Raw genomic sequence first — 115343 nt, forward strand, 5'->3', positions numbered from 1 at the left:
GAAACGCTCGGTCACGTTCACCGAAATCCGCACCTTGGCCATTGCTGCCGCTGCTTTCTGCGGGGTTGCCTACCACGCCTATGGCTCTTACTCCGAAGTGCAAAGCGGCAAAAAGACTTGGGGGCAATTTGGCCTCACCTGCGGCGTGGGCGCTCTTCTCCTGGTAATCATCATCTGGCTGCTGACCAAAGGCACTGGCGTGTTGTGAGGCAGGAGCCCCATGAAACAAGATCAAGATCTTCACCTTCCAGACGGGACGTTGCGCTTTCTGCCAACACGCCTTAATCGCCAACCCGTCATCGTGCTTGGCTTAACCGCTGATGAGATGTGGATCACGGTGGCCTGTGCGGGGCTCACGGGCTTTGGGTTTGGTGTTGCTGCCGCAGTGCTTTTTCAAAGCATCGCTTTGGCTCCAACGATGATGATGCTCTGTATAGGCCTGGGCTTGTTCATCGGAGGAAAGCTGCTGCGCCGTCACAAGCGCGGCAAACCCGAAACCTGGCTCTACAGGCAGATGCAATGGTTCATTGCCACCCGGTGGCCCCTGCTGACGGGCTGGACCGGTGGCGATGACCTGGTTACCCGCTCAGGCCGCTGGAGCACGCGCAGGAGCTGCCGCCCATGAGCCGCTTCAAGAACGAAGTGGTTCGCCTTGAGTGCCACATCAAAACCTTACGTGCCGGCTGTGGCTTGCTATTTGGCATCGCAGTGTTAATGGGACTCGGGTGGTGGGACGCTCCCAGAAACCTGACCATTCATAACCCGCCCGACTTGCGCTCTGGCAGCACACGCAAATGGTGGGAAGTACCGCCAGAGTCGGTGTACACCTTCAGTGTCTACATCTTTCAACAACTGAACCGTTGGCCCACTGATGGCGAGAAAGACTATCCGCGCACCCTCTACAAGCTCAGTGCCTATCTGACACCTAGCTGCAAGGCCGAACTGGAGGTCGACTACCAGAAACGTCTAACCGCGAGTGAGCTGCGCGGTCGCACGCGCAGCGTTTTCGAAATCCCAGAGCGCGGGTATGGGGATAACCCTGAATTACGCGTGCAGGTACAAGGACGCGATCAGTGGCTAGTCAACCTGGACCTGGCCACAGAAGAGTTCTACGGCTCAGAACGCGTTAAACAAGCCTTCGTGCGCTACCCACTTAAGGTAGTGCGTAAAGACATCGACCCGGAAAAGAACCCCTTCGGCTTGGCGCTGGATTGTTACAGCTCGACGCCGCAACGCATCGCCCTCCTCCCCTCCACACCCACCAAAACCATAAGCAAGCAAGGAGGCCAGTAATGCGCCGACTCTGTTTCGCCCTGCCCGTCTGGCTGGGCTGTGCAGCCGCTCATGCCGTCGAAATCATGCACTGGGAACGGTTACCTCTGGCCGTGCCATTGCATGTTGGCCAAGAGCGCATCATCTTCATCGACCGAAATGTCAGAGTGGGTGTCCCGCGCACATTGACCGACGCTTTGCGTATTCAGAGTACCGGCGGCGCCCTGTATCTAAGGGCATCGGCGCCGATCGCGCCTACCCGATTGCAGCTGCAGGACGTGCGCTCAGGCGAAATCATCCTCATCGACATTGCCGCCACGGCCGCTGACGATCAACCGTCTCTTGAACCGGTCAAGATCGTCAAAGCAGCAACTGCTTCCCACCGCTCCCAAGACGACTCAGCTTCATCGGGATTAGGAGCTGGCTCAACTGGCGATACACCTTCGCAAACAGCCTCGGATCCGCGCGGTTCGCCTTTACCTGTCGTGCTGACACGTTACGCGGCTCAGAGCCTGTATGCGCCGCTACGCACCCTTGAGCCTCTCTCGGGTGTCACCCAGATCAAGCAACGACGCGAGCTCGATCTCAGCCTGCTGCTCCCCACTCAACCGATAGTCTCAACGCTTCTAGGAGCATGGCAGTTGGACGATCACATCGTGACGGCCGTCAAACTGCGCAACACCTCAGAACAAACACTGAACCTAGACCCACGTGCCCTGCAAGGCGACTTCCTCACGGCCACCTTTCAACACCCAAACCTGGGCCCCTCTGGGCTCACCACGGACACCACCGTTGTGTATCTCGTGACGAGGGCGAAAGACTTGGCTAACGCTTTGCCCCCCGCTATCAGCCGGATTGATGCCGGCATCAACATGGCCCCCGTCTCCGGAGGTGCCCATGAAGAGTAATGGGCTGCTCAAGTGGTTAGTTCTGGTGCTGGTATTGCTGGTGGTTTTAGGCACCTTCAAAGCTTGCTCCAGCAAAACGCCCTCATCATCGGCCGACAAACTGACCGCTCCTCAACTGACACAGGATGAGATGAAACAGCTGGGCATTGAAGGCGATACCCCACACGACACTGTGGCGACCTTGGTTGCCCAGACCAAAGCCATGCGCACAGAGTTGAAAACGCTGCTTTCGGATAACAAGAGTCAGCAAGAAGAAAACGCTCGACTACGCCAACGTGACAGTGAGATTGATCAGCGTATTCAGCAGGCGCTGAACGTTGAGTTGGATAAGGCTGAATCCAAAGGACCACGTCGTTTGAACGAGCAAGAAACTCAGAGCCTGCTCGATGAGATCAAGCAACGCCTCTCCACCGACCTTTTGAATAACCGCAACACTGACCTCCCCATTGGCCTGGGATTGCAACCGGGAGATGGCGATCAGTTCCCTAAAGGCCAAAGCGATCTGATCTGGATCGATCCTCAGGATGCAACCGCGGTCGATGCACAAGGTAAACCTATACCCAGTGGCACCAAGAAGCCCGCCTCCGGATTCAATTTCCCGGATGCGTTCAACGATGAGATCAATCGAGGGCAGCGCGAGCTGAAAGCAAGCACCGGCGCGGTCGGGCGAAATATCAAAACGACCGACGAAAAGGACACCGCCAGGCCTGTCTATACCCTGCCTGAGAACAGCACCCTCACTGGCTCCATCACAATGACCGCTCTGATCGGTCGAGTACCTGTCGATGGTGTGGTAAACGACCCCTACCCCTTCAAGGTCCTCATCGGCCCCGACAATCTGACTGCTAACGGCATAGATCTACCCGACGTTGCAGGAGCGGTTATCAGCGGTACGGCTGCTGGTGATTGGACGCTGTCCTGCGTGCGCGGACAGATCTCCAGCATGACCTTTGTATTTAACGACGGGCGTATCCGCACGGTGCCCACTCCGCAGAAGCTGACTAACCGTCAAAGCTCCGGACAAACCAGCAGCGCTCAACTGGACAAGATCCAGGGCGGCATTGGTTGGCTCAGTGATCCTTACGGCATTCCCTGCATTTCGGGGGAGCGGCGCTCCAACGCAGAACAGTACCTGGGTACCAAAAGCCTGATCACCTCCGCCGGCGCCGGCGTTGCCAAATTGCTGGGGGCTGATCAACAGGTCTCAAACACGCTCTTCAGCGCAAGCGGAGCACCTGTGGGTACCGGGACCGCCGGTAGCGATGCGGTCAGCACCATCCTCTCGGGTGGCGTGAAGGACATTGGCGACTGGGTCAACAATCTCTACGGCCAAGCCTTTGCAGCCATCTACGTGCAACCCGGCGCACAAGTGGCTGTGCACCTGGACCGGCAATTGGAAATTGACTACGAAACCTTGGGCCGCAAGGTTCGGCACACTTCTGGAGGTGCACATGTATCCGCGCTCGATTAACACCTGGCCTCTGATTCTTTTCAGCATGCTCGCCGTCAGCGGTTGCACGACCGATAAAGACAAACTGCTGCCTCATGGCCAACGGACCATGGTGGACATATGGGACGCCAGTAACGGTTACACGCCACAAAGCAGCGCCGATCGCCAACTGAATCCAGCACGCTCAACATTGCACCGCTCACTGAACGAGGTGCCCAAGGATCTAACTGCCTACACCCGCACAGCAGAAAACGAGATCGATAGCCAATTCAAACGCCTACCTAATCCTGACCTGGTGATGTACGTCTTCCCCCATCTAGCGGGCTCTGACCCCGTCCCTGTGCCAGGCTACAGCACCGTCTTCCCGTTCTATCAACGTGTGCAATACGCCATGCCTGGTGAGCGTACGGAGGAATACTGATGAAGCAGTCAGATAGGGATCAATGGCAAGCACACGTTGAGAAGCTCGCAGTACACGGATTACCTGAACCTGGCGCATGGAACCGCCCGAAGAACCGCCACTGCACAAAAGCCGATGAACAAGCCCTTTACGCAAAGACACCAAGCTTCGTCGACATGTTGCCCTGGGTTGAGTTTCTACCTGAGTCCCAATGCTTGCTGCTTGAGGACGGTGAATCTGTAGCCGCGTTTTTTGACCTTACGCCGGTCGGGACCGAAGGCCGAGAATCAGGCTGGTTAACAACCGCCAGGGATGCTCTGGAAAACGCTCTGCAGGACAGCTTTGACGAACTGGAGGGCCAACCCTGGGTTGTTCAGCTCTATGCCAAGGACGAAACCAACTGGGACGACTACATGAGCACCCTTAAGGCCTACCTACAGCCTCGTGCTCAAGGTACGGCTTTCACCGACTACTACCTACAGATGTTCGAACAGCATCTACAGGCCATTTCCAAACCAGGCGGCTTGTTCGAAGACACTGCTGTGACCAAGCTCCCATGGCGCGGACAAACACGTCGAGTACGGTTGGTGGTGTATCGCCGGAGCAAAGGCACACCGTCACGTCGCGGACAATCCAGCGAGCAGGCCCTCAATACGATCTGTGATCGCCTGACTGCGGGGCTTTGTAATGCTGGCGTGAAATCTCGACGCATGAACAGCGCTGGTATTCACAATTGGCTACTGCGATGGTTCAACCCCAGACCACGACTATTGGGCGATACGCCAGAGGCACGCAAAACTTTTTACGAGCTAACTGCATTGCCAGAAGGCGGCCCGGACGATGAGCTAGAACTCGCCAGCGGTACTGACTTTGCACAGCGCTTGTTCTTCGAACAACCTAGGTCCGACGTTGATCAAGGGCTCTGGTACTTCGATGAAATGCCGCACCGCGTAGTCGCGCTGGATCGGCTCCGTACCGCACCCACCACGGGGCATCTGACAGGAGAAACCTCCAAAGGCGGCGATGCCACCAACGCTCTCTTCGATCAAATGCCAGAAGAAACCATTCTGTGTATCACGCTGGTCGTTACCCCTCAGGACACACTCGAAGCCCACCTCAATCATCTGGCCAGCAAGTCGGTTGGCGATACCTTAGCTTCGCAACAAACCCGGGAAGACGTACAACGGGCCCGATCGCACATTGGCAGCGCGCATAAACTCTACCGAGGTGCCGTCGCTTTCTATTTACGAGGGGCTGGTGTTGAACAGCTAAATGAACGAACCCTGCAACTCCACAACGTCATGCTCAATGCCGGGCTTCAGCCCGTACGCGATGAGCATGAGGTCGCTCCGCTGAACAGCTACCTACGATGGCTGCCCTGTGTGTTTAACCCAGGAATGCCTAATAGCGAGTGGTACACCCAACTGATGTTCGCGCAGCACCTAGCCAACCTCGCCCCCGTCTGGGGTCGCAGTGAGGGTACCGGCCATCCTGGGATCACATTCTTCAACCGCGGTGGTGGGACGATCACCATCGATCCATTAAACCGCCTCGACCGGCAGATGAATGCTCATCTGTTTTTGTTCGGGCCAACCGGTGCCGGCAAATCAGCCACGTTGAACAACATACTCAACCAGGTCACGGCGGTTTACAGACCACGCATCTTCATCGCTGAAGCCGGTAACAGCTTTGGGTTGTTTGCTGACTTTGCCAAGCGCCTAGGCTTGACGGTCAACCGGGTCAAGCTGGCTCCCGGTTCAGATATCAGCCTCGCACCGTTTGCTGATGCGCATCGTCTGATCGACAAACCTACCCGGGTCAAAACGCTCGATGCAGAAGCACTGGATGAGACCGATCAGACTGAGGAGGATGAGCGCGATGTCTTGGGTGAGCTCGAGATTACTGCGCGCCTGATGATCACGGGTGGCGAGGAGAAAGAAGAACAACGCCTCACCCGTGCCGATCGAAGCATGATCCGACAGTGCATCATCAATGCCGCCACCGCTTGCTCTAGACAGCACCGAACGGTTCTGACTCAAGACGTGCGGGATGCCCTGAGAGCTTCAGGAAATGACGCCAGCCTGCCAGAGCAGCGACTTATAAGAATTCTCGAAATGGCGGACGCCATGGATATGTTCTGTCAGGGGGCTGATGGGGCCATGTTCAACAGCGGAGGATCGCCATGGCCGGAGGCTGATATCACTATCGTCGACCTAGCCACCTACGCACGTGAGGGTTACAACGCACAGCTTTCGATAGCGTACATCTCGTTGATCAACACCGTTAACAACATTGCCGAACGAGACCAAATGCTTGGCAGGCCGATCATTAACGTAACGGATGAGGGGCACATCATCACCAAGAACCCGCTGCTCTCCCCTTACACCCTCAAGATCACCAAGATGTGGCGCAAACTGGGGGCTTGGTTTTGGTTGGCTACGCAGAACATCGATGACCTGCCAAAAGCGGCAGAGCCGATGCTGAACATGATTGAGTGGTGGATCTGCTTGAATATGCCGCCAGATGAGGTGAACAAAATCGCGAGATTCCGGGAGCTCAATGATGCTCAGAAAAAGCTGATGCTGTCGGCGCGTAAGGAGTCGGGGAAGTTTACGGAGGGGGTTATTTTGTCGAAGTCCACGGAGGTGCTTTTCAGAGCCGTGCCGCCAAGCTTGCACCTTGCGATGGCCATGACCGAGCCTGAGGAAAAAGCTGAGCGATTCAGGCTGATGAACGCGCAAGGGATCAGTGAGTTGGACGCTGCAATGGCTATGGCAAAAGCCATTGATCGTAAGCGCGGAATTATGTCCCCAGAGGCGAGGCTGATTGGCTAAATCATCATGCAGGATGTTCAACATTGAACACCCTACAGAAGTGAACGACACACTGGTGTTCATGAACACGACATTCGGCAGGCGATATAACAGGTGTACCTAACGTGTTCATAATTCCCGGCGACTGGCTCTAAAAAGCGAACGCTTACTGAACCACATCAAAAATCAGATAACGTTTCTGAACAGTGCAGGACAATACAGAAACCAGTGCATTGAAAACTACCGGCGCCGCAATCGGTCACTCTCATCCAAAACGAACTGTCTCGACCAGATGGCCGCCCAGAATTGAACAGTTAGCATCCATGGCCTGGACATCAGCCAAACCACCGCTATGCGCCAAAAATTCCAAAATAGTCTTTTCGAATGCCCTCTGCGGGGTAGCGGCGTGTACACAGATCTACCTCCAGTGGCAAAACCCCATTTCCAATAGATCTCAATTTCTCGCTTCGCGTAAGTAATTGAATTGCAGTTCCAAAATGTGCCCCACCGGCGATTCCATGTGTCACTTATCAACCAGTTGTGACCTAGGTGCCAAGTTAGTGAATCAAACTCCGGCACCTGTCCGCCCTCCAGGGAGACCGAACATTTACGAAATTGGTAGCTCTCCAAGGTAAATCTTATATCGCCTTTGAGGTGCGATAGAAAATTTTGCGAAGGAACTCGCGTCAGCGGGAAAACAACCGGCGAGCGATCCAGATCATGTGCGGTTATCGCATCTTGGTATCGAAGACCTGCACCCGCGGCCTCAAATATGCAATCGAATCTCACTACCGCAGCATCGACTGCACGGAATGCAATTTTGGAAACTCGAGGTTCAGCGTCTGTCGGTTTTGTCAGGTAGAGAGAATACTCGATGTGCTTTCCTAGCGTTTCCCATCGAGCGCCAAAACCATTACGTTTCGTCCACCTCTGATGGGCTTCGGAATAGGTTTTAAAGAGCAGCGCCCTGGTGACCTGACGCCAGGACCATGCTAACGCCTTAATAATCACGCCCCATGGCGTCGGAATCGTCATATTCGCCCCTCGCAAGCTTGAGGATGGACAGGTCTACTTTTCTCAATCACCTTCTACACCTCATCGATCTCGAGTTCTGCTGCGTAACGACGGTTGCTCGTGATCAACTGACCTAGTGATTTCGGATATATCAATCGAGCGCTATGAGATAGTGCCTACTAGAAAGATGACCTCAACCACCTAAGCATACTACCGACGGCGTATTTTTTCGGTGAGAAGCTACACCTCCTTCACAGAGGCTCGCTCGCTCGCATCGTTAGTAATTTAGTCGCGAAGCCCTTGAGCTGCTCAAGGCAATTAGCCATTATTCAAACCTATACCTAATTTCGAGCCTTTCGCGATCCTGCTCTCAAGGTACCAGAGCGTCACTCAATCAGCTTTGCTCAAGGAAGAATACGTATGGAAATGCGCTTATCCGTGGCCCTCACAGCATTAAAAACGCCCCCTTAACGACACGCTGTGGACTTGACGACTCAAACCCACCGCCGAGCAATATGTTTTTCAAAGCTGCGTAGATTTACTAGGAAGTACATGAGCACACCAACTGAATACACGACCACGATCATCATTGACCTCAATCAAAGCGATACAAATGCAAAGCTTGAGGTGAATCAGCTAGTGCAACGCCAGAGCTACAACACGCTAAAAGAGCGAATCGAGAGGGATCTAGCTAGCGCCGAAAAGGTTCCGCCATCGGGGCAAGTCCATCGAGCAGAGCACGAATACCCCTATGGCAGTGGGTTGGTTTACTTCATCGATGGTACTCGTGGCGCGGGTAAGTCCACCTTCTTGCAAAGTGCCTTTCATGCGTTAGGTGATGAAAAAACCTCGCTCAATATTCGACCCCTAGCTTATATTGATCCAAGCAGGATCGAACGTAGTGAAATCATCCTATTAAGCGTTCTAAAGGCTCTGAAAAACTCAATTACAAGCACAAGTGCCGGTTCAAGATTGAATGGCGAAAACCAAATCCAGTGCTTTCGTGAGCAGTTTAAAAAACTAGCTGGCGGCTTAAGCCTTTTTAGCTCAACTCACGACCAACTCCAAGACTTAGACCCCGAACTTTTTTTTGAGTGGGGTCTCGAGCGAGCAGGCTACAGTAAAGATTTACGAATAAACTTTCACGCGCTACTGGATTTATCTTGCCAGATTTTAAATACTGATTCATTGATCATCGCTTTTGATGATGCCGATACTCACTCACAACACGCTCGCAGCGTTCTGGAATGCATAAGAAAATACCTGGACACCCCTCGCCTTGTAGTCTTGGTAACTGGCGACATTGAACTCTACTCATTGATGGTAAGAGACCATTTCTATGACAGCCTCGGAGATGCAAAACACGGTCAAGTCAAAGAGAGAGCAGACCAGCGTCATAAAATGGTCGACCACCTGGAGGATCAGTATTTACTAAAGCTTTTTCCCATGCACCGCCGGTTACAGTTACGCCCACTGTGGAATCTTCTACTAAACGACAAAGCCAAGTTTCAACTGCGTCACAACAACTGGAATAGAGAGCTAACACCAGATGACCTGGTTAACTCTTTGATTCGACGCGGACTTCGAATTAAGAACCCTCGCGACTTAGAACTTTACAGAGAATTTCTACTTAAACAACCTTTGCGCTCGATACTTCAAGTATTCTCTCGATGCGCCAATGCCTTCGACCCAAGCAGCTCGGATGAATGGAACCTCGAACTGTCCGAAGCACTTAGTGAAAGCTTAAGGGCTTTAGCCCTGGGAAGCCTGTATAAATTTGGTGTAGATGTAGACGCTATTGCAGCACAAGAATTACCCGCACTAAGCAAGGCTGTTTTCGACCTAGCTATTCGTGACGGCGATTTCGACACTGCTGCTTACCTACGCCCTCAGCCAATCGATGCAGACTTGAAGAACTGCTTCGCAGCACTATCGGCCGATGTAACCCGGCTTTGTGCAAAGAAACCAGGAACACTGATTGACTATATGCTAACAGCACCAGGCAGCGTAGCACTCTTTGGACAGGTTCTAAGGCGAAAAACTAAAGACCTTCGAACAGCGGAAGATCGTCAAATCCTTCGAAAGCAGTTTGAGCAGTACATGGGCATCGGGCGAAAAGAGGATGCCCTCAATTGGGCTCGTCACGCGGTTTCCACTCTTACCGCACCTTATGGGGCAAACCCCACGACACCAGTAGTTTACTCCGGCGTCATTGGCCTAAACAAGAGAAAGCCAGGGGGAGGAAGCCCTGAGTTCATTACCGCTGACAACATACTCAAAAACTGCAAAGAGTTGCCTGCGTTTGCACTAAGCCTAGTGGACGTCTCCGGTTCATCCTCAAGAACCTATGCCTCGATTTACAACATCCTCGGTCTAATTGCTCGATTGCTTTCACTGGAGCCGGAGGGTGGCAAGTACGATGTTATGAGCTTGTTACCTAAACCATACCCGCCGCTCACCGTTTCACAACCTCAGTGGGAAGCGGACAACGCTGACGAAGAAAAAGACGAAGAACCATCGGATTCTGTCGAGGATGCAGCCAAGCTCACTCAACTGGTATTAGCGGTCGAGCAGTGGCTCAAATCGACTGGCCCTCTCCGTGAGCAACTAAACCCATCGGCTGTGTTAATTGGTAAAATCTGGACTCGCTTGTATTTCAGCCTTGAAAAGGTGTGCGATGACAATCGACCAGATATTGCTAAGAAGGATATCGGAGCAGGCAACCTCATGGAGTTACTTGCCCTCTGTGTTATTAATGCGTTCTACGTTGAGGAGCGTGACCACCACTTAACTGGCAGCGCACCACAAGATGCAGATACAGACCGCACCAACCCACTAAAATCCGCCAAATATTTCATGAAAAGGGTGAAGTGGGCTCAAAACGCTTACCAACAGCTACCCCTCACCTACTTGGTAGCAACTTGCCCGCTGATACTAGGACTCTTGGAGCCAAGCGCTGAATCGAAAAAGCTGGTTTCCTCATTTCTGTCCGGTCATCCCGACGCAAAGTCTGTTGAACGCGACTCTGAGATCGAGAACGCCAGTATCACACAAACCGTAGAAAATCTTCTTTGCGATCAAAATATTTGGGAAAAACTAAACCGTACTTATGTACTGGGGATGAAATGGGTAACAACCACTCCCAAGAGCAGAGCAGTTCGTGCTGATGCTGAGAAGGCCAGAACTTGAACAATGCAAATCGTGAACAACCCGCATCTGTTATCACCCAGATAGGTGTAACGCTCATTTCAAGTTGCAGAGTGTTGAAGTTGATCCGGCAAACCCCGTTTCGCCAGCCTCTCGACCCTGGGGACTTGCATGAAGCCGTCTATCTTGGGTACTTGCCTTGGTCGGCTCGCCTACCAGATCATGTTTTTGAGCATAGCTGGCTACTATTGGCCCAACAATCCGTCAACAAAAACCGAGCGGGCATGTTGATTAGTGCACTACAGGAAATGTCCAACGAGTTTCTAGAGCACCGGCACGGCAACTTGCATGTGAAGCAACAGAAATTTGGGGCCTGGCAACAAAGCGTCGTAAGTCGTATATCAGGCCTCCCCCTGATGGCAACTGCTCCACTCTCAACCAATCAGGCAACAAGGCCAGCGACCGATAAACATTCGAGGTGGCCTTGGGAACCTTCACAGACTTGGGCTAGCCAAAATCTGCCCGTCCTCAGTCCGTATGACCCGTTGGTAGAGGATTACTTAGGCCGCGAAGGACTGCACGAGACACACCTACATCTTAACGGCAGTACGCATGCGGAGAACTGCTGGTTACGTGCCCTGCGCATGCCCAAACAAGAAACAAAGGACTTTAGCCTAAAGTGGCATACCCCTAACGCAGCCGACGCGGCCGCAGTGCGAGAGCTGGCTCGCTCAATCGACCCTGATCTCTCGCCTACTGAGTTGTATCGTCAACTACTTGCGGCAGGTTGCTTGAGAAAATGGCTAATTTCAGCAGCGACCGATACGCTCAATGCAGACGCTTGCCTTCCGCACGACCTAACAGAATTGATGGAGGAGGCGATTATCGTGGAGAAGAGTCCACCCCCATTGGCACCGCACTTAGAGCTCTCAGAAAATAGCTCCATATCGGACGAAATGAGCTGGATGCAACAGCTCTTGAGCAGGCTTAAAATGCATCCAAGCGTTACGCTTGAGCGCATGTTTCATACCTACCTAATGCTCCAGAACCAGCATTACCGACTTCTAGTACAAAGCGAAGAGCAATTTGGCTTCGATCAATTTCAAAAGTTCACCTATAATAAATTGCGGGACCCAGCCGAAGAAGACTATCTACCACGCTTTTGGGCAATGCATGGCAAAGCGGATAATGTGAGCCGAACGACCTATCTCGAAGGGCGACTCTCCCCAAAAGATACGCTACGTAAGAATTATAAATTACTCAAAGCTGTTCTTGGCGGTTACTGGTGCTACCTTCACGACCAAGAGCCTCAAAGCCGTAGCACGAACTCACTGCCTTACAATCTTAGTGAGTTGCTAGAAAAGCTGGAAACACACTTTCGCAAAACGTCCCCCCTTGATCGCTCGCATCATCGCCTTGCTCTGGTTATGCACTTCATCAAAAAATCTTGGACTCCAGGGGGGAAAGGAGGTCCGTACCGCTTTTATAAACAACGTCAGGAACTGGAACTGACAACGAATGTTTTGCTAGAGTCCCTCGCTCGTTTGCCCCGACTGAGAACCTGGGTGCGAGGTATAGACGCCGCAGCAAACGAGTTGCACGCACCTCCTGAGATTTTCGCTAGTTGCTATCGGGTGTGCCAACGAGCAGGCTTAACTCACCGAACCTATCATGCAGGTGAAGACTTTGCGCACATTCTGAGCGGCCTACGCACCATACATGACGCCCTAGAGCTGCTCGACTTACGCGACGGCGATCGGATAGGTCATGGGACCGCAATGGGCATCTCGCCTCGATTGTGGCTAGAGCGCATGCCCGGACAGTTAGTAGTCAAGAAAGGCGAATGGATGTTGGACTTGCTTGCAGCTTGGCGCCTACTGCGAACCGTGCCAAGCGCAGCAATCACAGCAACACGCGTAGCAAATGATTTAGCTAAATGCGCTGGCGAAGTCTTCCGCCGAGAATTGAGTTGTACCTCATTAGAGGCCGCAATGGAGCTCCGGCACTTAAACATTCGCTTTGTGCAGGCCGCAATGGAAGAGGAATGGTCAACAGATATAACTCCATTAAGCGATCTCTGGCACAGTGAAGCGCAGAGGGTGCTGGATGCAAAACGCGATAGCCCTCAACACCTAAACTTGCTGTGGGAATGGCTCAGCGACCGAGAGTTGTGGAAGCGTAGTGAAGCCCTTCAGAGCGTTGACGCGGATTACTTTGATGAAGCAACCTATCTGCACCTCCAGCAAGCGTTAATGCGTGAGGTCGCTCAACGCAACGTGATCATTGAAACGCTGCCATCAAGCAATGTACGCATTAGTCAATACAATAGCTTCAGTGAACATCACTCGTTACGCTGGATGCGCGCACCTGGCTTTGTTCAAGATGGGGATCCTGAAATTATGGTTTCACTCGGCTCGGACGACCCAGGCATTTTTGCGGGAGATTTAAACGGTGAGTTTTACCAGTTGTATGGAGCTCTGCGTAATCAAGGCATAAGCGATCATGCAGCGCTTTCGCTTCTAGCCCCGCTCAATGAGCGTGGCCGGGCTTATCGATTCCATGACCCCTTCTTAGGCTAAATAGGGCATCACTCCAGACGATATGAGCTACAAATCGGACCAAAACACAACTAATTCAAAGCAGGGCGTGTTACGCGCCCTGAAAACTTCGGAAATATTTGTGCCAGCCTGGCCCTGCACACCACGCTAGAACTAAAGTAAGGCTAAGATACAATGCCAAGTACTTTGAAAGAATTCACACCTCAAAGAAAGGAAGATTGCGATGGTGGATAACTGTAAACTTCTAGTCCCAGATGACTTCACGCCAAGTTCAATAGAGACTGCCTTCAATTACGCAAGAGAAACTCTGGAGAAATCTCCAGAAATTGAAGAAGTCATTCTGGTTATCCCAGCGAAAAAGCAGATCCAGGGAACAACCCTCGCTACATACCTCGGTTTAGAGATAGCGAAGACCTTGAAAGACACGGGCACTTCAAAGCAACCCTTAGGGGTTCCATTAAGACTAGAGTCAGCGCAAACGCTCAAGTGGATCTCTCGCCCATCATTAGTTATTTGCGTTTATACCGATCAGTCGATGATGGATAAGATTGACACTTTAGCTAATGTAGTTAGTGTCATTGCACTTCCCTACGCGCCAGATAGACTCAAAACCTGGGAGGACACCTGGAATCCGACTATTCACGGAAAACCAAAAAAAGTGGCGCTGCCCCTAATCAGCGACCCGATCTTCGAGCAGGCTATGAAGTGCCTCACTGGTGCAGTCAATCTGTCAGGCTCAACATTTCATCCCAACGATAAAACCAGTGCAGACAGATATCTACGAATTCTGCGGATCAAAGGCCATACCGAATCGCCTGAAAACTTGCGCGCGTGGGCAATAAAAAATCAGTGGCCTCCTAAACTAGCAGGTGAACTGCTCAAACTCGCGACAAAAGTCCAATCACTCAAAGGTAAACCGAAGCTAGATCGCCCGGATTCGGTTGAGCGCCAATATTCGTTTTGGCTTGAGAAGCTGGCCGAATAATTAGTTTGCAACGTGAGCCGCCGTACAGGCAGAGTATCTTTGAACCTGCCCGCGCCTCTACATGAGAGGAGCCTCTAAGGTTCTACTCTCTACCCGTTACGGCGGATTTAGTCTTGTATCCAGAGCAAATCGCTCTTGGCTTATGAATTCGAACAAATCGTCCGCGGTAGAGGGATTCATCAGCACATTCCAGCTATGGCGGGATACTGCAGAAGGAATCAGAACGAAGGTGTGCTCTGCCAAGAGGCTGTCACCAAACTGCTGCTGGCCTCGCCCGGGTGAGCCCGGGAACAGCCAGTTTGCATTAGGTACCGAGTCAGGCATAACCCGATGGACTCGCTTGAAGTTCTTAACTCGGGCACACGTGAGTACATGTGGGATCGTGTCCAGCGCCTGAAAACCTTTGTGCACGGCCACTTCAAGAATCGCGGTCGACGGATCTGCTGAGCAGTACACCGCTTTGATACCCTTAGAGTTCCAACGGCCGCCAGCGATTTCGGCACCAATACCGGACGACCAGGTGGATGCATGCTTTTCTTGATCCAACCGCCACAAGTACAACTCTCCATTCCCAGGCACTATCGTCATCAGGAATACACCCCGTACTCCATACGGGTCAGAAAATCTTCGACCAGCTCAAATCCCATCTGAGTCGTCAGAAGATCAAGAGGCGCCTTTCCTTCGAGCCCCATTGCAGGAGAGGTCATCCAGTTGAGCGCCTGCTGGCGATCCCCCAGCACCTCTTCCGCCTTACTCAATACGCTAGCCAGACGCCATGTGCTGTTGGTCTGCTCCGCCGTCAGTGGCTCAGGTTTTTTGATACGCCGCTGCACCGTTCGATCCGAAAGCCCGAGCACCTTGGAAAACACATGGTGATCTCGCAGTTGGCTGTATGACTGCACGAACGCAATCACCAGCTCAGACGGAAACCCTTTCTCCATCATCGAATGAAGCTCAAACGCACTCGTAATCTTGAGTTTTTTACCTTCACCAAACAGCAGCTGCAGCGGCCGTGCTGGGTCGTACGTTGTCGATTGTAGGCTTTTGCTTGCAGGAATCATGATCACCCTCCTCTGCCATATGGCTAAAATATATCGCCATGTGGCAAAGAAAGCCAACCTATCCGACGATGGGTATTTGGCCTGTAGTTCACGCTAATACGGGGAGACTGGACACAAGCATTCTCTGAAATCCGAACCAAAACCGATGAGCATTGCCTGTCACTTAATACGGTATTGGAGAACCAGTTTTCGTGATGCTCTCTGGCAGATATGCGTAGAGGATCCAGTAAATCTTTCTCTGGACCTAGCGATGAAACCCAAGAGCTCGCGCAGACCACCTGACCACCTTAGAACGATGGTCACGATTGATCATTTCAGCGACCTGCCTTCAACCCTTGCTGACAAGATCCTATCGGTCGAACCTAAAGTACCGCCTGCTTCGCTGATGCCCCAGCCATACCGGAATGTACAACCATGAGGCTCGCCAGCAAACGGCGTCGTGCCCACCTCATAGCAATCCTCATTGCCCTCCTCCCCCATTGCGCACCGAGCCTCGCCCTGGATACCGCCACCATCGTCCCGTCGGTGGCATCACCCAACTGTCTTGAATACCAGGTCGTTGGTGCCTGCTATTGGCTGCGCTGCACCAACTTCGGATGCAAGGTCAAAACATCTACGAAGGTTCGTCACTACGTTCCTGACGCAGTTGTCTCAAGCTATTCCTCGACCGGTGAAAACCCCTGGAGCGAAGTTCGGACACTGAGCGGACCGATCTCACAAGCAAAAGGTGGTGGCAGCGGCACTAACAACGAGCAACACGAAAACAACCTCTCCATCTTCAAGAACGTCGACGTTATCGGCCACCCAGGTATCGCCGCATTCAATGCATTCGCCAGCGGCTCGGGATACACCTGTGCGGGCGCCGGCAAACCCTACGTACCGAACATGCTCAGCACCCTGGACTACATTGGGTGGCGTTACGGAATCCCCGAAAGCGTCTATCCGCAATCCCTCATCCCCGGCATACGTGAGATCGGCAGCAGACTGTCTCTAAACCTCTGGGGGAACGTGTACCCACGTAGCGGCTTCCTGCACCAGGTTGATGATTACAAGGCCTCAGCCGTCATGGCTCAACGTGCAGGAGACATCGTCACACGGCCCGGCCAGGTCCACGTCTACCAACCACTTCTTGCGGCTCCCAGCGCAGGATACTGGCCCGCGGGCGAACTCCGCGAGTCAGATCCCTCTACAGGTAAGTGGCAGCAATTAAGACCTCAGCTCACCAATGCCTGTGCAGTTTTCCCCAACCCCAGCCCGCGCGCACAAGCCATTGACGGAGGCTACGCGTGGGCGCTCTGGCGTCCGTATACCTGCTGCAAACGCGAAGGCCAAACCTTCCTAGGCAGCACCGGACCGAATTAACAACTTCTTCCTGGAGCCGCGCCATGACCCGGACATCACCTTTCATACTCTCCACTGCCTGTGCTTGGCTGGTCATAACCACGCTATTGAACAATTCCAGCTTAGCCTCTGCGGCCCCCGGTTTCAGTAATGCCGGAAGCGTCATTGGTGACGAGGTCCTCTACAGCATTGGCGGCGGGAATGCCATATCGATGGGACGTGCCGGCAACATGCAAAGCATTGGTGTCGGAGTTGGCTGGAACAGCAACCTGATGTGCGGAAACATGGACCTGTCGACCACACTGCATAACCAGCTCAACGGATTGACCGGCGGCTTTCAAAGCATCATGGGCAGCGTCATTCAAAACGCGACCGGCGCTGTCGCGTCCCTCCCCGCCCTGATCATCCAGCGAGCAGACCCGGGCCTCTACAACCTGCTCACCAACGGCATTCTGCAGGCTCGCCTTGACTTCGATCGCTCCAAGGCAAGCTGTCGTGCGATGGCAGAACGCATGGCTAACATCGCGGGCAACCAAACTGGCTGGGGTTCTCTCGCAGAAGGCCAGGCTCTCAAGGAAGCCATAAGCCAAAACAAAGATGCCGTGGCTGTTACTGCTCAAGCTGAATCCGACAACGGAAACACCGGCGTACCGTGGGTAGGCGGCAGCAAAGCGGGAGGTCGAGGGCAGCCACCGATCCGGGTGGTCAGCGAAGTGACCAAAGCCGGTTTCAACCTACTGAATAACCGCACCGCATCAGACAGCTCAACTATCGCCCCAAGTGAATGCAACAGCGGCATGCTCTGCGGTACCTGGCGCTCGCCAGATGAGGCAGCAAAATTCGCCAACCGCGTGTTGGGTGAAGTGCAACAGCAGACCTGCGAGACCTGCACCAAGAGTACCACCACAGCCGGCGTTGGCCTGACGCCTTTGATCCAAGAAGAGTACGAGGAAAAGCTCGAAGCACTCCAAGCGCTCATCTCGGGCTCCAAACAACCAACTTCTGAAAACCTGAATTCAGCTGGCAGCAACTCAATGCCCATTACCCGCGGAGTCATCACAGCCCTTCGCGACGAGCCTGACCAAGAGATTCTGGCACAGCGCCTAGCCTCGGAAATTGCCGTCACCAGCGTGCTGGAAAAGGCCCTGTTGCTACAGCGCACCCTCCTCGCTGGCAACAAAGAACCTAACGTCGCCGCCAACGAAATCGCTACTGAAGCGGTGACCACTGAGCGCCAATCTCTCCAACAGGAAATCACCAACCTCAAAACCGAGCTGGAACTGCGTCGATCCCTGACCAGCAACTCGCCCGCCGCGATCATCGCGCGCCACAAAGAACGCAAGGACAACTCCAAGGCAATCTACGAAGGCGATCCAGAGACTAACCGGCTAGAGGACGCCGAAAAAGACGCCTCTACCAGCGGCCGGAGACAAAAACCATGAGCCAGGATCATAAGCGACGCCCCCTGAAGAAGAGCGTTTTAACGCCCGTCGCGATTGCGGGCCTAGCTGTTCTAATCGCACTCGCTTTCAACGTACTGGGCATCCAGCTCATGAAAGGTCTCCCTGCTTGGCAGGAGTGGAGAGCTAAATCCTACTGGGATTTTTTTGCATGGCGGGTGGCGCTGTACTGCGTCGCCTTATGGGTGTGGCTGCGTTACCGAGATCAGCTGTTTGGAAACAGCTCCGCAGCCAAGACAAGTATGCGCAGAACAGAAGTCAGCGTTGTTATGTCGCTGCTGCTGATAGAACTGATCCGCACCCAAGTGCGGTAAGGGGTCTGAAGTGACGCTTTACACCAACGATTACCTTGAGTACTACCTCACCCTCGTGGGCTGGCTCGTCAGCAACGGTATCTGGGATGTCCTTCTAGACTCCGGTATGTTCGCCCTCCCCATCTTCGCCATCATTCTCCAAGAGTGGCTCAAGGCGCGTGGTGAAGGCGCTGATGAGGGCAACAAAGGCTTGCTCGCTAGCACCCGCATCGAAAGCCGTCTCTGGCTGGCCACGGCAGTAATCATGTTTGCAGGCATGCCCTTCATCAACCTCGATCTCAGCACCCTGAAATTTGATGAGAGTCGCTCCGAACAGTGCCAGTACCAAGTGCCTGCTCCCGCTGATACGGGCTGGGGTAGGTCCTTCACTTCACTGAACAACCAAAGTGCACAAGTGCCTGTGTGGTGGTTCTTCGTACATTCGGTCTCCAAAGCGGTAACTGGCGCAGCCGTTGCAGCTATTCCCTGCGGTACAGACCTCAGACAGATGCGTATGCAGGTGAACAACACACGCCTGCATGACCCTGTGCTCGCTCAAGAGGTCGCAGACTTTACCAACGACTGCTACGGATACGCCCGGGCAAAGCTGTTCATGAACCGCCCTAACCTCACCGACGAACTGACCAACGATATCAACTGGATTGGTTCCAGGTACTTCTCCAGTCAGACGGGTTACTACGACACCTACCAATCAAAGACACCACGCACGCCTTGGCCCTACGATCCAATCCGAGATATGGGACTTGCCCAGGTTAAGAATGGCGGCGGTTACCCAACATGCAGCCAGTGGTGGGCAGATGCCGATCGGGGACTGCGCGCTCGACTGGTCAACCAGGTCGACAGCAGTTTGGTGGAGCGTTTCATTCGCTGGGCAAGCCTCATGTCCCCTGATGAGGTTAACGACGCGCTCATTCGGCAGGTGGTTTCGCCGAGTAGCCAGAGAATGACTCAGGGGAAGGTGTACACCGACTATGGTGGTCAGGTTGGGGGTTCACTGTTTAATGATATGAGTCGAGTGACCGGGACCGTTGGATTGACGGTTGGAACCTTGGCGTACTTTCCTGCAATGGACGTCGTACGCCAGGCCCTACCGATGGTGCTAGCAGCTCTCAAGATGGCCTTAGTGATCTGCATCCCGCTAGTGTTGATGTTCAGCACCTACGACTTGAAGGCGACCATCACTGTTTCGGTCGTTCAGTTCGCCATAATCTTTGTCGACTTCTGGCTGCAGATCGCACGCTGGATTGATACCACCATCTTGGATGCGCTTTATGGAGCCAGCTCCCCCCACTCTACTCTGAACCCTCTGATGGGCATGAACAACACGCAGGCAGACATGCTGTTGAACTATGTCATGGCAGCGCTATTCATCGTATTGCCCACCTTCTGGGTTGGCGCTTTAAGCTTTGCAGGATTCAGAGTTGGCAATTCAATTGACGGGCTGAGGCAAGCCTCGAAAGGTGCCGAAGACGCTGGGGCTAGCGGGGCTAGCGTGGTCCAGCGACTGTCGAGCAAAGGTAAGGGGTGAACTCATTTATCCTCGTCGAACCTGCCCGTGTCTACGCGATGATCTCCACTGTAATCGCCGTAACCGGAGGCGCCATGACGCCATCCGTCATCACCGCCAGCACGTTCGGGGAAAATCAACCCGCGACGGTGCAGCGCACCAGCTACAACCAAGACGAGATAGGGCAAAGCAATCCAAAGAGCAAAGCACAGTAGAGTCGCAAGTAATCCGAGCTTTAGAACCCCGAGGATTAATTTCGTCAGAGAGCGAGGGGCTCCTCTTTCTACCAACCAGTCAATCGCTGATGCTTCTTTCTGTATGTAACCCCTCAAAATTCGTCCGAAACCATATCCTATACGCCCAGAAAATCCGTTGTTTTTCATTTTTTTCCAAAACTCACTCGAACCCACGTATGTGAATACAAACAGCTTTGCAGAGGGCTCGTAAAAATACCTGTAGGAAAACTCCTTTAATTACGCGGTTCCGTCTGCATTTGAGAGATAGAGATTTTTCTAAATCGCCAGTAGATTCGTTGATAACGCGAGCGAACAAGCTGCGGTTTCATGCCACTATGAGCTAGCCAGTTAGCCCAACCTTCATACTCAACATCTATCAACTAGCGGTAACCTCGAATGGGTCAATTCAACCACATGGCAGTGCGGGCGGGAGATATTATCTTTGTTCTTCCTCCCACCTCCGGAGTCGGTACAGTTCTCCAATGGGGCAATGTCCAAGGTCAACGCATCCTGGCAAGCCTTCGCGCAACCGACAAGATCAGCCTAAAACTGATCCTTCCCAAATTCTCACATGTGATGCTTGGCGCTGGGGATGGCCTCATCATTCACGCCGATGGTACAAAGGTCACACTCCAGGTCGTCACCGACGCATTGAAGTTCGAAGACAGCTCCTACGAGATCTATCGAAATCCAGATATTACTGAGGAAACAGCAAGCAGAATCGCGGAAGCGGGCATCCATTACCTGAAGCAACAGTATGACTTCACCACATACTTCAGCGCGGGCAGTGTAGGCGATATCACCCAGTTCTGTTCGAGGTTAGTAGCCCAGGCCTACCGCGCTGCAGGTATGCCCTTGAGCGAACTACCAGACCATAAGGTGTTGCCCCTTGATCTTCACAGGCGGTGCCAGAGACCGGACTGGCAAAACATTACCGCAGACTCTCTGCTCACCCCATTGTCCCAAGGTAACGACTTGGTAAACATGAGCATCTCCGTAATGGATGAGCCGCTCTCGCTGTCGGAATTTCTCGATAAAACCGAAAGCCTGGTGCTGACTAGTCTACAACTGCAGGTAAGGGTTCAAGAAGCGTTACACGAAAGCACGCGCCAAACCATGCAAGGGCAAGATTGGCTCACACAATTCAGCACGGCTGAATTCAATGAGATCCGATTGCTACGCGAACAACCAGGACAAATGGATGAGCAGCATGCCCAACGTATCGAACGAGTTCTTTCCCAGCTCAATAACCTCTTGAATCTCGCCGCAGTTCCAGATGTGGAACTGCTGATCAAGGACAACATAATCAATAGCGGCACCGGGGCCGACCAACGTGGAATGTACGCAGGTCTCCCCACGAACGCAGAAACCAGAGACAGGGAAAAAGCGAGAGAAACAATCAGATATCTCTCGTACCTGCTCATGACCGAAATCGGTCTGTTCAGTATTCTTGCCCGGTATGAACACGAAGATAGACTTGCCCGGTTTAGCAAGGTCAACCCGGCCTACGTGAGCGCATTCGCCAACGCCCTCCCAGAAACGTTAAGCGCCGCACTCTACAACCCAGACCATGCATTCCCATGGGTTGCCACCCCGGAATACAAGGCGGCTTATTTAGCGACATACTCAAATGTCATCATCGCAGTCAAATCCATCTACCCAAGCTAGTGACACGTCAGCCGGTATAACGCCAGACTTCGCCATAACTACTTGCTGAGGCTTACGATGGACTTGGCTTAGTACAGCACTGGCTGGCTCCCCAAACGTAAGCGAACGGCGAACACACCTACCGACCTCCCAAATTAAGGGCGATGGCATCAGGAAGGTGTGTTGCCCGGACGATTACCAGGCATCGGCTCAAATCGAGTTACCAACATCAGGTCGATGCCGCGGCTGTCGATGAAAGCAAGCAGTACCTGAGCATTAGCCACCATGCGTACCGTACTTCAAAGTTGTCCATTCCCGAGTCCCCAAGAAGACCATGGGCGATCTCATTTCGAAGATTGGCCCCAAGTGAATCTGCCAGCAAATCCAGTAGTTCGAACGTTCCCGCTTCCCCGAAGCAATCATTCGCCTCTTTCGTCTCAAGTAAAACTTTGAGAGGGCGTTCAGGCTGAACTCCACCAGGTTCAAGCATGGACGTCGCTCCACCCGCAAGCTCAACCAAATGCCTGACCATCGCTTCGAACTGAGATGGGACGATGTGAGCTGCAATGATCCAGTCGCCTTCAAAACCTGCAAGTAATGCCCTTGCGATGCTTTGCTGGTGATCGTTGGGGACGCAAAGACTGTCTTTGATGAGTTTTTGAATGTCCTCCTCACCCGGGGAATGCTCGTTGAAGATTACAGACCTGGCCGGGTCGATACTCGCTTGAACTGCGATGCTTCGTTGCAAGGAGGCGTGTTTGAACAATCGCCCTCGCAGGCCGGGCTCACCCGGATCTTCGCTACTGCCTGACAGGCCGGGCACTATCGCGACAACGCGCCCCCTGAGATTCGTAACCTCAAAGGGCATCATGGCTTGGAGGGGAGCGGCCTTGGCGATATCAAACACTTGCTTCTTCAGCTCCTCCACCAACGGCGGGCGCGACATGGAACACAGGTTGGCCACAGCATCTGGGAAATTCTTTCCACTGACACCTGCAATCGCCTGCTCCACAAGCTTCTGAATGTCGACCCTTGTACTCACCTGCCTGTACTCATCTCTAGACTTCTGCTGGATCTTTAGCAGTTCCGCGTGCAGTGAAGCGGCACGGTCTTTACCACCAGGAATTTGCCTAAAAATTTCGACCGCATCCGACATCAGTGTCGCCGCAACAACCAATCCCCGCCCTGGCTGATTCATAGCGGAACGGGCTTCCCTGACAAGACATTCAGCAGCGTTCATGGAAGCTTTCACGGACGCTTCATTATCCCCATTAAGCCGGTGGCACTCTGCAGCAAGTTCCGAATAATCTTTAGCCCTCCAATGCTCCCCCTTGCTCTCGCAGTCCTTAGCCAGTGCCCAAGCTTTGCTAGCAAATTGCCTGAGATCGCCCTCCTTGAATTCGACCAACACCTTGATCAGCTTCAAGGTCAGATACCCAGGGTCATCCCAGGGCAAGCGACTCAGCCACGTGATAATCTGTTGGAGAGTCTCAATCTTGAGAGCATCTCCTCCTTTGCCAATGCTCGCAGACAGTCGTAACGCTCGGCTAACTCCCATAAAACCCTGAAGCCATTCATCGCAATCAGCTGTCTTAGCCGCAGCTTCTAGATAGGCGTGCACCGCAGGAGATACTGCTTGGAAATACCGGGCCTGAACCCAGGTGATGTCCAACAACCTGGCGCGCAGCACTGGATTCTTCAGCGATAACATCCATGGAACGATTCGAATAAGTTCTTGCTTTGGAAAATCAGAAGGCAGCGCGCTTCGCCCATTGGCAAACTCGATCAGGGCGCCGAATGGCTCTGAAGGATGATTCGGCCGCAACGTCATCATCAGGGCATGTTTCACGAAGCTGATGGACTGCTTCTGAGAAAGACTCAAATCGTCTCCACACTCGAATTCACGTGACAAAAACTCACCGTATGCAATGCATTCTTGTTTCTGCGCCCTGGATAAAAGTCGGTCGAAATCGATGCCCTGCAGTGTTTCTACCGTGATGAGAGTCCAGTCCAACATTGATCAAATACGCCTTAACCGATGATATGAGGTATTCATACCCTTATCCTTGATGAAGCTCAATTGTTGGTCGCTACGGATGCATCCAGAGGTGCGTAGGCTCAAGAACCACAGCGCCCTTGAAGCTGCATGGACATCTTTCGGTACCCCTTTCGGAATAACTATAGGAACGAGAAATAGCAAACCCTACTCTGGAACCAAAGTTGAGCGTTGTAACTGGCCATTCGAAGGGGGTAAAGATAATGAAGAAAGATATGAGCAAGGTAGTCATGCCTTCGAGCCCATCTCTATGAAAAGATAGAGTGGCGGCTTTTGGCGCTCGGGGATGCGCCTGGCGAGTTAAAAAATAATCAGCTTGCCAGGGTTCTAGGAGTCTAGCCGCACGGGCGCATCTCGGCCCGGGCCGGCAGGGTCTACGCGCCCCTACTCTCCTGACTGCTGTACAGCTAATGAGCGTGAAGGCTTCGGTAAAGCCTGCCACGATCATGGCGGGCCGTGGTGCTGTGGATTGCTTTGTCCTGAAAAAGAAGCGTAGTGTCTGCTGCAAATGCCTCACCACCGGAGATGGATCAATGAGCAAAAGTTTTCGCGACCGCATCCAGACAATGAATGCGATGTACAAGCTGCCCATCCATGAGGCTCCGCACCTCTTCCCAGATGCAGAAGATCGCCTCCTGAAATTCAAGCGGACGCTGCTCGACGAAGTCGCCGAGATCGATGACATTGCTGAGCAGATTCGTCGAGGAGACGATGCCATCGATGTTCAGGTCGCCATTGCAGACCTTCTCGGCGACGTCATCGTGTATTGCCGCTCCGAGGCAATGAAGTACGGCATCCCTCTTGAAGCCGTACTGGAGCTGATCATGGACAGCAACGAGAGCAAGCTAGGTGCCGATGGCAAGCCTATCTACGATGAGAATGGGAAATTCCTCAAGGGCCCTAACTACTGGAAACCCGAGCCCCAAATCAAACAACTCCTGGCAAGCCTACCTGCCCAAAAGTAACCCCATGCTTCAGAGGTGATAGCTTGTCAACTGTTAACCACGTGGGGAAGTGCCGGAGCCTGGTTGAGATTGAGGAAATCATCTCCCTAATCGAGTTCTCCGACAGCGATACAGTGTTTCGCTTCCCTATAGATACCCTCGGCGCTCGACACAGTCCGATGCATGACGCATCGCGACTGCAGATGGTCGTTACGCTCGCTCGCCAAAAGCTCGAAGAAGACTACCTGGAAATTCATCCGAACGCTCAAGAGCTGGATGCTCAGGAGGCCGTTTGTGATTATTCACCTGGGATTGCGGGTGTTCGGCTGTCTAAAGGAATCCGGATTGGTAGCAAGGAAATTGATCGCCGAGACGTCCTCACCTTCGCAACCAAAAGAATGCAAGCGATGGACGCTCAGGAGTTTGAAGACCTCGTCAAGGGGCGCTGCATAGACCTCCTGTGCGTCGGGGGTTCCAAAATCCAGTATCTGAAGCCCCTGTTTTCTTCGCGAGGCAAGGCTAAAGAGAAAGACGACATGGCCCCAGTGATGCGCACGCTAGTGGATCGTACAACGCAGCAAAGCAGGGCCAAAGTACCTGAATCCCTGGTCGAAGCGCTCGCCTTGTTCTCTGCTGAGCTTATCCAGAACACTCAAGAGCACGCGGTCACAGACCATACTGGCAGACCCTATCTTTCGCATGTCGAGGGGGTACTGATGGGCTGGACACGGTTTTACGAGTCGACTTTCAAAGACGACTTCTCCGGCCACCCCGATCTGATCAAATACTGGAATGATGAGGCTGCCAGAACAGAAACCGGAGCCAAAAGCCTTCGGGCATTCGAGGTCAGCTATTTTGACTCAGGGCCCGGGCTAGTCAGCCGGTACACCGGCAAGCCAGTGCAGGAGATGTCACTCGAAGACGAACGGCGGGCGCTCCTCCGATGCCTGCAGCACAAATCGACGTCGAAATCCCAGACTGCAGCGGGTGAAGGCTTACCTTCGGTCTTGCAAGAGCTGAGACAGATAGGCGGACTTCTGAGGATCCGCACAGGTCGGCTGTCGATATTCAATTCCTTCACCCCTGGGGATGACCGTGACCTCTTTGCCTTCAATGACTGGACTGAAACCAGCCTTTCGCCCGTTCAAGGTGCGGTCATCTCTATTCTCGTACCGCTGAGGGCTCAGTGATGGAACGCTTCTACTCCTGGCGGCATCTGAAGCACTGTCCCTTGCACGGCACCATTGAAACCCTGGTGCTTTGCTATAAAAGCTGCCGACTGACCGAAGGGAATGTGTATGCGGATGTAGAGACAGCCCTCAAGAGTGATACCAATCTTCCAGATTGCGTGTACATCGTGGGCTCTACCGAACAATACAACACGTTCAAGGAAGCCTGGTATCCGGACAATACGCACCTGCTAACCATGAACAAGCGCAGCATGAAGGCAGGCTTTGACTTCGTGAAGCAATACAACTTCTTTGAGTGGGATGGTACAAACTTCAACCACTACGCCCTTGGAGCGCATCCGGGCCCTTACAACGTGGATCTGAAGCTTCTCATGACTCATGGCGTAAATAGCCTCATCGAGAAGAACAATGCCATCCACCAAGCCCCCTCTGGGCATGTGTTCAAGCACCCTTCTCAACGGCGGAACAAGGTCTTTATCCAAGCAAGGGAAATAGCCTCAGGCGAGGCAGAGCTGTACGTCGTTGCGTACCTGATCACTCTATCCCACGGGCGGGCACTGCAAGACAGCACCAAGGTCTTCATCGATACCATGGGTATCTATGCCTACGTCAAGTGCGCCCTGGCCCTGTGCCGCTCAGAGGCAGAGATCGTCAGCTTCCATTCCTATGATGAGTTGGAGAAGATCATTCCTCCATCGGATCCCTATTTCTGCATTGTCTCCGCCTCGACGTCCGGAAGCATGGCAGAAAAGATGGCAAGCAGCGTGTGGGATCCCCTTCGAATCGCCACCATCGTCGATGTAACGTCCCAAGGACGAGCCGGCGACGTAATGGTCGCGCTTGATAACATGGGGGTCGCCTTCCCTGACTTGAAAGTCAGCGACGGCACCTTGATCGAGATCATCGGAGAAAATTTCTCTTCCAAAGCCAAGCCTCCTCGACCAGTCGTACTCGGTCAGCCACATATTCCGAAAGCTTTGGCAGATTTCCATCAATACTTTGGTTTTTCGATACACCCCTTCAACACCCAAGTCGGAACAAAGAGCAAGTTGCTGCAGCTTGATGTCATCACGGTGCTGGAAGACGCAGAGTTTCAGAAATGGCTCGACGCAGAAATTGACTGGTCATTCCCCCTGACCGTTAGTCATGTCATCCACGCCGACGACGAGGCTTCGAAGGCTCTCGCGGGAATTGTCATGGCTCGCCTGCGCACTCGCCTGGCTGCTGGCTCGTCGATTTCGGTGCTTCCGTACCAAGAACTGGAGAAGGACAATTGCAAAGACGCCACTGGCGTAGTGATTGTTTCCACCGTCGCCAGAGATGGCGGCGTACTTCGCGAGATCAGTCGCGATCTGCGCTCATACATCAAAGCGCATATCCCGAGGCATTTCCTCTCCCCGATCGGGATCCCCCAGACGAACGCGTCATGGAACCAATTGCGCATGTTCCTAGTTCGAAACCCCACGACTAGGGAGTACGGCTTCTCCAACTGGATCCAGCTACCCCTTGGCGAAGACTCCAATGACAACTCTTGGTATCTATTGATCGCCACTCACAAGGCCCATTCAGATCAAAGCATCGATGAATTGGGCCTTGGGCACCTGCCCGACACCTCCAACATCCTGCCATCCTTCGATCTGGCTGGGAAAGCAGCCTTAAACGCGTTTCGAGGTTTTTTGCTTTCGCCACGAGGCAACACACTATGCCTTTCGGAAGGTTTTCTCTTTTTCGGAAACAAAACCGATATCGCCAAGCGCTACGCCGACGTTGAGCCCAGCATGGTGCACCTCACCATGTCAGCAGTGCTCCAAAACGCCCGGGAACACAAAGATCACGAAAGGCGACTCTGCCCCAATGGCTACGAATCGGTCGTACTGGCCCCAGAGTGCTTCCTCAGGTTCAACGAAGCGATCCTGCAAGCGTGCATGTTAAGGGCATGCCACCCAGCGGAGTTGGACTACTCCTCCAGCCCTGAGCTCAGCAAGGTGATGAAAGAGCTGTTGGTGAAAGTGTTTGCCCGTTCGGACAAGGACTTCGGCGACGCAGCCCTTGAGTTCGCCGCCGCCATCGCCGTGGGCTCTCTTAGGCTTGCGAAAACAGATATGGACACGCTGCTGGACGATGCACTGAAGCAGCACGCTGGCAATACTTCCGAATTGCTCGGGATGCTAGTTCTGGCAAAGCAAGCTAGTCGCTAGAATGACCCGCTGAAGGTTCAGTTTGGTGAGTGCAAACAGTACCTGCAGCATCGAGCTGACTGATGGGCGAATTCGAAAGCCACCCTTGGACGTCAGCTCAGCCGGTTAGTTGGTAACACCATTGGAGTGCTCAAAACAGATCTAGAATTTGGCTGGCTGTGACTGCCACAGCCGCCGCTCTGCTTTGGGGCGACAGTGGTCTGCCGTGAGCGGTTGCAAAGCCGTGACAACGGCTGAGAACTTACCAGAACTGCCATTCCATACTTTGGCTCATTTGATTTTTGAAAGCATCGGACACTACCGACAATTTAAAAAAGATAGATCCACATTATTAGGGCTTTTCACTGGATACCGCTCTCTTAGACTCAACACTAGCTCAGCTAGTTTTTTAAATGTTTCCGGTATCGGATCACATGACTCCGCCATACTTTCACATAGCCTAACTTTGTTTATTGAACCAGCCCTCACGCCTCTACTCTCCACAAAACTTGCCAACTGGGAAAACCATGGCCTCCTCGCATCAAACACTACAGAAAAATCTGATTTCATCTTTTGATCGCTAGTAAAAACCACATCGATCTCAAAGCTGGACTCTATAAATAGATCAGGAGAGAATACTTCTTCAAGCGAGCCACCTTCGCTACCACCTGAATATCTCACAACAGGAACCTGAGGGATTTTAAACAAAGTAATTAATTCATCATCAATACTTCCAACCTCTCTCTTACCTGCCAGATCATCATCATAAGTCACAATTACCGGCCTATCGTGACTCAGTGTCTTCCTCAAAAGCCGGATAGAATTTTTGAGATTCCCGATACCGTTGTAGTTTGCTATAACAACCCCATGCTTCTTAAAGTCCAGCCCACACGCCTCAAGAAGCATGTGAAAAACAGCCTCCTCGGACTCACCTTCCACAAAAATATAAATACACTGGGCTTTAGCAGCACTTATCATGATCTTCTCTTCGCAGATAGAACCAATCATTTCATCATACATAATATCTTCCATTGTCGTAGCCATTGCAGCCCCACATTCACATTTACTAACCCCCCGCAAAAAATACAGCAGCGTGGAGACCTCAATACATTAATCAATACATAAAACCTTCTTAAGCACAATGTCTTAACACCAGTGATTCACGGGGCCCAGCTCAGCCTCGGCCATTTCGACCGTCAGTTAACCGATCAAATCTGAACAAGCTCAACGCTTCGTCTGTAAATGCTAGCATCGCCAGATCGACATCAGCACGAACCCTTGCGCATGCCTCGTACCCAGCAAAACCTCAACACGCTGAGAGAGACCTTCAGTCAGATCCTTGGCAATCAGAAAGACAACTACACGGATACCCGGATACCTGAATTGCTCTTCAGGTTGGGGCTGGATGACTGCGCTGAGTACAACTCCAAAAGGCGGCATCTTGAGAAAGCAGTCGAAGCTGCAGGTGACGTTCAAATGGTAGCTGCCGCTCAGAGGGCTTTGGAGCTAATTGGCTTCCAGGTTCATGAGCGCGACCAGCTTCAAGAGCTTGTGTGGGACGATGGGACAGCACCCATCATCCCTGGACGCTACCGTCGAGAGCTGGCAGAAAAGCTCAATACCTTAGAGCTGCACATGGACAGGGCTGCCTTCGAACAGGTACTCAGCGAGCTCTGGCGAATCGACACAATCTCGTTCGTGAACCTGACCCGGCCAACCCAGACACTTCGCCAAGAAATTACCCGTCACCATATCGAAAATCCCGACTGGGATGCGGTGACGCTCTTCGACAAGCTCGGTGCATTTCAATCCTCGCATGCCCGATTTTGCCGATTCGTCGAAGCCTTGGCTTCCTCACGGGTTTTGCCCAGCGAACCTGCTCAGCGAAAATTCATCGAAATCGTCAACGACACCCTCAAAGCATGCGGAGTCCACGTTGTCATCGGGGTGGGAGAAGATGCCTTCCTGACGGCCTCCTTGGCCTATGTAGGATCAGGCAAGCAGTCCTCTCCCAAGAACCTCATCTTTGCGTCTACGACGAAACCTGATCTGCGACTGGGGAACGCCCTGGACAACGATATCGAGGTGATGTCCGACCCAACAGATGTCCTGATTTATGACCGCCCGATCGGGAGTTCTGGACTCCTGTGGCGTGATCTGCAGGCGTGGTACGCACAGACTTATAACATCGAGGAAGCCCAAGCCAAAAAACGTCTGTATCGGCGCCTGGCAGCCTGCCTGCCTAAGTCTTCCCCTCCTCAGGCTCTCGCCTTTTCGAGCTTCTTCAAAGCCTTTACGACAGCGATTCCTGAGCTTCCGGTCTTGCTGCCCGAGGTTTGGTTTCACTGGGATCCCCAGACCATCTCAAGGCGTGGCAAAGAGGCGTTGCTGAGATCGCGCATGGACTTCCTTCTGCTGCTTCCCGGCGGAGTACGGGTTGTCATCGAGATTGATGGCAAACACCACTACTCCGACACAGACGGACGCTCAAATCCCCGCCTCTACGCTGAGATGATGGGGGCTGACAGGGCTCTGAGGATAGTGGGGTATGAGGTCTATCGCTTCGGTGTTTACGAGCTTCAGCAGCCCAATGCCGAGGAGGTGCTCATCGGATTCTATCGCTCGCTGTTTGAGCGGTACTCGCTATACACTACGCCATGACTCGGGGCCTGCCACGCACTAGCGCGGGCGCTCGGCAACCCCCTATCGACGAGACGTTTGTCTGCCCTCACGAATCAGCATACGTAAGGTTTACAGGCTCACTTGGACGTTTTTCGAAAGTTGATAAGTGAATCTGTCACCATAGATAGATTTGACAGTTATGATGAAATCCAAATTTCCTGGTTTCATCGCAAAAATATCCCGCCTTGTCTTAGCACACTTGAGTGGATCACCGGCTTTTGGCACCCCTAACAGTAATATTTCCTCACCGGTTTTGAAGCTATCGTTAGGACGAGGCTCACCGATTGATAAACACTCTGTATTTAGGCCCAACAATCTGGCAGCTTCAAAAAATTTTGTGGCGCCCTCAATTTTTTTTCCATTCACCATTACATCGAGGCGCTCTACAAAAGCAGGCCCCAGACCGTTATTGATTACATGAACACCCTCATTATCAAGTTTAGCCTCGTTGGTGTAATAGGCGTTGAGCCGCGGCTCGACCGACACGTGATTTTGGACACGCTGAAGGTACAGCTGGCTCGCTGAAAAAATCAGAGCAATGACTGCTATTGACACTGTAGCGACGTTGGTAATGGGCTGATTCATTTTTAGGAACTACCTTTCTTATAAAAACTCTACGGGGCGCGGCGACCTATCTAAATAGAGGCGTCTATTTAGGCCATGGTGCTCCGGAAAATTGTTCGCGGGACACAACCAGATCCCACTCATCATCTTGCGAAATCAATAGCATTGTCGCGATCACAGCCTCGTGAAGCGTGCAGGCTGGTTAGTCACTCGAGCCGACGGTATTGACTGAGGCCTGGCGGAGCTCACAAGCGTCAGGGTGGACACACAATCGACTAAGTGAGGCGCTCATTGCGAAGGTTACTGTTCCAAATCGTTGGGTGCGTCCCAAGAACTCTGGGCAAAACCACCATCGTCGACCAAGATCAGATTCATCTCGGCTCGATAACGCTCATTCTCTAGGCCCTTGTACTCAAGAGTCAAAGGAATGACAGCACCGTTTCTCCACGCTCCCGCTCTGTCGCCAAGGTATCCGAAAGCGTTTGTCATACGCTTACCGTTGGCCAGTACCGAGATCTGTTTACTAGCAAAAAAACAGCGCCTCGCATCCCCTGGCATCGTTGTTTCATCCGGGCGATCCAGTGCTGCCAGAACTCGCTTTTCGGTCGCAACCAGTCTGATATCTTTAGCTGGACGATTCCCAGAGTTTTCCACTACGACATTCAACGCCACCCCCTCAGCCCCCCCGGCAGCACTGGCAATCCAAGCGGTGAGAATGGGCCTGTTTGTTTTCCTCCATAGTCGCCATGTGAGCGTCAGAGAACTAATAGCGACCAACAGTGATACCGCCGCAACAATGATCCCAATTAGTGCCAACGGATTCTCAATTGCCTTGGCCGCCACAATATCCATCATCACTACAAGCTCCTACTGACTCGCCTTCAAGGTACCTGATTGTTCAAAAGCACTGTAAACCACTTAGATCACTAGCCTAACGCTGACTCCAGTATCGATGGTTTAACTCAGGCGATGGCTGATATGCAAGAGAAGCGGTGATGATCGGGCATATTCGGGGTAGTTCGGACAAGGTGTATTGGCTGGGTAATTACGAGACTACGTTCTTACCCAGCTTTGATCTATGGTGCCTGCCAGCTTTTGGCTGAACGTGAGAGTTATCTGCAATCCACCGACCAAAGCTGATCAAGCCTAGTCGTATAGCTCTGGCTCATCATCTCTCGACGCATGCCCCAATCCGGATCAATCGGCACGCTGGCCGAACGCAGTGTGCCCCTGCCCCACCTCTCGTTGATTTGATCCAGGACTGTCATAACCCGTGTAGCTTCTTCAGGCTGTGATGTGGCGAAAAGATCATCGGTGTACTCGCCAGGTTGGCAAAGGTTAAGCAGCATCACCTCAGCCTTGCTGTACTTGAAGCCAGGCCGGAAAATGCGATCAAGCGCACCTACTGCGGCTTGAGTGAGTAGTCGCACGTCATCAGTGGGATAAGGCATGTCCACCACTACCCCATTGGCATACTTCGCTTCTTCAGGATTGAACATACCAGTACGGATGCAAACACGAACCTTCTTGCACAGTGAGTTCTGCGCTCGGAGCTTCTCCGAGGCTCGCATCATGTAGGTGGCCACCGCTTCCTTTATAGGCGGCAGTTCCGTCAACCGCTTGCCGAACATTCGACTGCAGCAGATCTCCTGCTTTGGCGGATCAGGCTCGTCCAATTCCAAGCATGACGTACCACTCAATTCCCGGGCGGTCTTTTCAATCACTACACTGAATTTCTTGCGGAGCGTCCAAGGATCGGCCTTAGCCAGGTCCATGGCAGATTTAATGCCCAAGGTACTTAAGTGCAGTTTCATCTTGCGGCCGACGCCCCACACTTCCGCCACATCGGTATTGCGTAGGACCCAGTCACGCTTACCCGGGTCAGTAATATTCACTACGCCTCCCGTCTGAGCCTGCAGGCGCTTAGCCGTGTGGTTGGCAAGCTTGGCTAACGTCTTGGTATTGGCGATACCGACACCAACAGGAATGCCAGTGCAACGGAGTACCTGAGCGCGGATCTGACGCCCAAGTGCATCAAGATCACCAATCCCTGTGAGATCCGCGAAAGCCTCGTCGATGCTGTAAATCTCAACGGCAGGCACCATGCTCTCAATGAGCGTCATCACCCTCTCGCTCATGTCGCCGTACAGCGCGTAGTTCGAGGAGAACGGTACGATGCCATGCTGCTTGAGCTTGTGCTTGATCTGAAAATACGGCTCGCCCATCTTGATGAAAGGCTTAGCGTCGTAACTGCGAGCAATGACGCAACCGTCATTGTTGCTCAGTACCACAATTGGGGTCTTTGCTAAGTCGGGACGGAAGACTCGCTCGCAGCTGGCATAGAAGCTATTACAGTCGATCAGGGCAAATACAGGATTAGCCTTAGACATGACTGCGCACGGTGCTGGTAATCACGCCCCAGATCGATAGCTCATCGCCTTCCAGGACGTAGCGAGCCGGATACTTCGGGTTCTCAGACAGCAGGATCACTTCCTTACCGCGCTTACAGAGGCGCTTGCACATGGGGTCATTGTTTAGCAGCGCCACCACGATGTGCCCATGAGCAGGCTCAATCGACCGATCAACAATCGCCAGGTCACCTTCAAAGATCCCGACGCCCTGCATGCTTTCCCCAGTGATCATCACCAGGTAAACATGCGGCGCCCTGATGTTCAGTACCTCATCCAGAGAAATATGCTGCTCGATATGATCAGCTGCCGGCGACGGAAAGCCGGCCGGCACCTGAAACGAGCATAAAGGCAGCTTGACGCCACCATGGCCTATTGGACCCAAGATGTTGAAACTCATGGCACTGCCCTTTTACAGATGCTGTACGAATGTACAGTTAATCTTGGAGCAGGCGTGCGGTCAATTTTACGTAAGAGATATCTGACAAGCGGCCAAATCAGGCCAGCTCACAGGCATAAGCCACCAAGGCTTCCACTACCTGCTTTCCCCACTCGAGGTCCTCTACGACGTTGCGGCATTTCAGGTCATCGAACATCGCTAGAGAAGTCTCTCACCAATAATCGAGGGTACCGGCTATGAACGCAGGATCAATATCGAGGGCAGGCCAAGCTTCGAAATCATCTACTTGGTAACGACTGGAGGTCATGAGGAATCTCTCCCGTTGAGGTCTATTGTGGAGAGACCGATGAGCACCGGCCGTTCCAGGCTTCTGACGTGCGGAGATACTTATGTGCGGACGATTTGTGCAGTACGAAGGAATGGCGATCTACATTGAAGAGCTGAACCCTCAGATCGAATTGTTCAGCGGCTACGATGCAGAGCCCATCAACCGATTCAACATCGCGCCTACAACACGTGTGCAAGTGCTGCATAGCAAAGAAGACGGACTGCACATTGACGCAGTACGTTGGGGTTGGGCTCCTTTTTGGGCAAAGGGAAAACGGCCTGATCCGATCAATGCGCGCGTCGAAACCGTAGCTACGGGTAAGTTCTTCAAGCAGCTGTGGCCGAATGGCCGGGCAATCGTGCCCAGCGAAGGCTGGTATGAGTGGGTCAAAGACCCGGATGATCCGAAGAAAAAGCAGCCCTACTTCATCCGCCTGAAAAGCAGACGCCCCATGTTCTTCGGCGCGCTAGCCGAGGTTCACTCTGGCCTGGAACCTCACGAAGGGGACGGCTTTGTCATCATCACCGCAGCAAGCGATCAAGGCATGGTCGACATTCACGATCGACGGCCTTTGGTGCTGACGCCTGAGCATGCCAATGAATGGCTTGATCCTGACATAGCACCTACACGGGCAGAAGAAATCGCAAGAGAGCTATGCCAGCCCACGGAAGAGTTTGAATGGTTTCCCGTAAGCAAGACAGTCGGTAACGTCAGGAATCAAGGGCCAAAGCTGATTGAGCTGGATAGATCAGACATTATCTGAGCATCGTCAGCCTTACTGAATAACCGAAGCAGGCCTAGATGACACCTGGGCACTCTAGCCAAGAAGCGAGCAATACGGGATTATCACGATCTACTCCTGTAAGCGAAGCCAATGGAATGCTCCACTCCTTTTCCCACGGAAAAAGCCACCTCTATAGACGCTATCTTGGACACCGTGAGATAGGTGAAAAGCGAGTTTGTGAAGAAGATGAGATAACCTCTTTAATCATGGGCCCGCTGGACTATATGCCTCCCGAAGTCAGTGGCGCTTTTTGGAGAGCTTTAATCCAGCGCGATGTGAAGGAGGACTTAGTATTCCCGGTGGGCCCCATCAGCCGCGTTCAGATGGACTTTTGGGAGCTTCGAACAGTAGAACCAGATCTCCTCGTCGAGCTGCATTGGCAAACAGGAGAACGCCGTATCTTGCTGGTGGAATTCAAATGGAATGCACCGCTAAGCGGTAAAGATCAACTGCACCGGCAATGGAAAGAATTTTTAACTCCCACCGAGCGCGAAGTTGCTCATCACGTTTTCATCGCGCCTGAGATCAGTGCAGGCCTAAATGCCATCGGTCAAGAAGACATCTGGAAAGGCCGTTTGGTCCTAAGATCCTGGATCAGTGTTCTCGACTTACTGAACAAATTGGATTGCTCAAAAGATGCAGGACTCAAGAAATGGAAGTTTCAAGTGACTTGTCTTCTCAGGAAATTGGGCATCAGTCGCTTCCAAGGTTTTAGAGACATCTCCCCACCGCCCTTGCTTAAACAATCACCATTGTTCTGGAGTCCCATAAACGGCTTCAAAGAATTGGAAGCTCCCGCCTGCCCTAAGCTAGCAAGTTCTTTGCCCACTTTTATTTGGAGTTCAAAACAGTGACAGTCCCAACCGACATTGGTAAGTCGATTACAGAGGCTATTCGATTTGTTTCTCGACTCGGCGCTGAATGTGAACGACTGACGGAGCTGATCAGGGAAGAAATGAGCCGTGCGTTGTTGGTTCCGGAAATCGCTAAGCGCTTCAAGGTAGGAGGTAAATGGATCGACAACCGCACGACTGATGAGAATGCATGGGTGTATACCGAGCTCGGAATTTCTCTGCCGATCATTTCCAAACCAAAACGATCAACCGGCAGTTATCTTGTGGTTCAGATTAGCCTCACCGGCGAGGGGATCAATGCAGAGGACAACCAAGAACCATTGATACATATAGGCCGCTGGGGTGACCCAATTGACTTTGAAGAACTACAGATGGGATTCCCCCTCGATCTCGCCAATGAGTACGACTTGATTCTTGAGGATGAACGGCTATTTCGTTGGGTACACACGCAGTACGAGAACGAATGGTGCTACAGCCTACGCCTAACGGATATCAACAGCCCAAACGATGTTCAACATCACATTATCAATCCCACAAAAGCATTGCTGTTAGGGAACAGTGCAACTGAGGCGCTATCCGGTACTGCTGCAGTGAGGTATTCCCGAGTGGGTGATAAAGATGGGCAATATAGAGCCTTGCCTCGCTGATCGATTGCTGAAGTAAAACGATTTAGATCTGTAGACCACGAAATGTAGACCATTTGAATGGCCGTAACGGGTCGAATCATGGCCTGCCGTGACCGGCAAAAACCGACCCAAAGCGGCATGTCACCAAATCACAACGACCAAACCAGCGTTACCGGGCTTCTCATCGATTTACTACGGCTCTCAATCGTTCCCGCAACACCACTCTCGATGCGCGCGGATTGCATCCAAAGATAGCCGTGGGGCGCCACCCGTTGCAGCTCTAATTTTTTTTCCCGCGAGAGGCGCATATTCAGATGTTGCTAGACACGGTTTGAGCTGTAGGGTGAGGTGGTCGCAAAGATAAATAAGGCCTTTGTCCCACAACGTATGCAGATCGCTGCGTAGTAAGATTCCATTACTAATGTGATTAGTTTCTGGTCCTAAATATGGGGTGATATGTGCAGCCTCAAGTACCTGCACAACTGCGAAATCAGTGATGGCACAGCGTCCTTCATAGGCGGTGAGCAATCCACTTCGAAACGCTCCCTGCCCCTGACGTTTAGTGATCTCCCTCTGTGTGCGCTGACGGTTGTCGTTGACTCCATTCGGAGAATAGGTAGACGAATCCTCGGCTTTTTGATTGGCCGTGATGCCATCTTCTCCCAACGTGGTGCTCTCAAGGGTAAACACCTTGTTCTTCCATGCGACAACCCTAGCCAGCCCCAACATCCGATATTTCGTAACGTCAGGCTTCTTTGAGAGTTGCACCAGGACTGCCACCGGTACCCCATCATCCATGCACTTCTTCAGACCTTGATTAGTGAACAGGCCAGTGGCGTCGCCACGCGTGCTCTCCTCCTGAGCGTAGGAGTAACGCCAGCTTCCATCATCTTGATACTCAGGGTCTTGATCGCTGTAAGGGCTGTCCAGCCTCTGACTAATCGATAGGGCGTAGGCGAGCTTCTTTGGCTTGTAGATACCCTTGGCCGAAATCGCGACGGTACTGGGAGCTTGCTGAAGCTGCTCCCAAGTGAGTTCCCGTCCTGTGTACTGCTCAAACCAAGCCAGTAACTCAGAATGGCTGACGGATCGACTTTCCTGCAAAGCTGTTTCGCTCGTAGGTGCTGGGGGAGGATGACCATTCCGCTTAGAATCAAGTCCCGGGTACAGAACCCCTAAGAGTCCGAGAAGCGAGCTTTCAGCTTCTAACGTTACAGGTAAACCGTAGTGGATCGGCACGTCCCCTCCATTCAAACGCTTTGGAAAAACGTTCATATTGCTATGGTGAACGTACTCGGTCCCGGGAACCGCACCTTGGATACTTTGGAGTTCCGAGACTCGCTCCATCCAACCTGGGTCAATTACTAGGGCAGATTTTCCCGAGCTATTCTTCATATTCACGAAAAGAAACTCACCGTCCTCATGACGCCATATATATTTTTTATCATTTTGGCTCGCGACGGTAAAACCTATATTTTCAAGGAGCACATTGATCTGCTGGGGTTTCAATCTCATATTCACCTAGCACTTAAAAAGGTGGTAGAAATAGCCAATTTACAAGGGCTCCAGGGTAGGTCGACGGCGAGCGCCGAAACACTGCCTGAATGATTTCGCAATCCACCATTGTGAATCGCGCCTAGCTTTCTAGATACATCCGGCTGAGAGTTTTTGACCGATTACTACCTTTCGCTAGAGTCAGCTATGGGTCGATAGCAGCCCATCACGACAGGCAGCTATCGGCCAAAAGCGGACGCCCACGATAGCTGCTTTCTGGACGCCAGCTCACGACGCGGCTTCTGACCCAAAATGGGTCTGAGTCGCGCACTCGCTGTCGAGAAATTCAAACGACGTTTTTTAGCAGATTCGCCAACAGCTCTTTAAACTCGCCGCGATCTGTATAATTTTCCCAGTGCCTGGACCGGTGGACGATCTGCTCAGCCGTCGTCAGCGGCCAGAGCCTGTCGATCACATCGTCCGCTTTGATGTTCTTGTCTCAGAACCCGATCTCAACGACGGCTATTTTCTCCTGATCTCGCGATTGCTTGACTCGTAGAGTGTTGAAGAAAGAGAGTTGAAAAAACATTCGTCATTTACATCTACCTTCAAGCAGCAAAGGACGCTTAATGAGAACCCCGCTACTCGCTCTTACCCTCACAGCTCTATTGAGCGCATGCGCCATCCCTTACCAAACCCCGGAAGCCCGCGCCAATATTGAACGCGACTTGAAGCTCAGCGCAGACGAAATCGTCACTATCACCGAAACCAACTGGTGCTTATTTCCCTATGGTGATTTGCAAGTGTGCAGACCCAAGCAAGGCCTGGGTGTGCTGACCAAGAGCAAGCTAGTGCTGGCCCTGTATAAGGGCGGCATCTACCAGCAAGCTGAAGTCATCAACGCCAGCGATGTGCAGTGCGCCCACCTGCAAAGTGGCAGAGCCACAGCCGATACCTTCTACCTATTCAGTGAGCGTTGGGCCGCCATGCTGGCGCCAATTACCGTGGGAGGTGCCTTGGCCCTCGACAAGAAAGCCCAGTTCCTGAGCGTTTTAGTGCCGCCAAGCACTGAGAGCTTCACGGCTGGGCAAGGAAATTTTATTCAGGTCACCGATCGCAAGAATTACTCGGCTGTTGCGGTACCAGGTACCACCACCTATGTAGGAACCAGCGAGAGTATTCACCAGATTTTTAACCCGTGTACGCAGGGAAAGAATCTCTCAACCGGATCATGAGTCCTGGCCAGACCCTTCGAGTGAAACAGTCCCGGCAGCATTTGCAGCGCAAGTAATTCAATGCAGGCCCGACCAGCCGGGCCTGTCGAGCGCCAAAGAAGCTGACAACTCAATGTGAATCGGAAGCCGGTTTTGGTCGACGGCTTCCAGCAACGAGTGTCCGTTTCGGGTCGATTACGGCCCTCGCGACAGGTAGAGATCGGCCAAAAGCGGCGTTCGATCCACTACCTTCCAGCCGAAAAGCGGAAACGTGCCGATCTGTGAAAATTAGTCTCTAAGGGTACGCATTATTTCCCCGACCACATACTTCGTGTATTTCTCACTGGGGTCAGTTTCCGGTGGGTCGTTACTGCGGAACCATTCACCTTGATCGAATGCCTGGTAAAGCGAGAAAGCGGGCTGAGGCATATCGTTAGTCAAGCCTACTTCAACCACAGCATTTATGATCCCGTTCATAACGCCCTCGCAAAAATCATAGGGTAGAGATCCTTGGAGATAGCCTTCCGCAACCGCGACGGACAGTTCGTTCAGCACATCATGCGGTGCAACGCCGAACCTTTCGCTAATGGGGGCTAGATCACTCAGCGTTAAACCCTCTGCTTCCGCTTTTACGGAAAGTTTCTTGAGTTCGACTTTCGATAACACCATGATCATGAGCTTCTTCCGGTTAGGTGCGAAGGTGCGCTTACAGAGTGGCCGATCAGCGGTGCCACACTTCAATTCCATGCTGCAATACGGACTCATGGTCGGTCAACTTCAGCTACAGGCAATATCCGCTTCGGGTCGGTAGTAGCCTGTAATGAAGCGCTGCTATCGACCCAAAGCGGAAGCCCATAATTGCAGGCGAGGATAGTTTTCTGATGCCTTTGTGCTCCGTATAGTGGCAGTACTTATTCAGTCAAAGGAGTGGCTATGAGCCCGTTAAGCGGCCTACCTGTCGGTGTAACCATCACTACTCGTTGCGCGAAAAGGGGAGCTCAATGCGTGCAGGAATGATCCTTGCCGGGATCGGCACCCTGTTGGCGCTGTTGGCAGCATCGCCAGCTCAGCCTGCGTCCCTGCCATCAGGCACGGTGAACGAGGGTGGTATCTCGGTGCAGGTACAAGGCTCGGGCACAGATATCATCTTGATCCCGGGATTTGCGTCGTCCTACGAAGTATGGGCAGATTTGGCCTCCCGATTACGGCTCAGCCACCGTCTCCATCTAATACAGGTAGCTGGGTTTGCCGGCTCGCCTGCTGTATCCCGTCCAGACGGGAGAGTAGTCGCGTCCACGGTCGAGGCGATCGCTGAATACATTCGCAGCCAGCGCATCGAGTCGCCGGTCATCATCGGTCATTCGTTGGGTGGCGAGGTGGCACTGATGCTAGGTGCTCGTCATCCCGATCAAGTGGGACGCCTGATGATTGTTGATGCGATGCCCTTTTATACGTTGCTGTTTGATCCCTCCGCGACCAGTGAAACGGCGGCCCCGCATGCCGCTGCAATGCGTGATGCAATGTTGGCGGCAACGCCTGAGCAGGCGCAAGTCATGCAGCGTGCCTCCATCGCCCGCCTCGCCAAAACTGAAGCGGTCAGGCCAGGCCTGGTCGCGGCGGGGTTAAACTCGGACCGAAAGACTATGGCCGATGCCATGTATGAATTGATGGTCTCAGACCTCCGGCCTGAGCTTGGACGCATCAAGGTGCCGGTTGAGGTCGTCTATGCCTACGATGTGCTTTTCGGCGTAGAAGCGTCCCACGTCGATGCAATGTTCCGTAACGCCTATGCCTCTACCCCAAACATTAGCTTCAGGCGCATTGACGGCAGCTTTCACTTCATCATGCTTGATCAGCCAGAACTGTTCGCCAGTGCTGTCATCAAGTTCCTGAACCAGTGAACGGCGACGGAGTTGCCAGAGTGATGAGTCGCCGTAAAAGGGCACAGGATTCGTTGCCGTGCTTGCAGGTCAGCGACCGTCTGCTTCTGGCCTAAAGCCGTCTTTCAGGAGTTATATAGCAGGGCCAAGTCATACCCCGAGCTCCCGATCGCTTGACTTTAATAACGCCCCACTATTGATCAATGGCAATGATGCACGCTCAGGCTCAATCAAGCAGTGCCGGCCCAAATCAAACGGCAGCACGTGCAAACGTAAATTGTCGTGAAAATCGAACGGTGCTAGCGCGTTCAAAAAACCGGAATGACAGGGATAGATGAGTACCAGCTCTCCGGCGGGTTGTTTCAAATATTTTTGTCCGTAGGCGAACAGTTGGTAGAAATCACTCTGGGACAGGCCATAATTCTTATCTCGATTTCCCGAGTCAATCAGCTTCCACTTGGTATCCAAAACCCACTGCTGCCCTCCTTGATGAATCAGAAAATCTGGCTCTAGGCGGAAAATTGAAGCGTTTCCGTGCTGACAAAGATATTCAGTGCGCGCTTGCGGCCGCAAGGTAGCACCAGGCAACAGGCTCCCTCTCAACCAGCTCTCGACGTACCGCTCGAACAACTTCTCCATTGGAAACAGCAGGCTCATGCCCTGCCATTGCCCAGCTACCGCAAACGGCATCTGCTCATTCAGAATCAACTCGCACCATGGCTTCACTGCACGGTAGTGCGCCATTAAACGCTCATTGCTCCAGCCACGAAGATCACTCTCTGGACGGCTGCTGGAAGGCACATCAACCAAGAGGCTGCGCAATTCGTGCGCCAGACGCCAGTTATCAGGATGCTGGGTTAGCTTGCACACACGCTCGAGTGCGAACTTAAGAACTCGGTTTTCTGGACGATCAGGTACGAATACATCGTGACGAATCTGAAAACAGTGCTGCCGGCCGGGCGGCTGGCGCATTTGGGCAACGACATTGAGCTGGCCACGCAGGAAGTACTGCTCTTCCTCCACTCGCAAGTAGTCAGAGCGCAAGCCACGCTTAATAAGATGATCAAGCTCCGTGAGAAACTGCTCCATCACCCACTCTGAAAGCGGTGCATCGAACAGTTCCAAGCTAGCGACAGACGTGGTCCTAGGTTTCAGATTCAACGCGTTCTGAATCATCCTGCATAGCAGTGCACGACCTTTCTTCTTGCAATGGTCTTGCTCAGTATGTTTTGGCAGGATTTCCAGCCGGGTACCACAGGGAGTTTCGACCACACCCACATAGCTATCCCATTTCAGAGAATGGCGCCCTTCTACCTGCAACAACCTGGCTCCGTTCTTGTTGAAGCGGGCACTCAGATCACACAGCCAGTCGAACGCACTCACTGTCACCTGCGCTTCATCCAGCGAAGGCGTCACAGCAGCGGTAGTGAGCCGCCCGTACTCTCGAATAGTGACTAGCACAGTCACGAGCGAGTGCTTTGCAATGCAGAGAGGACCGCACGCCCAAGGGATCGAGTATTGTGATCGCCGCCCATCCCATTGGTAGTACTCACCTGCAGAGCAGCAGCCAGCTCCCTAAGCGACGGTTTGGAAACTGCTAGCCGAACGCCGCCTCGCAATACCTCTATAGATCCTGTCGTCAACTCGCGAACAGTGAGTTCGCCATAGGTAGCCTCGCGCATAACCTCGGGAGCCAAGCTGCTGGCCTGGTGATCAATGATTCCCACGTAAGACTCAACCCGGTCAAAAGCCTCCTCGTTAATGCACCACGTCTTGCTGCCGGCTCCTACCTGCACATCGTCACCGAAAAGCGCCTGCAAGCCTTTTGCCTGCTCGTAAACAAAGCAATCCAGCCCGGGCTTACGATGATCATTCAGAACCCACTGAATGCGCTGCCAATCTTCGAAGAAATACTCCTGCAATAGGGGCAAAATCTGGTTGCGGAAGATCAGCCCGAGCAGCTCAGGTCGAGTATCAGTAGCCAACGGCATGAAGTAAGCGTGGCCCAAACAGTGGTCGCGATCCAGGAGTGCTTCAATACGTTGATTCATGACTCGCAGCAGTTGACCGACATTGACCCCGCCCACCAGCACGCCATCGAGCAGCTCGGGTCTAGGTGGCATTTCGCGGAACACAAAGCGGCGTCTCAGGGCGATATCAAGCCCCGCCAACGAGCGGTCAGCGGTGTTCATAGTGCCTATGATGTATACGTTGGACGGTACACTGAACGGTTTTTTTGAGTAAGGCAGATCGACACTTAGCGCTTCATCAGCACCTTCGCGCTTGGAGGTTTCGATCAGCGTGATCAGTTCTCCAAAAATCCTTGAAACATTACCCCGGTTGATCTCGTCAATAATCAACACATGGGGTTTACGCTCTGCCTTCTTGATTGCAATAGGGACCGACGGCACTGAGCCCTGCTTCTCCAAGTAACTGAGCAGGTCAGCCCAACTGAAGCGTGGCATTGGATAGACCGTCTTCAACGTAAACTGATGGTCATCGTTGAGCGGCAGGATGGACTGATTGACATCCTTATAGAGCCACTTCACTGGGCGCACATGACAGTAGTCTTCGATCACACCAGCCGGTACTTCAGCCTCAAAGCGATAGTCGCCTGTGATCACGCCTACCGCGCCTATGTCCGAAGCAGAGTGGATACACAGTACAATGTCTCCGATCGCCATACTTTGAGCAAAGTGCTCTAGAGTTCCTTTGTCACCGGATCCTAGATTTCGATAATACTCACTGTGTTCCAGGGACCCCATTAGGTCACCTGTTTCTCCCCACCCGACCCTAGCTTCGCCGTGCTCCAAGCAATAGTCCTTGGTTGATGAACGCCCTGAGCCATTAATGGATATTTTCCAGATACGGGGGTTACTGCGAACACCGGTTTCGGCTTGTACACTCTCCGTACGAGCGGTATCACATAGACGTTTGAATACGCCCGGCTCTACCTTGTACTCAAGCTGCTTGTGTTCTTCGTTGGTCTCAGCTCGTAGCCCCTCTACAAAGTCTTCATAACTGAAGCTCTGGTGGAAAGTGACGAACCGAATGCGTTCACCTTTGGCCAGTTCGTCAAATCGGTCCTTCAACGCCTTACGGTTCTCACGATTGCCCGCCAGCCAATGGGGGTCGAGAATCTCCAAGGCTGCCTCAATGGTCGCGTAGGTTTTCCCGGTACCTGGTGGCCCGTAAAGAATCTGATTGAGCGCAGGCTGCAACGTGGGGGGCGCGCTCGCGGCAACAGCGACCGATTCCCCACCTAGTTGAAGAAGCGACTGATAATCCAACCACTGCTTGAGCCCACTTTGCACATTTCCGCTGTTACTGGCGCCTATGTCTGAGTGAATACCTTTAGGCCCATACTCCTCGTAAAAGCGGCGCAGATCGGCAAGATCCGTGATCTGTAAAATGTCTTCGCCACAGTGCCCGGATACCGTTCTCACACCACTCAAATAATTATTGGCTGTATTTACAGCCTTGCCGGACTGAATCATCCACTCCTTGAAACTCGTACCGTCCATAGATTTCAAAACGCTGACTCCAAAATTCGATATTTAGTCCGGCAACCGGCCATAACGAGCGTGTCGACTGCTCAGTTGAACAGAGACGCTACACAGCCCACCTCCTATAGTCCAGATGGAAAATGCAGCGTTTGAGAACGCGGCCGATAACACTGACCTATGCCATCCTAGCCTTAAGAAACACTGTATTTTTCGAGCGCATCACTCAAGACACTACGGACGTGTTCACGTAGGTAAGCAGGTGCTAAAACTTGAATATCTGACGCATTGCTCAACAGGAATAGACGGAGGCCTTGCGAGTCATGTACTTGGCATTTGAGGTTCCACATGCCTCCCTTTAAAACCATGACCTGACCCACAGTGAGCGGATTTTCGGTCAACCGATTGTGCAGGTTATCGCTCAAACAAAGCTCCAGATCGATGACTTCATCCCCATGGATCGTCATCAAGTCCTTCTGGACTTCCATCGCGGACACGTCGTAGCCAGCTGGCTCGGGGATATGCTGCCAGTGCGATCGTACATCCACCATTCGGTGCAGCATCAAAACACACGTTCGGCCACGGCCATTGCTGCTGTACTTTCCCCGAGGCGAATTTACAGATGGTTCGAACCCATCCGGCCATTTCTCTTCAGCGACAAAAGCAGAAAGGTAGATGTTGGAATCCTGATAAGACAGCGCAAGCGGCCTCAGCAAGTACAAGCAGGTATCGACACCTGCAGCGTCTCGTGGTCGATAGGTGACCTCCAAACTCTGATTGCTGAGCATTGCTTTCTGGATGGTGGTGAGATGGTCCGGGTTGTAGTCTCCGGGCTTCAGAACCATAAATCGGGTCCCGCTTATGATTCGCCTTTCAGCAATCAGGTTGCGCGCTGATCCTGCCCATACTTCGGACTCCGCATACTCCCTAAGCTTCGTCAGTTCTTCAGATTTGACGCGAAACCCAAAACGGTCCGCGTGCTGAAATATCGCAGTCAGTGTCATCGATTCCGGAGGTGTCAAAGCAAGGTCAATACTTCCTCGGCCTAATATCCAATAGCGGCTCTTACGACTCGGTCCGTCAGCCGGTTTAACGAGCCGAGGTCCATCGGTCAGAGCCTTCAGATCTCGACGGGTAGTTCTAATTGAGTAGCCACCAAACGCTTCCTGCATCCCATGATGGAGGTCTTCGGTCGATTGCGCGCTGCCTGCTTGCTTCAGTAGATCTCGCAGTAATTTTCGGCGCCTTTCACGATCCGGTGCGGTGTATTTGTTAGCAGCCATGCAAAAGCATTCTCACGGACAAAAAGTGGTCCTATCAGTAGATACCATCTCCTCGTCGTCAAGCAATCCTACGATCAAAACAGACTTCTAGGAGTATTTATGAAAACCAAACAATCCTACGCCGCCCTCCCCCACGTGAGTGCTTTCATTGGCTGGCTGGCGACAGAGTTGAACTCCAAGACGTTGTTCAATCATCAATATGTAGATCGCCGCAGCGGAAACACATGGTCGTGCGACAGTCTCTTTGGTGCTTACGAATCTTACCGCTGGAGTTTCCCGGGCAATCCCCGCCTGGGTTACGAAACTGGCACTTGCGCGGCGAGTAACGCAAAAGCGCTTGAGGCACTCCGACAAGACTTTATCGCAGCCGGAACTGATGACACGCTGGTTTTGCAAGCAGCTACAGACGTGATGGCATGGGGTGGTGTGACGGCACGCAACGTGGAATGGCTCAAGGCGAACAAGGCTGGCCTGGGCCGCATGATCCAGGGCGTGCAGCTCGCGCTGATCCAAAAAGATCCTAACGCTCCAGCTCTGCGATCAAAGGCGCTTCGCTTCAATGCAGGAATGACCAAAGTCTACTCGCTCATCTGTCCCGATTTTTTGATCTACGACAGCCGTGTAGCCGCAGCATTAGGACTGCTCGTGGTCCGTTACTGCGAAGCAAAAGGACTCAGCAAAGTGCCTGATGCCCTTTGCTTTCCATGGGCTTCAGCGAAAGAGAGCGAGCACACATCTTTACCCAAACGCCGTAATCCGAGCACCGGCTCTCTGCAGTTCAAACGCCTGCGCGCAGGATCTCACCATGCACAATGGAACATGCGCGCCAATTGGGTTTTGAGCCAAGTCATCGCCCATGACGCCGCCAGTCAAAGCTCATTCCATCAAATTGACGCCCCTGCCAATGCGCTGCGCGGGCTGGAACAAGCTCTGTTTATGATGGGCTACGACCTTGGCTATACAGCACCGACATCTAACAACTGACCCTGTATTCCTCATGACTTGGATACGAGGTGCCCATGAGCAAACTGAATGACATGCAAAGCCTGATCATACATCTTGCTAAGGAAGGAATAGCCGCTGCTGCATTGCGCCGCGAGGTGATGCGCCGTTACCCGAACCTAGCTGACAGTAAGTACTTGAGTGAAATAATGTCACTGCAGGACCAGGGGCGACTATTCGGAAGCGAAATTACGGGTGTCTGGGTGTTCACTTCCGGGTCGGACCGGGAGTTCGAGAACAGCACACTTGAATACAGCCCACAGTTTGCAGAATTGATCATCGCCGCTGAGTGCGGCGAATGGTACGACATCGATGCAGATGACATGATCGCGAAGCTCGATGTAATGCTGCAAAAAGCGCGCGCCCGAAAAGGCACGTGACCCTCCGGAGCCTCCATGCAGAACAGAAGTAGGCACAAGGTAAAGGCTAATCCTGTGCCTACTCTTCTGGCGGAGGCGAGTCAGCAGTTGCCATCCCAGCACTCTGAAGACGGTGCGGCAGTATCCCAACCCGACTCGCCTGCACCTTCATCGCGCGACACTCCCCACCGTTGTCATCCTCCCACTTGTCCATCACCAGCCGCCCAATCACAACCACCCGCATGCTTTTGCTATAAAGCTCCGAGTACCGCTCTGCATCCTTGTGCCAAAGCTCCACGTTGGCCCAAAAACCTCCCCGATCCTCATACTCCCCATCACCTTTCAGAACCGGGTTGTCGAAATACACATTCAGCCGCAACAACCTCTTGGGTTCCTTGTTCCCGTTGGAAAACTCCCTGAACTCTGGCTTCGTCCCAATGTTTCCTTCACCCCAAAACTTGGTGGACATGGTCATACCTCCGCTGTGCTTCTTCCTGATTGCCTAGAGATTCGTTGCTGAAAAATCTGTTCGGCAACGTCGACTTTTGAAGCACATAGGAACGCTTGGCGACTTATGCTGTGGACCACACTGATCTGCATGTTGATGGTGATGCGCTGCAACTCCATAGCTAAGAGCTGAGAAACCAAGCTAGTGGGCGTCCGATCATCCAGGACCAACTCCTCCCACAAATCGACTCCCATCTTGCTGCGATCCATTCGACTCCATCGAAGAAATACCGTCCCTGCCCCCGTTGATTGTCGCGTCATACGAATGGGCAATAACGTGAATGGATAGCGCTCTGACTGAGCCAGAACCTGCTCAGTCGCCAGCAGAATCAAGCTGCTCACCAACTGACTGCACACTTCGCCAAATTGCATGAGTTCCCCCTTACCCTTAAAAGGTTTTAAAAGCCCTTTAAGGAAGGCTGCATGTTCTAACGCAGAGAAGGCAGTCTGTTGCAGCGGCTGAAAGGCTGTCGGTTTCGCGCCCGACACCAGCTCTACGGAGCTTAGTGGCCGAACGAGTTCGTCAGAATGAACCATAACGCTCTCCTCCGAACGATCCTGGAAGGACACCCTCACCGGCAGGAACAACGTCGATAACGTCGTCGTCAATACGAACGCTATCCGCCTCATCTCTCAGGCGACGTAACAGGATCGGCGGCGCATATTCCGAACGTCGAATCCCCTCCAGAACATCCGGCGGGAGTTCTCCAAATTTCTCCCGGGCTTGACGAGCCAAAGCGTTGTTGGTGATGAAGTCATCGCGCGTCACACCGGATACCTTGTAGCGTTGAGCCAACCCAAACAGGCTGCGCAGGACCTTTCCGCCGGCATTGATCCAAATCTCCATATCTCGGCGCCCCATCAATGCGGTGTGATGAGCCAACAGCAAGCGTCGAACAATGTCGTCGTAGGCAATGAGCAGATAGACCGCTAAAAAGCCAAAGGGCGAGTTGATAAAGACAGGTAGCGTAACTGGATGCACATTCACGTTTTCACCTACAAACAAGGCAATAGGCAGGCCGCTCATTGACTGGTCTAACCGAGTCCTGATGACCTCAAGTTCAGATTTGGATGACTCAAGTTTTTCCTGGATTTGAATCATCCAGTAGTCGGCATAAGGATCGTCCTGCTCGGCCATGCGCTTGATCTTGTTCATCAGGGCGACAAAGCCACTGAGGCCGATGATGCCGCTCTTGCCCTCTCTTGCTGGCCTGCCATGCCAAACACGAGCAGCGTGGTGAGTGTGAAGCGTGAGACTCATGGCACTACGCAAAGGGCCGAGATTCAATTGAAAGACGTCAGACATGGATCGCTCCTGCAGGTATATGTCACCACGTCAGTGTTATCAGCAGCATCAAAAACGTCAGCCGGGAAACAGAATCACAGGACCACGGTTTTGAGTGCTCGCGATCTGAAAGCGATGACAACCAGAGATGCTGATTCCAGTGGAATCACTTACTGCGATCCACCAACCTGATTCCACTGGAATCACCCACTGCGATCCGCCAACCTGATTCCACTGGAATCACCCACTGCGATCCGCCAACCTGATTCCACTGGAATCACCCACTGCGATCCGCCAACCTGATTCCACTGGAATCACCCACTGCGATCCGCCAACCTGATTCCACTGGAATCACCCACTGCGATCCGCCAACCTGATTCCACTGGAATCACCCTCGGCTCGCTAAGCACCGGCACTCGACTTCAGCAAATCCAACATCGCCCTAACGCCCTCACGACCGGTCACAAGGCTTTCGGTACTCGGTTTGGCACGCCTGACGGATAGATCCGATGCCGGCGCCAAACGAGCCGCCGCGGTCTTCACAGCGCCTCGTGAATCGCCCAGGGACACGCCCTTCCCAGGCTCTCCAGGTTGATTAAACTCTCCTCGCGACGCCTTCTGGACCATGCCGAACAGGTATCCCGCAGGGTTTCGCACCTCAGCGCTGGCGCAACGCGCAGCCCACTGATCCAGCACCTGCTGCTGCAATCCAGGCCCAATGGCACCCAGCGCGACCATCGCGTTTCGCCTCTGGTCGGCAGCGAGCAACAGGAACTGCTCGGGCAAACGCAGCCCCTCGCACGCCTGCGGTACTGTGTTTTTACAAACATTTGTATTCGTACTAGTACTAGATGAGTTCGGATTCCGAACTGGGCTCAAAACAGCCGGTTTCCGACTGAGTTCGGAATCCGAACTCGGCTCACCGCGATTCCGAACTGAGGCCCTTTCACTGAGTTCGGATTCGTTTTCACTGAGTTCGGAATCGCTTGCCCTCTCCAACCCGACCAAGTATTTGGCCCAGCTCTGTTGAGTTAAACGCTGCTGCATCCGCTCCAAATGCGAAGGCAAAGTGTTCTCCTGCAAAAAGGGGTCGGTGTGAAGCTCCTGCACAACATGAGCTGCGACATCTCGAACGGATTTGTTCGTATGCCCCAGCCCCTCATTCACTAAATCCAAGTACCCAAAATCCAACAGCACCGCCTCAGCAATGCTCACGGGCTCATCGTGCAGTAGGTAAACGTTGCCCTTCATTTGTCCGGTGACCTCATCACGAACGCACCCGCCCAGGCTGAGCCAGCGCGTCATACGCAATGCGGTCAGCGCCTTGGCCACGGTTTCCCGTGAAGCCACTTTGAAAGGAGACGACGCCAGATACGGCCTCAACTGTTCATACGTGGGGAAGGAGGTCAGCCCATCATCATTGAGCAAGAGACGAAAAACCTGCCAAGCATTACGTTCCAGAGGGGTAAGTCGGTTATCCAGCAACAGACGACGAGGCACCGCCTCATGGGGATTACCGGTAAACAAGATGCCGGACTTCTCAACTTCTAAAATAGGTGAGAGAGGCTTTGCCGGTGGCCTCTCTCCCTTGCCTGCACCAGGCTTGTCAGTGCGGGCCGTCTTAAGGGCCGCACCGGCTGCGTTGAGCAAGGCGTTCAACGCATCAAGATTGCTTGGGTTGTAACGGTGATTGTCCCCAGCGCTCATCACACTAGATCCTGATTGATCCAGCTTTGGATCGCGTTCCAAATCATGGCGAGATTCAGACTGGTCTCCCGCTCAGCCATCATTATTGCCACATCAAGCACAGAACGAGGGTCTTTGACGTCAGTGCTGAACTCTTTGGTGAGGCTGACCCAATGTTTCCAAAGCACTGCCTCATCCTCAGCCCCGACGTGAGGCCAACGCCCCCTACGCAGCGGCACCCCGAGAATGGAGCGCCGAACCGCAACCTCCTTGGGCGGCAATCCAAAAAGCTCCAGGATCATGGGTGAGCTGGCACCCAAAGTGAGTGCGCGGTTGATAACCTCATCCTCTTCGGTATTTTTGGCGTGCGCGATCACGCGCCGTACGGCAACGCCATCGACAACGACCTTGAACCAAGGCACAGGCGAATTGACCAAAGCCCCCATGCACAACGGATCGACAAGGGTTTTCAGGTCAGTTTCTTCAAAACCCATGGCCAGGCAGCTACGCAGTTGACCATTTTTAATGTTGTTCAAAATCTGAAAAGCGACAGCCAGATTTAAGGGATGCACAGAAACCTCCACCACTCCGTGGTTATTGGATGACTTCACAAGAAGATTGGTTGGATTCCAACTCGATGAGCCGCCGCGCCAGGCGTATGACTCTGAACAACTTGACCAGCGCGACATCGCTCAATCGCCCAACCGAAGATGCCGGCTGGCTATTCAATAGAGAGCTACCCAGCAACAGTTGCCCCAACTCTGCAAGAAAACGGTAACCGTTCATCTCAGGTGGCACTGGTACGCCGCTAGTCCCCCGCAGCATATTCAGCGCTGGTGCAAAGCGACCGCTAAGCCCATCAAGGACGTTGAGCAAGGTATACGCGTCTGGGCTAAGGCCCTTGGGTGAGCCCGCAAACAGGTCGCTGCCCCAACCCTCTGGGCGTACACACAGGAAGCCGATGCCCCATTCACTTTCACCAAGGTGTTCAAGCGGCAATCCCACCTCGCTAGCGATATCCTGCACCAGACTAAAAATGGTCTGACGCAAGCTTTCAGGCGAATCAACGGCGCTCTCTATGTTCCAAAAATCAGCAACCGGATGCGCTTCGCCAGCCTGAACTGGGATGCACACCTGCTCAGAGTTCGGAATCGTTTCAACAGTGGACTGAGCCAGCTGTTCTTTGATGGTCTGAGTACGTGCGCTCTCACCCGAAATGGGAGATAGCGTATTGGCAGTGATCTGCTCGCGTTGCAGCTCACCCGACGAATCCAATTGATACTGTTCAGGCTGCGCAGATGCGACTACCTGCACAGGCTCTCTGAGTGATTGAGCCAACTCAGAGGTTTGAGTCGAAACAGACAAGCGTACTGCGGCGCTCGGACGATCCGGATCAAGTACATCCAACCTCAGGCTGTTGTAATCCTGCCCCAGCAATTGCCCCATCTTGTGCAGCAGCTCGTCCTGGAACCGCTCGTAAATGAACTCGTCCTGATCGAACGCCGACAGGACTTCTTGGAACAGATGTTCATGATTGATCTCTTGCCCCCCTGCCCCAGCATGCTTAAGCCAGGCCCGTTCACTCGCGCGACGTAACCCTGTCAGCTTTTCTATCTGCGGCTTGCCCAATCCTGCATAGAGCGTGTTGGGAATAGCAGGCAACAAGTAGCGAACGGCATCCTGCATCTTGCTGATGTGCGGCTGAGAGATCGGATAGCCATCCTGCTTCAACAGCTTGGCCAATTCCCGCTGAGACAGCGGCGCTTCGACCTCCAACTGATAGAACTCTCTAGCTCTATCCACGCCCAAAGCACGTTCAATGAAGGTCAACTCCCCATGTAGATCACTTTCTGCCAGGTGCCCGGTCAGCGCGAGAATTTCACCACGGTTGGGCCAAGGCCTGAACAAGCAATGAATCCGGAAAAACCGCTCATCATTTGTTTCACGCCATAGATCATTGAGAATGGCTAACCGTGTATTACCGCCATTACGGATGATGAAGTGCTCTTCACCAGGACGTCGTGTAACAGGAGGAGGCGCATCCAACCCACGGCTCAATATCGAGGCGCGCAGATCATCGTATCGTGGGTTCCGGTTCAGCCGCGGGTTATGGTCATAAGGTCTGAGCTGCTCCAACGTGAAGACCATTGGGGTATCGACAATGGGGTCAGACAATCGCGCCGCCGGCATGCTGTTAGCAAAAGTGCTTTGCAACAGCTTTCCTTTGATCTGCTCCTTCGAAAGGGACTTGGTAGCCATCAGTGCACCTCCCCAATAGCTGCCTCATAACACTGATCGGGCAGTTGAACCCGGAGCACCTCGACCCCTTTCCAGCCTTCAACGCGGCAGGCCAAGGCATAAAGAAATTCACCGCTGCTCATCTGCGTCTTGCTAAGGCGAAACACCACAGTGCAGGTGTCCAAGTCCTCAACGCTATCCTCCCCTCCTGACTGCGTAGCGGCATCTTCCACGCTGTAGCTGCCGCATTCAGGGCAAACATCCAGATCAATCTCATCTTCAGACGGGCACGCAGCGAAGAACCGCTGAGTCATGGCATGAATTGGAAACTCTGCGCCGCATTCACAGCAGCGACCCAAATGGTTGAACACGCTCATCACACCAACCCCGCGTCATACGCTTTAGGCAGATTTGCAAAGCGCGTTTGATCGGGGACGAATGCGACACGAACGGTACCGGTGGGCCCGTTTCGGTGTTTCCCAAAGATGATTTCTGCAACGCCCGCATCAGCAGACTCCGGGTGATAAACCTCATCCCGGTAGATGAACATGATGACGTCACCGTCCTGTTCAATCGCACCTGACTCACGCAGGTCACCATTGAACGGTCGCTTATCCGCTCGCTGCTCCACCGAGCGATTGAGCTGCGACAACGCGATAACAGGGCAGTTGAATTCCTTGGCCAGGGCTTTCAACGCTGCGGTAATGCCAGCGATCTCAAGGTTGCGATTTTCCTTGCCATCCAGGCGCATCAACTGGAGGTAGTCGACCATGATCAGCCGCGGCATACCTGAGCGCCGGGCAGCGCGCCGTACCTTCGACCTGAGTGCCGACGGGGTCAGGCACGCGGTGTCATCAATAATGAGCCGCTCGCCGTATCCATTGATGCGAGCGACCGCGGCTATCACCTTAGGCCAGTCCTCATCCCGCAACTGACCGCGCATCAGTTTCGCCAGATTGAGCTGCCCCAAAATCGCGACCAACCGGAACATCAACGCGTGAGCCGGCATCTCCAAGCTGTAGATCTGCACCGTATTGGTGGGTTTCTGTTGGAGCGCGGCATCCACAATACTCAGCGCCAAACTGGTTTTTCCCATCGAGGGACGTGCTGCCATGACGATCAAGTCAGCGTCTTGAAAGCCGCCAGTGACCTGATCCATTGCATCAAGCCCACTGGGAACGCCTGTAATGCTGTCGCCTTCGTTGAAGTGGTAGTCGATCCTCTCAACCACCTCCATCAGCGTCTGCTTCACGTCAACAAAGTCACTCCGAGTTCGATCCTGCCCCAGCAGGAAAAGCTTCTGCTCAATCAGGTCCTGAACTTCAGCGCTTTTGGCTTGATTTGAGGACGCTTCGCGGCTGCACTCATACCCGAGCATCACCAGCCGACGAAGATGGGAGCGCTCACGAACGATGGAGGCATACGTCGAGATGTTGGCAACGGAAGGCGTGTTTTTTGCCAACTCCGCCAGGTAGCCCACTCCTCCTGCCCCATCAGGCTCATCTAGGCACTCAAACACCGTCACCACATCAATGGGTGAGCCACGCGCAGCGAGCTTCTCGATAGCCTGGTAGATCAGACGGTGATCACGCCTGAAAAAATCTCCAGCTGAAAGCATGTCAGCGACCAGATCCCAAGCCGACTTATCGAGCAATAGCCCACCGATCACGCCCTGCTCAGCCTCGACCGAATGAGGTGGGGCTAAATCAAGCAGGCTCATACTGCCGCTCTCCCCAAGGCCGCCCTCTTCGATAGCAATGAAACGTTCTGACTCAAACGCTCCTCGCTCAGGGTCTCAAATTGCAAGCGCCACTCGGGAAACAGCTCCATGGAGAGTTCTTTAATGACCTTGAAAGCGGTTGGCGAGCGCCGATGAGTAGGGAGCCGATACTCCAGCCGGTGAGCAGGTACACCTTCGGTCGCTGCGCGGCGAAAACTCACAGCAGCGGGGATTGTTGTGTGGACCATCTGAATTTTGGGATGGTCGGAAAAGGTCTCGGTCAACGTGTGATAGATGAGATTTGCATCATTGGTTGCATCGAGCTTGTTGATCACGATGTTCAACACGGGTGTCACCGCACCCAATGCAGCCAAGGGCTCCAGGTCCCGATAGAGCTGGAGCATCCCTCGCTGAAACTCTCGGGCAGTCAACATATCCGGCGTGATGGGAGAAATAGCCACTTGAGAGCCCAACAAGGCCATTTCCAGCACGATGGAGCGCGCGCCCTGGGTGTCGATCAGAATCAGATCAAAGTCCTGCGCAAAGGCTGGCATCAAATTCTTGAGACGCAGACGGCCGTCAGCCGCGTGCAGCAGCAAATTACTCAACAGATTGAACGGATCGTTCGATTTGATCAGCGACAGATTGGGAATACAGGTTTGAGAAATGATCTGATCAGGCCGAGTCTCATTGCTCGTGATCAACTGATAGGTACCGCCAGGCGCCTCATGCGACAGGTTGTAAAACGAGGACAGCGACGGTTGATTATCAAGATCGATGAGCAGGGTTCGAACACCTGCATCGGCGCAGAACGCGCCCAGATTGGCGCCAACCGTGGTTTTACCCGGCCCGCCTTTGGTTGAAACGACTGCAGCGACTTTCATGGGGCTTACCTCTGAATCGTAGGATTTAGAGACGGCTTCATGCTGGTCACGCTGTGCGCTTTGATTGCTGGGTCAAATCCCAAGCAAAAAAAAGCCTGCATCGCTGCAGGCTTTTCTCTATCTGGCTCCACGACCTGGACTCGAACCAGGGACCCAATGATTAACAGTCATTTGCTCTACCAACTGAGCTATCGCGGAATGCGCCGTATGTTACTGATTAAAAAGGATAAGTCAAGCATCTCCTGGCATTCGTTGCGATTCAATCGGATGACCGGTTGAATCGGCGTGTTCCCTGGCCAACTCCAGCCAGGCCAAAGCGGCCGGCGGCAGGTGGGCGCTGGTGCGCCAGGCCAGGGCGATGTGCCAGTCGGTGTGCGGTTCATCCAACGGGATCAGAGCGATGCCAGCATGTTGATGTTTGTACGCCAGCATGCGTGGCACGAAGGCCACACCCAGTCCGGCGGCGACCAGGTCGATGATGAAGTCGATCTGCCCGCTGCGTGCGGTCACCTTGGGGGTGACGCCTTTGCGCTCGCAGGCAGCGAGGATCTTGGCGTTGAGGGCAAAGCCGGCTTCGAAGAGGATGAACGGTGACTCCGCCAGGTCAGTGAAGTCAATGCGCTTGCGCTGGGCCAAAGGGTGGCTGATGGGCAGCACGGCCATCAGCGGCTCATTGCGCACGGGTTGGTAGTCGAAGTCTTCATCCACCGGCAGCAGCAGCGCCGCCAGGTCGACCTCCCCCGCTTCCAGGCATTCGCGCAGCTTTTTGCTGCCGTACTCGGTGAGTTCGATGTCGATGTCCGGGTAACGGCTGCGGTAGGTCGCAAACATCGTCGCGAACAGCACACCGCAGCCCACCGGCGGCAAGCCGATACGCAGCACGCCACGCTTTAAGCCACGCAGATCGTTGATCTCGGCCACCAAGTCGTTGCGCTCGGCGAGCAGCACCAAGGCGCGGCGGTAGGCGATTTCGCCGGCAGCGGTGAGTTCGTTACGGTGGCCCAAGCGGTTGAGCAATGGCGTGCCCAGTTCCTCTTCCAACGTCTTGACCGCCTTGCTCACGGTGGATTGGGTCAGGCACACCACCTCGGCGGCCTGGGAGAAACCACCCTGGCGCACCACTTCGACAAAGGCACGCAAAGTTCTCAGGTTCATCAGTATTCCTTTGGCGACTGACCACCAGCGATAAAAGTTGTTTTTATCATGCCAGACAATTGCCTATCCTGACGCCACCTTGCCTTGTGGAGCCCTCCAATAATGATCATCTCGTCCGCCTCCGACTACCGCGCAGCCGCCAAGCGCAAGCTGCCGCGCTTCCTGTTCGACTACATCGACGGCGGCGCCTACGCCGAACACACGCTGCGTGCGAACAGTTCGGACCTGGCCGAGATCAGCCTGCGCCAACGCATCCTGCGCAATGTGGACAACCTGAGCCTGAAGACCACGCTGTTCGGCCAGGAGTTGGACATGCCGGTGATCCTCAGTCCGGTGGGCCTGACCGGCATGTACGCGCGACGTGGCGAAGTGCAGGCAGCCAAGGCGGCGGCGAACAAGGGCATTCCGTTCTGCCTGTCGACGGTATCGGTGTGCCCGATTGAAGAGGTGGCATCGCAGAGCGCGCAGGCGATCTGGTTCCAGCTGTATGTGCTCAAGGACCGTGGTTTCATGCGCAACGCGTTGGAGCGCGCGCAAGCCGCGGGCGTCACTACACTGGTGTTTACCGTGGATATGCCCACGCCCGGCGCGCGTTATCGCGATGCCCACTCGGGCATGTCCGGACCGTTCGCGGCGCAGCGGCGCATGCTGCAGGCCGTCACCAAGCCGCAATGGGCCTTCGATGTGGGGTTGATGGGCCGGCCCCATGACCTGGGCAACATCTCCAAATACCTGGGCAAACCCACCCACCTGGAAGACTACATCGGCTGGCTGGCGAACAATTTCGACGCCTCCATCAGTTGGAAAGACCTGGAATGGATCCGCGAATTCTGGAAAGGCCCGATGATCATCAAAGGCATTCTCGACCCGCAGGACGCCAAGGACGCGGTGAGTTTCGGCGCTGATGGCATCGTGGTCTCCAACCATGGCGGTCGCCAGTTGGACGGCGTGCTGTCCACTGCCAAAGCCCTGCCCCCGATTGCCGATGCGGTGGGCGACGACCTCACGGTGCTGGTGGACTCCGGCATCCGCTCCGGGCTGGACGTGGTGCGCATGCTGGCCCTGGGCGCCAAAGCCTGCCTGCTGGGTCGCGCCACCGCCTACGCACTGGCCGCCGACGGCCAACACGGCGTGGAAAACCTGCTGGACATCTTCGCCAAGGAAATGCGCGTGGCCATGACGCTTACCGGCGTCACTTCCATCGCGCAGATCGATCGCTCTACCTTGGTCTAACCCTGCTGCTCGACGATCCCTCGCGCCTTGAGTTGGGCCAGTTGCTCCGCCGACAAGCCCAACCGCTCACCGAGGATATCGTCGGTGTGCTGCCCCAGCCTCGGCGCCGGCCGCAGGTATTCCACGGGCGTGCCGGACATTTTGATCGGGCTGCCGACCATGGCAAAATCCGGGTTCTGCGGGTGTGGGATCTTCACCATCAGGTTGCGCGCGATCACCTGGGGCTCTTCCAGGGATTGCGCAATCGAGTTGATCGCCCCCACCGGCACCTTCGACGCATGGATGCACGCCACCCACTCATCGGCGCTGCGCCCCAGGAAGTGCGCCGAGAGCAACGCGACGATCTCTTCGCGATGGGCCACGCGGTCGGCATTGCGACAAAAGCGCGGGTCCTGCGGCAAGTGCGGCAGGCCGATGCTCTGGCACAGGGCGATGAACTGGCTGTCATTACCGCAGGCGATGATGAAGTCACGATCGGCGGCGCGGAACACCTGGTAAGGCACGATGTTGGCGTGGGCATTGCCATAACGCTGCGGCACCTTGCCCGACGCCAGGTAGTTCATGCTCTGGTTGGCCAACGTGGCGACTTGCACGTCCAACAACGCCATATCAATGTATTGGCCAACGCCGGTGCGCTCACGGCTGAGCAATGCAGCCTGGATCGCCACGGTGGAATACAGGCCGGTCATCAAGTCGGAAAACGCCACGCCAACTTTTTGCGGGCCGCCGCCCGGCAAATCATCACGCTCGCCAGTAATGCTCATCAAGCCGCCGATGCCCTGGATGATGAAGTCGTAACCCGGCTCTTCGGCACGCGGCCCGGTCTGGCCGAAACCGGTGATGGAGCAATACACCAGGCGCGGATTGATCTCGGCCAGGGTCGCGTAATCCAGGCCATAACGGGCCAGGGAGCCGGCTTTATAGTTCTCGATCAGTACATCCGAGCTGGCCGCCAAAGCGCGTACCAATTCCTGACCTTCGGGAGTGGCCATATCGATGGCCACGGATAACTTGCCGCGATTGGTCGACTGATAATAAGAAGCTTCGCCGGACGACTCGCCGGTGTCGGTCTTCATCCAGGGCGGCCCCCAGGCACGGGTGTCGTCGCCACTTTTCGGGCGTTCGATCTTGACCACTTCCGCGCCAAGGTCGGCCAACACTTGCCCACACCAGGGGCCGGCCAACACACGGCTTAAATCCAGTACCCGCAAACCTGTCAATGCACCCATTATTCTTATCCTGTGAGGTTGGGAAATCAGCCGACTGTCGGCTCTTCATGGCGCAGGGAAACACCCAGCATCGCCCGCCGCCGTAGCCAGGGGCTGGGGCGGTAACGTGGGTCGTGGGTGAGTTCGCTCATGCGCTGCAAAATCGTAAGGATCCGCCGAGGCCCCAGCGCATCGCCCCAGGCCAGCGGCCCCTTGGGATAACCAAGGCCCAGTTGCACGGCCTGGTCGATATCCTCGACGCTGGCGATGCGCTGCTGGGCAATGTCACAGGCCAGGTTGACCACCATCGCCAGGGTGCGCTGGGCGACGAAGCCAACGCTGTCGCCGATCACCGTGACGCCCACGCCGTCCGACGCCAGCAAAGCGTGAGCCGCATCGCGCATGGCGGGCGAAGTCAGTGGGTTCTGCATCAAGGTGCGATGACGCGACAGGTCGGTCAGCAGGTCGATGCACAGGGTGCGCGCGGGGTCGGTGTCGAAGCGCAGGCAAGCGCTGGTGGCGTCGCGGCCATACGGGGCCAGCAGGCACAACGCCTCAGGCGAAGGTTGCGCGGCGTGTTCCAGATGGGCGCCCAGGTTGATCACCAGGGCACTCAAGCGCTCGTAGTCTTCGCTGTTTTCGGTGGCAATCCATACCGGCGGTTGCGGGCTTACAGTCGGTACGGGTTGAGGCTGAGGGCCATTGATGAGCTGGCCGTTTTCATACTGATAGAACCCATGCCCGCTCTTGCGCCCAAGGCGTCCAGCCACCAACATCTGCCGGGTCAGGGGCGACGGCTTGTAGCGGGGCTCCTGATAGAACTGGTCGTAGATCGACTCCATCACCGGGTGTGACACGTCCAGGCCGGTGAGGTCCAGCAACTCCAGCGGTCCCATGCGAAACCCGGCGCCTTCACGCAATATGCGGTCGATATCACCGCGCTCGGCGACGCCCTCATCAAGCATCTTTAAGGCTTCGGTGCCATAGGCACGACCGGCGTGGTTGACGATGAAACCCGGCGTGTCCTTGGCGCGCACGCCGCGATGGCCGATGCGTGCAGCCAGGGCCAACAGCGCGTCTCCAACCTTTGGCGCGGTGGCCAGGCCGTCGATCACCTCCACCACACGCATCAGCGGCACCGGGTTGAAAAAGTGCAGCCCGGCCACGCGCTCAGGGTGCCGGCAGCCGGTGGCGATGGCCGTGACAGACAGCGAAGAGGTGTTGGTGGCGAGGATGCAGGTCGGGCTGACGATGCTTTCCAACTGTTGCAGCAGCCCGCGCTTGGCGTCGAGGTTTTCCACGATGGCTTCGACGACCAGGTCGCAATCGCCCAGGTCATCAATCGCCTCGGCAACCCGCAGGTTGGCCAGCGCCGCCTCCATCGCGGCCTGGCTGATCTTGCCCTTGCCCACCAACTTGGCAAAGGTGCCGCTGAGATTATCCCGCGCCGATTGCGCAGCGCCTTCACGCGCATCGAACAGACGCACCACCACACCAGCCTGGGCCGCGATTTGCGCGATACCGGCGCCCATGACGCCAGTGCCCACCAGCCCCATCGTATTCAAGGTGTCGGTCATGCTTATTCCCCCCGATAATGCGGCGTGCGTTTCTCGAAGAACGCCGCGGCGCCCTCCTTCTGGTCCTTGGAATCGAACAGCAATTGGAACGCCTTGCGTTCCAGCACCAAGGCGCTTTCCAGCGGCAGGTCCGCGCCGGCCAGCATCACTTCCTTGATCTGCTCCACCGCCAACGGCGGCAATGCGGCAATCTGCGCAGCCAGTTCCAGGGCGCGGGGCAGTGTCTGGTCGTCGCTGACCATTTCGCTGAGCATGCCCATCGCCAGGGCTTCTTTCGCGCTGACCATGCAGCCCGTGAGCGCAATGCGCATGGCCTGGAATTTACCCACCGCTCGGATCAGGCGTTGGGTGCCGCCCGCACCGGGCATCAAGCCGAGCTTCACTTCCGGCTGGGCAAATCGCGCCGACTCGCCCGCCACGATCAGGTCGCAATGCATCGCCAGCTCGCAGCCACCGCCCAGGGCAAAACCGTTGACGGCGGCAATCACCGGCTTGGGGCAACGGCTGATGGCTTCCCACAGGTATTCAGTGTGGCGCCGGTACATATCGATCGCGCCCGCACTGGCGAACTCCTTGATATCCGCGCCGGCCACGAAGAACTGTTCACCACCGGTCAGCACAATGGCGCGTACATCCTGGTGTCGGGACAGCACGCGGAAGTGCTCGGCAAGGGCTTCACGCACCTGGGCGTTGAGGGCGTTTTTCACTTCAGGGCGGTGGATACGTACCACGGCCACGCCGTTGTCATGGATGTCGAGGGTCACCACGGGTGGGTTGGCGCTGGTCACATTCACTCCTGCTGCACGGTTCTTGTTAGTTGGATTGATACTTGTTTCGCTATGCGAAATAACATTCCGTATTTGTCGATTAGCATAAGTATCGACCCTGCAGGTGTAAACGAAAAAACCCGAGCAACGCTCAAAACAGTGACTAAACCGCTGTTTTAAAGGGATTTATCTTTGGAAAAAATCATAGATCAAAAAGTTGATTAGTTTCGCTGTGCGGAATACTATTTTGTTTTGTTGATTTTATAAAAAAATGAGGATTACCATGCGCCGTCGAAACCCCGAGCCGGACAGCACAGAAGTTTCCGCTTTCGAGCATGTGTTGATCGACCCGATGAACAACGATGAGGAGGAAGACAAGGACCGCCAGTTCGTCACCGCCCTGGCCCGTGGCCTGGAACTGCTGCGCTGTTTCACGCCGAGCGAGAGCGTATTGGGCAACCAGGAACTGGCGCGCAAGACCGGCCTGCCGAAACCGACGATCACCCGCATGACCCACACCCTGACCCGCCTGGGTTACCTCAAGCACCTGCCGCAGTCAGGCCGGTACCAGTTGGATGTGGGCGTGATGGCCTTCGGTTACGCGATGTTGTCGAACCTGTCGATCCGCGCCGTGGCGCATCCGTTGATGGAGACCATGGCCAAGTACGCCCAGGCGGCCGTTGCCATGGCCACTCGGGACCGCCTCGACGCGGTGTACCTGGACGTGGTCCAGGGCGAAGCGAACATGACCATGCGCCGCCAGGTCGGCACACGGTTGCCGTTGCACTTGAGTTCAGCAGGCCGCGCCTGCCTGGCAGCAATGCCGGAAAACGAGCGGGAGTTCATTCTCGACCACATCCGCCAGCGTCATCTGGAGGATTGGCCGACCATCCGCAAGGGGCTGGAACGCGCCTTCCGGGACTACACCGATTTCGGCTATTGCATGTCGATCGGTGAGTGGCACCGCGATGTCAACGCCATCGCCGTGCCGCTGCGACACGCACAACACGGCTTGCTGGCGTTCAACTGTGGCGGACCGAGTTTCCACCTCTCCCGGGAGAAACTCGAAGACGACATCGGCCCACGCCTCAAGCACATGGTGAACAACATCGAGGCCGCCACCCGCTAGCTGGACCGGTGCATGGCCTCGGCAGATCGACGATAAAAGGCCCGCCGAACGCGGCCGCTGAGGAATGCACATGATCCGAGACGCACAAACGCTTCATATCCTGGTGGACGCCATTGCGCAGTTCGTCGACGAAGCGCTGATCCCACGGGAAAACGAAGTCGCCGAGACCGATGAAATCCCGGCGGACATCGTCAGCCAGTTCCAGGACATGGGCCTGTTCGGCCTGACCATTCCCGAAGCCTACGGCGGCCTCGGGCTGACCATGGAAGAAGAGGTGACCATCGCCTTTGAACTGGGGCGCACCTCACCGGCCTTCCGTTCCTACTTCGGCACCAACAATGGCATCGGCTCCATCGGCATCCTGCTGGATGGCACCGACGCCCAGAAAGAGCACTACCTGCCGCTGTTGGCCAGCGGCGAGCTGCTCAGCTCGTTCTGCCTCACCGAGCCAGACTCGGGCTCCGACGCCGCCTCACTGAAAACCACCGCCGTGCGCGATGGTGACCACTATGTGATCAACGGCACCAAGCGCTTTATCACCAACGCACCCCACGCCGGGATTTTCACCGTGATGGCGCGCACCGACCCGGCGATCCGTGGTTCGGCCGGTATCAGTGCGTTCATCGTCGAACGTGACACACCCGGCCTGTCCCTGGGCAAACGCGACCACAAGATGGGCCAGCAAGGCGCCCACACCAGTGACGTGATCTTCGACAACGTACGCGTGCCGGCCAGACAGTTGATTGGTGGCGTGGAAGGCGTGGGTTTCAAGACCGCGATGAAGGTCCTCGACAAAGGCCGCCTGCACATCGCCGCCGTCAGCGTGGGCGCTGCCGAACGCATGCTGAGCGATGCGCTGAACTACGCAATAGAACGCAAGCAATTCGGCCAGCCGATTGCCGAGTTCCAGCTGATCCAGGCCATGCTCGCCGACAGCAAGGCCGAGATCTACGCCGCGCGTTGCATGGTGCTCGACGCCGCCCGCCAGCGCGACGAAGGCCGGGACATCGGCACCGAGGCTTCCTGTTCGAAGATGTTCGCCACCGAGATGTGCGGCCGCGTCGCTGACCGTTGCGTGCAGATCCACGGCGGTGCCGGCTATATCAGCGAGTACGCCATCGAACGCTTCTACCGGGATGTGCGCCTGTTCCGCCTGTATGAAGGCACCACGCAGATCCAGCAATTGGTGATTGCCCGCAACATGATTCGCGCGGCGCAACGCTAGGCCTTACTGCACCACCATACCCAATGCCCTAACAACTACAAGCAAGGTATCGCTATGGAAGTCGCCGCATCGGCGGGCGCGTTGTCGCCTGCAAAAAGCAAACTGTGGATCGTCGTTTTCATCTTCTGCTTCCTCGGCCTGTTGATCGATGGCGCGGATCTGATGTTGCTGTCCTACAGCCTCAGCAGCCTCAAGGCCGAGTTCGGCCTGACCAGCGTCGAAGCCGGCAGCCTGGGCAGCTTCACCCTGGCCGGCATGGCCATCGGTGGCATCTACGGCGGCTGGGCCTGTGACCGTTTCGGCCGGGTGAAAACCGTGGTGTGGAGCATCGTACTGTTTTCCGTGGGCACGGCCATCCTGGGCATGACCCACAGCTATTGGCAATTTGCAGCCACCCGGTTTTTCGCCTCCCTCGGCCTGGGCGCGCTGTATGTGGCGTGCAACACGCTGATGGCCGAATACGTGCCGACCCGCTACCGCACCACCGTGCTGGGTACCCTGCAGGCCGGTTGGTCGGTGGGCTACATCGTCGCCACCTTGCTGGCGGGTTGGATCCTTCCGGAGCACGGCTGGCGCTGGTTGTTCTACGTGGCCATCATCCCGGTGATCCTCGCCGTGCTGATGCAACGCCTGGTGCCGGAGCCTCAGGCCTGGTTGGCCGCACGCGCCGAACGGGCGAAAGACAAAGCCAACGGCAGCCAGCACGCCCTGAAGAAAAAGCCCGATGGCATGTTCAAGCTGATCTTCAGCGACCCGAAGGCCAGCCGCATGTTCCTGCTCTGGGCCCTGACCGCAGGCTTCCTGCAATTCGGTTACTACGGGGTGAACAACTGGATGCCGTCGTACCTGGAAAGCGAGCTGGGGATGAACTTCAAGTCGATGACCAGCTACATGGTCGGCACTTATGCGGCGATGATCTTCGGCAAGATCCTCGCGGGCTTGGCGGCGGACCGTCTCGGTCGACGCGTGGTGTTCGCGTTCGGGGCCCTGGGCACGGCGATCTTCCTGCCGGTGATCGTGCTGTTCCAGAGCCCCGAGAATATCCTGTGGATGCTGGTGGTGTTCGGCTTCCTGTACGGCATTCCCTATGGCGTGAACGCGACCTACATGACCGAAAGCTTCGAAGCCAAGTTTCGCGGTTCGGCGGTGGGTGGTGCGTACAACATCGGTCGTATCGGCGCAGCGGTGGCGCCGGCGGCGATCGGTTTCCTGGCGTCCCATGGGTCCATCGGCATGGGCTTTTTGGTGATGGGCGGCGCGTACTTTATCTGCGGTGTCATACCGGCGTTGTTTATTCGCGATAAACAGTTCGATCCGCAGAAACAGTAAGGCCACCGCTTAGTTGCCAAATAACTGGCGTCATCGTTCAGCGACTGTTTTTAGCGATAAAAACAGTCGCTTGATTTATAAGGCTTTTTATTAATTTGAAGCGATTTGGCATGAATCTCGCTCTCACCTTGTTCAAGCAGGTTAAGCGATGACAAGACGTGCGGCAGTGCCCAGGGGTTATAACCCACTGCAAAGCGGTCTAAACTGTTACTCATGTTTTACGGAACTGAAGGAACAGTAAGACGCTTGGCACTCGCCACTCTCATCGAGCCTGTAAGACAGCCAAGTGCTTAGAGGCCGATCGCTTATGAAAACACCTACCCAGACCAACGCAATTGACTTTGACAGTGCCAAATTGCAACGCCTGGGGTTTGGTCAGCCATCCCTCCTCCCCCGCCGCCCTACTACCCTTGCTCAACTTCGCCAGCAACTGGGCCTGCAATTGCAGACCAGCCTGGAGCCGGAGCGCATCCTCGGTGTGTTCTTCCGTGAGATCCAACGCCTGGTGCCCCTGGACGCCTTGCAATACCGCCACCAAGCCAGCGACTTGCGCCTGGAGTTCGGCCATCGCGGCCACCATTCGGTGAGCTACAGCCTGAGCCATGAAGGCGAGCACCTGGGCGAGCTGATCTTTCGCCGCAACCAGCGCCTGGCGGAAGAAGAACTCGGCCAACTCGAATCCCTGCTGGCCACCCTCCTCTACCCGATGCGCAACGCCCTGCTCTACCGCGCCGCCACCCGCAGCGCCTTGCGCGACCCGCTCACCGAGACCGGTAACCGCATCGCCATGGACCAGACCCTGCAACGGGAAATCGACATGGCGCGCCGGCACCTCAATCCGCTGTCCTTGCTGATGCTGGACATCGATCACTTCAAGACCATCAACGACACTTACGGCCACGCCGCTGGCGATAAGGTGCTGCGCGCCGTCGCCGGGGCGATCAAGAGCCAGTTGCGTAACGTGGATATGGTGTTTCGGTTTGGCGGGGAAGAGTTTCTGATCCTGCTGTCCAACACCGGCCGGGATGCGGCGGCGATGGTCGGTGAGCGCCTGCGCCAAGCGGCGCAGGCCCAGGATTATTGGGCGGATGACACACGGATCGAATTGACGGTGAGCCTGGGTTGCTCGACCTTGCTGGCTGCCGAGTCTGCCGAAAGCCTGCTGCGTCGGGCCGACAGCGCCTTGTACGTGGCCAAGCGCGAAGGGCGCAACCGCCTGGCAATGGCGGGGTAAGCCCCCGCCACTCACATTACATCACGCTTCGCTGGCGACCCGCGCCTGGCGCTCGCGCACCACGGCTGGGGCTTTTTCTTTCTCCAGGCGCATGCAGCTTTCCAGGAACAGGTACATATAGTCGTAGCTCTTGCACACGGCTTGGCGCAGCTCGGCCTGCAGTGCCTTGGTCGGGTTCAGCCCGGCCAGGGTGCAGATGATTTCCAGGGCTTCCCATGGGTGGGCATCATCGTACTGCGCGTGCATCTTCAGCCACTTCATCGCACGCTTGCGCTCTTCCTCTGGGAAAGCCGCCGCATAGACGCCGGTAGAACACACTACGGCGGACCATTCACCCGTAGCGCCCTCGATCGCATAGTTGGTCGCGGCAATGGCCACGATCAGCGAGTCTGCAGAGCTGGTGTGCCAGCACCAATGGCTCAGCGCGTGCAGTTCCGGTGGTACGTTCTGGGCCTGCAATTCCTCCAGGCTCACACCGTGGGCACGGGCCCAATGCACCCAGTAGTCGGCGTGGTTGAGTTCCACGCGAATATTGCGCATCAGCCAGCGGCGCGCCATGTCCTCCCCAGGATGGCGGGCAAATTTGGTCTTGGTGAGGTTCTGTGCCATGTACAAGGCAAACTGTTCCACCACGGGCCATCCACCGATCAGGTAGTGGCGCGTAGTCTTGGCGCTGAGCGTGTTGTCGCGCATGCGCTGGTACAGTTCGTGTTCGACAACGCGGCGCTTGCTCTCGCTACAGTCCAGGATCAGTTTCTGAGCCCAGGCGGGGTAACTGGAGGCTTCCATAAGCGGGCCGGTTCTGATGAATGTGTCGATCACTGTTAAGGCTCCTTTTTAAGTGTGATTGTACAGACCAGCAAATGTTTCAGCGGAATGTGCCGGGCGCCTTGAATAACAGAGGCTGCGGCCGCACAGGTCGACACTGCAAGCTATCAAAGGTAAACAATTGCGGTCGTTCAATCAGGTAGCCCTGAGCGTAATCCACACCAATTTCGAGTAATGCCTGTTCGATTTGCGGTGTCTCGACAAATTCAGCAATTGTGCGCTTACCCATGACATGGCCGATGTGGTTGATCACTTCGACCATTGCGCGGTTAATCGGGTCGTCCAGCATATCCTTTACGAAACTTCCATCGATCTTCAGGAAGTCTACAGGTAAATGTTTAAGATAGGCGAATGAGGACATTCCGGCACAAAAGTCATCCAACGAGAAATGACAGCCTAAGGCTTTGAGTTCATTAATAAAGCGGATCGCACTGCCCAAGTTTGCGATAGCACTGGTCTCGGTTATTTCAAAACAGATCATGCCCGGCGGAATATTGTATGTATGAAACTTCTCACGCAAAAAGCCGAGAAAGTCATCGTCACCAATGGTGATGCCTGACAGGTTGATCGCACACATGGCCATGGGGCGCCCCGGCCGCTCTTGTATGCATCGATTGATGATCTTGAACACATTCTCGACCACCCAACGGTCCAGGGACGTCATCAAGCCATAACGCTCGGCGGCCGGGATAAAGCTGTCGGGCAAGATGATGCGACCCGCCTCGTCATGCAGGCGCAACAGGATCTCGATATGCCCATTGCCCCCATCGGTATGCCCCAGGGGCGAAATCTCCTGGGCGTACAGGCAGAAGCGGTTCTCCTCCAACGCCATGTGCAGACGCTGCACCCACGCCATTTCGCCAAACCGCAGGGACAGTTCCGAGTCATCGGCGTGGTAAACCTGCACGCGGTTGCGGCCTTTTTCCTTGGCCATGTAGCAGGCCATGTCGGCGGCGCGCAGTGAGGTTTCCAGCGTCGTCGGGGCTTGTCCCAGATGCACCAGGCCAATGCTGACGGTGGTCATGAACGGCCGGCCCTTCCATACAAAGTGCAGGCTTTGCACGGTATGGCGCAGGCTCTCGGCGATCTTTTCCGCCACCGCTGCCGGGCAGTTCTCCAACAGGATGCCGAACTCATCACCGCCCAACCGCGCCAGGGTATCGCCCTCGCGCAGGTCCGACTGCAGCAGCGCGCAGATATGCCGCAGCAATTCGTCACCGGCCGCGTGGCCACAGGTGTCATTGACCAGTTTGAATTGGTCCAGGTCAAGAAACATCAACGCATGCCGCTCGCCCAAATGCTGTGCGGTGGGATGCAGCACCTGTTCCAGACGGAATTCGAATTCGCGGCGGTTGGCCAGGCCGGTCAGGGCGTCGTGGGTCGCCTGCCAGGACAGGTTGGCGATGTATTGACGCTCCTGGGTCATGTCATGCAATACCAGCACCGCCCCCGTGACCTTGCCGGCGCTGCGGATCGGCGCACCCACCAGCGTCACCGAAACCGTGCTGCCATCCAGGCGCTGGATGGTTTTGGAATGCTCGCTGCCGCCACTGAGCTGGCCCTTGACGATGTGTTCAATAAGCGTAAAGCCGTCGGGCTGGGCATTGTCATCCAGCAGGTTGAACAGCGCCGCCAGGGGCAGCCCATGGGCCTGGGCCGAATTCCAATGGGTCAGCGCCTCGGCCGCAGGGTTCATGTAAGTGATGGCGCCGTCGACATCGGTGGTGATCACCCCATCGCCAATCGACTCCAACGTGATCTGCGCTCGCTCCTTCTCTTGCTGCAAGGCGTCGGCAAACGCGTGACGCTGGGTCAGCAGCTTATGGGTACGCAGCAGCGCCAGTACGATCAGGCCCAGAGCCGTGGCCAGGTTGGTGGTGAGCAGCAACCGCAGGATCATCCGCGAGCCTTCACCCAAAGCATCACTGAACGCCTTGGCCGCCGGTGTCACGCCTTCGTTGATGGCGGTGATATGGGCTTTCCACTGGCGCACGTCGTTGGCGCTCACCTGGTCGCGGGTGATCGCGCCGTGCATCTCACGGGCGAGGTCATCCAGTTGCACCAGGTAGCCATCGCCGACTGTCCATAGTTCGATGGCTTTTTCCAGGTAGCTGAAATGACGGAAATTGAGGTACAGCCAGATCAGGCTGGAGACATCGTCCGGGTGGTTCCCGCCCTTGAGGATGCCCAGGCGGGCAGCGCTGAGGTCTGGAGTGGGTTGGTCCAGCGCAACCCGCAATTCATGCCCACCCTGGGGCACGGCAATCGCCTGCTGGTATTTGAGGTAGGTGGTTTCGTCACGGTTGTCGGCGTAGAGCGTCAGGTAATAGATGGCATCTTTCTGGCCCTTGGACCACAGACTTTCACCTGCCACATAGCCGCGCACTGCCGAGAGCACGTAGAGACTGACGCAGCCTAACAATGCCTGGAACAGTACGACGGCGATAAAAGGCCAGACAATGCCCAACAGCCGTGGCGTTCCGAGAGTCCGCTTTTGCTTCATGAAGCCCCTTGCACATGCACCGCTGGATACGCACGCGAAACACCGCTTCCGATAGCTCAGCCTAGGCTAAATCAACGAACTTGCTGCAAGTGCCCGTAGAGTTTGGCGTACAAACCACCGTCAGCGATCAATTGCTGATGGTCACCGTCCTCGGCAATGTGACCGCCGTCGAACACCAAGACTCGGTCGGCTTGCTTAACCGCCGACAGACGGTGGGCGATGATCAGTGTAGTACGGCCATTGAGGAACCGCGCCAGTGCCTGGTGCAGGTTGTACTCGGTGGCAGCGTCCAGGGCGGAAGTCGCCTCGTCGAGGATTACCACTTTCGGCTCGGCCAGCACCATGCGTGCAATCGCCAGGCGCTGACGTTGCCCGCCGGAAAACCTTACGCCGGAACGTCCCACTACACTGTCCAGACCCATGGGCAATGCCTTCACGGTAGCATCCAGTTGAGCGATTTCCAGTGCTTGCCAGCAGGCCTGGTCACTGCGTTCGCGCCCCATGGTCAGGTTGGCGCGCACGGTGTCATTGAACAGTGCCGGGTGCTGCAGCACCACGGCAACGTTTTCGCGAATGGTCTCCAGGCCGATTTCCTGCTGGGTGGCACCGCCAAAACGGATGGTTCCGGCCTGGGGCGTGTAGAGCCCGAGCAACAATTGCACCAGGGTACTTTTGCCGCCGCCGCTGGCGCCGACGATCGCAACCTTTTCACCCGGCGCGATAGCCAGGTTCAACTGATCCAGCACCAAATCTTCGCCATAACCGAAATTGAGGCCGCGCACTTCGATGCCAACGGTCTCACGCCCCACGAAGGGATCTTCGCCCCCGGCGTACTGCGGCTCATCGGCACGCGCCAGCAGTTCGTTGATCCGCGTCAGCGCCCCACCCGCCGCGTAGTAGGCGTATTGCAGGTTCAACAACTGCTCCACCGGACCGATCATGAACCACAGGTAGCTGAACACCGCGAGCATCTGGCCGATGGACAGGTCGGAGAACAGCACGGTGAGCATGGCGGCTGCGCGGAAAATGTCGATACCGAACTGGAACAGCAAACCACTGGCGCGGCTGGAGGCGTCGGTTTTCCACTGGGAATGGATTGCGTAGTCGCGCACTTCCTGGGCGCGTTGGCCCAGGCGTCCGAGGAAGAAGCCCTGGCGATTGCCGGCGCGGACTTCCTGGATAGCGTCGAGGGTTTCAGTCAGCGCCTGGGTAAAACGCGAAGTGCTGTCGTTTTCCAGCTTCTTCAGGTGTTTGACGCGCTTGCCCAACTGCACCGTGGCGTAGATCACCAGCGGGTTGAACAACAGGATCAGCAACGCCAGTTGCCAATGCATCCACACCAGGATCGCCGAAGTGCCCACCAGGGTAAGCATGGCCACCAAAAAGCGGCTGAGGGTTTCGCCGACGAATTTGTCCAGTGTGTCGAGGTCGGTGACCAGGTGCGTGGTGACCGTGCCGCTGCCCAGGCTTTCGTACTCGCCCAGGGAAATACGCTTGAGCCGCTCGATCAGGCGCACACGGATGCGGTACACAATGTCCTTGGCCAATCGCGCAAACAGCCGCGCCTGCACCACGTTGAACACCAACGCACCACAGCGCAGGAACAGGGTCACCAGCAGCATCAGGCCGATATAGCCGGCGGCTTTCTGCCAACCCAGCGGCAGCGCGTGGTTCATCACTTTGAGCGCCGCGTCGCCATGGCCCAGCAGGACTTCGTCCACCAGCAGCGGCAACAGCAACGGGATCGGTACGCTGCACAGGGTCGCCAGCACGGCGACGCCATTGGCGATCCACAGGGACTTCTTGTGACGCAGGGCCAGGCGGCGAATTTCCGCCCAGGTCAGGCGATCGGTGCGCTGGGCGGGTTCATGCACAGGTGGCTCGCTCCAGCCATCGGCTCAACAAAGGCGATAGCTCGGATAGCGGCTGGTAACCGTTGGTCAGCAACGCCAACTGACCATTACGCTCGGCCAGCAGCGTCGGGAAACCGGCGATGCCAAGGTCTTGCACCCAGGTGAAATCGGCCGCCGTAGCCGCATGCTGCTCGGCGCGGTCAAACTCGCCGGCAAACTCGATCCGCGGGATACCCGCCTGCTCGGCCAACTCCACCAGCACGCTGGCGAGGGTCACGTCGCGGCCTTCCACATAGAAAGCACGCTGGATCAGCCCCAGCAGTTTCCAGGCGCAGTCCGGCGCCAGGCTCCGGGCGGTGACGATGGCGCGGCACGCCGGCTCCGTGTCGTAGACAAAACCGTCGGGCAATGCGCCTTCACGCTTGAACGGCTGGCCAGTGGCGTCGGTGACTGCCTGCCAGTGCTCAAGAATATAGCGCCGCGTCGTCGGCTCCAGCGCCGCACCGCTGCCCGTGCGCAAGCCGCCCACCACCAGGTGCAGCTCCACGCCGGCCGCCTGGGCCTGCTCCACCAACGCCTCGGCCACCGGGGCAAAACCCCAGCACCAGGAACACATCGGGTCCATTACATAGAGCAGGCGCGCGGACATGGGTCAGGCCTCGGAAGGGGTTTGCTTGTAATTGAAGCCAATCGGGTGCGGCATGTTGCGGGCCTTGGCCAGCTCGATCTGCTTCTGGCGGTCGATCGCGCTGCGACGGGTCTTCTCCGGCAGCTTATCCCAGCAATGCGGGCAACTGATGCCGGCCACATAGTGCTCGGAGGCGCGGTCTTCGACACTGACCGGTGTGCGGCAGGCATGACATTGATCGTAGTCGCCTTCGCTCAGGTCGTGGCGCACGGTCACGCGATTATCGAAAACAAAACAGTCGCCTTGCCATTTGGTTTCTGCCTGCGGCACCTCTTCGAGGTACTTCAGGATGCCGCCCTTGAGGTGATAGACCTCGTCGAAGCCTTCGCTGAGCATGTAGCTCGACGCCTTCTCGCAACGAATGCCACCGGTGCAGAACATCGCGACTTTCTTGTGCTTGGCCGGGTCGAAGTTGGCTTTGATATAGTCGGGAAATTCGCGAAAACTGGTGGTTTTCGGGTCGATCGCGCCTTCAAAGGTGCCGATGGACACTTCGTAGTCGTTACGGGTGTCGATCAACAGCACTTCCGGATCGCTGATCAACGCGTTCCAGTCCTGCGGATCGACGTAGGTACCGACTTTCTTGTTCGGGTCGACGCCTTCGACGCCCAGGGTCACGATCTCTTTCTTGAGCTTGACCTTGGTGCGGTAGAACGGCTGGTCGTCGCAGTAGGATTCTTTGTGGTCGATGTCGACCATACGCGGGTCGTTCTTCAACCAGGCCATCAGGCCGTCAATGCCTTCGCGGCTACCGGAAACCGTGCCGTTGATGCCTTCTTCGGCGATCAGCAAGGTGCCTTTGATGCCGTTGTCGACCATCACCTGCAGCAGGGGCTCGCGCAGGGCGACGTAATCTTCGAGGGTGACGAACTTATACAGTGCCGCCACGACAATCGGTTGAGTCATGGGTGTTCTCTCCAGGTGGCTACCCTCGTAAAGGGTGAACCGGATGCAAAAAAATGCAGGCCAGGCCGCGCGGCGCGCATTCTAACAAAACCGCGACGCCACTGCATCGACACTCAGTCGCCGATAATTCCTTGACACCCTCGCGGCATTGGCTGACCTCGGCCGGCAAGACCTGCGTGATAGCGTCTTTCGCTGCCCATTGGATCCACCTGTGGGCGTACAGGAAGATCGTTACCATGACAAAAACCAGCAGTCTATTACTGCCCAAACTGGTGGAGAATCCCGTTGTGCCCCGTGAAGGTAAAGTCGACTTCATCGCGGCCGCGAGCATGCTGAATCTCACCTCCGTTTTCGACATCGCCGACATGCCCAAGGCCGAATTCATCAAGAAATTGGCCATGCTCAACGAGGATAATGGCGCGGTGATCCACAACACTGCACTGGCCTACGCCAGCCAGTTGCAATGGCTATACGACCAGCAACTGCCGGCCCCCACCCATACCCCTGCTCGCAGAAAACGCAGCGTGGAATTGGCCTATTCGACCCAGTTCGACGACGACTGGAGCAGCATCTGCGCACCTGGCGCCATCGCCGCTATAGATTCCCCGGTCGCCTACCTGCGCGCGCTGTATCTGTTCGCCACACAATTGGAACAAACCGGCGCGGGCCCAGGGACAAAAAACCTCTTGAGCAAACGGCGCCCGGATCTGAAAACACTGAAGATAGACCACGCGAGTACGTTTGGTCAGCGACCATTGCTCTCGCTCGTCGATGAGATGCTGCGCAAACAGATCGAACTCCATCATATAGATGAGGAGCTGAACGCTCTGCTGACCAAGCAACACTACCCCTTGATGCTGCCTTACCACCATCATCACCATCAATGCCGCCTGGGGCTGTCAGGCACCCAGCACACCTTGGGTGAATTGAACTACCGAATCAGCTTGCAGCTGCCGTTTGACGAGGCCAGCAGCGCACAGTACGGCACCACCAATGGTCATGCGCAATGTCTGCTCAGCGAATTGAGTCCCGAACAGCAAACACTGCTAACGCAGTCACCCATCACGGATGCAAAGCTGCTTGCAACTTACTTGGGCGGAAAAAGCGCACCAGAAAAACTCGACGACTTTCTGAAATGTACGGCGTTGGACAGTACCCAGCTGCAAGCGCTCCTGTCGCAAAACAGTTTCGCCCCCCATACCTCTCGCTCGGTCACAGAACAAACGTTGGCCACCTATGGTGCCCGCTATATCAATGGCCCAACAAGTGATTCATCCACTAGGATTGAGGTGGGCACAGGCCCAGCAAGCGATCCACCTAAGATTGAGGCGGGCACATCCACCCACGAGCCCACCGCGACACTGCTCAATACCACCCCCGATCGGTTCGACCGTCTGCACCGTATGATTCGCCTGCAAAAATGGCTCGATCTACCGTTTACCGACCTGGATACGCTGATCGTCAGCGCCATGGCCTGTGAGCGCACGGTCAATTTGCAGATAACCCGCAACACGCTACGTGCCCTAGGGGTTTACCGCTACTTCAGTCGGCACTATCGGGTAAAACCGCTGGAGTTTTCGGCATGGCTGGATCTCTTACCGGTGCAGGCCAGCGCCAACGAACAACCGTTGTTCGATCAGGTGTTCAATCGCACAGCGTTGTCCAAGCAACTGCTACCGCTGGACGGCCTGGTCTTCGATTCGCAGACCCGCCAACAGCTATGCGCCGCGTTAGGGCTGAGTGACACACCAGATTCGCTGCAACTGCTGATAGGGGCGTTGCCTGTATCTGCCACCCGGAGTCTTGCTACGTACTCCGCGATCTATCGACAGGCACGAATCGCCCAGGTGTTCGGCCTGTCTGTCTTGCACTGCAAACAACTGGCCGACCTGCTCGGCCCGTCCACCTGGAGCACGCTGATCACCCCTGCATTGCGTGCCGGGAGCGGCGCCTCGGTGGATTTTCTCGATGTGCTCATGCAATTGGACTGGGCGGTCACCTGGCTCAAGGACAGCAACACCAGCGTAACGCAGCTGCGCCAGCAATTACTGCTGGAGCCTGTCACTGATAACCCCGCACTGCAACGCTGGAACGACTTGCTGGCTCTAGGAGCGCAGGCGAGCATCAAACAGTTCTTGGGGAGCGCGGTGCCGCCCCTCGACAGCACAGAGCTTATGTCCTACTACGAACGACACTTCATCAGCCCGCAGACTGCGCCCACACCCAAAAAGCTGATCCTGCTCGCGCCGGATATCACCACGCTGTTGCGTTTGCCGGTGACCAGCACGTCACTGCGTCAATTGCTGCTCAACCCGCATTGGCTGGACAGCGACAAGCCCCCCCGATCACTGGTCGAGCTGAGCCTAGGCACTCTCTATCTATTGCAGCGTTTCAAAGACTGCTGCGATACCTACGGCATGGCCCAGGAAAGCCTCTTGGCGTTTTTCCAGAGCGCCAACAGCGACATGCCTCAAAACATCAACGCCCGGCTAAGTCAATGGTTGGGCTGGGACGAAAAAGAGTTGCAGGTGCTCACCGACTCCTTGGCCCCAAAAAAGCTGACGTCCATGAATCAGCTGGATTGGATCATGCGCTGCCGACAAGCCTGCACCATCACCCGCCTCTCCAGCCAAACGCTGCTCGACGCCAGCAAACTGGATACCGCCAGCAATTTCAGTCAATGGAAATCCTTGGGCGAATCCATCATCGCCGCCCGTCAGTAACGGCGCTCCCTCAACCACCAGACTCAAGGAATGACCATGTCTGAGACCCTCGACCATCAGCTCAATGAAGCCTGCCGTGACGCAATGCTCGGCTATTATCTGGCTCACTGCATCGACCCTGACCTTAAAGACTCGCTACGCACCCCCAACGACCTGTACGACTACTGGCTCCTGGACGTACAGGTCAGCCAGGCTGTACCGACCAGCCCGGTCGCCAGTGCGATCACCAGTCTGCAGCACTACATCAACCGGATCCGCTCAGGCCTCGAACCGGGTTATGAGACCCAGGGCATGTTGCCCCACGAAAGCCTGGCCTGGCAGGAGTCCCTGCACACTTACCCCCTGTGGAGCGCCAGCCAGCAACTGCGCTATCACCCGCAAAATTTCCTCGACCCCACACTGCGTGAGGACAAGAGTGAGAGCTTTGCGCAACTGGAAAACGAGCTCAATCAGCATCGGATGCAACCCAGCACTGTGCAGAACGCCATACAAGGCTATCTGTCACGGTTCGAAGGGGTCGCCAGTATTCGTACGCTCAATGGCTACATTGACGGCGATGACTCACAGCTGGCTACCAGCACTTATTATCTCGTCGGCAAGTCGGCCACTGACAACCTCTATTATTGGCGCTCGCTGGACCTGTCCAAACGCTCCACCGTCACACCTAAGGCGCCTGCGCCGCTGGCGTGGACTGACTGGAAACAAATCCACCTGACGTTCTCCGCCGATACGCCCGACCACAGTATTCGTCCGGTCCTGTTCAATAACCGGCTATTTATTGTTTGGGCCGAGTGCGTCAAGCCTTCGCCCTACAACTCATTCGAGCCAGCGGATAACGGCAAGGGTGATAACGGGGAGGACGACGACGAAAAACAACGCCAGGCTGAGTGGTTGAGCAGCCAGTTCGTGAAGTTTCGCTTGTGCTTTTCCTATAAAAAACTGGATGGCACCTGGAGCCTTCCACACACGGGCGTGGAAGACTACTGCGTCCCCCGTAGTATCAACACGCTCACGTCGGCGCAACTTTACAGCGTCACGCAGACCGTTGCCGTGGTCGATAGTCGTTCCGTTCCGACACTGTTCCTGGGTATACGAGCCAATACGCTGAATCGTGGCAGCGACCAAGTGGGCGAGTTCTACCAGGCCATCAGTGTCGATCAGTCACTGGGTATAACAACCATCGCTTCTGCTGGCAGCCCTAGCCAATACACGTTCGCGCTGAGTTCAGTTGCTGCTTATGAAGCCTACAAATGGCTGCAAAACTATAAATCAACAAAAAACGCACCACAGCCGACCGCTTTGTTCGCCGGTATCGACAAGGGCAACGTATTTTCCAACCCGTTACTCCCCACCTTCGCGCACCAATACTTTCACCTGTTCTTCGATATAAACAAGGACAATTTACAGTTCAGGACACGCATAGAGTGGGAACAGGAGAAAAAGGAGATAGTCTCGAAAGTTCAGGCCTCCCCGGATAGCGGCGGGAATGCGTGGGATTTTGAGGCTAGAAGCACGGATATAGGGGCCGATACAACCACCGCAACCTTTGACCCCGCCACCGGCGAGTTCGTCTTCACCTCAAAAACCACTAAGGACTTTCTGCAAACCTACAGCATCACCCTCAAAAGCAGACACTCCGAGTTCAGCATTACCCTGAACACCGAGTCTGCGCTGCATGACCAGAGCCTATCCGAAGTTAAACTCAGCAGTGGCTCGAACATCAAGATCGACAAAAGTCCACACCCCGAAGGTAGCGCCAAGTATCACTCGGTGTACTTTAAAAACCCCAGGTCCGGAATAGCCTTTTCGAACGCGATTTATGACGATAGCTCCCCGTTATTGAAACTCATTGATGGTGTGGAGGAGATGATGCCTGACTTGCGACCGGGGCAGGAAACACAACAAAAAACAGTCATCAATTACTCCCTGGCGGGGAAGTCTCTCAACAAAAATGCGTTTCTTCACTTATACACCCACCCTCAGGATTCTTTCCTGGCGATACTTGATCGCTACAGTCAGTACGACCTGCCAGGCGATGCTGTAGGAAACAAAAAACTGCATTTCATGAATGACCTGAGGCTAGAGTCCGACATCGCTTCCGCGCGCCCTATCCGTTTCTACAAGCACGTCATCATGCAGTCCAAACTGACAGACGTACCGACTCCGCAAGCCATCAATAACAACACCACCCAGATCCTTAACTTCACGGACTCTGCACACGAGAGCCTATGGGGCGGGGCCCCCGAATTACCCAGCGGGCATATCGCGAGCACACGGATAAAGTTACCTGACAAGAAATCAGACACCACGCTGATCCACGGGGTTATCACACTTGAGAGTAAAGAGAATGAAGTGAAAGTCCTCGGCTATGCACTCAAGGCCGTCAAATACACCCTCGAAACCTCCATCAACAAGCCAGCACATTCCCCACGCATCACCCGCCAGCAGCAAGAAAACGGGGAGACAACCGAGTCGATTGATTTTTCCAAGAGCTTCGACTCGACAATTCCGGCAATCCGACTTAACACCACGCTTGCCACTAAACTGACCAAGGTCGCCAGTCTCAACCTCGTCCCTTTACTTTCACACTCTCTTAAAGACTGGACGGAACCGGCACTGGCGGCTGGCGCTTCATCCGAGCCCCTGGACTTCCAGGGTGCGCACGGCAAAAGCTTCCGTGAACTGTTTATCTATTTACCCTGGACCATTGCACATTGCTTCAACCAGCAACAGCAATACGCTCAGGCCGAAACCTGGTTGCACTACCTGCTCGACCCTCGTCAACCAGACGCCGGGACGCTGAATTCGCTGCCAAGCCATCCCGTCGAGCTGAGTTACGCCTGCCAGCATCCCGAAAGCCCGCATTACCTGGCCCTGAGCTTTCCGAAATACCTTCGCAAGGCGTTGTACCACCTCAATGTGGATATCCTGATCAACCGGGGCGACGCGGCCTATCGCCAGTTGACTCCCGACAGCCTGGCCGAAGCCAAACTCTGGTACATTCAGGCGCAGAGCCTGCTCGGGATGCGCCCCACGATCACGCGTGCCGATACCTGGACCTCGCGCGAACTGGAGACACTGGCGAACACACCTTCCAAAGCACTACGCCAGTTGGAACATAAATCCAATTACACCGACTTACTGTCCCGGCAGTGTGAAAACAGAGTGCAACGTACCTGGCTCACGAGCAGCCCCTACCTGTATCGCCCATTAAACACACAACTGGTAACACGCTGGGACACACTGGAAAGTCGCCTGCATGGGCTGCGCCATAATCTGGACATTACCGGCAAGCCGTTGCGCCAAACCCTCTTTGCTACACCGTTGTCACCCACCGCCCTGCTGATGCGCAACGCACAGAGTGCCGCAAGTGGCGCCAGTGCTCAGATACCGAGCCGTCCTGAGGTGGGTCACTACCGGTTCCAAGTCATGCAGGGGCACGCCTTGAGCGCAGTCGACAGCCTGGCACAATTCGGCGCCACGCTGCTTACGCTGATCGAGCGCAAAGAGCAGGCGCACTACCTTGAGGTGCAGCAGCAGAACGCCTGGCAATTGGCCGAGCTGGTGTTGACCCAGCAAACCCAGGCCCTGACCATCGACGAAAAAAACAAAGACGCGCTACTTCGCAGCCAAGCAATCGTCCAGGGGCGCCTGGAGTTCCTGACGCGCCAGCTCAGCGAAGGTATCAGCGCCGGTGAAATTTCGGCCGGCCAGCACTATCTGGAGAGCGCCGACTGGGAGAGAAAAGTCGCGATTGCGGGTATTGGTGCCGGGGCCGCCATGCTCGTACCCAATATCTTCGGTACGTCGTTCGGCGGTATGCGCTTTGAAGGCGCGTTTCTTGCCTACCAAGCCTTCGCCCAGGGCGAGGCTAACACCGCTCGCGCCAACGGCAGCGAACTGGAGCGCACTGAACAGTTCAACCGTCGCGCCCAGGAGTGGACCCACGCCGAACAACAGGCCCGCCTGGAGCTGGCCCATATCGACGCCCTGCTGCTGGTGCATGCCGAACAGGAAAAAGCCACTCGCCTGCAACTGCGCAGTGCCCACACAGCGTTGGCCCAGGCCAAGTCAGCCTACCGACTGCTCGGCATGCGCTTTACAGGGGAACAGCTTTATCAATGGCTCACTGCCCAACTGAGCACGTTCTATTACGCCCTGTATGACAACGTCCACTCCCTATGCCTCGCCGCTGAAGCCTGTTGGCAGTATGAGACCGCATGCAGCCAGCAGTTCTTTCAAGGTGAAGCCTGGCACCACACGTCCCGAGGACTGCTGAGTGCTGAAGGCCTGAAACTGAACCTGATCAAGATGAACACCGCGTATCTGCAACACACGCCACGCGAATTGGAAATCAGCAAAACCGTGTCGCTGCGCCATCGCCTGATCGAGTGCTCGGTCATGACCGAAGGCCTGGGCGCTCAAGCCACCAAAACCTGGGACGAGCACCAGAAGGGGCTAGTGAGCTGCGGCACCATTGGTTTTGCCCTGACCCAGGCGTTGCTGGACGAGGACTACCCTGGGCACACCCTACGGCGAATCAAACATGTCAGCGTATCGCTACCCGCCACACTGGGGCCCTATGAAGACATCAAGGCGACACTGACCCAGACCCGCAATGAAATTCGGATGCCCGACGGCACCATCCGCACCGATTTCAGGGCACACCAACAAATCGCCTTGTCACGAGGGCTGGATGACGACGGCCTGTTTACCCTTAATTTCGACAACGATCCGCGTTACCTGCCGTTTGAATACACCGGCGCCGTGTCGTCCTGGCTCTTGAGCTTTAGCCAACCGCAGCGACAAAAAGACCTGCTTGAATCCATCACCGACATCATCATCCATGTGCGCTACACCGCAAGGCCGGCGGGAGCGAAGCATGAGCACTAAAGCCAATGAATCGCCCCTGCAAGTGCCCTCGCTGCCCACTGCCGGCAACGCCATCGAGGGGGTTGCCAAGGGTTGGGGCAGTATGGGCGCCGACGGTACGGCGACCTTCGAGGTCGCGCTACCGATTTCCGCCGGTCGTGGGTATGCGCCGGCCCTGGCATTGGTCTACAGAAGCACGGCGGGCAACAGTGCATTCGGCCACGGTTGGGAGGTTAACCCGGGCGCCGTCAGCCGACGCACCCAGCGGGGCGTCCCCAGCTACACCGCCGCCGATACGCTCCTGGGTCCGGATGGACAACACTGGCTGCCCGAGCGCACCGCCGACGGCACTCACGTGGAGACGCCGCGCGACAGTTTCGATCAGGTACAACTGGGCCTTACCTACACCGTCACGCGCTACTTCGCCAGGGTCGAGCAGCGGTTTGAGCGCATCGAGCATTGGCGTTCATCTGACGACGAAGCTGGGTTCTGGCTGGTCCACGCCGCTGACGGCAGCCGACATCTCTATGGCAAGACCCCTTCGGCACGCATCGCCGATCCGGATAACCCGAGCCATGTGGCGCAGTGGCTGCTTGAAGAAAGCCTGAACCCCCATGGGGAGCATATCGGTTACCAATACCAGTACGAGGCTGCGAACCCAGCCCCCACGGAACCACATGACTGCCGGGCCCAGCGCTATCTACACAAGGTGTGCTACGGCAACGTCAATGCCAGGAAAAAAGAGACCCTGTACCTGCTAAAAAATACCGACCTCACAAGTGAGGAGTGGCACTTTTACCTGCTGTTCGACTACGGCCAACGCACTACGGCCAGCGATGCATTACCTTCCTACGAAGCCCTCACACCCTGGCTTCTGCGAAACGATCCATTTTCCAGCTACGTCTACGGCTTTGAGCTGCGAACACTGCGCCTGTGCCGGCAGATCCTGATGTTTCACGCCTTCGCGCAAGAGCCTGGCATGGGGCCCCAACCGGTGCTGGTCAAGCGATTACAGCTCGAACATCGCGCCGCCAGCAACGGGCTCAGCCTCCTGATCTCGATGCAAGAGCAGGCGGTTGACGCCCAAGGAAGGCTCATCAGCCAGCCACCTCAAGAATGCCTGTATCACTCCTCCATTGTGAAGCTGGATGTCCAGCGATACCAACGCTTCGATGATTTGCCGGGGCTCAACGACGGTCAGCGTTATCAACTGGTGGACTTATACGGAGAAGGCCTGCCCGGAATCTTGTATCGCGGCGATCAAGCCTGGTATTACCGGGCACCTCAGCGCACGGGTGCCTCCACCGGGGATGAGATGACCTACGCCCTCGCCCAAGCATTACCCGCCATTCCCGTCGCCGACAGTTCACGCCCCGTGCATCAGGCTTTGCTGGATATAGATGGCGACGGACGCCCGGAATGGGTCCTGGCCCAGCCAGGCATGAGCGGCTTCTTCAACCTTGACCCTCAAGGCGTGGCGACGGGGTTTGTACCGTTTGACGCGTTCCCGTTGGAATACCTGCACCCCAGCGCAATATTTGCCGACCTGATGGGCAGCGGCCTGGGTGATCTGGCACTCGTGGGCCCGCGCAGCGTACGTCTGTACGCCAATCAACAAAGCGGGTTCGCACCCGGCATCGAGCAGGCGCACACGATTGACGGCGACGCCTTGCCGTCCTTCGCCCATTCACCCACCGACTGGGTCGGCTTCAGCGACCTGCTGGGCAGCGGCCAACCGCACCTGGTGCGTATCCGTTACAACGAAATCAGGTACTGGCCCAACCTGGGACGCGGGCGATTCGGCAAGGGCAGGGTCTTGGCCGCCCTGCCGTTCAATGAACCGACATTCAAGGCGGCCAACGTACTGCTGGCGGATCTGGACGGCTGCGGTGCCAGTGACTTGCTGTACCTGACCCCACGTGACGTACGTATTTTCCTCAATAAGGGTGGCAACAGCTTTGCCACGACGCCCCTGGTACTGCCGTGGCCGCCAGGTGTACGGCACGACTCCCTGTGCCAGGTCAGCGTGGCCGACCTGCAGGGTCAGGGTTTTGCCAGCCTGATCATCAGTGTCATGCATCCAAGCCCTCGACATTGGCGCTACGATTTTTTTGACAGGAAGCCCTGCCTGCTCAACGCCACCTGCAACAACCTCGGTGCGCAGGTCCGTGTGAGCTACCGCAGCAGCGCCCAGGAATGGCTGGACGAAAAAAGACAGCTCCAGATCGAAGGCAAACCCGCCGTCAGCCGGCTACCGTTCGCGATCAGCCTGGTTAAACGTCAGGTACAACTCGATGAGATCAGCGGTAAAACGCGTACCCAGAATGTGCGCTACCGCCAGGCTTATTACGATGCCGATGAGCGAGCCTTCCAGGGCTTCGGGCTGGTGCTGCAAACCGACAACGGAACCACAGAAGCAGGCTCAGTTACCAAGCGCTGGTTTCACACAGGCCAAGCGCTGGATATGCCTCAAGACGATTACAGCCGTCATGACCCCCAGGCCATCAAGCTCGGCCCCACACTACTGGGGCAGCACCTTGCGCCCCAACAGCCGGAGCCACTCGACCATCTCGACCGGCTGATCGCAACGCCGACTTCGCAGGAGCTGCGTGATGCGGCGTACGCCCTCAGGGGCCTGCCATTGCGGGTCGAGACCTACGCGCTCGACCCGCCCGATGGGGCGCCTTATTCAGTGCAGCAGTTTCGTTATCGGGTGCGTCGCTTATCCCCTGCATCGGGCCCACAGCCCTGGTCGCGAATGCTGCCGCTGTCGCTGGAGTCGATGCGTTATGACTACGAGCGGGTGCCCGATGATCCGGTCTGCGAGCATCAGCTCAACCTGCGCTGGGACGCCTATGGGAGCCTGGTGCACAGCGTCACGGTGCACCACGCGCGGCGCAAGACGGCCGAGGATACACCGCCGGCATTGCTCACAGATGTGCACCAGCAGCAATGGTGGCGCGACGCCCATGATCCGCATCAGCAGGTTTTTTACCTGCGAGAAACCTTGGCGCAATGGATTCACCAGCCGCACGACGAACAATGGCGATTGGGCCTGCCCTATCGTCAGCGTGACAATACCTGGACCTTATCCAAGGCAGCGCTGAACGTTGCGGCGGTAAGCTACGAGGGGCTGATCGAACGACATTCGGGGCCATTAGGGCCGCAGGCGCCCCGTGAGCTAAGCGGGCTGTCAATCCAGTATTATCGGGAGCCCGGAGGCAAGGGACAAACCCTGGCCTCTGGAATGGCAACCTTCCAGGCGCTGGCAGATCATACGGAGACCGCCGAACTGGCCCCCAATGCGTTGCAGGCGCTGAAAGCCATCCCCGATCTACCGGGTCGCTCTGCCACAGACCTGCCGGGCCGTCTGCGCAAAATCGGTTATCGCCCCATGTCACTGTTTTTTCATGCCAGCGATCAGGAACGCCAAGCCCCCCCTGAACTCTGGTCGATCCGCCGACAGTTTGCCCGCTACCTCAACGCAAAACGCTTCTATCGCCTGCATGCCTGGCGCCTGACGCAAGCCGAGAACGAAACCACGCTGACCCATGACCCTTACTGCTGCCAGGTCATTCAGGTCAAACACCCTGACGACTGCGTCACGCAGGCCGAGCATGACTACCGCCTGCTCCAGCCGGTCAAAATCACCGACTCAAACGGCACAGTCGAGCAAGCCTTGTACGACGCATTCGGGCGATTGCTCGCCACCAGCTTCCAAGGGCACGAGTCAGGCAAAACTGTCGGTTTTGGGCCTTTGTCGGCGTATCAACGACCGGAGAGTTTAAGTGTCGACAGCGTCATTCAGGCACCCGCGGCACTCCTTGGCAAGGTTGCCAGTGCCTGGCTTCACGACCCTTTCAGTTGGATGGGCTGCATCGACACGGCAGACCGACAGGCAGCCTGGGTTAATAGTGGCTATCTATTGCCCGACGGCTACATACGCGCCACCGCCAGGCTGCGCTTGAAAAAAAACCCAGCGCTGCTGAGTACGAGCGAGAAAGCCTTGTCTGACTTGATCGCTAAGGCCCCACGTGAGCCCGCCCACAGCCTCAGGTTGAGCGCCGACCGCTACAACGGGGATGGGGAGCAACTTATCCAGATGACCCTGACCTGCTGGGATGGCGTTGGGCGCACGTTGCAAAGCAAACAAAAAACCGAGCCTGGACTCGCCTGCGCCGTGGCGAAAAGCGGTGACCTGGTGGCCAAGGACGGCGCCATCCCACAGGTTCAGGCCGACCCGCGCTGGTGTGTCAACGAGCACAACGAATACAGCGCCAAAGGCTGGACCATTCGGATTTATCGCCCCTATTACGCCAACGCTCATCGTTATATCCACGGAGAGTCCTTGCGCCAGTTCTGGCACAGCGATAAACAGTTTCATGACGCCTTGGGGAGGCCCACCCTAACCCTCACTGCCAGGGCCGCAATGCGACAAACCACCTACTGGGCCTGGTACACCGTCAGCGAGGATGAAAACGACACGCAGGGGAGCTCTCCCAATACCCCATTGACTGAACAGTAAAGCCTGGGCCACCGTGGCCGCCTCACCGTTGCGAGGCGGCCACTCTGATCCGTTCAGTCAGCGTGTGGCCCGCACTGCCCCCCTCGAGCTGGAGGGTTTATAGCGACGCCAAAGGGTCGGGTTGGACTTCCAAGGGGCTTCAACCTGTTGTCGCTGGCGATAGAACGTCACATGGCCTGGCACGCGCGATCGATGCCGATAAAGCCAGCGCAGCTCCGAACCAGCGAAAGAGGTCTCGGTCTTATTGATCACTCCGGCCATGTCCAGATGATCAAGAGCGAAATGCACCTGGCGAATGCTCTGAGGGTCCGTCAGAGTCTTCAGAGCTGATTTACTGGCTCGGCTGACCAGCTTACGCTCGAAATTACTCAAGCTCATGCCATAGTCTAAAAGGGTTTCCTCGAACGAATAGGTATCAGAAGAATAGTCACTCACGAATTTCTTCGCGAACTCTCGGTTGGCCGCGGTCGACGTACAGCCCGCATACTTCGACTTAATGGCGTCATAGAACTGCTGTGCAATTGGTGCGCCATGCACCTGGAGCTGTTGCTCAAACTCATCGTCGGTGAGCCTGCCCTTCCCGTACTGAACGTATATGGGGATGAGTTTTTCTTTCAACCTCGCCATCGCCGCCCCCATCTCTTCAACCCCGAAATAGGTGACCATTGCGTCCCCACGTGCCGTCAGCTTTGACCAGAAGCTGCGGTAGCTAGTCACGGTACTCCCCTTACCGAAAATGATATCGCCTCGACTGGGTTGAAATTGTTCGCCAAACGACGCTTGCATGCCATCGACGTCCCTGAATCGCAAGGGGTTGCCCAGGGCCATCGTATACAGATTCAAACCGTCCATATCGCCCATGGGGTCCGGGCTGACCCAGCGTTGCAACCACGGCGCGTAATAGCGGGATCCGTAGTAGTACAACCCCGTCGCATCGCGTTCCTTGCCCGAGTAACGGCGTAACTTATAGTCGGCTGCCAGGGTACCGTTGGAAGCCCACCAGGCTGTTGCACCGTAAGGGTAGTAATACTCCTGACTCAACAGCCGAGCCTGCTCGTCCAACTCCAATGAACTGCTGTTGAGGTGATCGAGGAGGCTGAACTGCAAATGCTCGGCGCTCATTTCACTGGGACGGCCGACTTCCCACTGCACCACCGTAACCTGCCCGCCGCCCGTTTCAATGTCCAGCAGATTGTAGCGTTTGCCCTTGTGTTGATGCAGTTGCACACCCGGCAAGTAAAAGGTGCGCTGGGTATGGGGCTTCCCACCGATCTCCTGGCTTCTGACCTTGATTGCCCGTTGGCCCTGGCCGTCGTAAATATAGCTTTCCACATCAGGGGTACCCTGCGCACGCGGCACCTGGGTCGCGTGGCTCAGTTGGTTGCGTACGTTCCAAGCAAGCTGCTGGCTGCCCAGCGCTTGTTGATTGCCGTTGGCATCAAACAGCGTCGCCCATTGGCCGGAGGCGCCTTCGATAACGGACACGGCGCGATTGCTTCCCGCAGCCACACCCATGTCCCGGGTATAGCCTGTTCCGCTGCTCGGTAGGTGGCTCAGACGCGTCAAGTTGCCACTTTCATCGTAGGTATACTGCTGGGTGTAATTGCGCCAGAGCCCACGGTCGGTGGCACCGAACCTCACCTGCCCCGGGTAGGCCTGACCACCGCTGTTGCCGGCATTTTCCCGACCGCTGGCCTGGATCAATTGATACAGGCTGTCGTACTGGTAATTGCTGAACGCATTGATGAGGGTGTTGCTGTGCCATTGTGTCGGCTGAGCCAGGTCGCGCAGGCTGAGGATGTTGCCCACCGGGTCGTACGCGTACACCAGATCCTGCAAGGGCGTCGCAGCCTGGCCCTTGCGGCACACCGTCAATTGCAGCAAGCGGTTATCCTCAGCGGCGTATTTCGCGACCTTCGTCACTTCATTGCCCGCCCGCTCTGACTCCACTTGCCCGCTGGCGTTGTACACACGCTGGTCCATCAACACTTTGCGCGTCCCCTCCTTGAGGGTCAGCGCAACCTCCTTCAGCCGGCCTTGCATTCCGTAACGCCGATGCTGACGATTGCCTTTGGCATCCGTCTGCTCCAGCAGCGCTCCCACGGCATCGTAGCGCCAGCGCGTGGTATGGGCTTGGGGCTCCAACTGCCCGACGTGTTCCTCATCACTCGATGGCCAGTCGCCAGGCGACGTGTCCGCGCGAAATTGTCGCGTCTGCTGGATGACGCTCCCGCCGACACCATACTCATCCATCCGCAGAACGCCGGCCGGGTCGGCATGACGAATCAGCCGACCACAGCGGTTGCCGGCTGTCTCAGCGGGCACCGCCGCCGCATAGGTGAAGCGCTCGACACAACGAGGTCGCGGCTCCTGTGCGGCCTGCTCAAACACCGCCACTGGCCGTAGCGAACGGTCGTAATGATGCTCCTGATGCGCCACGCGCGAATCCCAGGTATGCAACTGCTGCCCCGCTTCACCGCGCAAAACCAGGCGCCAGCCCGCGTCGGCGCTCTCGGTGCGCACGGCCTCGCCCGACAGGCTGTAAATACTTGAGTGCGACGCCACACCGGAAGTACCGCGTGCGAATTGACGCGGGTCCCACTGTTCAAGCAAAAAACCACTGGCCCCGTAAACCTGACGCGTAACCCGCGCTCGCGGGGTGTCTGTCACGTTCACGCGGTGATATTCAACGGTACGGACTGTCAGCCCGCGAGGATCAACAGCTTTCAAAGAGGGTGTATTTCGATGCACAGAAGTCGACATGAACGAGTGACCTGATTGGCTAAGGTCAAAAAAGTCTAAGGCGGGCTTTCTCTGCAGAAGCGGTAATGCGAAGGGTTTTATGTATCCAAATGCACGTTCGGAAAGGGGACACCTGCGGGCACAGACAACACGCGCCCGCAGGCTTCAAGCAAGACTCAATGCCCGCCGGCGCAGGTCGGCGAAGCCGGGGCTGCGTCGATTTTCGCCCATTCCTCAGGCGTGTAGGTATGCAGCGCCAGCGCATGAAACTCGCTCATCAGGTCACCCAGGGTGGCGTAGACCTTCTGATGGCGCTTGACGCGGTTGAGCCCCTCGAACTGCGGGCTGACCAGCACGGCCTTGAAGTGGGTCTGCACCCCACGGCTGTGCATATGGCTTTCGTCCAGCACGCTCAAGTGGTCCGTGCCCAGGGCGGCAAGCGCCGTTTCGATACGCTGTTGCATGGTCATTCCTGCTTACTTCTTCTTGGCCGGAGCGGCGGCTTTAGGCGACAGCTCGTTGGTCATGTCTTCCAGCAGCTTGTTGACGACCGGCACGGCGCTTTCCAGCTTGGCCTGGGTCATCTGGGCCGATTGCTGGGTCAGCTGCGGCATTTTTTCCAGGACTTTCTTGCCCAGTGGCGACTGGTAGAAGGCAACCAGGTCCTTGAGTTCGGATTCGCTGAAATTGGTGGTGTAGAGCTTGACCATGTCCGGTTTCAGCTTTGGCCAGCCGATGGCCTGGTCCAGGGCGGCGTTGGCCTTGGCCTGGTAGCTGTCCAGAACGGACTGCTTGGCGGCAGGCGCCTTGGTTTGTTCAAAACGCTGGGCGAACATTTGCTGCACTTGCATGTACACCGGAGTACCCAGCTTGTCGGCATGGGCCAGGGTAAGGAAGGCTTCGGCACTGGCGTTGTGGCTGGCGGTATCGGCAAGAACCTGGCCGCTGGCGCAAACCAGAGCAACCGCGGTACAGATGGCACGAAGACGAGTCATCGAGTTTCCTTTTCTAGCAGGCGAGGTCAGACCCCAAGGGCGCCCATTCTGCGCCTAAAAAACCTTATGGCTCAACCCCAAGCCATGTAGGACAAGGATTCTCGAGGGATGAACCCGATGAAAAGTCTTTTAGGGAACCCACTAGGCCGAACACGGCCTAAACTGCGCAAACAGACCTGAAGGAGTGTGCCCGATGAGCCGTATCGAAACCGACAGCCTGGGAGAAGTTCACGTCCCGGATGACGCTTACTGGGGCGCCCAGACCCAACGTTCGCTGGTTAACTTCGCCATTGGCGAACAGCGTATGCCGCTGGCGGTATTGCACGCCCTGGCCCTGGTCAAGAAGGCCGCAGCACGGGTCAACGACCGTAATGGCGACTTGCCCGCCGACATCGCCCGCCTGATCGAACAGGCCGCCGACGAAGTGCTCGACGGGCAACATGACCACCAATTCCCCCTGGTGGTCTGGCAAACCGGCAGCGGCACCCAGAGCAACATGAACGCCAACGAAGTGATCGCCGGCCGCGCCAACGAACTGGCGGGCAACAAACGTGGCGGCAAGAGCCCGGTGCACCCCAACGATCACGTCAACCGCTCCCAGAGCTCCAATGACTGCTTCCCCACCGCCATGAGCATCGCAGCGGTCCAGGCTGTGCATCAGCGCTTGCTACCGGCAATTGCGACGCTTTCCGGCGGCCTGGCTGAACAAGCAGCCAAACATATGAAGCTGGTGAAGACCGGTCGCACCCACATGATGGATGCCACGCCGATCACCTTTGGCCAGGAGCTTTCGGCGTTCATCGCCCAGCTTGACTACGCCGAACGCGCCGTTCGCGCCGCACTGCCCGCCGTGTGCGAGTTGGCTCAGGGCGGCACCGCCGTCGGCACCGGGCTGAATGCGCCCCACGGTTTTGGCGAGGCGATTGCCTCCGAGCTGGCGGCGTTGTCGGGCTTGCCGTTCGTCACCGCGCCGAACAAATTCGCCGCCCTTTCCGGCCATGAGCCATTGGTGACGCTGCACGGCGCGCTGAAAACCCTGGCCGTGGCCCTGATGAAAATCGCCAATGACCTGCGCCTGCTGGGCTCCGGCCCGCGCACCGGGTTGGCCGAGGTGAAGTTGCCTGCCAATGAGCCCGGCAGTTCGATCATGCCGGGCAAGGTCAACCCGACGCAATGCGAAGCGCTGTCGATGCTGGCCTGCCAGGTGCTGGGCAATGACGTGACCATCGGCATCGCCGCCAGCCAGGGGCACTTGCAGTTGAACGTGTACAAGCCGGTGATCATCCACAACCTGCTGGAATCCATCCGCCTGTTGGCCGACGGCTGCAACAACTTCCAGGAACACTGTGTGGCCGGGCTTGAACCAGACCCCGTGCAAATGGCCGAGCACTTGGAGCGCGGGCTGATGCTGGTGACCGCGCTCAACCCGCACATCGGCTACGACAAGTCGGCGGAAATCGCCAAGAAGGCTTACGCCGAAGGGTTGACGCTAAGGGAGGCTGCGCTGGACCTGGGCTACCTCACAGACGCGGAGTTCGACCAGTGGGTTCGCCCGCAGGACATGCTCGGCGCCTAGGACGCCATGCGCAACCGCCGGGCCTTGAGCCCGGCGAGCAACGATGGCGCCAGCGCCACGGTCGCCGAACCCAGCACCACCACCAACGCCCCGGCATAGCCCAGGGCGTTGATCTCTTCGGCCTGCACATATTCAGGCCACAACCAGGCTGACAGGGCGACCGCCACGAAAGTCACCAGCGGTGTAAGCGCCAGGGTCGCACTGACCCGCGAAGCTTCCCAATGGGCAAGCGCTTCGGCAAAAGCGCCGTAGGCCACCAGGGTATTCATGCAGCACGCCAGCAACAGCCAGCCCTGCAGCGGGCTCAGGTCCAACGCCTCCATGGGATGCGCCCAGGGCGTGAGCAACAAAGCGCAGGTGAGGTAGATCACCATCATCACTTGCAGCGAGTTCCACACCGTCAGCAATTGCTTCTGGCCCAGAGCGTAGAACACCCAAATCGAAGTGGCCAACAAGATCGTCAGCACACCGGCGGTATAGGCGCCGAGGGACGTCAGCAACTCTTCCAGGCGCTGGTTGAAGAACAGGCCAAAGCCTGCAATCAACACGAACAGCCCGAGCACCTGCCCGCGACTGAACCGCTCCTTGAACACAAACACACTGGCGATCATCAAGAAAATCGGCCCCATCTGCACCACCAGTTGCGCCGTGCCAGGGCTGAGCATTTTCAGGCCCACCAGGTACAACACGTAGTTGCCCACCAGGCCGCACACCGCCATTCCCACCAGCCAGCCACCCTTGGGGCCCAGCACCTTGCGGCTGGGCAGGCGTTTGGTCAGCGCCAAGTAGATAAACAGACAACTGCCGGCCACGATCAGGCGAAACCAAGTGACGGTGATCGGGTCCATCACCTGCAGCACCTGCTTGAGTTTGATCGGCAGGATGCCCCAGAGAAACGCGGTCAGCAGGGTCAGGAGAAAACCATAGACCCAGCGGCCGGAAGAGATGTGCATGAGTGCCCCAGAAGCCAGAGGAAGTGGAGCAGCATTCTAGGGGCACCCGACGCACTTTGTGTAGCGAAGATCAGCGCACCGCTTCGAACAATCCGGTGGCGCCCATGCCACCGCCCACGCACATGGTGACGATGCCATAGCGCAGATTGCGCCGTTGCAACTCACGTACCAGATGCCCCACCTGCCGTGAGCCGGTCATGCCGAATGGGTGGCCGATGGAGATCGATCCGCCGTTGACGTTGTACTTGGCATTGTCGATTTCCAGGCGATTACGCGCATACAGGCACTGGGATGCGAAGGCTTCGTTGAGTTCCCACAGGTCGATGTCCGCCACCTGCAAGCCCTTGGCCTTGAGCAGCTTGGGCACCGAGAACACCGGGCCGATGCCCATCTCGTCCGGCTCGCACCCGGCTACCGTGAACCCACGGAAAAACGCCTTCGGCTTGAGGCCCAGTTCAAGGGCTTTTTCCAGGCTCATCACCAGGGTCATCGAGGCGCCGTCGGAGAGCTGCGACGAGTTACCCGCCGTCACCGAGCCGTCCTCGGCAAATACCGGCTTCAAGCCTTGCAGGCTGGCCAGGGTGGTGTCCGGGCGATTGCAATCGTCACGGTCGACCACGCCTTCGAGCACCTGCACTTCACCGGTGTTCTTGTCTTCGACTTTGTACTTGACCGCCATCGGCACGATTTCATCGTTGAACAAACCGTCTGCCTGAGCCTGGGCGGTGCGTTGCTGGCTTTGCAGGGCGTACACGTCCTGCTCTTCGCGACTGACGTTGTAGCGACGCGCGACGATCTCGGCAGTCTGGCCCATGGGGAAATAGATACCCGGCACCTGCTCTTTCAGCAGCGGGTTGATCAGGTTGTCGGTGTTGACGCTTTTCATGGTCAGGCTGATGGACTCGACGCCACCGGCAACGATGATATCGCTGCAGCCCGACGCGATCTGGTTGGCCGCGATGGCAATCGCCTGCAAGCCCGACGAGCAGAACCGGTTGAGGGTCATCCCCGCCGTACCGGTGCCCAGTTGTGACAACACCGCCACATTGCGCCCGATGTTGTAGCCCTGGGCACCTTCGTTGGAGCCGGCACCGACGATGCAATCCTCCACCGTCGCCGGGTCGATGCCATTACGGGTAAGCAACGCGTTGACGCAATGGGCCGCCATGTCATCCGGACGGGTCTGGTTGAACTTGCCGCGAAACGATTTGGCCAGGCCGGTTCGCACGCTGTCGACGATCACTACTTCACGCATGGGCTACCTCGATCTTGTGATTGCTGGGAGATGGATCGAGGATAGATCCAGCTCCCGCCAACCGCGACGATCATTCACCCCGCCTATACAAAAGCATGGCGCCGAACCTATCAGTAGGAGCGAGCTTGCTCGCGAAGAACTCAAGAGCGCCTCGCTTTTCTCAGAAAACACGCGTCATCGTTGACGATTTTCGCGAGCAAGCTCGCTCCTACTTCTTGCCTTTCTTGTCGTGCTTGTCGGATTTGCCGAACGCGTCTTCCAGCGCCCGGTTGATCGTGCGCAGCACCTTGACCCGAGCCCAGCGCTTGTCGTTGGCTTCCACCAAGGTCCAGGGCGCGATTTCGGTGCTGGTGCGGTCGACCATATCGCCGACAGCGGCGCGGTAATCGTCCCACTTGTCGCGGTTGCGCCAGTCGTCCTCGGTGATCTTGAAGCGCTTGAACGGGATTTCCTCGCGGGCCTGGAAACGCTCCAGCTGGGTGTCCTTGTCGATAGCCAACCAGAACTTGACCACGATCACACCCGCGTCGCGCAGTTGCTCTTCAAAGTCGTTGATTTCGCCATACGCGCGCATCCAATCCGCTGGGGTGCAAAAGCCCTCGATGCGTTCCACCAGCACGCGGCCATACCACGAACGGTCGAAGACAGTGAACATGCCCCGCGCCGGGATCTTCTGCCAGAAACGCCACAGATAAGGCTGGGCACGCTCGTCCTCGCTCGGCGCGGCAATCGGCACAATGTGGTACTGGCGCGGGTCCAGCGCGGCCGCGACCCGACGGATCGCCCCGCCCTTGCCCGCCGCGTCGTTGCCTTCAAACACCGTGATCAACGCGTGCTTGCGCATGCGTTTGTCGCGCATCAGACCGGAGAAGCGTGCCTGCTCGGTGATCAGTTGTTCTTCGTAATCGTCCTTTTCCAGGCGCTGCGTCAGGTCGAGGCTGTCCAGCAAGCTCTTCTTGTCTACGGAGGCGATCAACGGTGCCGGGTTCATGCCGCTGGCCTTGCCCTTGGGCAGCTTCAACGCATTTTGCAGGCCTTCGAGCAGCAGCTTGCCCACAGTAAGGCTGCGATAGTTGCTGTCCACCCCTTCGATCACATGCCACGGTGCATAGTCGCGACTGGTGCGGCGCAGTACGCGCTCGCCGAAATGCACGAATTTGTCGTAGGTCTCAGACTGCTGCCAATCCAGCGGGCTGATGCGCCAACTGTGCAGCGGGTCGTCGGCCAGGGCCTTGAGCCGCGCCTTCATTTGCTTCTTGGAGAGGTGAAACCAGAACTTGAAGATCAGCGCGCCTTCATCGCACAACATTTTCTCCAGGCGCTCCGCACCGGCGATAGCCTGGTCCAGGCGCGCGTCCTTGATCTGCCCATGCACGCGGGCCTGCAGCATCTGGCTGTACCAGTTACCGAAGAAGATCCCCATGCGGCCCTTGGCAGGCAGTTGCCGCCAGTAGCGCCAGGCCGGCGGCCGGGCCAGCTCTTCGTCGGTCTGCTGGTCGAAGGTGCGCACCTCGATCAGACGCGGGTCCATCCATTCATTCAGCAACTTGACGGTCTCGCCCTTGCCGGCGCCTTCAATACCGTTGATCAGGATGATCACCGGGAAGCGCTTCTGCTGTTGCAGCTCGTACTGCACCTCCAGAAGCGCCTCACGCAGCGCAGGGACTTCGGCGTCGTAGGTGTCTTTGTCGATGGCGTGACCGATTTCGGCGGATTCGAACATGGGCAGCTCCGTTTCAAGATGGCTCAAGACTAGCGGATTGGGCAGCAACACGCGGGAGGAAATTCCATCGGGGCTTGCCCTGAGTCAATCCCACGGCCCTTTACCGCAGTTCCGGCACATGACAAATGCCTAGGTCCTGATTCCTCATCAGTTGCAGGGTCAGACGCTCAACCACTGCATTGACCGCCCGACGCCTTGGTGAGCACAACGCTTCCATTTGCTGGAGGTAGTCGCCATCGGTGAGGTTCTGACTGTTTTCAAACAATGCCTGCTGTCGTACCTCAAACGACTTGGTCGCCGCGCTGAATGAGTGGGGAAATTGCTGCTTGAGATGAGCCCTCCAAAAAGACAGTTGTGCGAGGAAACGCAAGAATGCCGGAGACATTTCGGCGCTGCGCACTTGTTGGTGAGCGGTGTCCAACACGCCTTGGGCAATCAATGCTCCGTAACGCAGGTACTTCGGCTGCCCTGGTAGCGCCAATACGTCAGCCAGCCCACTCCGATAGGCCAGGCTGACCTCCAGGGGTTCCAGATCCGGATGTTCCGCGGCGTACATAGCGGCGAGTTTCTCCAGCTCGCTCAGGCGAAACAAGCCGCGCCCCAACTGCAGCAACACGGCTGGGCTAGCCTGCGTCCGCCCAGCCAGGCGTGTTGCCTTTTCGATCTCCATCAACACCTCCAACTGGCTAAAAATGTGCGCAGCCCCATCCCCGCAGTTCACCGGATGGGCAGAGAGTTGGAAGACCTGCTCACGTAGCGCAACGCTCTCATGCGTCGACTGCAAAACTTCCCACACCCGCCGGGTCAAATCTTCACGCACATGACGGCTGTCGGCTGTGCCCGACAACTCAGCCAGCAGCACGAACAAGGGTTCCGACTCGGGGTCATCGCGCAAGTTAGACCAAATGCTGCGTTTATTCTCATCCCTGCCGGCCACATCATCCGGTAGCCATAACGCCCTGGCTTTGAGTTCGGTCATGCGCGGTGGATCATCTCCCAGGTACCCCATGCCAATGCCGACCGCCTCGCGGTAGCGGGTCAACGCAGTGACCGTCGCAGGCGACAACGGATTACCGCCGAGGTTGAGCGCCTGGCTGTAATGGCGGCTCGCGGTGTACAGCCAGTCGGGCAACACGGTGATCCAGTTGTCGCGCAGGTCAACCTGGTCGAGATAGGCCAGACGTTCCAGGCCAATAGGCACGTCGACGGTTCGGGTGTCTTGCAGCAACAGTGTGTGCAAACCTTGCATCCGGGTCACATCCAGACCGACCTGAAGAGGGTTGTGGCTCAAGTCCAAGCGACGCAGCGTGCCCATCCCGGCCAGTTTGAGGCTTGTGTACTCGCTAAGCTGCAGCTGGTTATGCGGCAGCGACAGGCTTTCCAGATCGGGCATCAGTGAGAAGACTTCCGGCAGCCGGGTGAGATTGTTACGACCCAGTTCCAGGCGGCGCAGGCCCTTGAAGAGCTTCAGGTAATAAGCGACATCATCACCCAGGCGCATATTATTAAGTGACAGCTGGCGGACATGGTCGAAACGTATATGAGCGGGCACTATCGGCAAGGTGCCGATACGCATGCCGTCCAGGGTCAGTCCGGCGACCGACGCTTGGCGCTCATCCAGTACGAAGCTTTGGCGCCGCCAACAGGCTTCGATGCGCCTGGCAACCTCCTGACGGCTTTGACGAATATCACGCAGGTCGCCCGGCAGTTCGGTCATATCCTGAGTGTGGCTGCTCCAGCGCTTGAGAAGCCCGCGCAGTTGAGCCCACTGTTCCTCCAGTCGTTTGACGGTCTTGGCACGCGCTAAATAATCAACGCCCGATTCGGTCAGAAAGACCGACGCTTGTGCATCGGTGAACGACGGGTAAATCCGCTTCAGCTTGCGCACCAAGGCCGCCGGATGAACCTCCAACCCCACCGGTGAGTCGGCCATCACACACGCTTGCTCCACCACCTGCGGTTCATGGGCAGACGGGGTGAACGCCTCGGCAGCCACCGCCCGCTCACCTTCGGCCAGGTCCGCCACCTTGCGACGCAACCGCCAATCGTTATCGGTATCCAGCAGCGGTAAACCCAGGTCCGCTCGCTGCTTGTCATGCAACGCCCTTTCAATCGCACTGAAGAGTCCGTCGGGGCCAGACTGGACATCCGCCATGCTCAAGCCATTGGCATCAAATGGCTGGAAACCTGCCGCTGTTTTGACCACCACACGGCGCTGACTGGCGCCCTCAAGTGCACCTAGGGCCAGTAAGTCACCGGTGAGCGAATCCTGGCGCAGCTCCAAGTGCAGCGCCTTATCCCAACCGGCCAGACGAGGCAGTAGCCGCACAGCGACAGACTGGTTGTCGATGCCCGCCAGCTCCGGTAACTGGAAGCCCGCCAGAGCACGGTCCAAGCGCAGCTCCTCCAGAGCATTGCGCACAGACTCGGCCAAGGCCATAGGGATGCGCTGATGGGTACGCAAGATCTCCAGCTCCGCCGTCGAGACCTCGGCCATCAACGCTCGCATCAGCGTGCGCGGCAACTGCGGCCACGCCTTGGCAAGCAGCTCCGACACCTGCGGGTTCGACCGGTCATAGGCCAGATACGCTAGTTCAAACAGCGGCCTGCGATCCGCTTTCAGGTGTGCCAGTAACCGGCTCACCAGGACGGCATGTTCCTGATCGTGGGCCACCCCGTCTCCCAGCAGTGCACGCTTTTGCGTGTCATCCATGGCGGACAACACCACATCAAATACCTCACCCGCTTTAAGGTTGTGCTCAGTCACCGTCAAGCGTTGAACCGCGTCAACAGACGTTGTTTCAGGATAGCGCGCCGTGACGTTACCCTCAGCATCCAGACACTCGAAAAAACGTGCCTTGGGCCACTCGGGCAGCAACGGTAGTGCCTGCATTTGCAACGTGGCGGTTTCAGCATTCAGGTAGACACCCCGCTCCAACTGCCAGATCAAGTCTCGAATAGACTGATCCAGTTTGAAGCGTTCGAACAAGTCGCGAAAACGCGCAGGCAATGGCAGGCACTCCTGAGCCAGGTAAATGCCCCAACCGTAAGGCTTGTCCATGATCGCGCTGATCATTTGCAACTTCCTGCTGTCCAGTACCGGTTGGTGGCTGCGCGGTTCCAGACGTGAGAACACATGTTGCGAATCTTCCCACTCTTCAGGGTGCTCAAGCGTAAAACGCCAAGCTCCCTCGCCGTTGTGCAGCAGGGTTGGACGATAGGCCGCCTGGCGCGTTGGATGGACGGCGCGCCACTGGCCCAGTTTTACGTCGTAAACGACCCGATGGACGAAACCGTTGATCTTGATGCAAGCGCCACCCTTCGCCGCATAGAACCCTTGGGCGTCAGGCTCCACCCCCTCGACCAGCGCTTGATCATGACCATAGGAGGAAAAGCTCGGGCGCCACAAACGCGGGCTGCCATCACTCGACTCCACAGATTCCAGCGCCCCGAAAAACTGGTCAAAACTTAACCGTGCTCGCCGCCACATCGGGCTGACGACCTTGACGCCTGCCGCAAACAGCGCCATTGAAGTGAGGCTTTGCGCAACCGCGCCCAACTGCATGAGGGCTTCGTCCCGATCATTGCGGCGCCAATCCTCAATGCCTTCGAATACTTGCGACACGATCTGCCCTACGGCCACTCCAGTCATCAGTATGCCCAGCGCCGGCACGACAAAAGCGGCCAGGTTGAGTATCGTCAATCCGGCGTCCAGATACGCCAGCCTGCGCTGCGTTCGTTCTTGCTCATCAACATCCACCGTCGGTACTGCCAGGGTGCGTGCATCGATTTGCAGCTTGCCGACGCAGGTACTGAAAAAGTGGCTGGCCAGACTCGTCGTAATGGGCATGCCTTCAATCACACCCAGCGTGCGGTGCTGATCAAATGCACGGAAGAAGCTCAACCGGTCGACCTCCCCCAGGTAGCGCGTAAAAAACGTTCGGTACGTTGCCACTTCCAACTTCAAATCCAGGTACGTCACATAGTCCTTGAACGTCGGGTACTCGAAAAACGGCCGCACCGGCTCGTTCGGCATGTAGACGATGCACGGTTCCAATGGATAGTCAGCAACCGGCCTGCCCGAAAACACCACTATCCCCCACAGGCAACTGTCCCTGGCATTCAGGCCTTGCCATATCACCGGGCGCCCGTTGAACTGCACCTCTTGGGCATTGCCCGGCGCAAGGTTTCTGTCCAGCAGCGCACACACCACCCCATGGGCATCCCGCGTGATATCTGCGCGCATGAGCGCAATATGCGCGTCGATTTTCATGTCCAGGGTTTTCATCCGGCCGATATCGACTGCAGCCGTGTTGACAAGCAACGTGTCATCGGAGCCCGGGGGCGGCAAGTTGAATACATCGCTGATGTGCTGTTGATACAAACGGCCCAGGTCAAGGCTGCGGCAACCTTCGACGAACGCCTGGGGTGTGATCGCCAAGCGCCCCGTTACAGCCGACTGCAGCATCGACTCTGGCGAAAAATAGCCGACACGTGCCTCACTGAGGGAGAAATTCTGCATGGCCCTCTGCAACAGGCTTTGGTGTTCCAGCGTGAAGGTTTTCACGTAACTCAACGGCATTTGCTCGGTGTGATAGTTAGGTATCGCCACGATGAAAGTGTCTTTTTTAGGGCGCACGGTGATGTTCCAGTTCGCCTGGCAATACGCCGTCAAATGCGCCTCACAAAACGCATCCAGAGGCTGCAAGCGCGCCAACAACCGCGCAAACTCGGCCTTGGGCACCTCCACCAGTGCCGCGTCGCGCTCCAGGGCTGCCAATACGCTGTCTGGCGCATTGATCATCCAGCCAGGCATTTTCTTTTGCAGCACCTGAGCTTTGTCGAGGTCTGCGGTCATCTCCAGGAGCGCGCTTTGCAATTGCTGCTGAGTCAATTGGGTAAATACGTGAGTCAGGTCATCCTGTGTCGACATCGGCGAAGTCCATTTGCTTACTGATTCAGCACGCAGTATTTGCGCCATGGCGGCGAGGTTGGCGTTACCGGGCTAACACCGTGACTTGGCCCGCCATCCACACCGCCGGGTATGTGATCAGCTAGAATGGCCGCCCTGCCTTTGCCTGCTGTTATTTTATGAGCCACCCATGACCCCCATCATCCACGCCCAGCTTGACTGGGACGACCAAGGCCTCCCGCACTCGCGAGTGTTTGACGACGTGTACTTTTCCGACAAGTCGGGCCTTGAAGAAACCCGCTATGTGTTCCTGGAACAGAACCGTTTGCAGGAACGTTTTGCCGCCTTGCCGGTGGGTGGTCGGTTGGTGATTGGCGAGACCGGCTTCGGTACGGGCCTGAATTTCCTTTGCGCCTGGCAGCTGTTCGAGCAACACGCCGTGGCCGGCGCACGGCTGCATTTTGTCAGCGTGGAAAAGTACCCGCTGAGCCGCGCCGACCTGCAACGCGCCCTCGCCCTCTGGCCCGAACTACAACCCTTCGCCGAGCAACTGCTGGCGCAGTACATCGCCATTCACCAAGGCTTCCAACGTCTGGTATTGGATAACGGCCGCGTGACCCTCACCCTGTTGATCGGCGACGTGCTGGAACAGTTGCCGCAGCTGGACGCGCAAATCGACGCGTGGTTTCTCGACGGTTTTGCCCCGGCAAAAAACCCGGACATGTGGACCGCCGAGCTGTTCGCCGAACTGGCACGGCTGGCCGCACCGGGGGCAACCATCAGCACGTTTACCAGCACCGGTTGGGTGCGCCGACTGATCAATGCCGCCGGCTTCAAGATGAAGCGCACGCCGGGTATTGGGCATAAATGGGAGATCCTGCGCGGGGAATTCCTTGGTTGGCCAACCGATGCGCCTGTGCCGCCTGCCGCCAAGCCGTGGTTCGCACGGCCGGCTGCCATTGATGGCGAACGCCACGCAATGGTGATCGGTGGCGGCCTCGCCGGGTGCACCACCGCAGCAAGCCTGGCCGCGCGCGGCTGGCGCGTCAGCCTGCTGGAGCGTCACACGGGCCTGGCCCAAGAAGCCTCGGGAAACCCGCAAGGCGTGCTGTACCTCAAGCTATCGGCCCACGGCACAGCCCTGTCGCAGTTGATACTCAGTGGTTTCGGCCACACCCGACGCCTGCTGGAGCACCTGCACCGAGGCATCGATTGGGACGGTTGCGGCGTGCTGCAACTGGCCTTCAACGCCAAGGAGGCCGAGCGCCAGGCGCAGTTGGCCGCCGCCTTTTCGCCCGGCTTGCTGCACCTGCTGGACCCGGCCCAGGCCCAAGCGCGCGCGGGCGTGGCGCTGGAGCACGGCGGGCTGTTTTTCCCCGAGGGGGGCTGGGTGCATCCGCCGGCGTTGTGCGAGTGGCAGGCACGTCATCCGTTGATCACGGTATTAACACATCACGAAGCCCTTGAGCTGCAACGCGTCGACGGCCAGTGGCACGCCCTGGCGGGTGACACCCGGCTGGCCAGCGCGCCGGTGGTGGTGTTAGCTGGTGCGGCCGAGATCAAGCGTTTTCCGTTCGGTGCCGATCTGCCCCTCAAACGCATTCGCGGGCAGATCACCCGCCTGGCGCAAACCCCGCAGAGCGAAGCCCTGGCCACCGTGGTCTGCGCCGAAGGCTACGTGGCCCCGGCGCGCCTGGGCGAGCACACCCTGGGCGCCAGCTTCGATTTCAAGAGCGACGACCTGACGCCCACCGTCGCCGAACACGCCGGCAACCTGGAGATGCTGCGCGAGATTTCCGTCGACCTGGCGCAACGGTTGGGTGCCGACGCATTGGCCCCCGAGCAGCTGGAAGGCCGTGCCGCCTTCCGCTGCACCAGCCCCGACTATCTGCCGATTGTGGGGCCGCTGGCCGAACGCACAGCCTTCGACCAGGCCTACGCAGCGCTGCGCAAGGACGCACGCCAGATCCCAGAGGCCGCCTGCCCGTGGCTTGACGGCCTGTACATCAACAGCGGCCACGGCTCGCGCGGCCTGATCACTGCGCCACTGTGCGCCGAACTGCTGGCGGCCTGGCTCAACGACGAGCCGTTGCCGGTGCCCGCCAGCGTGGCAGAGGCGTGCCACCCCAATCGGTTCGCCCTGCGGGCGTTGATTCGCGGCACGGGTGGGTGATAACACGGGCACCTAGCAGACATTCAACGCGCCGGGTTTGAGTGCGTCCTCGGTCTGACGCCTGATTTCAGCCGCTTCAACCGGCGTGCGCTCACTGGTAATCGCGTTCATTTGCTCGACGTAGTCGGTATCGGTCAGTGTCTGGCGTTGATCGAATACCCGCTGCGCGCGTTCGTGGAAAGAACCCAGTATGTCTTCAAACCGTCCGTGAAAGCGTCTTTTCAAATAGTCGATCCAGAACGGCAACCCGACTATAAAGTCCAACAACTCGGATGAAAGCTCGGCCAGCCGGACCTTGTCAGCGGCAGCGACCAAATCCTTATTCGTCACCTCGGCCAATTGCTCAAAGCGCATATGCCTGGGTTGGCCGGGCAAGTCTAACTTGTCGGCCAGACCTATGCGGAACGCCAGGCTCACTTCCAACGGGTCGGCGCTGGGATGACTGACGCTGTGGCTGCGGGCATAGCGTTCAACCTGGTCGAGCCGAAACAGGCCCTTGCTCAACTTCAGCAGCGGCTTAGCCGTCAACTGGCCGCTCTCGACGCCTTTTGAAGCCTCATGAAGATGCGTCAGCACCTCAAGGTTGCTGAAGCTTGCAGCTGCAGCATCATCACAATTGAGTGGCGTAGCGGCACGGTCAAAGATTTCTGCACGCAAGTCTGCATCGGCCTCAGCCGCCTCCAATACCCACCACACCCGGTGGCTCATGTCCACGCGAACATTTTTTGCATCAGCGGTACTGCCCAGTCCGGCGAGCAGATTGAACAACCCCTCGGAGCCCTCCTCGGCCCTGAGTGCTGCCCAGGTGGCGCGTTTCACCTCTATATCCGCCCCCACATCCTTTAACCAGTGCTCTTGCGCCCGTTGCTCAGTCAAACGGGCAGGATCATCCTCCAGGAAACCCATGCCGACACCGACACGACTCCGGTAGGCACTGACCAACTGACGGCTAGGCGTGTCCAGGGGGTTATCTCCCAAATGAAGCGTTTGTGCGAGCACTCGTGGGACCTCAGACAGCCACCGAGGCAGTGTCGTAATGTAATTGCCGCGCAGGTCAACCGTTTCCAGGTAGGGCGGGTGTCGAAACCCCGCTGGCAACTCCTTCAGAGAACAACTGTTCAGGAACAAGGCGCGCAAGTCGAACATCCGATCGATCAGCGGCGCGTTTAGCAGCGGGTTGTGGTTGAGGTTCAACACCCGCAGTTCGGTCAAGGCTGCCAGTTGCGCTCGACCAGCCTCCGTCAGTTGCAGTTGGTTGTGGTTCAGGGACAGGCGCCGCAGTTGGGGCATCTGCGACAACGCCGTCGGTACTTGGGTCAACTTGTTGCCCTGCAGGTCGAGCATATTGACCCCCTTGAAGCGCTCAAAAAAAGACCCGACCTGATCATCGAGGTCCATGTTGCGCAACACCAAGCGACGCACATGGCCAAAATCCACCTCGGCGGGCAACTGGGGCAAAGCACCGACATTCAGGCCCTCCAACTCCAGTCCGAACATCTCGATACCGCGCTCGTTGCGCAGCAGTGTTTTACGCTTCCAACTGCGCTCAATCGCCTTGGCGACTGCTTTGCGTCCCTCACGCAAATCACTCCTGGCCGAGCGTGAAAGGCCCTTTACAGCGGCTTTTTCGTCGCACCACTGTGCCAGCGCAAACTGTAGGTCCTTGAGTTGTTGCTGCAACGCCTGGACGGCCCTGGCGCGCGACAAATGGTCCGTGCCCATGTCTTGAAGCAACAACGTGAGCTGGCGTGAACTCAACTTGGGGTAGAGCTTGCCAAGCTTGCGCATCAAGGCTGCCGGCTGTGGCGCCAGCTCCTCCAGCAGCGCCTGAACACACGCCACCGCCGGCTCGGGCGCTGCTCGGTCCGGCCAGAGGTAACGGGCAAGCGTCTTGCGCTCCGTTTCGGCCTTGTCCAGTAACTCTTGGTTCAAGTGGCTGGCACGTTGAATCCCATTCAATCTCAGCGTGGCGATTTGATCAGCGGATAACGTCTCGATCAGGGCTTGGTAAAAACCCTCCCCACCCATTGCTAATGCCCCCAAGGCTTTGCCCTGTGCATCAAATGCCTGAAAGCCGTCGGCAGACGCGACAATCGTCCGCTGCAATGTCGCCCCCTGCCCGCCGAGTTGCGCGATCACTTCGCCATTGAGCGAACCGCGGCGTAGCTGCAATGCCTGGGTCTGTGGCCAGTCGACAACTCGCCCCAGCAGCCCGACGGCCAGGCGCTGGGTGGCCTCAGTGCCATATCTCGGCCAGTACAGACCACTGAGTGCGCGGTCTTCTTCAAGCAGTTGCAGGGCCTCTCGGGTTCGTTGCGCCAGCAACAGCGGCACCCGCCGTGTCTCGCGCAGGCGCACGCGCTGCCGGGTCGAAGCGTTGGAGAGCAGCTCCCAGGCCTGACGATTCGGCAAGCCTGGGTAGTGATGAATAAGCAGCCCATGATCGCTGTGCGTAATAGTATTGGCTTCCTGGTACAGCTGGTCATAAACCTGCCGATGGCTGCGTTCGAGCGACTTCAACAAGCAGCGCTTCAAGATCACTTCTGCTTCGCCAGGTTCTACGACGCCACCCAGCAATGCCTGTGTTTCCTCCGGGTCCAATGCAGCCAACAGCGTAGGCATCACCTCACCACGTTCAAGCTGCTTCTCGGTGATATGAATGCTCAGGTCTTCGAAGTCAAACGGCGCTGTATCAGGATAGCTTTCAAGGAGGTTGCCCTCCGCGTCCAGCACTTCAAAAAAGCGCCCGCGGGGCCAGCCGGACATAAGGGGCAATGCAAGCATTTGGGTGCGTGCTGTACTCAGATCCAACTGCACCTGATGCTCAAGCTGCCAGGTCAGGTCACGCACTTTCTGCTCTTGCATGAAGCGCACTACCCCATCATTGAAACGTTCCGGCAATGGCAGGTTTTCCTGGGCCAGGTAACGCAACCGAGACGGGGACAAATCGGCGATGGTTGCAATCTCCGTCAACCGCTCCCCCGTCAGCGCCCCGAGGAATGGATTCGACCGCCTGATCAGGTACGCAGGCTCTTCCCAGTCTTGAGGCCGCTCCCACTCAAACTGCCATCCCGCCGTGCCGTTGTGCTTGAGCGGCGGGCGATACGCCTCACTGCGTACCGGGTGAGTGGCAGACCACTGCTTGGCAGAGGCGTCATAGGCGATCGCATGCACCCGAGATTCGATCTTGGCGTAAGCGTGTCCATTGGTCTTGTACACCCCCATGGTATTGGCAACCGTACCGGACACCACCTCCGGGGGGTGTTGATACGCCGTCGTGCGGCGGCGCCATAACCACGCACTGCCGTCTGGCCGCTTGACGGCCTCCATGCCATCAAAAAACACCTCCGGTCGAGTCACCCATCGCTTGACCTCACCGAAGACCTTGACCCCTGCGGCGAACGCTGCCATGCCAGCGATGCTCTCCGCCACGTTAACCAAATGTTCAAGCGCCTCGGTTTTTTCATTGTGGTTCCAGTCGTCGATGCCCTCGAACACCTCGCCCAGTAACTGGCCAATACCCTCCCCCATCATCAATAGCCCAATCGTCGGCACCACGAACCCTGCAATGTTGAGCAGGGTCAAGCCTGCATCCAGGTAGCTTTGCAGGCGTTTCTGGCGAGCATCGTCATCGGCCTGCGCGGTAGGCACTGCCAATGTGATTGCATCCAGCTGCAACTTGCCGGTGCACACATTGAAAAAGAACCTGGACAGGTTGCCCGGTTCCTCGATCGGCTCCAGCCGCGCGAGGGTTCGGCTCTTATCAAATCGCTGGAAGAACCCAAAGCGTTCGGGCTCGGCCAGGTAGCCGGTAAAAAAACGGCGATAAGTCTGCACTTGAAGTTTGAGCGTCAGGTATTGCTTGAAATCCTCCAGCGACGGGTACTCGTACCACCGCCGCCTCGGCTCGTTCGGCATGTACAACACCACCGGCCCCGTGGGAAAGCCGTCCTCGTCGGCGTTGGCCAGGACCATCACGCCCCACACGCAGGTCCCCCCGACACTCAACCCTTGCCACACCATGGGCTTACCCTGGAAGAGCAAGTGCGCCATCTGGCTGGCCGGTAAGTCGCGCTTGATCAACTCCTGAAGCAATGCGTACGTCGGCTGGGTGACATCGCCTTTGGCATAGGCAATATGCAGGTCAACCAGCATCTCCGAGCGCCTGGCGTTGCCGATCTGCAAGACTGCCGGGTTGTACCCTCGGTCAGACTCCAGCGCCGCTTCACTGGGCGCCGGCAGGTTGAACACATCGCGAAGGTGTTGTTGGTAGGCCGCGCCGAGGTCCAGTTCACGGCAGTAACCCGCGAATGCATCAGCACTGAGACCTCGCACCTCCGTGTTCCCGGCACGAACGACCGAGCCTTCCGGCATCTCGACTCCATCCTCCGAGAAGTTCTGCATGGCTGCCTGCAACAGGCTGTGTTTTTCTACCTTGAGCTTGTACCTCGCAGGACCTGTCGGTACATCGAGCTTGATAGTGAGGCGGTGAATCTCCAGCTGGGCGTGCTCGACATCCAGCGCAGCATGTCCCTTGGCGATCAGGAACGCATTGAGCCTCTCGGCGCAGAATTGTTTGAGTGGTTTGACACGCCCCAACAACCGAGCTGCCTGTTCGCGCGGTCTTTGACCCTGTTCATGGGCCTGCTGCAGCGCTTGGCGGGTGGCGGTATCGGCCTCCTTCCACCAGGCGGGCAACTTCTTCTGCAGCACCTGAGCTTTATCCAGGTCCCCGGTCAAGTCCAGCAGCGCAGCGGTAATGTCCTCTTCCGACACCGGCGCAACGGCGTGGTTTGAATCCTGTGTTTCAGCCATTGGCAATCTTCCTTATTGCGTTGAGTAATGCCGCCCAACGATAAGGCCGATCCTGGGGCCAAATGACGCAAATACTCGGGCGATCCGGCACCCGAACCTCTCACTTTTTGCATACATCCCAGCGTTGTTTACCGCGATTGAGCTTGACGTCACGGCACACGCGGGCTGGCACTCAACCGGTCAAGGCTCTTTGCCTTATAACCGATTGTTCTAAAACTCCCAGGATAGGCGTGTGTCAGTTTCTGGGTACGCGCCCTTCTGGGCGTATTGAGTGTTTCCCCTCCCCAACGGAAAAACCGGTAAGGAATTTATGTGCGGATTAGCTGGAGAATTACGTTTCGATGCCCAACCTGCCGACCTGGCTGCGATTGAGCGCATCACCCATCACCTGGCCCCCCGTGGCCCCGACGCCTGGGGCTTCCACGCCCAAGGGCCGATTGCCCTGGGCCATCGACGCCTGAAAATCATGGACCTGTCGGACGGCTCGGCCCAACCAATGGTCGATGCGCATCTGGGCCTGTCATTGGCCTTCAACGGCGCGATCTATAACTTCCCGGAACTGCGAGAAGAGCTGGAAGCCCTGGGCTACGCCTTCTATTCCGGCGGCGACACCGAAGTGCTGCTCAAGGGCTATCACGCCTGGGGCGAAGCACTGCTGCCCAAACTCAACGGCATGTTTGCCTTTGCGGTCTGGGAGCGTGACGCCCAGCGCCTGTTTATCGCCCGGGACCGCCTGGGCGTGAAGCCGCTGTACCTATCGCGTACCGGCCAGCGCTTGCGCTTTGCTTCGGCACTGCCGGCGCTGCTTAAAGGCGGCGACATCAATCCGATCCTGGATCCAGTTGCGCTTAACCATTACCTGAACTTCCACGCCGTGGTGCCCGCACCGCGCACCTTGCTCGCCGGCATCGAAAAAATGCCGCCGGCCAGTTGGATGCGCATCGACGCCAGCGGCAAGACCGAGCAGAAAGTGTGGTGGACCCTGCCCTACGGCCCACATGAGGACGAGAAAAACCTCAGCCTCGAAGACTGGACCGACCGCGTGCTCGACAGCACCCGCGAAGCCGTGGCCATCCGCCAACGGGCGGCCGTGGATGTGGGCGTGCTGCTTTCCGGTGGCGTCGATTCGAGCATGCTCGTCGGCCTGCTGCGCGAAGTGGGCGTACAGGATCTCTCGACGTTTTCCATCGGCTTTGAAGATGCCGGGGGCGAAGCGGGCAACGAGTTCCAATACTCGGACCTGATCGCCAAGCACTACGGCACCCGTCACCACCAACTGCGCATCGCCGAAAGCGAGATCATCGAGCAACTGCCGGCCGCCTTCCGTGCCATGAGCGAGCCGATGGTCAGCCATGACTGCATCGCCTTCTACCTGCTGTCGCGGGAAGTGGCCAAGCATTGCAAGGTGGTGCAGAGCGGCCAGGGCGCGGATGAACTGTTCGCCGGTTACCACTGGTACCCGCAGGTGGACGGTGCGAGCGATCCCTACGCGGCCTATCGCGATGCATTCTTCGACCGCAGCTATGACGATTACGCCGCGACTGTCGCGCCGAAATGGCTGACCGCCAACGACGCCGCGGGTGACTTCGTGCGGGAACATTTCGCCATGCCCGGCGCCGACGCCGCCGTGGACAAGGCACTGCGCCTGGACAGCACGGTGATGCTGGTGGACGACCCGGTCAAACGTGTCGACAACATGACTATGGCCTGGGGCCTGGAAGCGCGCACGCCGTTCTTGGATTACCGCTTGGTGGAACTCTCGGCCCGCGTACCCGGCAAATTCAAGCTGCCCGACGGTGGCAAGCAAGTCTTGAAAGAAGCCGCGCGTCGCGTGATCCCGAGCGAAGTCATCGACCGCAAGAAAGGTTATTTCCCGGTGCCGGGCCTCAAGCACTTGCAGGGCGATACCCTGAACTGGGTGCGCGAACTGCTGCTCGACCCGAGCCAGGATCGCGGGCTGTTCAACCCCGCGATGCTCGACCGCTTGCTCACCGACCCGCAAGGCCAATTGACCCCGCTGCGCGGCTCCAAGCTGTGGCAGTTGGCGGCGCTGAACCTATGGCTCAGCGAACAAGGAATCTGATCGATGAAACCCCATGCAGCGGCTTACAGCCAACGCTTGCTCAAAGGCCAGGCGCCCACTTATGAGCGCCTGCAAGCCCGCCTGGCGGAAGATGGCAGCCCCTTGGCAGCCGAACCCATTGCCGTGCATTGCGGTTGGGGCCGGCTGTTGATCGGTCATACATTCCCAGACCCTGCCAGCCTCGCCCAGGAATTGCTCAACGAGCAGCCGGGCGAACGGGATATCGCCCTGTACGTGGCGGCGCCCCAGCAGATTCTGGGGATTGATCCGCAGCAGTTGTTCCTCGATCCGTCCGATACCTTGCGTTTATGGTTCAGCGACTATCGCCCGGCAACCCGGGTGTTTCGCGGCTTTCGCATTCGCCGGGTGCAGACCGAAGCGGATTGGCTGGCGGTGAATCAGTTGTATCAAGGTCGCGGCATGTTGCCGGTCGACGCCGAACGCCTCACGCCGCGCCATCAAGGTGGTCCGGTGTATTGGTTGGCGGAAGATGAAGACAGCGGCGCAGTGATTGGCAGCGTCATGGGCCTGAATCATCAAAAGGCCTTTCACGATCCGGAAAACGGTTGCAGCCTGTGGTGCCTGGCGGTCGACCCGCAATGCACGCGGCCCGGCGTGGGCGAGGTGTTGGTGCGCCATTTGGTGGAGCACTTCATGAGCCGTGGCTTGAGCTATCTGGACTTGTCGGTGTTGCACGATAACCGCCAGGCCAAGAACCTTTACGCCAAGCTTGGTTTTCGCGCGCTGACCACTTTCGCGATCAAGCGCAAGAACGGCATCAACCAGCCGCTGTTTCTGGGCCCGGGCCCGCAGGCGGGGTTCAATCCCTATGCGCGAATCATTGTCGAGGAAGCCCATCGACGTGGCATCGACGTGCAAGTGGATGACGCCGATGCGGGCTTGTTCACCCTGAGCCATGGCGGGCGTCGCGTGCGTTGCCGTGAATCCTTGAGCGATTTGACCAGCGCGATCAGCATGACCCTCTGCCAAGACAAAAGCCTGACCCATAAAGTGCTGAAAGCCGCCGGTTTGCAATTGCCGTCGCAGCAATTGGCGGGCAGCGCCGATGACAACCTGGAGTTCCTCGACGAGCACCAGCGCATCGTGGTCAAGCCGTTGGATGGCGAACAAGGCCAGGGTGTGGCAGTGGATCTGCAAAGCATCGAAGAGGTGCAGCAGGCGATTGAAGCGGCGCGCCAGTTCGACAGCCGCGTGTTGCTCGAGAGCTTTCACGAAGGGTTGGACCTGCGCATCCTGGTGATTGGTTTCGAGGTGGTCGCCGCTGCGATCCGTCGCCCTGCCGAGGTGACCGGCGATGGCCACCATTCCATCGGCGCGCTGATCGAAACCCAGAGCCGGCGTCGCCAGGCCGCCACCGACGGTGAAAGCAAAATCCCCCTGGATGCCGAAACCGAACGCACCTTGAAAGCCGCCGGTTTCGACTATAGCAGCATCCTGCCCCGTGGCCAGACCCTGGCCGTGCGCCGCACCGCCAACCTGCACACCGGCGGGTGCCTGGAAGATGTCACCGCGATCCTGCACCCCACGCTGGTGGACGCCGCCGTGCGTGCCGCCCGCGCCCTGGACATCCCCATGGTGGGCCTGGACCTGATGGTGCCCGCCGCCGATCAACCCGAGTACGTGTTTATCGAAGCCAACGAACGGGCCGGCCTGGCCAATCATGAACCGCAGCCTACCGCGGAGAAATTTGTGGATTTGCTGTTTCCCCATAGCTGAACGATCCGAACCCCAGGAGTCTTTATGAGCCGAACCATCCCCGAACCGGATCTGAATTACCTGCAAAAAGTCCTGTTGGAAATGCTCGCCATTCCCAGCCCTACCGGGTTTACCGACACCATCGTGCGTTACGTGGCCGAGCGCCTGGAAGAACTGGGCATTCCCTTCGAAATGACCCGGCGCGGCACCATCCGCGCAACGTTGAAAGGCCAAAAAAACAGCCCCGACCGCGCCGTGTCCGCGCACCTGGACACCATCGGCGCTGCCGTGCGGGCGATCAAGGACAACGGTCGCCTGAGCCTGGCGCCCGTAGGCTGCTGGTCGAGTCGGTTTGCCGAAGGCAGCCGCGTCAGCCTGTTTACCGATAACGGCGTGATCCGTGGCAGCGTGTTGCCGCTGATGGCCTCCGGGCATGCCTTCAACACCGCTGTGGATGAAATGCCGGTGAGCTGGGACCACGTGGAACTGCGCCTCGACGCCTACTGCGCGACCCGCGCCGATTGCGATTCCCTGGGGATTGGCATCGGTGACTATGTGGCCTTCGACCCGCTGCCGGAGTTCACCGAGAGCGGCCACATCAGTGCTCGCCACCTGGATGACAAGGCCGGTGTGGCCGCCCTGCTCGCCGCGCTCAAGGCCATCGTCGACAGTGGCGAACCCCTGCTGATCGACTGCCATCCGCTGTTCACCATCACCGAGGAAACCGGCAGCGGCGCGGCTGCCGCCCTGCCCTGGGACGTGAGTGAATTTGTCGGCATCGATATCGCCCCGGTCGCCCCCGGCCAGCATTCCAGCGAGCACGCGGTGAGCGTGGCGATGCAGGACTCCGGCGGGCCGTATGACTATCACCTGTCGCGGCATTTGCTGCGCTTGGCGTCGGAGAATGAACTGCCCGTGCGCCGCGACCTGTTCCGCTATTACTTCAGTGACGCACACTCGGCGGTCACCGCCGGCCACGATATCCGCACAGCCTTGCTGGCGTTCGGTTGCGATGCGACCCATGGCTACGAGCGCACCCATATCGATAGCCTCGCGGCCCTGAGTCGTTTGCTGGGCGCTTACATCCTCAGCCCGCCGGTGTTCGCCAGCGATGCGCAACCGGCCCAGGGCTCCCTGGATCGGTTCAGCCATCAGATCGAGCATGAGACACAGATGGAGAGCGACACACGTGTGCCATCGGTGGACAGTCTGGTGGGCAACAAGTCCTAGAGGCTGGCAACTATGATCCCGGCGCAGTAGCATCGCCGGGATCCATCACCCGAGGCCTGTATGCTGATTCCCTACGACGCACTTGAAGTCGACACCTTGACCCGCCTCATCGAAGATTTTGTCACCCGTGACGGCACAGACAATGGCGACGACACGCCCCTGGAAACCCGCGTACTGCGCGTGCGTCAGGCATTGACCAAGGGCCAGGCACTGATTGTGTTCGACCCGGAGAGCGAGCAGTGCCAGTTGATGCTCAAGCACGACGTGCCCAAGCATCTGTTCGATTGACCGGGTTTCAGGGGTTGGGCACAGGCACCGGATGGGTCCTGGCGTCTTGGCGTTCGAGGATTTTCTGGTACACCTCCGCTCGATGAACCTGCACCCCGGCCGGCGCGCCAACGCCGAACTTCACCTGGTTACCGTTCAACTCAAGGATGTGCACGGCGATATCATCGCCAATGGAAATGACTTCGCCTACAGCGCGGCTCAATACCAGCATGGCGGTTGTCCTTTTAACAATGAAAGGACCTCGACCATGCGCGCACGGGGTGGGCCGCAGCAATGGCTCGCGGCAAAAACAGGCACTACCTACATCGACAGGTAAATTGCCTGACAGACCACTACCTGATCAGCCCTTTGCCGCCTGCGCTTTGGCGCGCATTTTGTCGGCCATGGTGGTCATCTCGTCATAGAGCAACTGCGGGTTCTTTTGCTTCAATGCCCACGCCATCCGCCCTTGTTCATGGGGTAGGATCATGAACTCGCCCTCAGCCACGCGCTGGTAGATGTAATCGGCAATCTGCGCCGCCGAGATTGGCGAACTCTCAAGCAACTTGCCTACCTGGGCCTTCATCGCCGGGGTTGGCCCACGAAACGAATCGAGCAGGTTGGTCTGGAAGAACGATGGGCACACCACGTGCACGCCGACTTCCTGCTGCTTGAGCTCCACCAGCAGGCTTTCCGACAGCGCGACCACGCCGGCCTTGGCTACGTTGTAGTTGCTCATCGCCGGGCCCTGCATCAACGCGGCCATGGACGCGATGTTGATGATGCGGCCCTTGCTCTTTTCCAGCAGCGGCAGGAACGCCTTGCAGCCCTTGACCACACCCATCAGGTTGATTGCGATCTGCCAGTCCCAGTCTTCCAGGGACAGTTCGGCAAAAAAACCACCGGAGGCCACGCCGGCATTGTTGACGATCACATCGATGCCGCCCAGCTTGACCTCGCACGCCTGGGCGAACGCGGTGAGTTGACTGTAGTCGCGCACATCGCAACGCTGGATAAACCCGTCGCCACCGGTCTCGCGAACGAGCTTGAGGGTTTCCTGCAGGCCCGGTTCGCTGACGTCCGACAAGGCCAACTGCCAACCTTCACGGGCCCAACGCAAAGCGATTTCGCGGCCCAGGCCCGACCCGGCGCCAGTGATCATCATGCGATTTTGCATAGGAAGTAGCCTTGTGGTTCACGGAAGAAGTGACCGGCAGTGTAGCGAAGGTTTTTCCTACACCCATCCACCATCAGAGTGATGAATGCCCGCGGCAAACCGTCAGCCGGGTCGGAGGTTCGCGTATAGACTAAGTTCAATATTTTTCAACTAACAGCGCGTATTTGCGAACGCATTAAAAGAAATAAGCAAGTGTGCGAAATGCTTTAAAAAAATACTGAATTTTCCGCAGCGGGCAACAGTCGGAGTTGTTAAGGCGTTCGTGAATCAACTAGCGGGCCTATCGTTAATAACCGGTCTTTGCAGAAGGCCAATAAGGAAAAAAACCATGAGCCTCATTCTGATCATTATCCTGATCCTCCTGCTGGTCGGTGGTCTGCCAGTATTCCCTCACTCGCGTAACTGGGGTTATGGCCCGTCGGGTATTCTGGGTGTCGTACTGGTCGTCCTGCTGGTACTGTTGTTGCTCGGCCGGATATAAAAGCCAACCCCTGTAGGAGCGAGCTTGCTCGCGAAGATCGTTAACGGCGACACGGAGTTTCTGAATAAACGCGTTGTCCTTACGTTTTTTGCGGGCAAGCCCGCTCCTACAGAAAACCTAGCAAAAAAAAAGAGGCCTTTAAAGGCCTCTTTTTTATTGCCGGTTAATTAGTCCGGCTTACCGTCAACTACGCCGGCAGTGTTATCCAACAGGCTCTTGGTCGCCGTCTGCAGGAACGACTCCAGTTTCTGTCTTAGTGCACCTTCGTCCGGCGATTCGGCAATCACCTTACCGGTCGGGTTAGCGCCCAGTTCATATTCCCACAGCTTCGGCGGCATTTCCTTCGGCAGTACCAGGATACGATCGCCGGTGACCAGCGCCACGGTCTGATCGCTGCCCGACGGCTTGATCACGCCGAAGCCTTTGTCGCCTTCCGGCAGGTTCAGCAGGTCGCGGCCCCAGCACTGGTGCAGGGTTTCGCCACCGAGGCGGCCCATGATGGTCGGCACGATGTCGATCTGGGTGCCTACGGTGTGGTCACGCTCGCCGAACTTCTCCTGCATGCCCGGTGCGATCATCAGCATCGGCACGTTGAACCGGCCCAGGTCCATTTCAGTAATTTGTTGCTCGTTCCCAAAGCCGTGGTCACCCACGATCACAAACAGGGTTTCCTTGAAGTATGGCTCCTTGCGGGCCTTTTCAAAGAACTGGCCCAGGGCCCAGTCGGAGTAGCGCATCGCCGTCAAATGCTCGTCGAGGCTGCCACGACCCGTGACCTTCTCCACCGGCAATGGCGTCGGCAAGGCATACGGTGTGTGGTTGGACAGCGTTTGCAGCAGGGCATAGAACGGCTTACCGCCTTCGCGGGCTTTCAACTCTTCCAGGCCACGGTTGAACATGTCCTGGTCGGATACGCCCCACGTCGGATCGGAAAACACCGGGTCGACGAAGTCGTTACGACCGATGAAGTTGGTCATGCCCTGGTTGCTGAAGAAGCCCGACTGGTTGTCCCAGGCGAAATCGCCGTTGTACACATACACATCGTCAAACTTGCGCGCGCTGAGCAACTGCGGCAGGCCCGACAGCTTGTGGCTGCCTTCCGGGGTCTGCATCAGGTATTCGAACGCCGGCAGGTTCGGGAAGCACGCCATGGTGGCAAACATACCCTGGTGGGTGTGGGTGCCGTTGGAGAAGAAACGGTCGAACAGCAGGCCTTCCTTGGACAGTTTGTCGAAGTACGGCGTGATATTGCCCGGACGGCCCAGGGCGCCTACCGAGTGACCGGCGAAGCTTTCCATCAGGATCACGA

General features: G+C 56.7%; 84 protein-coding genes and 1 tRNA gene (1 of these 85 only partly in view). 41 read left to right on the plus strand and 44 right to left on the minus strand.

Going from position 1 to position 115343, the window contains the following annotated elements:
• From CI807_RS27325 to CI807_RS27370, 10 genes are all read left to right on the plus strand, one after another.
• On the plus strand, nucleotides 1–208 hold a 208-nt coding region (locus CI807_RS27325; protein ID WP_095016984.1), incomplete at its 5' end, for a TIGR03745 family integrating conjugative element membrane protein.
• Between the two features lie 12 nt (nucleotides 209–220).
• On the plus strand, nucleotides 221–625 hold the full coding sequence (locus CI807_RS27330; protein WP_095016985.1) for a TIGR03750 family conjugal transfer protein: 405 nt from the start codon (nucleotides 221–223) through the stop codon (nucleotides 623–625).
• Entirely contained in the window at nucleotides 622–1293 is a 672-nt protein-coding gene (locus CI807_RS27335; RefSeq protein ID WP_095016986.1) for a PFL_4703 family integrating conjugative element protein, read from the plus strand. Before CI807_RS27330 ends, CI807_RS27335 begins: the two co-directional genes overlap by 4 nt.
• Nucleotides 1293–2180, plus strand: a complete 888-nt coding sequence (locus CI807_RS27340) for a TIGR03749 family integrating conjugative element protein (protein WP_095016987.1) — start codon at nucleotides 1293–1295, stop codon at nucleotides 2178–2180. The genes CI807_RS27335 and CI807_RS27340 overlap by 1 nt, the downstream gene beginning before the upstream one ends.
• Nucleotides 2170–3651, plus strand: coding sequence for a TIGR03752 family integrating conjugative element protein (locus CI807_RS27345; protein ID WP_095016988.1), 1482 nt, complete (start codon nucleotides 2170–2172; stop codon nucleotides 3649–3651). Before CI807_RS27340 ends, CI807_RS27345 begins: the two co-directional genes overlap by 11 nt.
• Nucleotides 3632–4051, plus strand: a complete 420-nt coding sequence (locus tag CI807_RS27350; protein ID WP_095016989.1) for a TIGR03751 family conjugal transfer lipoprotein — start codon at nucleotides 3632–3634, stop codon at nucleotides 4049–4051. The genes CI807_RS27345 and CI807_RS27350 overlap by 20 nt, the downstream gene beginning before the upstream one ends.
• Complete coding sequence (locus CI807_RS27355) at nucleotides 4051–6864, plus strand: conjugative transfer ATPase (RefSeq protein WP_095016990.1); 2814 nt, start codon at nucleotides 4051–4053, stop codon at nucleotides 6862–6864. Before CI807_RS27350 ends, CI807_RS27355 begins: the two co-directional genes overlap by 1 nt.
• 1545 nt (nucleotides 6865–8409) lie before the next feature.
• Nucleotides 8410–11046, plus strand: a complete 2637-nt coding sequence (locus CI807_RS27360) for a hypothetical protein (RefSeq protein WP_095016991.1) — start codon at nucleotides 8410–8412, stop codon at nucleotides 11044–11046.
• A gap of 602 nt (nucleotides 11047–11648) precedes the next feature.
• Nucleotides 11649–13583, plus strand: a complete 1935-nt coding sequence (locus CI807_RS27365) for a hypothetical protein (protein ID WP_177409605.1) — start codon at nucleotides 11649–11651, stop codon at nucleotides 13581–13583.
• 202 nt (nucleotides 13584–13785) lie between these two features.
• Nucleotides 13786–14547 carry a hypothetical protein gene (locus tag CI807_RS27370; protein WP_095016993.1) on the plus strand — a complete coding sequence of 254 codons (762 nt, stop codon included), beginning with the start codon at nucleotides 13786–13788 and terminating at the stop codon, nucleotides 14545–14547.
• A 96-nt stretch (nucleotides 14548–14643) separates the two neighbouring features.
• On the opposite strand, the gene CI807_RS27375 is transcribed toward CI807_RS27370, so the two are convergent.
• Together CI807_RS27375 and CI807_RS27380 are read right to left on the minus strand one after the other, a co-directional pair.
• Nucleotides 14644–15135, minus strand: a complete 492-nt coding sequence (locus tag CI807_RS27375) for an RES family NAD+ phosphorylase (RefSeq protein WP_095016994.1) — start codon at nucleotides 15133–15135, stop codon at nucleotides 14644–14646.
• The gene (locus CI807_RS27380; RefSeq protein WP_095016995.1) at nucleotides 15135–15608 is read right to left on the minus strand and encodes an antitoxin Xre/MbcA/ParS toxin-binding domain-containing protein; all 474 of its coding nucleotides are present in this window, start codon (nucleotides 15606–15608) and stop codon (nucleotides 15135–15137) included. Before CI807_RS27380 ends, CI807_RS27375 begins: the two co-directional genes overlap by 1 nt.
• Nucleotides 15609–16022: 414 nt before the next feature.
• Between CI807_RS27380 and CI807_RS27385 the strand changes: the two genes are divergently transcribed.
• Genes CI807_RS27385 through CI807_RS27400 form a run of 4 tightly spaced genes read left to right on the plus strand, consistent with a single transcriptional unit; the run spans nucleotide 16023 to nucleotide 20251 of the window.
• Complete coding sequence (locus CI807_RS27385; protein WP_095016996.1) at nucleotides 16023–16970, plus strand: TIGR03756 family integrating conjugative element protein; 948 nt, start codon at nucleotides 16023–16025, stop codon at nucleotides 16968–16970.
• A 23-nt stretch (nucleotides 16971–16993) separates the two neighbouring features.
• Nucleotides 16994–18391 carry an integrating conjugative element protein gene (locus tag CI807_RS27390; protein WP_095016997.1) on the plus strand — a complete coding sequence of 466 codons (1398 nt, stop codon included), beginning with the start codon at nucleotides 16994–16996 and terminating at the stop codon, nucleotides 18389–18391.
• Entirely contained in the window at nucleotides 18388–18723 is a 336-nt protein-coding gene (locus CI807_RS27395; RefSeq protein ID WP_095016998.1) for a hypothetical protein, read from the plus strand. The genes CI807_RS27390 and CI807_RS27395 overlap by 4 nt, the downstream gene beginning before the upstream one ends.
• 10 nt (nucleotides 18724–18733) lie before the next feature.
• Nucleotides 18734–20251, plus strand: a complete 1518-nt coding sequence (locus CI807_RS27400; RefSeq protein ID WP_095016999.1) for a conjugal transfer protein TraG N-terminal domain-containing protein — start codon at nucleotides 18734–18736, stop codon at nucleotides 20249–20251.
• 2 nt (nucleotides 20252–20253) lie between these two features.
• Here the strand turns inward: CI807_RS27400 and CI807_RS27405 are convergent, their stop codons facing one another.
• Nucleotides 20254–20613, minus strand: coding sequence for a DUF3742 family protein (locus CI807_RS27405; RefSeq protein ID WP_095017000.1), 360 nt, complete (start codon nucleotides 20611–20613; stop codon nucleotides 20254–20256).
• Nucleotides 20614–20862: 249 nt separating this feature from the next.
• Here CI807_RS27405 and CI807_RS27410 point away from each other — a divergent pair, with 249 nt between their 5' ends.
• Nucleotides 20863–22134, plus strand: coding sequence for a YiiX/YebB-like N1pC/P60 family cysteine hydrolase (locus tag CI807_RS27410; protein ID WP_095017001.1), 1272 nt, complete (start codon nucleotides 20863–20865; stop codon nucleotides 22132–22134).
• 208 nt (nucleotides 22135–22342) lie between these two features.
• On the opposite strand, the gene CI807_RS27415 is transcribed toward CI807_RS27410, so the two are convergent.
• Nucleotides 22343–24130, minus strand: coding sequence for a DUF4209 domain-containing protein (locus tag CI807_RS27415; protein WP_095017002.1), 1788 nt, complete (start codon nucleotides 24128–24130; stop codon nucleotides 22343–22345).
• 572 nt (nucleotides 24131–24702) lie between these two features.
• Here CI807_RS27415 and CI807_RS27420 point away from each other — a divergent pair.
• The 3 genes from CI807_RS27420 to CI807_RS27430 are packed head-to-tail and all read left to right on the plus strand — an operon-like array spanning nucleotide 24703 to nucleotide 28501.
• The gene (locus tag CI807_RS27420) at nucleotides 24703–25134 is read left to right on the plus strand and encodes a pyrophosphatase (RefSeq protein WP_095017003.1); all 432 of its coding nucleotides are present in this window, start codon (nucleotides 24703–24705) and stop codon (nucleotides 25132–25134) included.
• Between the two features lie 23 nt (nucleotides 25135–25157).
• Nucleotides 25158–26303: a hypothetical protein gene (locus CI807_RS27425; protein ID WP_095017004.1), complete on the plus strand. Its 1146-nt coding sequence runs from the start codon at nucleotides 25158–25160 to the stop codon at nucleotides 26301–26303.
• Nucleotides 26303–28501, plus strand: a complete 2199-nt coding sequence (locus CI807_RS27430; protein WP_095017005.1) for a hypothetical protein — start codon at nucleotides 26303–26305, stop codon at nucleotides 28499–28501. The genes CI807_RS27425 and CI807_RS27430 overlap by 1 nt, the downstream gene beginning before the upstream one ends.
• A gap of 297 nt (nucleotides 28502–28798) precedes the next feature.
• On the opposite strand, the gene CI807_RS27435 is transcribed toward CI807_RS27430, so the two are convergent.
• Entirely contained in the window at nucleotides 28799–29524 is a 726-nt protein-coding gene (locus tag CI807_RS27435) for a TOPRIM nucleotidyl transferase/hydrolase domain-containing protein (RefSeq protein WP_095017006.1), read from the minus strand.
• 240 nt (nucleotides 29525–29764) lie between these two features.
• Here CI807_RS27435 and CI807_RS27440 point away from each other — a divergent pair, with 240 nt between their 5' ends.
• Nucleotides 29765–31141, plus strand: coding sequence for a hypothetical protein (locus CI807_RS27440; RefSeq protein ID WP_095017007.1), 1377 nt, complete (start codon nucleotides 29765–29767; stop codon nucleotides 31139–31141).
• Between the two features lie 90 nt (nucleotides 31142–31231).
• Here the strand turns inward: CI807_RS27440 and CI807_RS27445 are convergent, their stop codons facing one another.
• From CI807_RS27445 to CI807_RS27460, 4 genes are all read right to left on the minus strand, one after another.
• Nucleotides 31232–31747, minus strand: coding sequence for a hypothetical protein (locus CI807_RS27445; protein WP_095017008.1), 516 nt, complete (start codon nucleotides 31745–31747; stop codon nucleotides 31232–31234).
• A gap of 279 nt (nucleotides 31748–32026) precedes the next feature.
• A complete protein-coding gene (locus tag CI807_RS27450) occupies nucleotides 32027–32581 on the minus strand; it encodes a hypothetical protein (protein WP_095017009.1) in 555 nt (184 codons plus the stop codon).
• Between the two features lie 257 nt (nucleotides 32582–32838).
• Nucleotides 32839–34116 carry a translesion error-prone DNA polymerase V subunit UmuC gene (gene umuC / locus CI807_RS27455; RefSeq protein WP_095017010.1) on the minus strand — a complete coding sequence of 426 codons (1278 nt, stop codon included), beginning with the start codon at nucleotides 34114–34116 and terminating at the stop codon, nucleotides 32839–32841.
• Nucleotides 34109–34534, minus strand: coding sequence for a LexA family transcriptional regulator (locus CI807_RS27460; RefSeq protein WP_095017011.1), 426 nt, complete (start codon nucleotides 34532–34534; stop codon nucleotides 34109–34111). The genes umuC and CI807_RS27460 overlap by 8 nt, the downstream gene beginning before the upstream one ends.
• Nucleotides 34535–34923: 389 nt before the next feature.
• Here CI807_RS27460 and CI807_RS27465 point away from each other — a divergent pair, with 389 nt between their 5' ends.
• From CI807_RS27465 to CI807_RS27475, 3 genes are read left to right on the plus strand one after another with little or no spacing between them, the layout of a single operon-like run.
• On the plus strand, nucleotides 34924–35625 hold the full coding sequence (locus CI807_RS27465; RefSeq protein ID WP_095017012.1) for an SOS response-associated peptidase family protein: 702 nt from the start codon (nucleotides 34924–34926) through the stop codon (nucleotides 35623–35625).
• Between the two features lie 38 nt (nucleotides 35626–35663).
• Nucleotides 35664–36500, plus strand: a complete 837-nt coding sequence (locus CI807_RS27470) for a hypothetical protein (protein WP_157742083.1) — start codon at nucleotides 35664–35666, stop codon at nucleotides 36498–36500.
• Complete coding sequence (locus CI807_RS27475; RefSeq protein WP_095017014.1) at nucleotides 36497–37147, plus strand: hypothetical protein; 651 nt, start codon at nucleotides 36497–36499, stop codon at nucleotides 37145–37147. Before CI807_RS27470 ends, CI807_RS27475 begins: the two co-directional genes overlap by 4 nt.
• 180 nt (nucleotides 37148–37327) lie before the next feature.
• On the opposite strand, the gene CI807_RS27480 is transcribed toward CI807_RS27475, so the two are convergent.
• A complete protein-coding gene (locus CI807_RS27480) occupies nucleotides 37328–38635 on the minus strand; it encodes a DUF2002 family protein (RefSeq protein WP_177409606.1) in 1308 nt (435 codons plus the stop codon).
• A 614-nt stretch (nucleotides 38636–39249) separates the two neighbouring features.
• Between CI807_RS27480 and CI807_RS27485 the strand changes: the two genes are divergently transcribed.
• Nucleotides 39250–39855 (plus strand): hypothetical protein, encoded by a 606-nt coding sequence (locus tag CI807_RS27485; protein ID WP_095017016.1) that lies wholly within the window; start codon nucleotides 39250–39252, stop codon nucleotides 39853–39855.
• Nucleotides 39856–40122: 267 nt separating this feature from the next.
• Here the strand turns inward: CI807_RS27485 and CI807_RS27490 are convergent, their stop codons facing one another.
• Nucleotides 40123–40509, minus strand: coding sequence for a hypothetical protein (locus CI807_RS27490; protein ID WP_157742084.1), 387 nt, complete (start codon nucleotides 40507–40509; stop codon nucleotides 40123–40125).
• 326 nt (nucleotides 40510–40835) lie between these two features.
• Here CI807_RS27490 and CI807_RS27495 point away from each other — a divergent pair, with 326 nt between their 5' ends.
• Nucleotides 40836–41735 carry an alpha/beta fold hydrolase gene (locus CI807_RS27495; RefSeq protein ID WP_095017018.1) on the plus strand — a complete coding sequence of 300 codons (900 nt, stop codon included), beginning with the start codon at nucleotides 40836–40838 and terminating at the stop codon, nucleotides 41733–41735.
• Nucleotides 41736–41864: 129 nt separating this feature from the next.
• On the opposite strand, the gene CI807_RS27500 is transcribed toward CI807_RS27495, so the two are convergent.
• From CI807_RS27500 to CI807_RS27510, 3 genes are all read right to left on the minus strand, one after another.
• Nucleotides 41865–43181 carry an McrC family protein gene (locus tag CI807_RS27500; RefSeq protein ID WP_095017019.1) on the minus strand — a complete coding sequence of 439 codons (1317 nt, stop codon included), beginning with the start codon at nucleotides 43179–43181 and terminating at the stop codon, nucleotides 41865–41867.
• On the minus strand, nucleotides 43178–45238 hold the full coding sequence (locus CI807_RS27505; RefSeq protein ID WP_256578795.1) for an AAA family ATPase: 2061 nt from the start codon (nucleotides 45236–45238) through the stop codon (nucleotides 43178–43180). Before CI807_RS27505 ends, CI807_RS27500 begins: the two co-directional genes overlap by 4 nt.
• A 173-nt stretch (nucleotides 45239–45411) precedes the next feature.
• Nucleotides 45412–46500, minus strand: a complete 1089-nt coding sequence (locus CI807_RS27510) for a YafY family protein (protein ID WP_095017020.1) — start codon at nucleotides 46498–46500, stop codon at nucleotides 45412–45414.
• 99 nt (nucleotides 46501–46599) lie between these two features.
• Between CI807_RS27510 and CI807_RS27515 the strand changes: the two genes are divergently transcribed.
• The gene (locus tag CI807_RS27515; RefSeq protein ID WP_095017021.1) at nucleotides 46600–47484 is read left to right on the plus strand and encodes a hypothetical protein; all 885 of its coding nucleotides are present in this window, start codon (nucleotides 46600–46602) and stop codon (nucleotides 47482–47484) included.
• A 35-nt stretch (nucleotides 47485–47519) separates the two neighbouring features.
• Nucleotides 47520–47882, plus strand: coding sequence for a hypothetical protein (locus tag CI807_RS27520; RefSeq protein WP_095017022.1), 363 nt, complete (start codon nucleotides 47520–47522; stop codon nucleotides 47880–47882).
• Between the two features lie 58 nt (nucleotides 47883–47940).
• Here CI807_RS27520 and CI807_RS27525 read toward each other — a convergent pair whose 3' ends face one another.
• The 11 genes from CI807_RS27525 to CI807_RS27575 form a co-directional block, all read right to left on the minus strand.
• On the minus strand, nucleotides 47941–48330 hold the full coding sequence (locus tag CI807_RS27525; protein WP_095017633.1) for a single-stranded DNA-binding protein: 390 nt from the start codon (nucleotides 48328–48330) through the stop codon (nucleotides 47941–47943).
• A 2-nt stretch (nucleotides 48331–48332) separates the two neighbouring features.
• The gene (locus CI807_RS27530) at nucleotides 48333–48905 is read right to left on the minus strand and encodes a DUF3158 family protein (protein ID WP_095017023.1); all 573 of its coding nucleotides are present in this window, start codon (nucleotides 48903–48905) and stop codon (nucleotides 48333–48335) included.
• Nucleotides 48892–49674 (minus strand): PFL_4669 family integrating conjugative element protein, encoded by a 783-nt coding sequence (locus tag CI807_RS27535; protein ID WP_095017024.1) that lies wholly within the window; start codon nucleotides 49672–49674, stop codon nucleotides 48892–48894. The genes CI807_RS27530 and CI807_RS27535 overlap by 14 nt, the downstream gene beginning before the upstream one ends.
• A 381-nt stretch (nucleotides 49675–50055) precedes the next feature.
• Nucleotides 50056–51360, minus strand: coding sequence for an STY4528 family pathogenicity island replication protein (locus tag CI807_RS27540; RefSeq protein ID WP_095017025.1), 1305 nt, complete (start codon nucleotides 51358–51360; stop codon nucleotides 50056–50058).
• Nucleotides 51360–51911: a DUF2857 domain-containing protein gene (locus CI807_RS27545; RefSeq protein ID WP_095017026.1), complete on the minus strand. Its 552-nt coding sequence runs from the start codon at nucleotides 51909–51911 to the stop codon at nucleotides 51360–51362. The genes CI807_RS27540 and CI807_RS27545 overlap by 1 nt, the downstream gene beginning before the upstream one ends.
• Before the next feature lie 22 nt (nucleotides 51912–51933).
• Nucleotides 51934–53598, minus strand: coding sequence for a ParB family protein (locus tag CI807_RS27550; RefSeq protein WP_095017027.1), 1665 nt, complete (start codon nucleotides 53596–53598; stop codon nucleotides 51934–51936).
• Nucleotides 53598–53954 (minus strand): hypothetical protein, encoded by a 357-nt coding sequence (locus CI807_RS27555; RefSeq protein ID WP_095017028.1) that lies wholly within the window; start codon nucleotides 53952–53954, stop codon nucleotides 53598–53600. Before CI807_RS27555 ends, CI807_RS27550 begins: the two co-directional genes overlap by 1 nt.
• Nucleotides 53954–55297, minus strand: coding sequence for a replicative DNA helicase (dnaB, locus tag CI807_RS27560; protein WP_095017029.1), 1344 nt, complete (start codon nucleotides 55295–55297; stop codon nucleotides 53954–53956). The genes CI807_RS27555 and dnaB overlap by 1 nt, the downstream gene beginning before the upstream one ends.
• On the minus strand, nucleotides 55294–56181 hold the full coding sequence (locus tag CI807_RS27565) for a ParA family protein (RefSeq protein WP_095017030.1): 888 nt from the start codon (nucleotides 56179–56181) through the stop codon (nucleotides 55294–55296). The genes dnaB and CI807_RS27565 overlap by 4 nt, the downstream gene beginning before the upstream one ends.
• Nucleotides 56182–56303: 122 nt before the next feature.
• Nucleotides 56304–56379 (minus strand) — tRNA-Asn (locus CI807_RS27570).
• Between the two features lie 33 nt (nucleotides 56380–56412).
• Nucleotides 56413–57336: a LysR family transcriptional regulator gene (locus CI807_RS27575; protein ID WP_095017031.1), complete on the minus strand. Its 924-nt coding sequence runs from the start codon at nucleotides 57334–57336 to the stop codon at nucleotides 56413–56415.
• A 102-nt stretch (nucleotides 57337–57438) separates the two neighbouring features.
• On the opposite strand from CI807_RS27575, the gene lldD reads away from it, so the two are divergent.
• A complete protein-coding gene (gene lldD, locus CI807_RS27580; protein WP_010208917.1) occupies nucleotides 57439–58569 on the plus strand; it encodes an FMN-dependent L-lactate dehydrogenase LldD in 1131 nt (376 codons plus the stop codon).
• Here lldD and CI807_RS27585 read toward each other — a convergent pair.
• Genes CI807_RS27585 through CI807_RS27595 form a run of 3 tightly spaced genes read right to left on the minus strand, consistent with a single transcriptional unit; the run spans nucleotide 58566 to nucleotide 62142 of the window.
• The gene (locus CI807_RS27585) at nucleotides 58566–59798 is read right to left on the minus strand and encodes a CaiB/BaiF CoA-transferase family protein (protein ID WP_095017032.1); all 1233 of its coding nucleotides are present in this window, start codon (nucleotides 59796–59798) and stop codon (nucleotides 58566–58568) included. The genes lldD and CI807_RS27585 overlap by 4 nt on opposite strands.
• Nucleotides 59799–59824: 26 nt before the next feature.
• Nucleotides 59825–61354, minus strand: a complete 1530-nt coding sequence (locus CI807_RS27590; protein ID WP_095017033.1) for a 3-hydroxyacyl-CoA dehydrogenase — start codon at nucleotides 61352–61354, stop codon at nucleotides 59825–59827.
• 2 nt (nucleotides 61355–61356) lie between these two features.
• Nucleotides 61357–62142 (minus strand): enoyl-CoA hydratase, encoded by a 786-nt coding sequence (locus CI807_RS27595; RefSeq protein WP_095017034.1) that lies wholly within the window; start codon nucleotides 62140–62142, stop codon nucleotides 61357–61359.
• Nucleotides 62143–62404: 262 nt separating this feature from the next.
• On the opposite strand from CI807_RS27595, the gene CI807_RS27600 reads away from it, so the two are divergent.
• From CI807_RS27600 to CI807_RS27615, 4 genes are all read left to right on the plus strand, one after another.
• Nucleotides 62405–63250 carry an IclR family transcriptional regulator gene (locus tag CI807_RS27600; protein ID WP_095017035.1) on the plus strand — a complete coding sequence of 282 codons (846 nt, stop codon included), beginning with the start codon at nucleotides 62405–62407 and terminating at the stop codon, nucleotides 63248–63250.
• Between the two features lie 70 nt (nucleotides 63251–63320).
• Complete coding sequence (locus tag CI807_RS27605) at nucleotides 63321–64475, plus strand: acyl-CoA dehydrogenase family protein (RefSeq protein ID WP_095017036.1); 1155 nt, start codon at nucleotides 63321–63323, stop codon at nucleotides 64473–64475.
• A 54-nt stretch (nucleotides 64476–64529) separates the two neighbouring features.
• Nucleotides 64530–65804 carry an MFS transporter gene (locus CI807_RS27610; RefSeq protein WP_095017037.1) on the plus strand — a complete coding sequence of 425 codons (1275 nt, stop codon included), beginning with the start codon at nucleotides 64530–64532 and terminating at the stop codon, nucleotides 65802–65804.
• Between the two features lie 307 nt (nucleotides 65805–66111).
• A complete protein-coding gene (locus CI807_RS27615) occupies nucleotides 66112–67038 on the plus strand; it encodes a GGDEF domain-containing protein (protein WP_016976404.1) in 927 nt (308 codons plus the stop codon).
• Between the two features lie 21 nt (nucleotides 67039–67059).
• Here CI807_RS27615 and CI807_RS27620 read toward each other — a convergent pair whose 3' ends face one another.
• From CI807_RS27620 to CI807_RS27640, 5 genes are all read right to left on the minus strand, one after another.
• Nucleotides 67060–67827, minus strand: coding sequence for a TenA family transcriptional regulator (locus CI807_RS27620; RefSeq protein ID WP_371858021.1), 768 nt, complete (start codon nucleotides 67825–67827; stop codon nucleotides 67060–67062).
• 79 nt (nucleotides 67828–67906) lie between these two features.
• A complete protein-coding gene (locus CI807_RS27625; protein ID WP_095017039.1) occupies nucleotides 67907–70369 on the minus strand; it encodes an EAL domain-containing protein in 2463 nt (820 codons plus the stop codon).
• Nucleotides 70370–70440: 71 nt separating this feature from the next.
• Nucleotides 70441–72243 (minus strand): ABC transporter ATP-binding protein, encoded by a 1803-nt coding sequence (locus tag CI807_RS27630; RefSeq protein WP_033900940.1) that lies wholly within the window; start codon nucleotides 72241–72243, stop codon nucleotides 70441–70443.
• Nucleotides 72236–72838 carry a DsbA family protein gene (locus CI807_RS27635; protein ID WP_177003264.1) on the minus strand — a complete coding sequence of 201 codons (603 nt, stop codon included), beginning with the start codon at nucleotides 72836–72838 and terminating at the stop codon, nucleotides 72236–72238. Before CI807_RS27635 ends, CI807_RS27630 begins: the two co-directional genes overlap by 8 nt.
• A gap of 36 nt (nucleotides 72839–72874) precedes the next feature.
• The gene (locus CI807_RS27640) at nucleotides 72875–73816 is read right to left on the minus strand and encodes a rhodanese-related sulfurtransferase (protein ID WP_095017041.1); all 942 of its coding nucleotides are present in this window, start codon (nucleotides 73814–73816) and stop codon (nucleotides 72875–72877) included.
• Between the two features lie 53 nt (nucleotides 73817–73869).
• On the opposite strand from CI807_RS27640, the gene CI807_RS27645 reads away from it, so the two are divergent.
• Genes CI807_RS27645 through CI807_RS27655 form a run of 3 tightly spaced genes read left to right on the plus strand, consistent with a single transcriptional unit; the run spans nucleotide 73870 to nucleotide 85936 of the window.
• Nucleotides 73870–76539 carry a Tc toxin subunit A gene (locus CI807_RS27645; RefSeq protein WP_256578641.1) on the plus strand — a complete coding sequence of 890 codons (2670 nt, stop codon included), beginning with the start codon at nucleotides 73870–73872 and terminating at the stop codon, nucleotides 76537–76539.
• 36 nt (nucleotides 76540–76575) lie between these two features.
• A complete protein-coding gene (locus CI807_RS27650; protein ID WP_095017043.1) occupies nucleotides 76576–81432 on the plus strand; it encodes a neuraminidase-like domain-containing protein in 4857 nt (1618 codons plus the stop codon).
• Entirely contained in the window at nucleotides 81422–85936 is a 4515-nt protein-coding gene (locus tag CI807_RS27655) for a SpvB/TcaC N-terminal domain-containing protein (RefSeq protein ID WP_095017044.1), read from the plus strand. The genes CI807_RS27650 and CI807_RS27655 overlap by 11 nt, the downstream gene beginning before the upstream one ends.
• Before the next feature lie 57 nt (nucleotides 85937–85993).
• Here the strand turns inward: CI807_RS27655 and CI807_RS27660 are convergent, their stop codons facing one another.
• From CI807_RS27660 to CI807_RS27670, 3 genes are all read right to left on the minus strand, one after another.
• Nucleotides 85994–88699 (minus strand): RHS repeat-associated core domain-containing protein, encoded by a 2706-nt coding sequence (locus tag CI807_RS27660; protein WP_095017045.1) that lies wholly within the window; start codon nucleotides 88697–88699, stop codon nucleotides 85994–85996.
• 155 nt (nucleotides 88700–88854) lie between these two features.
• Nucleotides 88855–89148, minus strand: a complete 294-nt coding sequence (locus tag CI807_RS27665) for a BolA family transcriptional regulator (protein ID WP_095017046.1) — start codon at nucleotides 89146–89148, stop codon at nucleotides 88855–88857.
• Nucleotides 89149–89154: 6 nt separating this feature from the next.
• The gene (locus CI807_RS27670) at nucleotides 89155–89673 is read right to left on the minus strand and encodes a DUF2059 domain-containing protein (protein WP_016976397.1); all 519 of its coding nucleotides are present in this window, start codon (nucleotides 89671–89673) and stop codon (nucleotides 89155–89157) included.
• Between the two features lie 193 nt (nucleotides 89674–89866).
• Here CI807_RS27670 and CI807_RS27675 point away from each other — a divergent pair, with 193 nt between their 5' ends.
• Complete coding sequence (locus tag CI807_RS27675) at nucleotides 89867–91249, plus strand: class II fumarate hydratase (RefSeq protein WP_095017047.1); 1383 nt, start codon at nucleotides 89867–89869, stop codon at nucleotides 91247–91249.
• Here the strand turns inward: CI807_RS27675 and CI807_RS27680 are convergent.
• The 4 genes from CI807_RS27680 to CI807_RS27695 all read right to left on the minus strand — a co-directional run bounded on the left by CI807_RS27680 (nucleotide 91246) and on the right by CI807_RS27695 (nucleotide 100113).
• On the minus strand, nucleotides 91246–92202 hold the full coding sequence (locus tag CI807_RS27680; RefSeq protein WP_095017048.1) for a DMT family transporter: 957 nt from the start codon (nucleotides 92200–92202) through the stop codon (nucleotides 91246–91248). The genes CI807_RS27675 and CI807_RS27680 overlap by 4 nt on opposite strands.
• A gap of 70 nt (nucleotides 92203–92272) precedes the next feature.
• A complete protein-coding gene (locus CI807_RS27685) occupies nucleotides 92273–93457 on the minus strand; it encodes a thiolase family protein (protein ID WP_028617240.1) in 1185 nt (394 codons plus the stop codon).
• Nucleotides 93458–93665: 208 nt separating this feature from the next.
• The gene (gene pap / locus CI807_RS27690; protein ID WP_095017049.1) at nucleotides 93666–95180 is read right to left on the minus strand and encodes a polyphosphate:AMP phosphotransferase; all 1515 of its coding nucleotides are present in this window, start codon (nucleotides 95178–95180) and stop codon (nucleotides 93666–93668) included.
• 100 nt (nucleotides 95181–95280) lie between these two features.
• Nucleotides 95281–100113: an NEL-type E3 ubiquitin ligase domain-containing protein gene (locus CI807_RS27695; RefSeq protein ID WP_095017050.1), complete on the minus strand. Its 4833-nt coding sequence runs from the start codon at nucleotides 100111–100113 to the stop codon at nucleotides 95281–95283.
• A 169-nt stretch (nucleotides 100114–100282) separates the two neighbouring features.
• On the opposite strand from CI807_RS27695, the gene mnmC reads away from it, so the two are divergent.
• Complete coding sequence (gene mnmC, locus CI807_RS27700) at nucleotides 100283–102265, plus strand: bifunctional tRNA (5-methylaminomethyl-2-thiouridine)(34)-methyltransferase MnmD/FAD-dependent 5-carboxymethylaminomethyl-2-thiouridine(34) oxidoreductase MnmC (protein ID WP_095017051.1); 1983 nt, start codon at nucleotides 100283–100285, stop codon at nucleotides 102263–102265.
• Nucleotides 102266–102277: 12 nt separating this feature from the next.
• Here mnmC and CI807_RS27705 read toward each other — a convergent pair whose 3' ends face one another.
• Nucleotides 102278–107080 (minus strand): NEL-type E3 ubiquitin ligase domain-containing protein, encoded by a 4803-nt coding sequence (locus CI807_RS27705; RefSeq protein WP_095017052.1) that lies wholly within the window; start codon nucleotides 107078–107080, stop codon nucleotides 102278–102280.
• 310 nt (nucleotides 107081–107390) lie between these two features.
• On the opposite strand from CI807_RS27705, the gene CI807_RS27710 reads away from it, so the two are divergent.
• The 4 genes from CI807_RS27710 to CI807_RS27725 are packed head-to-tail and all read left to right on the plus strand — an operon-like array spanning nucleotide 107391 to nucleotide 112397.
• The gene (locus CI807_RS27710) at nucleotides 107391–109163 is read left to right on the plus strand and encodes an N-acetylglutaminylglutamine amidotransferase (protein ID WP_095017053.1); all 1773 of its coding nucleotides are present in this window, start codon (nucleotides 107391–107393) and stop codon (nucleotides 109161–109163) included.
• A 3-nt stretch (nucleotides 109164–109166) separates the two neighbouring features.
• Nucleotides 109167–110900: an N-acetylglutaminylglutamine synthetase gene (gene ngg / locus CI807_RS27715; RefSeq protein ID WP_095017054.1), complete on the plus strand. Its 1734-nt coding sequence runs from the start codon at nucleotides 109167–109169 to the stop codon at nucleotides 110898–110900.
• 24 nt (nucleotides 110901–110924) lie between these two features.
• Complete coding sequence (locus tag CI807_RS27720) at nucleotides 110925–112109, plus strand: osmoprotectant NAGGN system M42 family peptidase (RefSeq protein WP_016976388.1); 1185 nt, start codon at nucleotides 110925–110927, stop codon at nucleotides 112107–112109.
• Nucleotides 112110–112169: 60 nt separating this feature from the next.
• A complete protein-coding gene (locus CI807_RS27725; RefSeq protein ID WP_003192759.1) occupies nucleotides 112170–112397 on the plus strand; it encodes a YheU family protein in 228 nt (75 codons plus the stop codon).
• Nucleotides 112398–112404: 7 nt separating this feature from the next.
• On the opposite strand, the gene csrA is transcribed toward CI807_RS27725, so the two are convergent.
• Both csrA and CI807_RS27735 read right to left on the minus strand, forming a co-directional pair.
• A complete protein-coding gene (gene csrA / locus CI807_RS27730; protein WP_095017055.1) occupies nucleotides 112405–112608 on the minus strand; it encodes a carbon storage regulator CsrA in 204 nt (67 codons plus the stop codon).
• 129 nt (nucleotides 112609–112737) lie between these two features.
• The gene (locus CI807_RS27735) at nucleotides 112738–113553 is read right to left on the minus strand and encodes an SDR family oxidoreductase (protein WP_095017056.1); all 816 of its coding nucleotides are present in this window, start codon (nucleotides 113551–113553) and stop codon (nucleotides 112738–112740) included.
• Nucleotides 113554–113881: 328 nt separating this feature from the next.
• Here CI807_RS27735 and CI807_RS27740 point away from each other — a divergent pair, with 328 nt between their 5' ends.
• Entirely contained in the window at nucleotides 113882–114034 is a 153-nt protein-coding gene (locus tag CI807_RS27740) for a DUF3309 family protein (protein ID WP_015885095.1), read from the plus strand.
• Nucleotides 114035–114201: 167 nt separating this feature from the next.
• On the opposite strand, the gene CI807_RS27745 is transcribed toward CI807_RS27740, so the two are convergent.
• A protein-coding gene (locus CI807_RS27745; protein WP_016976384.1) for an LTA synthase family protein crosses the window boundary here: on the minus strand, nucleotides 114202–115343 show its 3' portion. It continues 946 nt past the right edge of the window; the window shows 1142 of its 2088 coding nt (coding positions 947–2088); the start codon falls outside the window, past its right edge; its stop codon occupies nucleotides 114202–114204.

The organism is Pseudomonas sp. NS1(2017) (assembly GCF_002269425.1).
Taxonomy (GTDB): Bacteria; Pseudomonadota; Gammaproteobacteria; order Pseudomonadales; family Pseudomonadaceae; genus Aquipseudomonas; species Aquipseudomonas reactans.

Bases quoted from the DNA above. Each gene is read 5' to 3' on its own strand.
- CI807_RS27330 (WP_095016985.1), top strand. From the start codon at position 221: ATGAAACAAGATCAAGATCTTCACCTTCCAGACGGGACGTTGCGCTTT.
- CI807_RS27335 (WP_095016986.1), top strand. From the start codon at position 622: ATGAGCCGCTTCAAGAACGAAGTGGTTCGCCTTGAGTGCCACATCAAA.
- CI807_RS27340 (WP_095016987.1), top strand. From the start codon at position 1,293: ATGCGCCGACTCTGTTTCGCCCTGCCCGTCTGGCTGGGCTGTGCAGCC.
- CI807_RS27345 (WP_095016988.1), top strand. From the start codon at position 2,170: ATGAAGAGTAATGGGCTGCTCAAGTGGTTAGTTCTGGTGCTGGTATTG.
- CI807_RS27350 (WP_095016989.1), top strand. From the start codon at position 3,632: ATGTATCCGCGCTCGATTAACACCTGGCCTCTGATTCTTTTCAGCATG.
- CI807_RS27355 (WP_095016990.1), top strand. From the start codon at position 4,051: ATGAAGCAGTCAGATAGGGATCAATGGCAAGCACACGTTGAGAAGCTC.
- CI807_RS27360 (WP_095016991.1), top strand. From the start codon at position 8,410: ATGAGCACACCAACTGAATACACGACCACGATCATCATTGACCTCAAT.
- CI807_RS27365 (WP_177409605.1), top strand. From the start codon at position 11,649: ATGCCCAAACAAGAAACAAAGGACTTTAGCCTAAAGTGGCATACCCCT.
- CI807_RS27370 (WP_095016993.1), top strand. From the start codon at position 13,786: ATGGTGGATAACTGTAAACTTCTAGTCCCAGATGACTTCACGCCAAGT.
- CI807_RS27375 (WP_095016994.1), bottom strand. From the start codon at position 15,135: ATGACGATAGTGCCTGGGAATGGAGAGTTGTACTTGTGGCGGTTGGAT.
- CI807_RS27380 (WP_095016995.1), bottom strand. From the start codon at position 15,608: ATGATTCCTGCAAGCAAAAGCCTACAATCGACAACGTACGACCCAGCA.
- CI807_RS27385 (WP_095016996.1), top strand. From the start codon at position 16,023: ATGAGGCTCGCCAGCAAACGGCGTCGTGCCCACCTCATAGCAATCCTC.
- CI807_RS27390 (WP_095016997.1), top strand. From the start codon at position 16,994: ATGACCCGGACATCACCTTTCATACTCTCCACTGCCTGTGCTTGGCTG.
- CI807_RS27395 (WP_095016998.1), top strand. From the start codon at position 18,388: ATGAGCCAGGATCATAAGCGACGCCCCCTGAAGAAGAGCGTTTTAACG.
- CI807_RS27405 (WP_095017000.1), bottom strand. From the start codon at position 20,613: ATGAAAAACAACGGATTTTCTGGGCGTATAGGATATGGTTTCGGACGA.
- CI807_RS27410 (WP_095017001.1), top strand. From the start codon at position 20,863: ATGGGTCAATTCAACCACATGGCAGTGCGGGCGGGAGATATTATCTTT.
- CI807_RS27415 (WP_095017002.1), bottom strand. From the start codon at position 24,130: ATGTTGGACTGGACTCTCATCACGGTAGAAACACTGCAGGGCATCGAT.
- CI807_RS27420 (WP_095017003.1), top strand. From the start codon at position 24,703: ATGAGCAAAAGTTTTCGCGACCGCATCCAGACAATGAATGCGATGTAC.
- CI807_RS27430 (WP_095017005.1), top strand. From the start codon at position 26,303: ATGGAACGCTTCTACTCCTGGCGGCATCTGAAGCACTGTCCCTTGCAC.
- CI807_RS27435 (WP_095017006.1), bottom strand. From the start codon at position 29,524: ATGGCTACGACAATGGAAGATATTATGTATGATGAAATGATTGGTTCT.
- CI807_RS27440 (WP_095017007.1), top strand. From the start codon at position 29,765: ATGCCTCGTACCCAGCAAAACCTCAACACGCTGAGAGAGACCTTCAGT.
- CI807_RS27445 (WP_095017008.1), bottom strand. From the start codon at position 31,747: ATGAATCAGCCCATTACCAACGTCGCTACAGTGTCAATAGCAGTCATT.
- CI807_RS27450 (WP_095017009.1), bottom strand. From the start codon at position 32,581: ATGATGGATATTGTGGCGGCCAAGGCAATTGAGAATCCGTTGGCACTA.
- umuC (WP_095017010.1), bottom strand. From the start codon at position 34,116: ATGTCTAAGGCTAATCCTGTATTTGCCCTGATCGACTGTAATAGCTTC.
- CI807_RS27460 (WP_095017011.1), bottom strand. From the start codon at position 34,534: ATGAGTTTCAACATCTTGGGTCCAATAGGCCATGGTGGCGTCAAGCTG.
- CI807_RS27465 (WP_095017012.1), top strand. From the start codon at position 34,924: ATGTGCGGACGATTTGTGCAGTACGAAGGAATGGCGATCTACATTGAA.
- CI807_RS27470 (WP_157742083.1), top strand. From the start codon at position 35,664: ATGACACCTGGGCACTCTAGCCAAGAAGCGAGCAATACGGGATTATCA.
- CI807_RS27485 (WP_095017016.1), top strand. From the start codon at position 39,250: ATGAGAACCCCGCTACTCGCTCTTACCCTCACAGCTCTATTGAGCGCA.
- CI807_RS27490 (WP_157742084.1), bottom strand. From the start codon at position 40,509: ATGATCATGGTGTTATCGAAAGTCGAACTCAAGAAACTTTCCGTAAAA.
- CI807_RS27495 (WP_095017018.1), top strand. From the start codon at position 40,836: ATGCGTGCAGGAATGATCCTTGCCGGGATCGGCACCCTGTTGGCGCTG.
- CI807_RS27505 (WP_256578795.1), bottom strand. From the start codon at position 45,238: ATGGACGGTACGAGTTTCAAGGAGTGGATGATTCAGTCCGGCAAGGCT.
- CI807_RS27510 (WP_095017020.1), bottom strand. From the start codon at position 46,500: ATGGCTGCTAACAAATACACCGCACCGGATCGTGAAAGGCGCCGAAAA.
- CI807_RS27515 (WP_095017021.1), top strand. From the start codon at position 46,600: ATGAAAACCAAACAATCCTACGCCGCCCTCCCCCACGTGAGTGCTTTC.
- CI807_RS27520 (WP_095017022.1), top strand. From the start codon at position 47,520: ATGAGCAAACTGAATGACATGCAAAGCCTGATCATACATCTTGCTAAG.
- CI807_RS27525 (WP_095017633.1), bottom strand. From the start codon at position 48,330: ATGTCCACCAAGTTTTGGGGTGAAGGAAACATTGGGACGAAGCCAGAG.
- CI807_RS27530 (WP_095017023.1), bottom strand. From the start codon at position 48,905: ATGGTTCATTCTGACGAACTCGTTCGGCCACTAAGCTCCGTAGAGCTG.
- CI807_RS27535 (WP_095017024.1), bottom strand. From the start codon at position 49,674: ATGTCTGACGTCTTTCAATTGAATCTCGGCCCTTTGCGTAGTGCCATG.
- CI807_RS27540 (WP_095017025.1), bottom strand. From the start codon at position 51,360: ATGAGCGCTGGGGACAATCACCGTTACAACCCAAGCAATCTTGATGCG.
- CI807_RS27550 (WP_095017027.1), bottom strand. From the start codon at position 53,598: ATGGCTACCAAGTCCCTTTCGAAGGAGCAGATCAAAGGAAAGCTGTTG.
- CI807_RS27555 (WP_095017028.1), bottom strand. From the start codon at position 53,954: ATGAGCGTGTTCAACCATTTGGGTCGCTGCTGTGAATGCGGCGCAGAG.
- dnaB (WP_095017029.1), bottom strand. From the start codon at position 55,297: ATGAGCCTGCTTGATTTAGCCCCACCTCATTCGGTCGAGGCTGAGCAG.
- CI807_RS27565 (WP_095017030.1), bottom strand. From the start codon at position 56,181: ATGAAAGTCGCTGCAGTCGTTTCAACCAAAGGCGGGCCGGGTAAAACC.
- CI807_RS27575 (WP_095017031.1), bottom strand. From the start codon at position 57,336: ATGAACCTGAGAACTTTGCGTGCCTTTGTCGAAGTGGTGCGCCAGGGT.
- lldD (WP_010208917.1), top strand. From the start codon at position 57,439: ATGATCATCTCGTCCGCCTCCGACTACCGCGCAGCCGCCAAGCGCAAG.
- CI807_RS27585 (WP_095017032.1), bottom strand. From the start codon at position 59,798: ATGGGTGCATTGACAGGTTTGCGGGTACTGGATTTAAGCCGTGTGTTG.
- CI807_RS27590 (WP_095017033.1), bottom strand. From the start codon at position 61,354: ATGACCGACACCTTGAATACGATGGGGCTGGTGGGCACTGGCGTCATG.
- CI807_RS27600 (WP_095017035.1), top strand. From the start codon at position 62,405: ATGCGCCGTCGAAACCCCGAGCCGGACAGCACAGAAGTTTCCGCTTTC.
- CI807_RS27605 (WP_095017036.1), top strand. From the start codon at position 63,321: ATGATCCGAGACGCACAAACGCTTCATATCCTGGTGGACGCCATTGCG.
- CI807_RS27610 (WP_095017037.1), top strand. From the start codon at position 64,530: ATGGAAGTCGCCGCATCGGCGGGCGCGTTGTCGCCTGCAAAAAGCAAA.
- CI807_RS27615 (WP_016976404.1), top strand. From the start codon at position 66,112: ATGAAAACACCTACCCAGACCAACGCAATTGACTTTGACAGTGCCAAA.
- CI807_RS27620 (WP_371858021.1), bottom strand. From the start codon at position 67,827: ATGGAAGCCTCCAGTTACCCCGCCTGGGCTCAGAAACTGATCCTGGAC.
- CI807_RS27625 (WP_095017039.1), bottom strand. From the start codon at position 70,369: ATGAAGCAAAAGCGGACTCTCGGAACGCCACGGCTGTTGGGCATTGTC.
- CI807_RS27635 (WP_177003264.1), bottom strand. From the start codon at position 72,838: ATGTGTTCCTGGTGCTGGGGTTTTGCCCCGGTGGCCGAGGCGTTGGTG.
- CI807_RS27640 (WP_095017041.1), bottom strand. From the start codon at position 73,816: ATGACTCAACCGATTGTCGTGGCGGCACTGTATAAGTTCGTCACCCTC.
- CI807_RS27645 (WP_256578641.1), top strand. From the start codon at position 73,870: ATGCAGGCCAGGCCGCGCGGCGCGCATTCTAACAAAACCGCGACGCCA.
- CI807_RS27650 (WP_095017043.1), top strand. From the start codon at position 76,576: ATGTCTGAGACCCTCGACCATCAGCTCAATGAAGCCTGCCGTGACGCA.
- CI807_RS27655 (WP_095017044.1), top strand. From the start codon at position 81,422: ATGAGCACTAAAGCCAATGAATCGCCCCTGCAAGTGCCCTCGCTGCCC.
- CI807_RS27660 (WP_095017045.1), bottom strand. From the start codon at position 88,699: ATGTCGACTTCTGTGCATCGAAATACACCCTCTTTGAAAGCTGTTGAT.
- CI807_RS27665 (WP_095017046.1), bottom strand. From the start codon at position 89,148: ATGACCATGCAACAGCGTATCGAAACGGCGCTTGCCGCCCTGGGCACG.
- CI807_RS27670 (WP_016976397.1), bottom strand. From the start codon at position 89,673: ATGACTCGTCTTCGTGCCATCTGTACCGCGGTTGCTCTGGTTTGCGCC.
- CI807_RS27675 (WP_095017047.1), top strand. From the start codon at position 89,867: ATGAGCCGTATCGAAACCGACAGCCTGGGAGAAGTTCACGTCCCGGAT.
- CI807_RS27680 (WP_095017048.1), bottom strand. From the start codon at position 92,202: ATGCACATCTCTTCCGGCCGCTGGGTCTATGGTTTTCTCCTGACCCTG.
- CI807_RS27685 (WP_028617240.1), bottom strand. From the start codon at position 93,457: ATGCGTGAAGTAGTGATCGTCGACAGCGTGCGAACCGGCCTGGCCAAA.
- pap (WP_095017049.1), bottom strand. From the start codon at position 95,180: ATGTTCGAATCCGCCGAAATCGGTCACGCCATCGACAAAGACACCTAC.
- CI807_RS27695 (WP_095017050.1), bottom strand. From the start codon at position 100,113: ATGTCGACACAGGATGACCTGACTCACGTATTTACCCAATTGACTCAG.
- mnmC (WP_095017051.1), top strand. From the start codon at position 100,283: ATGACCCCCATCATCCACGCCCAGCTTGACTGGGACGACCAAGGCCTC.
- CI807_RS27705 (WP_095017052.1), bottom strand. From the start codon at position 107,080: ATGGCTGAAACACAGGATTCAAACCACGCCGTTGCGCCGGTGTCGGAA.
- CI807_RS27710 (WP_095017053.1), top strand. From the start codon at position 107,391: ATGTGCGGATTAGCTGGAGAATTACGTTTCGATGCCCAACCTGCCGAC.
- ngg (WP_095017054.1), top strand. From the start codon at position 109,167: ATGAAACCCCATGCAGCGGCTTACAGCCAACGCTTGCTCAAAGGCCAG.
- CI807_RS27720 (WP_016976388.1), top strand. From the start codon at position 110,925: ATGAGCCGAACCATCCCCGAACCGGATCTGAATTACCTGCAAAAAGTC.
- CI807_RS27725 (WP_003192759.1), top strand. From the start codon at position 112,170: ATGCTGATTCCCTACGACGCACTTGAAGTCGACACCTTGACCCGCCTC.
- csrA (WP_095017055.1), bottom strand. From the start codon at position 112,608: ATGCTGGTATTGAGCCGCGCTGTAGGCGAAGTCATTTCCATTGGCGAT.
- CI807_RS27735 (WP_095017056.1), bottom strand. From the start codon at position 113,553: ATGCAAAATCGCATGATGATCACTGGCGCCGGGTCGGGCCTGGGCCGC.
- CI807_RS27740 (WP_015885095.1), top strand. From the start codon at position 113,882: ATGAGCCTCATTCTGATCATTATCCTGATCCTCCTGCTGGTCGGTGGT.